Below are 109,174 nucleotides of genomic sequence, written 5' to 3'. Positions count from 1 at the left end.
GCCTCTTCGACCACGTACTGGATCGCCGGCTTGTCCACCACCGGAAGCATCTCCTTCGGAGTCGCCTTCGTGGCCGGCAGGAACCGGGTGCCGAGGCCTGCGGCAGGGATGACAGCCTTGGTGATCCTGGTGTGCGCGTCAGTCATGCCCGTCACCATATCCGGCACGTATAAGGGGAATCCGTGGGTCCGCTGTGCCGGCACATATCTGCACGGAACAGGAGAAATCTGTGAGTCGTCCATGACCGGCCCCGAAGGCGCGCGTGGCGCCCACCCTGACAAGCGGACCTTGCGGCGGGGCTTCCTGGCGGTGAGGAACACGTTGCCGTCGGATGACGTGCGGGAGACGGGGCTGGTCCTCGCCGAGCGGGCCCTGGAGGTGCCCGAGCTGGCCCGGGCCCGCACGGTGGCGGCGTACGTCTCCGTGGGCGGCGAGCCCGGGACCGCGCCGCTGCTCGACGCGCTCCGCGCGCGCGGGACGCGGGTCCTGCTGCCGGCGCTGCTGCCCGACAACGACCTGGACTGGGGGGTCTACGAGGGGCCCGCCTCGCTCGTGGAGGTGCGGCACCCGGGCCGGATGGCGCTGTGGGAGCCGGGCGGCGAGCGGCTCGGGGCGGACGCGGTGACGGCCGCGGACGTCGTCCTGCTCCCCGGGCTCGCCGTGGACGCGCGCGGGATGCGGCTCGGCCGGGGCGGCGGCTCCTACGACCGGGTCCTCGCGCGGATCGAGGCGGCCGGGGCGCACCCCGCGCTCGTCGTGCTGCTCTACGACTGCGAGGTCGTCGCGCACGTCCCGCGGGAGGCGCACGACAAGGCCGTGCACGCCGTGGTGACGCCCTCGGGCGTGCGCCGCTTCCCGTGACGCGCAAGGGGCCTGCACGCGCGCGTGCAGGCCCCTTGCGCGGTCGCTGTCCTACGGCTTGAGCACCAGCGTGTCCGACGTGGCGGCGCCGACGGACTTCGCCGTGAAGTGCCACGGCAGCAGCTCACCCTTGACCCACTTGTCGGTCTGGTCGGTGTAGTGGGCGCTGTAGGTGTGGCCCGAGGCGCCCGTGAGGTTGATCCACTTGGACTTGTCGAGGTCGGCCAGGTTGACCACCATGCGCATCGACGGCACCCAGTCGACGCCGTAGCCGCCCGCCGCGTTCCAGCCGGTGGCGTTGACCGCCGCCTCGCCGCCGCCGAGCTTCCAGGGGCCGCGGTTGAGCACGTACTGCAGCCACCCCGGGCCCTCGGTGCCCAGGGTCTGGTTCTTCAGCTCCAGCTTGTGCAGCCGGCCCCAGCTCCAGGTGTCGATGTCCTTGCCGAGCTTGGCCGTCAGGTCCCAGCGGGCGTCGTCCATGGCCCGCTTGAACAGCTGGTCACGGGTGGTGGTCGGGTCGTTGTTGCGGCTGCCCGGCGTCTGCCACCAGCCGTTCTTCTCGTCGTCGATGATCTTGCGCACGACCTCGAACCAGCGGTCACCGCCGTCCGGCTGCGCCGAGTGGGCGTCACGCTGGCCGCACTCGCGGACCTTGCGGTCCTCGTCGGCCGGGCCGGTGTTGTCGACCGGCGTGACGCTCAGGCACTGGCCCTCGACCCGCAGCTCCTTGGGCAGCTTGTTGCCGAAGGCGAGCTTGAGGACGTTGCGCCACACGGAGTTGAAGTACGCGGCCGCGGCCGAGTCCGGGTTCTGGGTGTAGTCCCAGTTCTCCAGGAGCTGCTGCGCCTGGCGGACGTACTTGTCCTTGACGTCGATCTTGAGCAGCTTGGGCACGAGCAGCTTGGCGATCTCGCTGCTGTTGTCCATCTGCATGGTGCGCATGTCGTCGGTGGAGATCTTGCCGCCACCGTCGATCTTCGACTTGATGAGGTCGGTGATCCGCTGGCTGCGGGTGCCGTAGCCCCAGTCCGTGGTGAGCGTGTGCGGGTAGTCCTTGCCGACCACGGCCTGGTTCGCGGTCACGATGTAACCGCGCTTCGGGTTGTACTCGTAGGGCAGCTCGGCCTGCTTGATGTAACCGGTCCACTTGTAGTCGGCGTCCCAGCCGGGCGCCGGCAGCGAGCCGTCGCCCTCGCCGCGCAGCGGGATGCGGCCGGGCAGCTGGTAGCCGATGTTGCCCTCGACGTCGGCGTACGTGAGGTTCTGCGAGGGCACCTGGAAGTCGGCGGCCGCCTCGCGGAACTCGCTCCAGTCCTTCGCCTTGTCGATCTCGAAGACGGCGTCCATGGTGGTGCCGGGGTCCAGCGCGGTCCAGCGCAGCGCGATGCCGTAGCCGTCGCCGCGGTCCGGCGCGGTGGCGCCCACCGGGGCCTTCTTGCCGACCTTGACGAGTTCGTCGTTGCGGTCGGACAGCAGCGGCCCGTTGTTGGTCTCGCGCACGGTGATCGTCTTGGCCGCGCCGCCGGCGACCTTGATGACCTCCTCGTGCGTCTTGAAGGGGACCGTCTTGCCGCCGTACTGGTAGCCGTCGCCGTCGAAGCGCTCCAGGTAGAGGTCGGTCACGTCGGCGCCCGAGTTGGTCAGCCCCCAGGAGATCGACTGGTTGTGGCCGATGACCACGCCCGGCATACCGGCGAAGGTGTAACCCGTCACGTCGTACTGGCATTTCGCCGAGACGCTCGTGCAGTGCAGGCCCATCTGGTACCAGACGGACGGCAGTTGCGGCGCCAGGTGCGGGTCGTTGGCGAGCAGCGGCTTGCCGGTGATGGTGTGGTTGCCGGAGACCACCCACGAGTTGGAGCCGATGCCGTTGCCGTTGGGCCCGAGGCCCGCGGAGTCGGGGATCTGGTCCAGGACGTCGGCGAGGCCGCCCAGCTGGCTCTGCAGGCCCGTGGGGGCCTGTGTGCCGCCCGCCAGTCCGGTGCCGGCCGCCCCGGAGGTGCCGCTCTGCGTCTGGCCGCCGGAGGCCGTGGGCTCGTAGCTCTGCGTGACGCTGTTGTAGCCGCCCTCCTGCACGATCGGCTGGTGGCGGTCGTAGGGGTACTGCGGGTAGAGGTCCTTGATCTGCTTGGCGCTGAGGCGGCTCGTCATCAGGGAGCGGTCGATCTCGTCCTGCATGTTGCCGCGCAGGTCCCAGGCCATCGCCTTCAGCCAGGCCACGGAGTCGACCGGGGTCCACTTCTGCGGCTTGTAGTCGTTCTCGAAGCCGAGCGCCACGTACTCCGCGGAGACCGCCTTGCCGCTCTTGCCCGCCAAGTAGGCGTTGACGCCCTTGGAGTACGCCTGAAGGTACTTCTTGGTCGCGGGCGACAGTGTGGAGTCGTACTCCCGCTGCGCGACCCGGTGCCAGCCCAGGGTGCGCAGGAACTCGTCCGTCTTGACCTGGCCCTTGCCGAACATCTCGGAGAGCCGCCCGGAGGTGGTGTGGCGGCGCACGTCCATCTCGTAGAACCGGTCCTGCGCCTGGACGAAGCCCTGCGCCATGAACAGGTCCTCGTCCGTGGAGGCGTAGATCTGCGGGATGCCGTAGCTGTCCCGTTTGACCTGCACCGGCCCGTCGAGGCCGTCGAGTTGGACGGAGCCCGTCGTCTGCGGCAGGGAGGCGCGCACGCTGTCCACGCCCCAGTAGGCGCCGTATCCGATGCCCGCGACGACGGCCAACACGAGGACGATCACGAGCAGTCGGGCGCGGCGCCCCTTCTTCTTGCCGGACTGGCGACCGGAAGGAGCGTTCGTAGTGGAGGGCATCGCGATCCTTGCTGTCCTTCGCTAGCGGCTGGCTGGAGCAACCATACGAGCAGTGCGGAGCGGGCCCGGACGCGGAGTCGGGATGCGGGCGCCGGGCGCGGGGAGCCGGGCCCGGGCCCGAGCATCAAGAAAACGTTAACGATTAGGTAAGGTAACGAAGTACCTCGCTCGCGGAAGGACCGGCCCCTGACTGTCCACCACCTCAACCAGCTCTTGCTCGTGAGCGCGCTCGTGCTGCTCATCGCGGTCGCCGCGGTGCGTATCTCCTCGCGCAGCGGGCTGCCCAGCCTCCTGCTCTACCTCGGCATCGGCATCGCCATGGGCCAGGACGGCATCGGCGACGTCTCCTTCAGCGACGCCGAGATGACTCAGGTCATCGGCTACGCCGCCCTCGTCGTGATCCTGGCCGAAGGCGGCCTGGGCACGAAGTGGAAGGAGATCAGACCCGCGCTCCCGGCGGCGGCCGCCCTCTCGCTCGTGGGTGTCGCGGTGAGCGTGGGGGTGACGGCGGCGGGCGCGCACTACCTCGTCGGCCTGGAGTGGCACCAGGCCCTCATCATCGGCGCGGTGGTCTCCTCCACGGACGCGGCGGCCGTTTTCTCCGTCCTTCGTAAGGTGCCGCTCCCGACGCGCATCACCGGCGTCCTGGAGGCCGAGTCCGGCTTCAACGACGCGCCTGTCGTCATCCTTGTCGTCGCCTTCTCCGCGGCCGGCCCGGTGGAGCACTGGTACGTCCTCGTCGGCGAGATCGCCCTGGAGCTCGCCATCGGCGCCGCCATCGGGCTCGCCGTCGGCTGGCTCGGCTCCTACGGGCTGCGGCACGTCGCCCTGCCCGCCTCCGGCCTCTACCCGATCGCCGTGATGGCCATCGCCACGGTCGCCTACGCCGCGGGCGCCATGGCCCACGGCAGCGGCTTCCTCGCCGTCTACCTGGCCGCCATGATCATGGGCAACGCCAGGCTGCCGCACTGGCCCGCCACGCGGGGCTTCGCCGAGGGGCTCGGCTGGATCGCGCAGATCGGCATGTTCGTGCTGCTCGGCCTGCTCGTCACGCCGCACGAGCTGGCCGACGACATCGTGCCGGCGCTGGTGATCGGGCTCGTGCTCACGGTGGTCGCGCGCCCCCTGGAAGTGGTCGTGAGCCTGGCGCCCTTCCGCATCCCGTGGCGGGAGCAGGCCCTCATGTCCTGGGCGGGGCTGCGCGGCGCCGTGCCCATCATCCTGGCGACCATCCCGATGGTGACCGGCGTCGCGGGCAGCCGGCGGATCTTCAACATCGTCTTCGTCCTGGTCGTCGTCTACACCCTCATCCAGGGCCCGACCCTGCCCTGGCTCGCCAGGAAACTGCGTCTTGGCTCCTCGGAGTCCGCCGCCGACCTCGGCATCGAGTCCGCCCCCCTGGAGCGGTTGCGCGGGCACCTGCTCTCCGTCTCCGTCCCGGAGGACTCCCGGATGCACGGCGTGGAGGTCGGCGAGCTGCGGCTGCCCAAGGGCGCCGCCGTCACCCTGGTCGTCCGCGACGGCACCTCCTTCGTGCCCGCCCCCGCCACGGTGCTGCGCCGCGGCGACGAACTCCTGGTCGTGGCGACCGACCCGGTGCGCGACGCCGCGGAGGCGCGCCTGCGGGCCGTCGCGCACGGCGGCAAGCTCGCGGGCTGGCTGGGCACCGGGGGCCGGACCGCCCGTTAACATGGTCCGACAGACAAAGATCCACGAAACCACCACCGACTCTGCCTGACGTAGAGCCGGCGCGACCGCAAAGCGGCCGCGGTCCCCTGGCGGCACGGCGCCCACCGGCGCCCGGGCCGCCTGGTCCAGGGCCTCCCCTGGCGCGGACCGCCGGCATCACTCGGTTCCCGGCGCTGTGAGGACGGCTCTCGGTCCGGCGACCCCCTCGACCAGGCGGCCGGCGGACTACCAGGCGGCAGAAAGGCGAGAGCCGTGCCACAGAAGGCCACGGTTCCCGGCACCTCGAACGCACGCCCGGGCTACGGGCAGCTGCTGCGCACCCGCGGCGCCTGGACGTTCCTGCTCCCCGGCTTCGCGGCACGCCAGCCGTTCGCGATGCTGACCATCTCCATCGTGCTGCTCGTGCAGCACACCTCCGGCTCCTACGGGACCGCGGGCGCGGTCTCCGCGGCCACCGGTGTCTCCATGGCGCTGTTCGCGCCCTACGGCGGCAAGCTGGCCGACCGCTTCGGGCAGCGGGCCGTCCTGCTGCCCGGCGTCCTCGTGCACAGCGCCTCGGGGGCCGTCCTGACCGTGCTGGCCCTGTCCGGGGCGCCCACCTGGGCGCTGTTCCTCGCCGCCGTGCCCACCGGGGCGTCCACGCCCCAGGTCGGCCCGATGGTGCGGGCCCGGTGGGGCGTCACCCTCCAGGGCTCGCCCCTGATGCAGACCGCGGCGGCCTTCGAGTCGGTCACGGACGAGTTCACGTTCGTGCTCGGCCCCCTGTTCGCCACCGCCCTGTGCACCGGCGTCAACCCGGCCGCGGGGCTCATCACGGAGGCCGCGCTCACGCTCGTCGGCGGGCTGCTGTTCGCCGCGCAGAAGGCCACCCAGCCGACCCCGACCGCCGGCTCCCTCGACGGCCACGCGCGCGTGGAGCACGTCTCCGCGCTCCGCGTCCCCGGCGTACGGGTGCTCATCGTGACGTTCCTCGGCATCGGCTCCGTCTTCGGCGGCATGCAGGTCTCGCTCGCCGCCTACACGGAGGCGATCGGCGAACCCGGCCTGAACGGCGTCCTGTACGGCACCTTCGCCGCGGGCAACATGCTCTCGGGCCTCGTCTGCGGCGCCGTCGCCTGGAAGGCCGCGCCGCAGCGCCGGCTGCTCGTCGGCTACACGGCCCTGGCGCTGACCGCGTCCGGCCTGTGGGCGGCCCACTCCGTCCTGCTCCTGGCCGGCCTCGGCCTGCTGGTCGGCGTCTGCATCGCGCCCTCGCTGATCACCGGCTACACCCTGGTCGAGACGATCGTCCCGGCGGGCTCGCGCACCGAGGCCTTCACCTGGCTGACCGGCGCGGTCGCGCTCGGCCAGGCGGCCGCCGTCACGGTGGCCGGACAACTGGAGGACCACTTCTGGGACGGCGCCGGATTCCTCGTCCCGATGGGCGGCACAGTGCTCGCCCTCTCGGTGATGTTCCTGCTGCGCTCACGGCTCGTGCCACCGCCCCCGGGACGCACCGTGGCACGTGGCGTCGGTCACCGAGTACCGGTCACAGTGGACTGATCTCGCGGAATACGTCACTATGGATCGTCGTTAGCACTCAACGAGTGAGAGTGCCAGGAGGAAGACACAGTGCCGACTTACCAGTACCAGTGCACCGAGTGCGGCGAAGGCCTCGAGGCGGTGCAGAAGTTCACCGACGACGCTCTCACCGAGTGCCCCAACTGCAAGGGCCGCCTGAAGAAGGTCTTCTCGGCCGTCGGCATCGTCTTCAAGGGCTCGGGCTTCTACCGCAACGACAGCCGGGGCTCCTCGTCGAGCAGCAGCCCGGCGTCCGCGAAGCCGGCCGCCGAGTCGAAGCCGTCCGAGACGAAGTCCTCCTCGGACTCCAAGCCGGGCTCCACCGGCTCGTCGGCGTCCACGAGCTCCGGTTCCACCAGCTCCACCAGCTCGTCGTCGGCCGCCTAGGCGCGACCCCCGCGAGACGTCTTACGAGACCCTGTCGTCCCCGACGGCGGGGTCTTCGACGTCGCAGCCCTTGGTTACTGTGCTGACCATGGCGACCACTACGCACACACGCGCCGACGCCGAGATCGGCGTGATCGGCGGCTCCGGCCTCTACTCGTTCCTCGACGACGTGACCGAGGTCCAGGTGGACACCCCCTACGGGCCGCCCAGCGACTCCCTCTTCCTGGGCGAGGTGGCCGGGCGCCGGGTCGCCTTCCTGCCCCGCCACGGCCGCGGCCACCACCTGCCGCCGCACCGCATCAACTACCGCGCCAACCTGTGGGCGCTGCGCTCGGTGGGCGTGCGCCAGGTCCTCGGGCCGTGCGCGGTCGGCGGACTGCGGCCGGAGTTCGGGCCGGGGACGCTCCTGGTGCCGGACCAGTTCGTGGACCGGACGAAGTCCCGGGTGCAGAGCTACTTCGACGGGCATCCGCTGCCGGACGGCACCGTGCCGAACGTCGTACACGTCTCGCCCGCCGACCCGTACTGCCCCGCGGGGCGCGCGGCCGCCGTGCGGGCCGCGCGCGGCAAGCAGTGGGAGGCGGTGGACGGCGGCACGCTCGTCGTCGTCGAGGGCCCGCGCTTCTCCACCCGGGCCGAATCGCGCTGGCACGCGCAGATGGGCTGGTCGGTGGTGGGCATGACCGGCCACCCCGAGGCGATGCTCGCGCGGGAACTGGAGCTCTGCTACACGTCGTTGACGCTCGTCACCGACCTCGACGCGGGCGCCGAGAGCGGCGAGGGCGTCTCGCACGACGAGGTCCTCAAGGTCTTCGCGGCGAACGTGGACCGCCTGCGGACGGTGCTCTTCGACGCCGTCGCCGAGTTGCCGGGCAACGGCGAGCGCGACTGTCTGTGCGCGGGGGCACTGGGGGGAATGGACCCGGGGATCCGGCTGCCCTGAGGGTGTGACGGGGTTGTCCACAACCGGCGGGTAGTGCACGGGGTCCGGCGGGGGTCGGTCAGACCGTGGATCGTGGGCGGCGAGACGGGTGCGGGACACGGCCCGTCCGCCCCACCCGAGGACCTCGCCCGTTCGGCCCGGCTCGTCCGGCAGGACACACGCGACCCTCCCGACCCGCAGGCGGTGACCGCTATGTCCACGACTCCCCCGGCCCAGCTCAGCACTCCCCCCACCTCCGAGGTGCCCTCCTTCCCTCCCGTACGCGTCCGGGGTGCGCGGGGCCGGGCCGGGCGCCCGGGCCGCCGCCGGCGCGGGCCGGCCGCGGTCGCGGGGTTCGCCCTGTCCGCGGTGGCGCTGGCCGCCGCCGTGCCCTCGTCCGGCGCGGGCCGGGACCATGAGCGGGCTCCGGCGCCACCCGGCGAGCGGGCGCGGGGCCCGGCCGTGACGGTCTCCGCGCCGGTGCGGATCGCCGACGCGGGGGCGGTGCGGCTGCTGCGGCCCGGCGACCGCGTGGACGTGGTGGCGGCGCGGGCCGACGGCCGCCCGGGCGTGCGGGTCCTCGCGGCGGGCGCACGGGTGACGTCCGTGCCGGAGGACGGGGCACCGCCCGACCGGCCCGGTGACCCGGCGGCCGGAGGCGGAGCGCTGGTCGTCCTCTCGGTGGGCCGGGCCACGGCGGTGCGGCTCGCGGGCGCCGGTGCCACGGCGCGCCTGGCGGTGACCCTGTGGTGAACGGCCCGCTGATCGCGGCGGTGCCGCTCCAGGCGTCAGATCCCTCGATCGGATTACCGAATTGGACAGGTCTGATCCGTGCTGTCGTAGGTTGCGACGTCGTTTGCTCCGCATCCTGTGCACGTGAAGAGAGGCCGCCCTGTGAGCGAGAAGAAGGATCTGAGTCTGTGGGAGGGCTTCAAGGCCTTCCTGATGCGTGGCAACGTGATCGACCTGGCGGTCGCCGTCGTCATCGGCGCCGCGTTCACCAACATCGTGAACGCGGTGGTGAAGGGCGTCATCAACCCGATCGTCGGCGCCTTCGGCACCCAGGACCTGGCGGGCTACAAGTCCTGCCTGAAGGCCCCGTGCACCGGCGGCGACGGGATCGAGATCCTGTGGGGCTCGGTGCTCAGCGCCGCGCTCGGCTTCCTGATCACGGCCGCGGTCGTCTACTTCCTCATGGTGATGCCGATGGCCAAGTACCTGGCCCGGCAGGCCGAGCGCAGGGCGGCCAGGGAGGGCGCGCAGGAGACCGTCGAGGTCTCCGAGCTGGAGGTGCTCAAGGAGATTCGCGACGTACTGGTCACGCAGCGCGGTGGTTCGGGTCCTACCGGGGTCTAGCTCGCGCCCTCGGCAGGCCGCCGGGGCGCACCCCGCGCCGGGTCCTGACCCGCGGCGCGGGGGCCGCCGCGGCGCTTCACAGGTGGTGGGGCGGCTTCTCGTCGAGGAAGCGGGCCAGGTCGGCCGCGCTGTTGTCACCGGCCGCGGGCCGCTCGCCCCATCCGCTGTCCGTGTCGTCGGCGGACTGGACCGTCAGCGGATCGTCGAAGATCAGCACGGTCTTCGGATCGCGCGGCTCGGGGCGCTCGGCGCGCTCGGGGACGGTACTCATGCCTCCAGGGTACGACCCCGGCCCGGGCCGGGGACCGGAGCGCGGTGGGGCCGACGCCGGCCGGCATGGGGGAAGCGGCGACCCGATCGGGCACGCACAGGCCACCGCCGGGCCCTTCGGTCTGCTGTCCTTGACCCATGACGTCCACACCATCCCCCCACGCCGCGCCCGGTCCGGACCCCGCGCGGCGCCCCACCCCCCACCACTCTCCCGTGCGGCGCCTGACGGAGCGGGCGCGGGACGAGAAGCACCGCGTCGCCTCCTCGCTCGAGCTCTTCTTCGACCTCTGCTTCGTCGTGGCGGTGGCGCAGGGCGGCGTGGAGCTGGTGCACGCGATCGCCGAGGGCCACACCGGTACCGGGGTGCTCGACTACGCACGGGTCTTCTTCGCGATCTGGTGGGCGTGGATGAACTTCACGTGGTTCGCCTCGGCCTACGACAACGACGACGTGCTCTACCGGGTCGTCACCCTCATCCAGATCGCCGGTGTGCTGGTCCTCGCGGCCGGGGTCTCCCGCGCCTTCTCCGACGAGTTCACGGTGGTGTGGCTCGGCTACCTGATCATCCGGCTCGCCATGGTGGCGCACTGGCTGCGCGCGGCGCGCTCCACGAGCGGCGCGGAGCGGACGGTGGCGCTGCGGTACGCGGGCGGGGTCCTGCTGTGCCAGGTCGGCTGGCTGGGGCTGATGTTCACCCCGCACGGAGCGCGGAACTGGGTGTTCCTGGCGATGGCGCTGCTGGAGATGGGCGTGCCGCTGTACGCGGAGCGACGCCGTCAGACGGCCTGGCACCCGCACCACATCTCCGAGCGGTACGGCCTGTTCACGATCATCGTGCTCGGCGAGACGATCGCGGCGGCGACGGTCGCGGTGAAGTCCGGCGTCGAGGAGAACGACGCGCTCGGCGAACTGCTGCCGATCGCGGCCGGTGGCGTCCTCATCGTCTTCGCGGCGTGGTGGATCTACTTCGCGGTGCCGATCCACGAGCGGCTGCGGACCAGCCGCGAGGCGTTCCTGTGGGGCTACGGCCACTACCTGGTCTTCGCGTCGGCGGCGGCGATCGGCGCGGGCATCGAGGTCGCGGTGGAACAGGCGGTCGGCAAGGCGCACCTCTCCACGACGGCGGCGTCCGCGGCCGTGACGGTCCCCTCGGCTCTGTTCCTGCTGACGGTGTGGGCGCTGCACGCCCGGTACTTCAAGGTGGGCACGGCCCAGCAACTGACGCTGCCGGTGAGCGCGTTGCTGGTGCTCGGCTGTACGTTCGCCGGCCACTGGGCGGTCCTGACGGCGGGCCTCGTGGCGGCGCTCACGGTGGCGACGGGGGTGACACTGTCGTCCCGGGCCGCGCGCGAGCGCACGCCGGGAGCCGCCTGACGGGCCTGCACCCGCACCGACGCCCACCCGGCGGGTCTGGATCCGATTGGGGCCCGCCCGGCGAGTCTCCAACCCTGGGTCACCTGACGGACCTGCAACCTCGCCAGGCCGCCGGGTCTGGAGAGCACCGGGGGCCGCCCGACGGCTCTGGAGCACCAGGGGCCGCCCGACGGGTCTGCAACCCCACCCGGGGCCACCTCGCGGGCCTGCAACCCCACCGGGGGCCGCCGAGCCTGGAGAGCACCCGGGGCCGCCTGACGGATCTGCGGCCCCGCCAGGGTCGTCCGACGGATCTGCAGCCCCACCGGGGCCCTGCGGACAGCCCCGCAACCACACCGGGGGCCCGCCCGACAGCCCCGCAACCACACCAGAGGCCCACCCGGCAGACCCGGGCGGAGCGGAGCGGCGTGGTACGCATGGCTCATGACGACGACGTACAACGACGCGCTCACCGACGTGGACGGCGTACGGGTCGGGCACGCCACCCGTGCCGGTGACGGGTTCCTGACCGGGACCACCGTCGTGCTCGCCCCGGAGGGTGGCGCGGTCACCGCAGTGGACGTGCGCGGCGGCGGCCCCGGCACCCGGGAGACCGACGCGCTCGACCCGCGCAACCTGGTGCAGCGCATCGAGGCGATCGTGCTGACGGGCGGCAGCGCGTACGGGCTCGACTCGGCGTCCGGCGTGATGGCCTGGCTGGAGGAGCGGGGCCGCGGCGTCCTGGTGGACGGTCCCGAGCGGGTCGTCCCGGTGGTGCCGGCGGCCTGCGTCTTCGACCTCGGCCGCGGCGGCGACTGGCGGGCCCGGCCCGACGCCGGGACCGGCCGCGCCGCGGTGGCGGCGGCCGCGGCGACCCCGCCGCGCTCCCCCGTAGCCGAGGGCACCGTGGGCGCGGGGACCGGCGCGGTCGTCGGGCGGGTCCGCGGCGGCATCGGCACGGCGTCCACGGTGCTCGGCTCGGGCATCACGGTGAGCGCGCTGGTGGTCGCCAACGCGGCGGGGTCGGCGGTGGATCCGGCGACCGGGGCGTTGTACGGGGAGTTCTTCGCGGGGGACGGCCCGGTGACGTACCCCTCCCCCGAACTCCACGCGGCGGCCGGTGAGCGGCTGGCCGACGCCGCCGCCGCGAACGGTCCGGCACCGCTCAACACCACGCTCGCCGTCGTCGCCACCGACGCCGTTCTCAGCCGCGCCCAGGCGCAGAAGGTGGCGGGGACCGCGCACGACGGCATCGCGCGCGCCGTGCGCCCCGTGCATCTGCTGAACGACGGGGACACGGTCTTCGCCCTCGCCACGGGCGCCCACCCGCTCGACGCCGCGGACCCGCTCGCCCTCAACGAGATCCTGGCCGCCGGCGCCGACCTGGTGACGCGCGCCATCGTGCGGGCCGTGCGCGTGGCGGAGTCGGTGCGCGGGCCCGGCGGCACGTACCTGTCCTACAGCGACCTCTACGGCCCCCGGCCGGCGCCGACGACGGCCCCACGCGACGGCGCCCCGTAACGGCTCTACGTAACGGCGCCTTCACCTGCGTAACAGAACGGTCTCTGTGTCGGCCTTCACAGCAAATGGAAGGAACCCCTCCAGCTCTCGCGGACTCTCTCCTCGTACCGGATCAACCCCCCGCAACACCGCAGAAGGAGCAGACCGTGAGAAGCCAGAACATAGCCGTCGCGTGCGCCGGCCTCGTCATCGGCGCCCTCACCCTCACGGCCTGCGGCGGCAGCGCCACCGCCGACGACGAAAAGGGCGCCGCCGGCGGCGCGAAGGACGCCCCGCAGATCACGCTCTCCGCCAAGGACGGCTCGACCGGCGCGTCGATCAACGCGACGGGGGTCAAGGTCCGCGACGGCAAGCTCACCGGCGTGCAGCTGACCGAGTCCGTCTCCGGCAAGCGGGTCCCGGGCTCGATCGCCGCGGGCGGTGCCAGCTGGAAGCCGAAGGGGCAGTTGGAGCGCGGCACCAAGTACCGCCTCTCCGCGACCGCCGAGGACGCCGACGGCCACAAGGCCGCGGCCAACTCGATCTTCACGACCGTCTCGAACGCGAACAGCTTCATCGGCACGTACACGCCGGACGACGGGACGACGGTCGGGGTGGGCATGCCGGTGTCGTTCACGTTCGACAAGGCGATCACGGACAAGAAGGCCGTGCAGTCGCACATCACGGTCAGCTCCAGCAGCGGACAGCAGGTCGTCGGCCACTGGTTCGGCGCCCAGCGCCTGGACTTCCGGCCGCGGGACTACTGGAAAGCCGGGTCCCGGGTCACGATGAAGATCGCCCTGGACGGGGTCGAAGGCGCGAGCGGCGTCCACGGCGTGCAGAACAAGACGGTCACCTTCACCGTCGGCCGCAAGCAGGTCTCCACGGTCGACGCGGACACCCAGCAGATGACGGTCGTGCGCGACGGGCGGACGCTCAAGACGGTGCCGGTCTCCACGGGCAGCCCCCAGCACCCCACGTACAACGGCCAGATGGTGATCTCCGAGAAGTTCACGCAGACGCGGATGAACGGCTCGACGGTCGGCTTCGGCGGCGAGTACGACATCCCGGACGTGCCGCACGCGATGCGACTGTCGCAGTCGGGGACGTTCATCCACGGCAACTACTGGAGCGCGCCGGGCATCTTCGGCGCACAGGGCACCAGCCACGGCTGCGTCGGCATGCGCGACGTCAAGGGCGCGGGCGGGGACACCACGGCCAAGTGGTTCTACGACCACTCGCTCATCGGCGACGTCGTCGTCATGAAGAACTCCCCGGACAAGACGGTCGCCCCCGACAACGGCCTCAACGGCTGGAACCTCAGCTGGAGTCAGTGGACCGCGGGCAGCGCCGGCTGACCTCGGCCACGCCCGCCACCAGGGCGGAACGGCACAGGCCGCGCGGGAACCTCCCGCGCGGTCCGGGCGTTGTGCGGAGAGGTTTCCCAAATCCCGTTCCCCGTTTGCGATTTCAAGGACATGATGTCCGACACAGGGGCTACGGTATGCACCCACGAGGTGACATGCAGCAATGCCGGGAGGTGCCTTGAGCGTTCCGCACGACTACGAGTTCGACGCAGCGTCCTGTGCGTCGTCAGCACCGTTCACGTCGTCCGTTCCGCCCACGTCGGCCGCGGCCCCGTCACCCCCGGGCACCTCGCCCGACGAGCAGCTGGCCAAGCTCCTCGGCCGCGCGCTCAACTCCTTCGAGCTGCCCGACGAGATCCTCCACCGGCTCGACAGCGCGCTCGCCTACGCCGGGTCCCTGCACTCGGCGCACCACAGCGCGGGGCGGCACCGCGAGACGTACCGGCACACCTGGCTCCTCGCCGACGGCAGCGCGCTCACTCTGTGGGAGCTGGTCCACAACACGGGCCGGGACGGTGGCGAGCAGCACGAGGTCTACGTCACCGAGGAGGAGCTGCATCTGGCCACGGGCCGGCTGCCGTTGCCCCAGGAGGCCGCGCCCGACTTCGAGTTGCAGGTGCCGATGGTCCCCGTCCAGCTCGCGGCGGCCCCGCCGGAGCGGCGACGGTTCGGGCCCGCCGACCCCGACAGCTCGCTGGACCACGCCAGGCGGCTGCTGCGCCGCGCGGAGAACCTGGACGCGACGACCCGTCCGGGCCCCGGCACGGCACGGCTGCTGCGCACGGCGTGCGCGCACCAGATCACGCAGGCGTTCGGCCGCCGCGTCAGCCAGGGGTTCGCGTTGTACGAGCACGCGTTCCTGCTCCGCGACGGGGCCGAGGTCAGCCTCTGGGAGGTCGAGCACACGGCGACGCCGGACGGCCGGCACATGTGCGAGGTCTACGCGACGCAGGACGAGGCCCGCGCGGCGATCGAACGCCGGGTGGCGTCCCGCCGCACCAGCGCCTGAGCCCTGCCGGGCGGACGAGGCGCGGGCCTGGCACACCCGGGGAGGTCAGGGGCGGCGGAGCCGCCAGGCCGGGTCGACGGGTCACAGCGGCCGAACCGGCAGGCTGGGCCGACGCTCCACAGCGGCCGAGTTGGCAGGCCGGGCCGAGGGGTCAGGGGCGGCCGAACCGGCAGGGCTACTGACGGATCAGGGGCGGCCGAACCGGCAGGGCCACTGACGGATCAGGGGCGGCCGAACCAGCAGACCGGGCCGACGGGTCAGGGGTGGCCGAACCAGCAGGCCAGGTCGACGCTTCAGGGGCGGCCGAACTGGCAAGCCCGCCGACGGATCAAGGGCGGCCGAACCAGCAGGCCCGCCTACGGGTCAGGGGCGGCCGAATCGGCAGGCCGGGCCGACGGATCAGGGGCGGCCGAACTGGCGGATCAGGACGGCGAACGCGTCCTGTTCGTCGGGCGTCAGCGGGACCGACTCCAGCGCCGGAGCCTGCGCCTGACCCGGCAGCGAGCCCAGCGGCAGTGAGCGCGGCACTGACCGGGGCGGCGGCAGGGCGACGACGCGCACCAGCCGGATCAGACCGGCCACCCACGCCACGGTGGCGACCGCGAGCATCACCACGCCTATCTGCTGCAGGACCGACACGTGCTCAGGCATGCGGTCCAGTGAACACCACGGTCCGGGCGTTTGGTCCCGGACCGTGACGTATCTCGCAGGAACGGACAGTTCCGGTCACCACGCCCGTGGCTCCTGGCTTCAGGCGGCAGCCGGAACCTTCGGCTCACCGGCCGGTGCCGAGGGCGAGGTGCCCGCGTCGCCCGTCGGCCGCGCCGAACTCTTGCGCAGCCCCTTCAGGGCGATGACCAGGGCGGCGGCCACAGCGACCCCGGCGGCGATCGCGACCAGGTAGAGGAACGCGTCGCCGATCAGCGGGACCACGAAGATGCCGCCGTGCGGGGCCCGGAGCGTGCAGCCGAAGGCCATCGACAGGGCGCCGGTGACCGCGCCGCCCGCCATCGAGGCCGGGATGACGCGCAGCGGGTCGGCCGCGGCGAAGGGGATCGCGCCTTCGGTGATGAAGGACGCGCCGAGCACCCACGCGGCCTTGCCGTTCTCCCGTTCGGCCGGGGTGAAGAGCCTGCCGCGCACGGTGGTGGCGAGCGCCAGGGCCAGCGGCGGCACCATGCCCGCGGCCATCACGGCGGCCATGACCTTGAGCGAACCGTCCGCCGGATCGGCGAGCCCGCCGACCGCGAAGGCGTAGGCGACCTTGTTGAGCGGGCCGCCCAGGTCGGCACACATCATGAGGCCGAGGATCACGCCGAGGACGATCGCGTTGGCTCCGGTCAGGGAGTTGAGCCAGTCCGTCAGGGCGCCTTGCAGGGCGGCGATCGGCTTGCCGATCACCACGAACATCAGGAAGCCGACGGCGATGGAGGAGAGCAGCGGGATCACGACGACCGGCATGATGCCTCGCAGCACGGCCGGTACGTTCACCTTCTGGATCGCCATGACGACGCCGCCCGCGATGAGACCCGCGGCGAGGCCGCCGAGGAAGCCCGCGTCGACGGTCAGCGCGATCGAGCCGCCCACGAAGCCCGGCACGAGCCCCGGCCGGTCCGCCATGCCGTACGCGATGTAGCCGGCCAGCACCGGGACGAGGAAGGCGAACGCGGCCTGGCCGGTGTAGAAGAGCAGCGCGGCCCAGCTGGTGGTGGAGGTCCAGTCGAAGTGGTTCAGCAGGGTCTCGACCTTGACGTCCGCGACCTCGTAGCCGCCGATGGCGAAGCCGAGCGCGATGAGCAGCCCGCCCGCCGCCACGAACGGCACCATGTAACTGACGCCTGACATCAGCCATTTGCGGAGCTTTGTGCCGTAACCGTCCGCGCTGTCGCCGGAGTTGTCCACAGGTGTGGAGGACGGGTCCGCGCCGCGGGCGGTGGTTTCACCGCGGGCCGCCTTCTCCCGCACTTCCTGGATGAGTGCGGCGGGGCGGTTGACGCCGGCCTTGACGCCGACGTCGACCGTGGGCTTGCCGGCGAAGCGGTCCTTCTCGCGGACCGGCACGTCGTGCGCGAAGATCACGCCGTCCGCGGCGGCGATCACCTCCGGGGCGAGGCGGGTGAAGCCCGCGGAGCCCTGGGTCTCGGCCACCAGTTCGACACCGGCGGCGGCGCGGGCCGCGTTCTCCAGAGCCTCGGCCGCCATGTAGGTGTGGGCGATGCCGGTGGGGCAGGAGGTGACAGCGACGATCTTGAACGTCTCTGGCTGTGACTCGGCCTGGGGCGGCTCCTTGCCGAGGGGCTCGTCCGGAGGCGCGGCGTCGCCCCGGATCAGGGCCGCTGTCCGCTCGGGGTCGGTCGCGGCCCGCAGGGACGCCTTGAAGTCCTCGTCCATCAGCTGCCGGGCGAGCGAGGAGAGGATCGATAGGTGGGCGTCGTCCGCGCCCGCCGGGGCCGCGATCAGGAAGACCAGGTCCGCGGGGCCGTCCGGCGCGCCGAAGTCGATGCCCTGCGCCGCGCGGCCGAACGCGAGAGTCGGCTCGGTGACGTGCGCGCTGCGGCAGTGCGGGATGCCGATGCCGCCGTCGAGGCCGGTCGGCATCTGGGCCTCGCGCGCGGCCACGTCGGCGAGGAAGCCGTCGAGGTCGGTGACGCGGCCCCGGGCCGCCATGCGCTGCGCGAGCGAGCGCGCGGCCTCGTCCTTCGTCGGGGCGGACAGGTCGAGATCGACCAGGTCCGCGGTGATCAGCTCCGTCATCGCGGGCTCCTCTGGCTGCGCGGCTGCCGGGCGGTCGCCGGGCAGGCCGCGGGGGCGGGTTCGTCGTGGCCGGGGGCGCGGTGGCGCGCGCCCGCGGCGGGGCTCCGCGTCACGGCACCGGTTCCGTGAGGGGGCGGTCGAGCGGTACCTGCGCGGTGAGGGTGACCGCGTCCGGGTCCAGGTCCGCCGGGGCCGGCATCGCGCTGCCGGGCAGCTGGACCGCGGCCGCGCCGTGGGCGACCGCCGACGCCAGGGCCCGGGGACCCTGGCCGCCCGCGATCAGGAAGCCGGCCAGGGAGGCGTCGCCGGCGCCCACGTTGCTCCGTACGGTGGGGGCCGGGGCGCTCGCGAACCAGGTGCCCGTGGCGTCGACGAGGAGCTGGCCGTCCGCGCCGAGCGAGGCGAGGACGGCGGCCGCTCCCGACTCCCGCAGCTGCTCGGAGGCCTTGAGCGCGTCGCCGACGGTGGCGAGGGGGCGGCCGACGGCCTCGGCCAGCTCCTCGGCGTTCGGCTTCACCACGTCGGGGCGCTCGCGCAGGGCGGCCAGGAGGGCGGGCCCGGAGGTGTCCAGGGCGATCCGGGCGCCCGCGGCGTGGGCGCGGGCCACCAGCGCCGCGTACCAGGACGGCGTGAGGCCGCGCGGGAGGCTGCCGCAGCAGGCGATCCAGGCGGCGCCCGCCGAGCGGGTGCCGACGGCGCTCAGCAGTGACTCGGCTTCCTCGGCGGAGACTTCGGGGCCGGGAGCGTTGATCTTCGTGAGGGTGCCGTCCGGTTCGGCGAGGGCGATGTTCGACCGGGTCAGGCCCGCGACCGGGACCGGGGCGACCGGGATGCCCTGGCCGGTGAGGAGTTCGCCGAGCAGGGCACCGGGGGCGCCGCCGAGCGGGAGCAGGGCCAAGGTGGGGGCGCCCGCGGCGGCGACCGCCCGCGAGACGTTGACGCCCTTGCCGCCGGGGTCCATGCGCTCCGCGGTGGCACGGACGACTCCGCCGCGGTCGAGGCCGGGCAGCTCGTAGGTGCGGTCCAGGGAGGGGTTCGGGGTGACGGTGAGGATCATGCCGCGGGTCGCCGCTTTCGTGGGGTCCGTACAAGTGGTGCCGGTGGAGGGGGGGTCACGCGCGGATCACCTCCGTGCCGGCCGCCTCGATCGCGGCGGCGGCCTCGGGGGGAAGCCCGGTGTCCGTGATGAGCAGGTCGACGTCGGTCAGGGCGCCGAACCGGGCGAAGTGCTCCTGCCCGTGCTTGGCGGAGTCGGCGAGGAGGACGACCCGGCGGGCGGCGGCGACGGCGGCGCGCTTCACGGCGGCCTCGGCGAGGTCGGGGGTGGTCAGGCCGGCCTCGGCGGAGAATCCGTTGGCCGCGACGAAGGCGACGTCCGCGCGGATCTCTCCGTAGGCGCGCAGTGCCCAGGCGTCGACGGCGGCCCGGGTGCGGTGGCGGACCCGGCCGCCGACGAGGTGGAGCTGGAGGCCGGGGTGGTCGGCGAGGCGGGCCGCGGTGGGCAGCGAGTGGGTGACGGCGGTGAGTTCGGACGCCAGCGGCAGCGCCGCGGCCAGCCGGGCCACCGTCGAACCGGCGTCCAGGATCACGCTGCCCTCGGCAGGCAGCTCCGCGAGGGCGGCGCGCGCGATGCGGTCCTTCTCGTCGGCGGCGGTGGACTCGCGCTCGGCGAGGTCGGGCTCGAAGTCGAGCCGCCCGGCCGGGATGGCGCCGCCGTGCACCCGGCGCACCAGACCGGCCCGGTCCAGGGCCTTCAGGTCGCGCCGGACGGTCTCGGCGGTGACCTGGAACACCTCGGCCAGCGACAGGACGTCGACGCGGCCGCCCTCGCGGGCGAGTCGGAGGATCTCCTGCTGGCGCTCCGGTCCGTACATGTCCGTGTACCTGTGCCCTGATCTGTGCGTGTGCCCGAATCTGTGACTTCCCCCCGAAGATACGGGCCACCACCGAGGAAGTAAACAGATCCGGGCATCTAGCGGACACAAACAGACACTGCGGAGAGCAGGCTCAGACCAGTTCGGGCCGCCGCTCCCCTTCCTCCAGGTCCGGGTGCTCGTCCGTGTGCGCGTCCTGCGGCGTGGTGGCGGGCGGCTCGGCGGGCCCGGCCGCCGGCTTGCGCGGCAGGGCGAACATCAGCAGGAAGACGCCGGCCAGGATGCCCGCGACCCACAGCAGCGCGCTGTGGAAACCGTCGACGAAGGCGGCGCCGCCCGCACCGTCCTTCAGGTGGTCCTCGACGACGGTGAAGAAGACCACCGAGACGAGGCTGAGCCCGAGCGCGTTGCCCATCTGCATGACGGTGTTGATCAGTCCGGACGCGGAACCCGCGTGTTCGCGCGGCACTTCGGAGAGGATCGCGTCGGTCAGCGGAGCGACGATCAGCCCCATGCCCAGGCCCATGATCACGAGCGGCAGCGCCATCTGCCAGGAGGCGATGCCGAGGCCGTAGTGCCCGGACTCCCACACGTAGACGAGGGCGCCCGCGGCCATCGTCAGGGCGCCCGCCTGGAGCACCTTGCGGCCGAAGCGCGGCACGAGCCGCTGCACGGACAGGCCCGCCGCGACCGAGACCGCGACGGAGAACGGCACCCCCGTCACGCCCGCCCGCAGCGCGCTCCAGCCGAGACCGAGCTGCATGTAGAGCGTCCAGGTCAGGAAGAAGATGCCCATGGTGAGACCGAAGACGGTCTGCACGGCGATGCCCGCCGCGAAGCTTTTGACCTTGAACAGGGACAGCTCGATGAGCGGGGAGCCGTCGCGGCGGATCTTCGTCTTCTCGTACGCGATCAGCGCGGCGACGATCACGACGGACGCGGCCATCATGGCGTACCCCCACAGCGGCCAGCCGTTCTCGCGGCCCTGGGTCAGCGGGTAGACGAGGGCCAGCATGGCCAGGGTGACCAGGACGACGCCGACGAGGTCCAGCTTCAGCGCCTTCGGTGCCTTCGACTCGCTGATCACGCGGGAGCCGAGGATCAGGGCCGCGACGCCGACGGGCAGATTGATCAGGAAGATCGGGCGCCAGGCGAGGCCCGCGATGTCCCACTGGGTGAGCAGGGCGCCGAGCAGCGGTCCGGTCACCGCGCCCAGACCGACGATCGCGCCGAACAGACCGAAGACCTTGCCGCGCTCGTGCGCCGGGAACGTCGCGTGCACGATCGACAGGACCTGCGGCACCATCAGCGCCGCCATGCCGCCCTGGAGGATGCGGGAGGCGACGAGCATCTCCGGGTTCGCGGCGAGACCGCAGAGCGCGGAGGCGAGGGTGAAGCCGGTGATACCGAGGAGGAAGAGCCGCTTGCGGCCGAAGATGTCGCCGAGCCGGCCGCCCGTGATGAGCAGCGCCGCGAAGGCCAGCGCGTAACCGGCGGTGATCCACTGGATCTGGCCGGTGGTGGCGCCGTCGTCGTGCTGGATGGTGGGCAGGGCGACGTTGACGATCGTCACGTCGACGAGGTCCATGAACGCGGCGGTCATCACGATCGCCAGCGCGAACCAGCGCCGGCGGTCCTGGGTCTGCGGGGGCGCTGCCGGTGCGGGTCGCGGAGTCGGTGAGGTCATGACAGCAGCGTGGCCGCCAAGTAGGTCAGAGCGTGTCCTAGAAGGGCGCATTCTGGAGGCATGACGACGACCAGTACGGACACCCCGGCCCGGTTGCTCCAACTCCTCTCCCTGTTGCAGACGCCCCGGGAGTGGCCCGGCGGCGAACTCGCCGAACGGCTCAAGGTGTCGCGGCGCACCGTGCGCCGCGACATCGACCGGCTGCGGGACCTCGGCTACCCCGTGCAGGCCTCGATGGGCGCTGACGGCGGCTACCGGTTGATCGCGGGCAAGGCTCTGCCGCCGCTCGTCCTCGACGACGAGGAGGCGGTGGCGATCGCGGTGGGGCTGCGGGCCGGGGCCGGGCACGCGGTGGACGGCATCGAGGAGGCGTCGGTGCGCGCCCTCGCCAAGCTGGAACAGGTCCTGCCCTCGCGGCTGCGGCACCGGGTCGCCACGCTCCAGGCCGCCACGATCGCGCTGACCTCGGGGGACGGCGCCACGATCGCGCCCGAGACGCTGACCGTGATCGCGTCGGCCACGGCCGGCACGGAGCGGCTGCGGTTCCACTACCGCGCGGCCGACGGCACGGAGACGCGCCGCCTGGTCGAACCGTTCCGGCTCGTCTCGACGGGGCGCCGCTGGTACCTGGTGGCGTACGACGTCGACCGCGACGCCTGGCGGACGTTCCGGGTCGACCGGGTCTCGGAGCCGTTCGCCACGGGGGCGCGGTTCGTGCCGCGGGAGGTGCCGGAGGGGGACGCGGCGGAGTATCTGCGGCGGTCGGTGGAGGCGCGGGGCGGGGCGGCGTACGAGGTGGACGTGGAGTTCGCGGCGCCGGCCGAGGAGGTGGCCGCGCGGGTGCCTCCGGCGGTGGGGCGGCCCGAGGCGCTGGCGGGTGGCGGGTGCCGGGTACGGGCGCCTGCGGCCGGGCCCGTGGAGTGGATGGCCGTCCGTCTGGCCATGACCGGCTTCGAGTTCCGGGTCCGGGGGCCGGAGGAGCTTGTGGTGGCGGTACGGGAAATGGGCTCACGGATGACGCGGGCGGGGTCCGTTGCGGGTGGGGGCTTGCCGGCGCGGTAGGGGGCGGTCCCGTCTGCCGGGGGCGGTTTCGTCGCGGCCCGCAGCCCGGTGGGGCTTCTCGCGCAGTTCCCCGCGCCCCTGAAGCATGCGGCTCCGCCGCAGCTCAGAAGGGGGATGCCGCACGCAGTGCGCCTCTCAGGGGCGCGGGGAACGGCGCAACCAACCCCCACCGGCCCGCAGCCAAAAGCGGGCGCACGCAGTGCGCCTCTCAGGGGCGCGGGGAACGGCGCGAGAAGCCCCACGACGGGACAGCCGAACAACGACCTCTCAAGGGGCGCGGGGAACTGCGCGACCAGGCCCCACCGGGCGGAGAGCCGACCAGCTACCCGGGGCGCGGGGAATCGACCCGTCCGATCCGCACCCGGGGTGCAACGTACCCAGGGAACAGGTCGGGCGGCCCGCACATGGTGTGCGGGCCGCCCGATGACCAGGTGGGCGCGGAGCGCCTACGCCGCGGCGTCGAACCCGGTGTCCCGCGCAAGCTTCTTCAGCTCCAGCAGCGCATGCTTCTCGATCTGCCGAATACGCTCCCGCGTCAGCCCATGCTCCTTGCCGACCTCGGTCAGCGTCCGCTCCCGCCCGTCGTCGATCCCGTACCGCATCTTGATGATGGACGCGGTGCGCTGGTCGAGCCGGCCGATCAGATCGTCCAGCTCCTCGGAGCGCAGCAGGGTCAGGACGGACTGCTCGGGGGAGACCGCCGACGTGTCCTCCAGGAGGTCGCCGAACTGCGTGTCACCGTCGTCGTCCACCGACATGTTCAGCGAGACCGGGTCGCGGGCCCAGTCCAGGACGTCGACGACGCGCTCGGGCTTGGTGTCCAGCTCGGCGGCGATCTCGGTGGGCTCGGGGTCCCGCCCGTTCTTCCGGTTGAACTCGCGCTGGACGCGGCGGATGCGGCCCAGCTCCTCCACCAGGTGGACGGGGAGGCGGATCGTGCGGGACTGGTCGGCTATCGAGCGGGTGATGGCCTGGCGGATCCACCACGTCGCGTACGTGGAGAACTTGAAGCCCTTGCGGTAGTCGAACTTCTCGACCGCGCGCACCAGGCCCGCGTTCCCCTCCTGGATGAGGTCGAGCAGGGGCAGGCCGCTGCGCGGGTACCGGCGGGCCACCGCCACCACCAGGCGCAGGTTCGACCGGATGAAGACGTCCTTCGCCTTCTCCGCGTCGGCGACCAGGGCTTCCAGCTCCTCGCGGGACGCCGTGCCCGCGGCCGAGCTGTCGGAGACCTCTCCGTCGAGGATCTGCTGGGCGTACACGCCCGCCTCGATGGTCTGGGAGAGATCCACTTCCTTTGCGGCGTCGAGCAGCGGTGTACGCGCAATCTCGTCGAGGTACATGCCGACCAGGTCGCGGTCGGCGATCTCCCCGCCTACGGCGCGAACACTGCGTGCCGCGTCAGTCTCGCCGGTGGCGGACTTACGACGGGCTACGGCACGGGTTGCCATGCGTGCTCCCTTGCGATGGTAGATCGGCTGGGCCGGACGGCTCGCACACCCTCCCGGGTGCCCTGCTTCCGAAGGAAACAACGACTGGAATCCGGACAGAATTCCCATGCCGCCCCATGTTTTTTGTGATCATGCAGTACCCTGTGCGGCCACGCGGAACCAGAAGGGGAGGCGCATTGTTGTCCGAGCCCACAGAGGTGCAGGTCAGGACGGGAGTCGAGGGGGACCTCGAAGCCCTCACCGACCTCTACAACCACTACGTGCGTGAGACGGCGATCACCTTCGACACGGCCGTCTTCACGCCCGAAGAGCGACGTCCTTGGCTGCTCTCCCACCCTGAAGACGGCCCGTACCGCCTTCTGGTTGCCCAGGAGCGGCGGGAGGGGGAGTACGGCCCGCTACTCGGGTACGCGACGTCGAGCCCGTTCCGCGCGAAGGCCGCGTACGCCACGTCGGTCGAGGTCACTGTCTACTGCGCCCCGGACGCGGCCGGCCGCGGCGTCGGCACCATGCTCTACAAGGCGCTCTTCGAAGCGCTGGCCGGCGAGGACGTGCACCGCGCCTACGCGGGTATCAGTCAGCCCAACGAAGCCTCGGTCCGTCTCCATACCCGCTTCGGCTTCACCTATGTAGGCACCTACCGGGAGGTCGGCCGCAAGTTCGACCGGTACTGGGACGTCGCCTGGTACGAGAAGCGGCTCGGCCCCCAGGACTAGGACCACGGACCGTTACCCCCCGCATACAGGGCGCCTAGTCTCGCGCCATGGACGACAACGCCACGGATGGTTCCCCGACCGACGGCTCGGGCACGCTCGACGAAGCGCTGGAGCGGCTGCACCGGACCGGCCCCGAGTTCGAGGGCTGGCTCAGCAACCACGGGCCGATGGCCGTGGAGTCGCTGGTCCGCGGCGGCCAGGCGCCGCGCGTGCACCGCTGGCTCGACCACTACGTGCGGCGGCTCGACGTGATGCCCGCCCCGTCCGCGCCGATCGGCGCGGACGACTGGCGGTCCGCGCTCGGGGACCCGCGGCGGCTCGCGGACTGGATCGCGTACTTCGAGCGGGCCGTGGCCGAGCGCCCGTGGCGGGACGTGCTCGCCGAGTGGTGGCCGCGGCTGCTGCCCGGGATCGCGGCGGGCGCCACGCATCCCGTGATCCGGGTCGGTCACGCCGTGCGCACCCTGCGCACCGGCGAACCGACCGGGCCGCGCCTCGCCGAGCTGGCGCACGGGCTCGGTTACTGGGCCGCCCGGCATCAGCCGCTGGGGCCGCTGGCCGCGCTCGCCTCGGCGCCGGACGCCGCCGGCGCGCTCGCCGCGGTGCCGCGGGTCGCGGACCAGTCCGGGGGCATCCAGGGGCGGCTCGACCAGGTCACCGGGCTGCCCGCGTGGGCGGCGGAGCCGGTCGACCCGGACACGGCGCGGGACCGGCTCGGGGAGCTGGTCGCGGCGGCGGTGGGCAGATATGCGACGCACGGGCACGGCAACGCGGTGATGCTCGTGCACACGGCTACGGCGCCCAACGCGGTGCGGCGGGTGCTGCCCGCCCTGCCGCGGGCGCTGTGGCCCGCGTCCTTGCGTGCCGCGTGGGCGGCCAGTGCGGCGGTGACCGCGGCGTACGCGCCTGCGGCGGCGGTGCGGTACGTCTCCGCCGGGAACGTCGACGCGCAGGAGCTTCTGGCGCGGGCCGCCGCGCACGGGGACGACCACGCGATCAAGTTCGCGGACACGGCGGTCGACGTGGGCGACGCCGTCGCCCTGACCGCGGCGACCCGCGCCCTCACCCTGATCCCCCCGGCCTGACCCGGCGCACGCAGTGCGCGTCTCAGGGGCGCGGGGAACGGCGTGAGAAGCCCCACTACGGGACAGCCGACGAGCTACCCAGGGGCGCGGGGACTGCGCGACCAGCCCCCAAGGCCCCGCGGCCGAAAACGCCATGCCCCTCCCGCAGCGCCCCCTGCCTGAGGGCGCACCTACCCGAACTGGATGGACCGTTTCGCCAGCCCCATCCAGAACCCGTCGATCACCGAGCGCCGCACCTCCTCGCCCCCAGCACTCGCCCCCAGCGCCACGAAGAGCGGGGCGAAGTGCTCGGTGCGGGGATGGGCCAGGGCGCCGGCCGGGGACTTGTGGGCGAAGTCCAGGAGCCCGTCCACATCCCCCGCCTCCAGCGCCTCCCGCCCCCACGCGTCGAACTCGGCCGACCACGCCGGGACCCCGCCCTGCCGCAGCGCCGCGAGGTTGTGCGTGAAGAACCCGGAGCCGACGATGAGCACGCCCTCGTCCCGCAGCGGGGCGAGCCGCCGCCCGATGTCCATCAGCCGCTGCGGGTCGAGCGTCGGCATGGAGACCTGGAGGACCGGGATGTCGGCGTCCGGGTACATCTCCACCAGCGGGACGTACGCGCCGTGGTCGAGCCCCCGGTCCGGCACGTCCTGCACCGGCAGCCCCGGGCCGCGCAGCAATTTGCGTACCGCGTCGGCGAGTTCCGGGGCGCCCGGGGCCGCGTACCGCACCTGGTAGTAGTGCTCGGGGAAGCCCCAGAAGTCGTAGACCAGGGGGACTGTCTCGGTGGCGCCGAGGGCGAGCGGGGCTTCCTCCCAGTGCGCGGAGACCATCAGGATGGCCTTGGGGCGGGGCAGGCCGGCCGACCAGGCGGCGAGCTGCCCCGGCCACAGGGCGTCGTCGGCGAGCGGCGGGGCGCCGTGGCTGAGGTAGAGCGCGGGCATGCGCTCGGGCGCGGGTGCGGTGGACACGACGGGCCTCCTTGAACTTTCAAGCTCTGGCTCCCGACAAAGTAACCCGCCTTTGTTTAATGTTCAAGGAGGGGCCCTTACGATGGCCTCGATGGAGCCGAGGGAATCGATGGAGCCCATGGATGACGACGAGCGCGGGCCCGCGGACGGCCGGGACGCCACCCGGTGGCTGAGCACGGACGAGCAGCACGTCTGGCGTGCCTATCTCCACGCCACCACACTGCTGGAGGACCACCTCGACCGGCAGTTGCAGCGGGACGCGAAGATGCCGCACATCTACTTCGGGCTGCTCGTCCAGCTCAGCGAGGCGCCCCGGCGGCGGCTGCGGATGACCGAGCTGGCGATGAGCGCGAAGATCACCCGCTCCCGGCTCAGCCACGCGATCGCGCGCCTGGAGAAGAACGGGTGGGTGCGGCGCGAGGACTGCCCCTCGGACAAGCGGGGTCAGTTCGCGGTCCTGACCGACGCCGGCCTGGGTGTGTTGCGGGAGACCGCCCCCGGCCACGTCGCCGCGGTCCGGCAGGCCGTCTTCGACCGGCTCAGCCCCGAACAGCAGAAGTCCCTCGGCGAGATCATGAAGATCGTCGCCGAGGGACTTCAGCCGAAGGAGGCCGGGGCGGACCTCCCCTGGCTCAGGTAGGAGCCGGTTCGCCCCGGGTCTCGCCGGTCAGTGCGCGACCACCGGGATACGGAACTCGTCCTCGACGCCCTCCGTGTCACCGGAGGCCGTGACGGTGCCGGAGCCCGGGGCCCGGGTGTTGATGAGCGTGAAGGCGATCGCCGCCGAGACGGTCAGGATGCCGACCGCCCACCAGATGGCGTGGGTGTAGCCGCTGACCTGGGCCTGGGCCTGGAGGAGCTGGGCGTTGCGGGCACCGGCCGCGTGGTCCGCGAGGTACGCGGTGGTGGCCGAGGCCGCGATCGTGTTCAGCAGGGCCGTGCCGATGGCGCCGCCGACCTGCTGCGAGGTGTTGACCATCGCGGAGGCGACTCCGGCGTCCCGCGCCTCGACACCGATCGTGGCGAGCGACATGGCGGGCATGAACGCCGTACCCATGCCGAGGCCGAGCAGCAGCTGGCCCGGCAGGATCAGGCCGGCGTAGGAGGAGTCCACCGACAGCTGCGTGAGGATCAGCATGCCGAGCGCCGCGAGCAGGAAGCCCGGGCCCATCAGCAGGCGGGGGCTGACGCGGGTCATCAGGCGGGCGCCGATCTGGGTGGAGCCCGTGATCATGCCCGCGATCATCGGCAGGAAGGCGAAGCCGGTCTTGACCGGCGAGAAGCCCTGCACGACCTGGAGGTAGTAGGTCAGGAAGAGGAAGAGGCCGAACATCGCGATCACGGCGAGGCCGAGCGAGGCGTAGACACCGCCGCGGTTGCGGTCGGTGACGACGCGCAGCGGCAGCAGCGGGTGCTTGACCCGGGCCTCGACGGCGACGAAGGCGAGCAGCAGCACGGCGGCGGCGATGAACAGGCCGTAGGTGGTCGCGTCGGACCAGCCGTTGGACTCGGCGCGCGTGAAGCCGTAGACGAGGGAGACGAGGCCCAGCGTCGACAGGACGACGCCCGGGATGTCGAGCGGCGAGCGGTTGCGGCCGCCGGCCGGCTCCCGGATGACGAGGACGGCGCCGAGGGCGGCGACGGCCGCGAACGGGATGTTGACGAAGAAGGTCCAGCGCCAGTTCAGGTACTCGGTGAGGAAACCGCCGAGGATGAGGCCGACGGCGCCGCCGCCACCGGCGATCGCGCCGTAGATGCCGAACGCCTTCGCGCGCTCCTTGGCGTCCGTGAACATGACGGCCAGCAGGGAGAGGGCGGCGGGCGCGAGCAGCGCGCCGAAGAGGCCCTGCAGGGCGCGGGCGCCGAGCATCATCGCCTCGTTCTGCGCGGCGCCGCCGATCGCCGAGGCGAGCGCGAAGCCGATGAGGCCGGTGACGAAGGTCTGCTTGCGGCCCCACAGGTCCGCGATGCGCCCTCCGAACAGCAGCAGACCGCCGAAGGCGAGCGCGTAGGCGGTGATGACCCACTGCCGGTTGGCGTCGGATATGCCGAGGTCGGTCTGGGCGGAGGGCAGGGCGATGTTCACGATGGTGGCGTCGAGGACCACCATCAGCTGGGCGAGTGCGATGAAGACGAGCGCCTTCCAGCGGCGCGCGTCGCCTTCGAGAGGTGCCGATTTCGGCAAGGGGGTACCCACAGCGGGACTCCAAGTCGTGAATGACGTAAGTAGCGTGACCGGCGTAAGTGAAGCGCCGTGAATATCGCGGTTAAGGCTGAGAAATCGGTTCGGTACGGAACGGAGCGGGGGCGGGCGAGGGCGTCGCTTCCGGGGGCCGGCCGCGGAGGGTCAGTCCTTGCGGAGGTCCTCCAGGGTCGCGGCCGCGCCCGGAAGCTCCGAGCGGGCGGGCGCCATCAGACCGTCCAGGAACAGCTGGAGATGGCGGTGGACGAAGCGGTCGAACTCCAGGCAGGCCGTGCCGGGCAGCGGCCGGGTGAGCTGGGAGAGGGCGACCATCAGATCGCCGACGCCGACGTCGGCGCGCAGCTCGCCGGCGGCGCGGGCGCGTCCCATCAGCGCCTCGATGCCGGCGGTCAGCCGGTCGAGGGCGGCGAGCACATCCGGATGGTCCTTGTCGAAGGTGGTCTGCAGCGTCGGGCAGAGCGCGCCGATGCGCTCGTCCGCGGCGGCGTGCACGAAGGTGCGCAGCGCCTCGAAGGCACCGCTCTCGCCGGCTTCCCCGGCGGCGAGGGCCTGCTCGGCATGGTCGGTGATGCGGCCGGTGACCGAGAGGACCACGTGGTGCATGAGCTCGCCGCGGTCCCGGAAGTTCCGGTACAGCGTGGCGTTGCCGACACCGGCGCGGCGGGCGGTCTCGTCGAGCGGGAGGTCGGTCCCGTACTCCACGAGCAGCTCCCGCGCGGCGGCGACGATCCGCTCCCGGTTGCGCACGGCGTCGGCCCGCGGGCGCGGGGTGCGGCGCTGCGGCTCGGTGGGGGCGGTGGTGGCCACGGCTGTCTCCTTCGGTTCGCTCGGCCCTCGGTCGTGGGGCGCGTCGGTCGGGTCTGCTCCGCCGGAACCGGGGAGCGAGTCCCCGCTTCGTGCGGACACAGGGCTAAACGGGGAGAGGCTCCCCGGTTATTTCCCGGCATGCCTGTGACCTGACTCACACCTCACGCCGCGCAGAACCACCCGACCGGCGCACCCAGCGCGCGACCCGTCCGCCCTCGACACAGGGTGAGCGAAAGGGACCCGAGGGTGAGGGCGGTTCGGATGCGCGAGCGGCGGATACGCGGGCGCCGACGCGGCGCGACACTCGCCGGGGCGACCGCGGTGGCCCTCGCCCTGACCATGAGCGCCAGCACCGGCCGGCTGCTCGACGACTCCCCGACCGCGGCGGGCCCGGTCGCCCCGGCCCGGGCGGCCTCGCTCGCCCCCTGCATGATCAGCGGCGCGATGGGCGTCCAGATGTCGGAAGGCGTGCCCACGGGCGCGGGCTACGCCCACTCCACCGGCACCGTCCACGCCCTCACCCTGATGATCGACTTCCCGGACGCGCACGGCGAGGGCCGCGCGAGCGACCGCTTCAAGGAGTTCTTCCCCAAGACGCAGAGCTGGTTCCGCACCGGCTCCTACGGCCGCCTCACCTACCTCCCCGAGGCACCGGTCACCCACTGGCTGCGGATGCCCAAGGCCTTCTCCGACTACGGCATAGACCGCGGTGCCCCCTTCGAACCCGGCTACCGCGAACTGGTCGACGACATCGTGGCCGCCGCCGACCCGGACGTGGACTTCCGCCGCTACGACCTGGCGAACATCCTGGTCACCCCGAACGCGGGCCCCTCAGCGCTGGACACCGTCCTGTCGGTGACGTTCGCCGGCAACCGGGAGGCGCCCGTCGCCGACGGGGTCCCGCTGGCGAACGCGTCCTTCGTCTACTCCCGCCAGGACGACGGCTCCGGTTCGTACGCCGAGACCGGCTACCGCGTCCTGCCGCACGAGAACGGCCACGTCTTCGGGCTGCCCGACCTCTACACCCCCGACGGCGGCGGCGCCGTCGGGCACTGGGACATCATGAGCGAGGACTGGGGCGCCGGGAACGACCTGCTCGGCTGGCACAAGTGGAAGCTCGGCTGGCTCGACGACTCCCGGATCGCCTGCGCCGCGCGCTCCGGCACCACGGAGCAATTGCTGGCCCCGCTCTCCCGCGACGACGGCGGCTCCGGCCCGAAGATGGTCTTCGTCCCGCTGACCGCGACGACGGGGTACGCGGCCGAGGTCCGCACGCAGGAGGGCAACGACGAGGCGGTGTGCCGTCCCGGCGTGCTGATCTACAAGGTCGACGCGGACGTGGACACCGGGCGCGGCCCCGTCACCGTGAAGGACGCCACCCCCGACAGCGGCGGCTGCACCCGCCGCCCGAACGTCCACGCGGAGCTGTCCGACGCGACGTACCGGGCGGGCCAGGTGTTCCGGGACCGCAAGGCGGGGGTGCGGATCTCGGTGGCGGGGGTGGACGCCGACGGCAACTACCGGGTCTACGTCACCCGGCGCTAGAAGCGGTCCCGGGAGCATCCGGGCCAGGGGCGGACGGTTGCCGAACGCCCGGCCCGAACCGGCCGCGCACCTCGCGCTTGAGCACCTTCCCCGTGGCGTTGCGGGGCAGCTCCGCGTCCTGCACCAGCACGTGCGCGGGCACCTTGAAGGCCGCAAGTGACGCCGCGGCGAACTCCCGCAGGGCCGCCGCGTCGAGGCCCGAGCCGGGCCGGGCGCGCACCACCGCGGCGACCTCTTCGCCGAGCACCGGGTGCGGCACCCCGACGACGGCCGCCTCCAGCACGTCCGGGTGGCCGTACAGACACGCCTCGACCTCGACGCAGTACACGTTCTCGCCGCCCCGGATCACCATGTCCTTGATCCGGTCGACGACGCTGATCCGCCCCTCGTCCAGGCAGGCCAGGTCCCCGGTGCGGAACCAGCCGTCCGGGGTGAACGCCGCCTCGGTCGCGGCCGGGTCCCGCCAGTAGCCGCGGATCAGGCACTGCCCGCGCAGCCACAGCTCGCCGACCTCGCCGTCGGGCAGCGGCTCGCCGCCCGGACCGGCGATCCGCGCCTCCACGGCGGGCGCGGGCTTGCCCACGCTCCCGGGCCACCGGCGGTACTGCGCACCGAAGTTGGCGGTGACACCGCCGAGCGTCTCGGTGAGCCCGTACCCGTTCCGGGGCTCGATGCGCTCACCGTGGCGGGCGGCGAGACCGGCGACCATGTGCGGGGGCGCGGCCGCTCCCCCGGTGCTGAACATGGTCAGCGTCGGCAGCGTGTCCCCCGACTCCGCGGCCCGCTCCAGGAGTTGCAGCGCGGTGGCCGGGACGCCGCCGAACGAGGCGACGCCGTGCTCGCGGATCGCCGCGAGCGCCGTGTCCGGGTCCCACTTGCGCAGCACCACGAGCGTGCCGCCCGCGGCCATCGCCGCGTAGAAGCCGGTGAACGCGGCCACGTGGAAGAACGGGAAGGTCAGCAGCCCGACCGGGGCCGGTCCCTGGCCGGGCACCAGGCCGCGCGCCAGGGCCGAGAGCGCGGCGAAGTAGCGGGGGTTGGCGATCGCCCCCATGTGCGCGTGGTGCGTGGCGACGGCGCCCCTGGGCCGGCCGGTCGTCCCGGAGGTGTAGAGGATGGTGGCGTCGGCGTCCGGAGCCACCTCGACGTCGGGCGGCCCGAGCAGCGGATCGGCGGCGGGCAGCTCCGCGTACCGCTCGATCCGCGGACCCGCGGGCTCCCGCCCCCCCTCGTGGCAGACGAGGACCCAGGGCGCCTTCTCCCCCTGGTCCTCCCGCCACGCGGCGATCCGCTCGTACCGCTCCCCGTCGACGACCAGCACGCCGGGGCGGCAGTCGTCGAGGGCGTACGCGCACTCCTCCGCGGTCCACCAGGCGTTGAGCGGCACGGCCACCAGGCCCGCCAACTGGGCGGCCCAGAAGGCGACTTGCCATTCGGGGTGGTTGCGCATGGCGATGACGGCGCGGTCCCCCGGCCGCAGCCCGTACCCGCCCTCCGCCTCGGAGGCCAGGAAGCGCCGGGCGAGCGCGCAGGCGGCGGCGAAGAACTCCCCGTACGTCATCCGCCCGCTCTCGGTGATCAGGAACGGGGTCTGCCCGAACGCCCAGGTCGTCTCGGCGAACTCCCGCAGGGTCCGCGGCCCTTCGGCGTAGCGGAGCCGCCCGTCCTCTCCCCGCACCACGGCGAAGGGCGCACCCGGCGCGGTCAGCAGCGCTTCCAGGGATTCCAGGGGCTCCATGGGTTCCATCCCCGGACGCTACGTCCCCGCGCCCACCCCTCGTCAAGACGCCGGACAGGGCGTGGGCGCCCGCGCCGGGCCCCGCGCCGCGGACACCTTGTGCCGCTCTGCGGTGCTCGCGACCGGCGTCATTCGCGTAGGCCCGCCAGCTCGGCCGGGCGGGTGCGCAGAGCGAGCGCGGCGGGCAGGGTGGCCGCGAGGACCGCGAGCAGTGCGGAGGCGGCGAGCACCGTACCGGCCGCCTGCCAGGGCACGACGAGCGCGGACCGCACGCCGAGCCGGCCGAGGGCGGCGCGCACGCCCAGCAGGTTCACCGCCGAGACGGCGGCGCCGAGCACCGCGCCGACCACCACGACCAGCACCGACTCGACGGCGACGAACCGCAGCACCTGGGCCCGGGTCGCACCCGCCAGCCGCAGCACGGCGAGGTCGCGGACCCGGTCGGCGGTGGCCATGACCAGCGTGTTGGCGAGCGCGATGCCGGTGTAGAGGAGGGCGATGGCCAGGATCATCAGCAGGCCGAGCCGGGTGGACCCGCCGGTGCGCGGGTGGTGCGCGTCGATCCACTGCCGGACGCCGAGCACCTGAAGGCCGTTCGCCTCACCCGCCGCGCGCAGCCGCCGCCCGACGGCGGCCCGGTCCGCGCCGGCGCCGACCTTGATGTCGACCCGGTCGACGCCCGCCCCCGCGGCGTTGCGCGCACTGAGATAGACGCCGTTGTCGCCGGTGCCGACGGCGAGAACCGCGGCGATCCGCAGGTCGGCCGAGCGGCCGTCGCCCAGCCGGACGGGGACCCGCTGCCCGACGCGGGTGGTCAGCCACTCCTCGTTGACGACGATGCTCTCGTCGTCCAGGCCGGCCAACGAGCCCGCCACTACGGGAAGATGGGACACCTTCGCCAGATCGGCGGCGCTGCCGACCGCGCGGGCCGCGGAGCGGACCAGGGCCGTGCCCTCCTCCAGGACGGTCACGCCGGTCGAGCGGGACGTGCTGACCGTCACCCCGGGGACGGAGCGGGCCGCGCGGACGAACCCGGCGGGCAGCGCCCGGCCCGGCGCATCCGCCGTGACCACGTAGTCGGCCCGCGTCTGGGCGCGGGCCTCGGCGGCCTTGGCCTCGCCGAGGGTGGCGGTCGTGCCCAGCAGGGAGCAGGCGAGGGCCACGGTGATGACGACCGGCGCGGCGACCGCGGCCGTCCGGCGCACCCCGGCCGCCGCGCTCTCCCGCGCCAGCATCCCGACGGCGCCGGGCAGCCGCGCGGGCAGCCAGGCCAGCAGCCGGGTCAGCGGCCGCACCAGGACCGGCGCGAGCAGCGCCACCCCCACGATGAGCAGCATCGGCTGGGTGACGTACGTCTTGCGCTTGAGCATGTCGCCGGGGTGCTCCACCAGCGCGAGGACCAGCAGCCCGAGCCCGGTGAGCAGCACGGCCGCGGCCACCAGCCGGCGGCTCCACGGCATGGCGGCGCTGTCGACCGCGGCCTCGCGCAGCGCCGCCGTCGGACCGGTCCTGCCCGCGCGGAAGGACGCCGCGGCGACCCCGCACAGCGCCACCGCCAGGCCGGTCCAGAACGCGACGTGCAGCGGCCAGGTCTGCGCGCCGATCCGGAACCAGGCCGGGGCGATGCCCTGTCCCGCCATCCAGGAGGCGAGCCGCGGCGCGGCCCACCGGCCCAGCCCGCACCCGGCGCCCGCCGCGAGGACCCCGACCACCAGTGCTTCGGCGTACACCATGCGCCGCACCTGACCGGGCGTCGCGCCCGCCATCCGCAGCAGCCCCAGCTCCCGCCTGCGCTGCGCCACCGCGAAGGTGAACGTCGACGCGACCACGGACAGCGAGACGAACGCGGTGATGCCGGCCGCGGTGCCGAGCAGGGCGTTCACGGAGACCAGGGCCTCCTTGTCGCGGTCCGGGTCGGGGTCGGCGCGCCGCCGGTCGGCGCCGGTGAGCACGGCCATGCCGGAGCCGGTGCCGAGCACGGCGCGGACCGCGGCCGGGTCGGCGTCCACCGTGACGCGGTCGACGCGGGGCGCGAGGCGCGCGGCCTCGGCGGCGGTGAAGAACACCGCCGACTCGAACCCGGCCGCCGGCACCGTGCCGACCACCGTGCGCGAACCGGGGCCCTCGGGGGTGACCACCTCGATCCGGTCGCCGGCCCGCACCCGCGCGCCGGGCCCGGCCGTGACGACGACCTCGCCGGGCGCGGCGGGCGCGCGCCCGGCGGTCAGACGGTACGGCGTGGCCGCGGCCACGGCCCACGGGTGGCCCACGAGCGCGGACCGCGCGCCCAGCCGCCGCCCGGCCTGCGCCACCGCCACCGGGAACGTACGGTCCGCTGCCACGGCGCCCACCCCGGCCAGCTTCCGCACCAGCTCCGCGGGGACCGCACGGGGATCGGTCAGGGCCGAGGTGCGCACCCCGTTCGGGGTGTCGGCCTTCAGCTCGTCCGTGCCCTGCACCACGACCCGCGCGCGGGCGAACCGTTCGGTGCCCCGCTGCGGCGCGTCGGACGTCGCCGCGAGCGCCAGGCCCGTGGCGGCGACCAGAGCGACGCCGAGCGCGAGCGCGACGAACGAACCGGCGAACGTGACCCAGCGGGCGCGCATCCCGCGCAGCGCGAGACTCAGCACGACGCCACCGCCGCGGCCGTCGCGGGGACGGCGCCCAGGGCGGTCATCCGGTGGGCGACGCGCTCCGCCGTCGGCGCGTCCAGCGCACCCTGGACCCTGCCGTCGGCCAGGAAGAGCACCTGGTCCGCGCAGGAGGCGGCGACCGGGTCGTGCGTCACCATGATCACCGTCTGGCCGCGGTCGACCATCGCCCGCAGCAGCGTCAGCACCTCGCGGCTCGTGGCCGAGTCCAGGGCGCCGGTCGGCTCATCGCCGAAGAGCACCTCGGGCTGGGTGACCAGGGCGCGGGCGAGGGCCACGCGCTGCTGCTGGCCGCCGGACAGCTCGCCGGGCCGGTGCCCGGCGCGCTCGCGCAGGCCGACCTCCGCCAGGACCCGCAGCACCTCGGCTCGCCGGGGCCGGCGCCCCGCGAGACGCAGCGGCAGCCCCACGTTCTGCTCGGCGGTCAGCGCGGGCAGCAGGTTGAACGCCTGAAAGACGAAACCGATGCGCTGCCGGCGCAGCAGCGTCAGCCGGCGCTCGCTCAGCCGGGTCAGGTCGGTCTCCCCAAGCAGGACCTGCCCCCCGGTCGGCCGGTCGAGCCCCGCCGTGCACTGCAACAGGGTCGACTTGCCGGAGCCCGACGGCCCCATGACAGCGGTGAAGGTCCCGCGCGGGATGTCGAGGCTGACCTGGTCGAGGGCGGTGACCGCGTTCTCGCCTGTCCCGTAGGACCGGGTCACGGAGCGGAGCCGGACGGCTGGTTGATTCATGGTCCCCACTCCACCGGGTCCGTCCGGTGGGGACATCACAGCGGGAGGGAGTCTTGAGGGTGGAGCTAGCTGGGTGGTCCCGGCGGGGCACGCCTCGTAACGTGCGCCGCATGCCCGCGCACACCCCGACGATCTGGACCCGCCTCCACCAGCGCCGTTACCTACGCGGCGGCTGGCCCTGGCGCGCGGTCCTGTACCTGCTCAGCAGCGTCGCCCTCGGCCTGGCCACCCTGCTCACCCTGGTGCTGCTCGCCGTCGCGGGCGGCGTGCTCGCCGTCGTGGTCGTCGGCCTGCCGCTGCTCCTGGTCCTCGTCCTCACCGGGGTGCCGCTGGCCGCGCTCGAACGCCGCCGGCTGCGGCTCATCGACAGCGAGCCGCTCGCCGACCCGCACCGCGAACCGGACCGTACCGGCCTCACCGCCTGGCTGCGCACCCGGCTGCGGGAGCGTGCGACCTGGCGCGAGTTGGGCTACGCGGTGCTCTTCGGCTTCCTGCTGTGGCCTCTCGAAGCGCTCGTCGTGGGCTCCGCCCTCCTCGTGTGCGGCGGGCTGCTCGCGACGCCGGTGCTGCTGGCGTTCGACGGGCAGGAGGCGCGGGTCCTGAAGATGTGGATGGTGCACGGCTGGCCCGGAGCCTTCGGCACGGCCGCCGCCGGCCTGCTCCTGCTGCCCGTCCTGGCCTACCCGCTCGGCGCGTTCGCCGCCGGCCGGGCCACCCTGACCCGCTTCCTGCTGGCGCCACCGACCAGCGAACTGAGCACGCGACTAAGGGAGTTGAGCCGCTCCCGGCTCCGTATCGTGGACGCGTTCGAGGCGGAGCGGCGCCGTATCGAGCGCGATCTGCACGACGGGGCGCAACAGCGGCTCGTCGTCCTGTCGATGACGCTGGGCCTGGCCCGGCTCGACGCACCGGCGGGGCCGTTCGGCGCACTGCTGGCCAAGGCGCAGGACGACGCGGACGCCGCCCTCGTCGAGATCAGGGAGCTGATCCGCGGCATCCATCCCCAAGTCCTCACGGACCGGGGCCTGGTGGCGGCCGTCGAGGACCTCGCGGACCGGGCCGCGATCCCCGTCGACGTCCACCTCGACCTGCCGGCCCGGCCCCCGGAGGCCGTCGAGACGGCCGTCTACTTCGCGGTCGGTGAGGCGCTCACCAACGTCGCCAGGCACAGCGGCGCGAGCCGGGCGACGGTACGCGGCGGGGTGGACGGGGGGCGGCTGGTCGTGGAGGTCGAGGACGACGGTGCCGGGGGCGCGGACACCGGTGCCGGAACCGGCCTCCAGGGCGTCGCGGATCGGCTCTCGGTACTGGAGGGCCGTTTGCTAGTGTCCAGTCCGCCCGGCGGCCCCACCGTGCTCCGCCTGCGGGTCCCCCTTCACTGAGGATGAGCATGCTGCGCATCGTGCTGGCCGAGGACAGCGTTCTGCTCCGCGAGGGACTCGTCGGCCTCATGGAACGTTTCGGCCACCGGGTCGTCGCCGCCGTCGGCACCGCGGACGCGCTCACCGAGGCCGTCACCGCGCACGGACCCGACATCGTGGTGACCGACGTACGGATGCCGCCGGGCTTCTCCGACGAGGGCCTGCGTGCCGCCATCGCCCTGCGCCGCCACCGGCCCGGCCTGCCGGTCCTGGTGCTCAGCCAGTACGTCCAGCGCGCCTACGCCGAGGACCTCCTGGACTCCTGCGACGGCACCGGCGTGGGCTACCTGCTCAAGGAACGCATCGGCCACGTCGAGGAGTTCATCGACGGCGTGCACCGGGTCGCGCGGGGCGGCACCGTCGTCGACCCCGAGGTGGTCCGCCAGCTGATCCGCCACCGCCGCGACCCACTGACCCGCCTCACCGCGCGGGAGCAGGAGGTGCTCGCGCTGATGGCGGAGGGCAGGTCGAACGCGTCGGTCGCCGCGGCGCTGGTGGTCAGCGAGGGAACGGTCAGCAAGCACTTCGGCTCCATCCTCACCAAACTCGACCTCAACGTCGACGACACGGTCAACCGGCGGGTGCTGGCGGTTCTTACGTATTTGCGCGGGGCGGGGTAGGGGCAGGGGTCTCTCGGGCGGCGCGCCGGGCGAGGGGGCGGATCCTGACCGGCCGCGGGGTCCCGATGGCGCCATGGCGTCCCGCCGCACACGGGGTCCTGGCCCCCGGCCCCGACGCTGCCTTTGCGGCTGCCGCTGCGGTTGGGAGGCCAACGGGGGGGCCACGACGACACCCTCGGCCGGACGCACCCCCCACCCGCTACACTGTCCGCGGCGCGCAGCCTCCACAGGCGGCACACCACACAGCTCGCCGGAAGACCCGGGACGCCGCGGCCCAGCCGCAGAACCCCGCACATTTCCATAGAGCGCCGCCTCCGTAGCTCAGGGGATAGAGCACCGCTCTCCTAAAGCGGGTGTCGCAGGTTCGAATCCTGCCGGGGGCACAGACCTAAGTCGCTGGTTAGCGACACAAGCGGCCCTCCGTTCGCTCGAACGGGGGGCCGCTTCGATCTTGAGAAGCCACATAGAATCCACATAGCCCGGCGATCTTGATACCCAGATCACCGTTCGACGTAGTGAGCACCGCCCTAGATCACGGTTAAGTTCGGCCCTGACGAGGGCTGGCGCGACTCCCCACGCGTGCCAGATGTGCGCTCGTCGACTTCCTTGGGTGTCGAGGCGGGGAGGCCTCGCCCCCGGGCAAGGAGATCGAGAGCGGTGAGGCGAACCCAACCCTTCACACGCTGTTGCGCATCGCGCGCCCTCTACCGTCGCGCCGCCGCCTGTTCGCCCGCACCCGGCATTCGGAGGTACGGGAGTCTCACGAGGCGACCCCACTTAACTAGGGGCCGCCTCCTTCCAACTCGGCACGGGGGTCCGAGCCAGGCGCAGCCCACGCGCAGGCTGCTGCCCCCACCGCTTCCGGGAACGCCATCCCACGGCGGGAGTCTTGCGGCGGCCGCCCGAGGTGCAGGGCCCCGAGCGACCGCCCTGACTCGCCGCGGAGGATCCGTGATGAGCCTGCGGCGGGAGTCTCTCGGCCGGCCCGCTACTGAAAGCGGGCCGCGGTGGGCGCGCCCACCGGCGCCGTCTGCCTGGGCGGCGGTGTCACCGGGCACACGCGGTGCCGCTCGACAATCGCGCCGGGCCCGGACGCGCTGAACACGGGCATCCGGTCGAACCCCTCGCCGTCCAGGAGCGGCTGATCACATCGCGCGCAGAAGCGTGCGCCCTCGAGGCTCATGCCTCGCCGGCGAACTCGTCGAGGGTGTGCGCAACACGGGCCAGCGTGGTCAGCCGGAGACAGGCGGCGAGTGAACTCGGACTGAGCCCCTGGGTGAGCTCGTCACGCGCATCAGCGAGAGTCCTGTCCCGGGACTACCAGGCGCGGGTGCCGCGGTTGATCCGGTCGGCCTGGGCTTGGACGAGAGGGATGAGCCGACGAATCTCCGCACGGAGTGCGATGTCGAGCTGGCTGCGCCGTTCCGGAGCGGGCCGAATCCGCGGGGACGCGAAGGCTTCTGCGAGCAGCTGGTGCAGTCTGTCGGGCTCAGCCGCAGTGGGTGTCTGGACAGTGGGCATGGCGCCTCCGCAGGGCTTGGCCGCCCGGTCGGGCGGTGGTCGTTGCCGCGTGCTTCGACGCTAGGACTGCAGGAGCGATGGGCTCCAGGGTTGTTCACCGATGTACACGAATTCACACTGCGCAGCTCACTGGCCTGTTCGAGCCCTTGACCCGATAACCCAAGGGGCTGATGTTGGTGTTCATCCATGCACATCCTGAATCCGGAGGCTGACGTGGAACTACGTTTCATCGGCATCGACCCCAACACCGGAACGAGCGAGAGCCCAACCGTCTGGGTGGACGAAGAACGAGGCGAGATCGTCATTCAGGGGTGGAAGCCGACGCCGGAACTGGAAGCGGCTGCGGCCGCATTCACGCTCCCCGGGCACGCCGTGGGGATTCCGGACAACGAAGCCGTCGTCCGCGTGCCCGCGCGGATGGCCACGATGCTGAGGGAGGCGTGCGATGCCATCGAGCGCGCCACCGTTTCCTGATCTGATCGGGGCCGCCCGGCACTCCGCCGTGCACCTCGAAATGCGGGACGCCTACGGGGTGACGAACGAAGCCGCCGACTTCGCGCGCTGGCGGGAGACTGGGCAGCGAGACACGGACCCGCGGTCCGAAGCGTGGGAGGCATGGACGGACCTGATCAAGGGAACCGTGGCCCGCGGTGTGACCGTGCGCCGCGCTCGTATCGTGTCCGAGCCCGTCAGCGACTACATCCGTTACGAGCATGCCGGCACCGTCGTCAACGTGGCTGCAGGCGAACTCGTGCGGTGGCTACCTCGCCGCCGCGCCTCGGGGATCGCCCTGCCGGGCAATGACTTCTGGCTCTTCGACGGATGCCTGATCCGGTGGGCACACTTCACTGGTGCCGGCCTGTTCGCGGGCGCTGAAGTGTCCGAGAACCCTGCCGAGGTGAAGCTGTGCGCTGAGGCTTTCGAAGCTGTGTGGGACCGCGCGGTCCCCCACGACGAGTACGTGATCAACTAGCGGAAGTCGTAAGGCCATCCCATGCCTACATCCCCATCCTCGTCGGCGCAGAGAGCTCGCGAACGCGTTGCTGCACGGCTGCGCGCGCTACGTGCCGACGCGGGGCTGTCAGGGACTGAGCTGGCCTCACGGTGCGGTTGGTCACACCCGAAGACATACCGCTTGGAGAAGGCGCAGACACCGCCGTCACCCGACGACATCCGTCGGTGGTGTGCGGCATGCGGGGCTGACGGGGAGGCGCAGACACTCGTCGAGCAGTCCATCGACGCCGAGGCCATGTACACGGAGTGGCGACAGCACGTCCGCCAGGGACTGAAGGAACTGCAGATCTCCACCGGCCGGCGCCTGTTCACGGACTCAAGCCTGTTCCGCGTGTACTCGGCGACCCTGGTGCCGGGCCTGCTGCAGACGGTCGGTTACGCAGCAGGCGTCCTGCACATCTCGGCGCGCTCACACGACCTTGAAGTCGACGACAGCCCGGAGGCGGCGCACGCTCGCATCGAGCGCTCAAAGATCCTTTATGAGCAGGGGCGCCGCTTCCTGTTCGTCATCGAGGAAGCGAGTCTCTACTACCAGATCGGCGACGCCGCGGCGATGGCGGCGCAACTCGGCCACCTTCTCACCGCCGGCGCGCTGCCAGGCGTCTCGTTGGGCGTCATCCCGACATCGACTGTGGAGCGCGGCCAGTGGCCTCGCGAGACGTTCCACGTGTACGACGACAGGTTGGTGTCCGTCGAGCTGGTGACGGCACAGGTACGGATCAAGCAGCAGTCCGAGATCGATCAGTACCTGCGGGCATTCGCCGAGTTGCGCAGCATGGCGGTGTACGGTGCCGAGGCCCGGGCGCTCATCACCCGGGCCATCAAGGCGCTGGACCGCGTCGACGCATGACGAAACGGCCCTACCGCCCGCGAGGGGCGATGGGGGCCACGTCTCATCTGTACTGGCGTTGCGTCCGATCCAGGCCCGCCGCCACCGGGGTGTGCTGCTGCCCGAGGGGTCCGGTTCCTCCGGCGACGGTGCCCCGTCGCGGCGGCACACCAGCGCGTCCGGGTCGTAGGCCGGTGTCTGCCAGCTGTACCCGTCCGGACGCTCCGTCGTCCCGTCCGCCCGTCCTTCCCGTCTGCGCCGTCCCGGCCGTCCGCCCCGGCGGGACCCTGTGGTCCGGCCGGGCCCCGCTCGCCCTGCGCCCCGGGCGGGCCAGGAACCCCGTTCGCGCCGCGCTCGACGGGCTGCCGATGCACCCCACCCAGCGCTTGCGCCTTCGGCACTTCCTTGAGGACCGGCCCTCGCCGAGGACCGGCCCTCGCCGTACCTGGGCTGACGGCAACGCCCTAGGTCAGGCGGTCCGTAAGATGCCGTCATGGTGACTGCGACCGTACGTGAGTGGCGTGATGAAGAGGGCTGGGGCGTTCTTGATTCGAGTGAGACTCCTGGCGGTTGCTTCGGGCACTATGCCGATATCCAGGCGTCCGGCTTTCGTACGCTGTCCGTCGGGCAGCGGGTCGAACTCACGTGGGAAGCGCCCGGCTTCAAGCAGGACGGGTATGACTACCGCGCGGTGAGCATCGTCCCTCTCGGTCCCCCTCCGGCCCGGTGACTCGGTCCCCCTCCCGCCCGGTCATACGACCCCGCTCGACACGGCCCGTTCAACTCCCCAGCAGCGCAGCGAGCAGCCGTGCCGGGTCCGTCCCGGCCGGGATGTCGCTCACCTGGCCGTCGCCCACCTCGATCACGCGCCACGCGCCGTCCGTGGTGCGGCGGGCCAGGTCCGTCGTGAGGAACCGGCAGGGCAGCGCCCGGACCAAGGGGCGCAGCGCGTCGAGCGGTGGTGCGGGGTGCAGGTGCGGGGTGTCGGGGTGGGGGGTGGTCAGGACGGGGGTTCCGTCCAGCCACCAGACCCGGGCCTCGCCGGCCGCCGCGTCGAAGGGTTCGAAGGCGCGGAGTACCAGGCCGCCGGCCAGATCGTCGCCCTGGAGTTCGACGAAGCGGCTCACCACCTGGTGGACCGCCGCCGTGTCGGTGAGGTCGGGGAGGTAACAGGCCTCGTCCCAGGCGTGTTTGCGGGACTTGACGTAGTCCTTGACGATCCCGGGGCCGTTCGGCAACGCCGCCGTCAGCGCCGCCAGCGCCCCTGGGGTGGGTGGCCGGTGCGGGGCGCAGGCCGCGTAGGCGCTGGGCGGGGTCGTCGTGGCGAACGTGCCGTACCAGTGCGGGAGTTCGTGCGCCGCCCGGTACATCGGCGTCGTGGTGCACAGGTACGTGCCTCGCCGGGCCAGCGCCGTCTCCAGGGCCGCGTAGGACGCCACCGGCATCATCCAACCCCGGTACCAGGCCGCCCCGAAGCCCTGCGGGACTCGCCGTACCGCCTCCTCCGCGTCGCCCGCCAGCAGCGCGTCATGGTCGACCAGCGCCACCTGCGCACCGGACCGGCGTGCCGCAGCGGCCTGTGGCGCGAAGTGCGGGTCCGGTCGTGTCGGACGCAGTGGGTCGGTGCAGAGCAGGAGCCCGGCCGACGGTATGCCGGAGCACTGTAGGCAGGTGGGCCGCACCTCAACCGGCCCTACGCCAGCGGGCTGCACCTCCGCACGCGGGACATCCGTGCGGGGCACAGCGGCTCCCGGCACCTCGGCACCTCGGGGATCGGCGTTCACCACGTCACCGTAGCGACCCGGACCCGGCCGCCACCGTGCCCACAGGAAAAGAACCCGGCGTCAACGGTGCGGCGTCAGCCTGCCCGGGCCGCCGAACCCCCGCCCGCGGGTCGCCGCAGCCCCGCCACCACCGCCGTGACGGCCGCCGTCGCCGCCAGGCTGCCCAGCATGAGCATCGCCACGCCCACCGCGAAGAGGCCGCTGGAGTCGTCCGACCAGTCGACGTACGCGGCGACGGTCAGGCCCGCCGTGATGCCCAGCACCGGGGCGGCCCGGTGGCCGCGGGAGGCCGCCCAGGCCGCCGGGATCAGCAGCGTCACCACGAGGCCGGCCACCTGCCAGGCCTCGTACGGGCCGGTCGTCGAACCGTCGGGGTGCGTGTCGCGGTGCTGGTCCCAGCCCAGCCAGGCGGCCCACGCCGCGGCCGCCACCCCGGCCATGACCAGGACGGAGAGGAGCTGGGGGACGTGGTTACCGAAGCGCTTTTCCATGTGCCCAGCGTCGTCGGGCCCTCTCCGCCGGCCCAGAGCACAAGTACTCAGGTGGCCGTGAGTACGCCCCCCGCCACCAGTGTCGTGCCGGCCGCGCCCCTACGACCCCAGGCAGACATGGACATGCATGTCATGCCACCCGTCCCTGTGCAACGCGGCGCTGCGCCGCGTCCCCTCCAGTGGATACCCCCCCTTCGCCGCCACCCGGCAGGACGCCTCGTTGCGGGTCGAGTGGTGGAGTTCCAGGCGGTGGAAGCCCACGACCAGCGCCCAGTCCGTCACCGCCGTCAGTGCTCGGGGGGCGACGCCCCGGCCCCGGGCCTCGGGCAGCATCCAGTAACCCAGCTCGGCGCTGCCCTCCATCAGGTCCATCACGCGCAGCGCCATCCGGCCGAGGGGCGCCCCGTCCGCGGCCCGGGTCACGAGCCACTGGGCCGCCGTCTCCCGCTGCCAGCCCTCTCGCGCCGCCTCCGCCCAGGCCCGCGCCTCGTCCAGGGACTCCATGCTGCGGGCGTGCCAGTAGCGCAGCGCCGGGTCCTGGAACGCGGCGTGGACGGCTGGGGCGTCCCCCGACTCGAAGGCGCGGAGCAGGAGTTGGCCGTCCGGTGTGCGCAGGGCCGGTTGCGTGGTCGAGGCGAACGTGCCCGGCTCGATGGTGTGCGTGATCTCGATCGGCATGCTCCGCATCATCGCCGGGACGGCACCACGCCCGCACCCGGATTCCGCTCCCACAACCCACCCCGGCACAGGCTGGTCAGGCTGTTGCAACATACGCACACTCGTTGCACCAGTACTGCTACCGTTGCGCGGCAGCAGCAAAGCACCCGCTGAATGCGAGGGACACGCGCGCCTGCGTACGTAAGACAGAGGAGTGGTGATGACCGGTACCGCGGTCTGCCTCGGCGAGACGATGGCGCAGGTCACGCCCGCCGACGGCGCCGGGCTCGAAGACAGCCGCGAGCTGCGGCTCGCCGTCGCGGGCGCCGAGTCGACCGTCGCCCAGTACCTCGCCGATCTCGGCCACCGGGCCGCCTGGGTGAGCCGGGTCGGCGACGACCCGTTCGGCCGGCGGATCGTGGCGGCGGTCGGCGCGCGCGGTGTCGACGTGAGCGGCGTACGCGCCGACGCGGCGGCCCCGACCGGCGTCTACTTCAAGGACCCCGGACCCGACGGCACCCGCGTCCACTACTACCGGGCCGGCTCGGCCGCCTCCCGCATGGGACCCGGCGACGCCGACCGCGTCGACCTGTCCCGCGCCCGGCTGCTCCACCTGACCGGCATCACCCCCGCCCTGTCCGAGGGGTGTGCCGCACTCGTCCGAACCCTGCTGGACCGGGCGGCCGACACCGGCACTTTCGTCTCCTTCGACGTCAACTACCGTCCCATGTTGTGGAGTTCGCGCGGTGAGGCGGCCGCCGTTCTTGGCGAACTCGCCCGCCGCGCCGACCTCGTCCTCGTCGGCCGCGACGAGGGCGAGGCGCTGTGGGGCACCCCGACCGCCGAGGACCTCCGCGACCATCTCGCCGGCCGTCGCGCGCCGCGCGGCACTCTCGTCGTCAAGGACGGAGCCGTCGGCGCCACCGAATTCAGCGCCGGCCAGAACGTGTTCGTGGCCGCGCCCGCCGTGGACGTCGTCGAGGCCGTCGGCGCCGGGGACGCCTTCGCCGCCGGGTACCTCGGCGCCCTGCTGCACGGCGCCCCGGTGGCCGAACGCCTCGCCCTCGGCCACCGGCTCGCCGGACGCACCCTGCGCAGCATCGAGGACTACGTACCCGCCACGACCGTGGCCGCAGAGGAGAACTGACGTCGTGTCACAGACCGTACGGCGGGCCATCGACATCCTGGAGTTCGTCGCCCGCGCGCCCCGCACCCAGACCGAGGTCGGCGAGCACCTGGGCGTGCACCGCTCGACCGCGCTGCGCATCCTGGAGTCGCTCACCGAGGGCGGGCTCGCGCGCCGTCTGCCCGACGGGCGGTACGCGGTCGGGCACCGGCTCGCCGGCCTCGCCCACCTCGCCCAAGAGCAGTTCGGGCTCAAGGACATCGCGGGCGAGCACCTGCGCTCCCTCGGCGGACGGTGCGGGCACACCGTGCACCTCGCCGCGCTCGAGGGCGACCGCATCGTCTACGTCGACAAGGTCGACCCGGTGGACGGGGTGCGGCTCTACGCGCAGATCGGCCGCCCGGTGACGCTGCACACCGCCGGTGTCGCCAAGGCGGTCCTCGCGTTCCTGCCGCGCGAGCGCGCCGACGCGCTGCTGGCCGGCTGCGACTTCGCGCCGCACACCGGCACGACGGTCACCGACCCCGCCGCGTACCGCGCGGTCCTCGACGAGACGCGGGCGCGCGGCTGGGCCGTCGACGACGGCGAGTACGAGGACTACGTGAACTGCCTCGCGGCCCCGGTCCGGGACAGCGGCGGCGACGTGGTCGCCGCGGTCTCCGTGACCGCGCTCAAGGCGAGGGCGGACCTCGGCGCGCTGCGGGCCGCTGTCCTGCCCGACCTCATGACCACCGCAGAGACGATCTCCAAGGAGCTGGGATGGCGGCCGTGACCACGACGTTCGAGGAGTTGTTCGCCGGTGTGCCGGTGATGGCGATCCTGCGGGGCATGTCCGCCGAAAGATCGGTCGAACTGGCCGTACGCGCCTGGGACCTGGGCATCGAGTGCGTCGAGGTGCCCGTGCAGGACGAGGCGGCCGGGCGGGTGCTGGCCGCCGTGGTCGCGGCCGGGGCCGAGCGCGGCAAGGCCGTCGGCGCGGGCACCGTGACCTCGGTCGGGCGGCTGGAGCGGGCGGTGGCGGCGGGGGCGGCGTTCACGGTGGCGCCGGGGTTCGAGGCCGGGGTGGCGCGGGCCAGTGCCGCCGCCGGGCTGCCGCATCTGCCCGGGGTGGCCACGGCCGGTGAGGTGCAGGCCGCGCGGGGGCTCGGGTGCGACTGGGTGAAGGCGTTCCCGGCGAGTGTGCTGGGGGTGGAGTGGTTCCGGGCCATGCGCGGGCCGTTCCCGGAGGTGCCGTTCGTGGCGACGGGCGGGATCGACGCGGGGAACGCCGCCGCGTATCTGGAGGCCGGGGCGCGGGTCGTCGCCGTGGGATCGGCCCTTGAGGATCCGGAGCAGCTCTCCCTGCTGGCCGAGTTGCTGGCGCACTGACACGGGGCCCCGCCCCGGACCCCGCTCCTCAGACGCCGGAGAGGCTGATTCACCCACCCGATCGGAGCCGCACCCCATGCAGATCACCTCCCTCACCACCTACCTCGTCGCCCCCCGCTGGCTCTTCCTGAAGGTGGAGACGTCCGACGGCGTCACCGGCTGGGGCGAACCCGTCGTCGAGGGGCGGGCCCACACCGTCGCCGCCGCCGTGGACGAGCTCGCCGACCACCTCGTGGGCAAGGACCCGCTGCGGATCGAGGACCACTGGCAGGTCCTGACGAAGGGCGGCTTCTACCGCGGCGGGCCCGTCCTGTCCTCCGCCGTGTCCGGGATCGACCAGGCCCTGTGGGACATCAAGGGCAAGGTGCACGGCGTCCCGGTCCATGACCTGCTGGGCGGCGCCGTCCGGGACCGGATGCGGATGTACTCCTGGATCGGCGGCGACGACCCCCGCGAGGTCGCCGAGCACGCCCGTGAGCGCCTCGAACAGGGCTACCGGGCCGTGAAGATGAATGTCGGCGGGCGCCTGAGGCAGCTGGAGACCGCGCGCGAGATCGACGCCGTCGTCGACCGCGTCGCCTCCGTGCGCGAGGTCATGGGGCCGGACGGCGATGTCGCCGTCGACTTCCACGGGCGTACGTCACCTGCCCTCGCCAAGCAGCTCGCCCGCGCCCTGGAACCGCTGCGCCCGATGTTCATCGAGGAGCCGCTGCTTCCCGAACTCAGTGGCCAGTACGGCGCGTTCACCGCCGCGACCAGCATCCCCGTGGCCACCGGTGAACGCCTCTACTCGCGCTGGGACTTCGAGCCGGTGCTGCGCGCGGGCATCGCGCTGGCGCAGCCCGACCTCTCGCACGCGGGCGGCATCTCCGAGGTGCGCCGGATCGCCGCGCAGGCCGAGGTGCACGGCGTGGGGCTCGCGCCGCACTGCCCGCTCGGGCCGATCGCGCTCGCCGCCTGTCTCCAGGTGGACTTCGCGAGCCCGAACGCGTTCATCCAGGAGACCGGCCTCGGCATCCACTACAACGTCGGCTCCGACCTGGGCGACTACCTCGTCGACACGTCCGTCTTCGACTTCGGCACCACGGACGGGCACATGGCCCGCCTCACCGGGCCCGGCCTCGGCATCGAGGTCGACGAGCGAGCCGTCGTACGGGCCGCGGCGACCGGCCACCGCTGGCACAACCCCCTCTGGCGCCACCGCGACGGCTCCTTCGCCGAGTGGTGAGCCCGGACGGGGGCCGCGCACGGAAACCGGGCGGCAGCGGCAGACGGGGGCCGATCTCCGCCGTCCGGATCTATTCTGGTTCCCCATGGAGGGGGACTCCTCGGGGCCACTGATCGTCATGTCCGCGTCGGACGCGCCGCGTGACGCCGATGTCGTCCTGCCCGCCGAAGGTCCCGACGTGTCGGCGCTGCCGGAGATACGGCCCCGCGACCCGGTCGCCGCGCCCGGCGGTGACGACCGGCCGGGCCTCGCCCCGGGCGAGCTGCTCGCCGGGCAGTACCGGGTGGTGCGGCGGCTCGGGGTCGGCGGGACGGGCGACGTGTACCTCGCCCGGGACGAGAAGGTCGACGACCGCGAGGTCGCGGTCAAGACCCTGCGGGCCCGCCAGGCCGACCGCTACGCCCACGCGCTGGCGGAGGAACGGCAGGCGTTCGCCGACCTCAACCACGAGGGCATCATCCCCGTCTTCAACTACGGCACCCACGAGACGGTCGGCGACTTCCTCGTCCTGCCCTACGTCGACGGGCTCGACCTGGACGAGGTCCGCGTCCTCGCCCGGCTCGCCCCGGAGCGGTTCGGCGGGCCCCGGTTCCACGAGTTCGTGCTCGCGTACGGCATCCGCGTCCTGTCCGCCCTGGACCATCTGCACGTCCGGCCGCCGGGCTCCGCGCCGCTGGTCTACGGCGACCTGAAACCGCAGAACGTGATGCACGACGGCACCGCCATCAAGGTCATCGACGTCGGCTCGATCCGGCCCGCGGGCGCCCCGGGCCTGACGACGTACGGGTTCCGCGCGCCGAACGTGCGGCTGCGGCCGAGCGAGGTGGCGGGCGCCAGCGAGCCGCAGGACGACCTGTTCGGGCTCGGCGAGACGCTGCGCACCCTGTGCGGGCTCGGCGAGCACACCCGCGACCTCGGGCCGCTGGGCGCGCTCGACCGGCTGCGGGAGGGCGACCCGCTCGCGGCCCGCGCCGCCCGCACGACGACCACCCCCGCCCCGGCCGGCCTCGGCCTGCTCTCGCTGGCCCGCGTGCTGCGCCGCGCCACCCGCTCCACGCCCGCCGACCGGTTCGCCGACGCCCGCGAGATGGAGGTGCAACTGCGTGGTGTGTGGCGGGAGTTGCGCTCGCTGCGCACCCGGGACGAGACGTTCGAGCCGTCGCCGCTGTTCCTCCAGTCGCCCTACGCCCTGGACGGCGGCCTCGGCACCGCGCCCGCCCTGCCCCGGTGGGCCGTCCCACCCGGCGAGGACCCGCCGGGGCCGCTGCACGCACCGCCCGCCGCCGCCGACGCCGCGGCCCGCCTTCCGGTGCCCCGGCCCGACCCGCACGACGACCACCACGCCGGGCTGAGCCGCCTCGCCGACGCCGACCCCGCCGCGCTGCTCCAGCACACGGCGGACTGGCGGGACTCCGTCGAGGTGCGGCTGCTGCGCTGCCGGCTGCGGCTGCGCGTCGCGCTGCGCGCCGAACCCGACGAGGCCGGTCTCCTCCTCGCCGGGCAGGAGCTGGCCGGCGCCGCCGACGCGCTCGGCCCGCAGCGCGCGCGGCGCGACTGGCGTATCGACTGGCACCGCGGCCTCCTCGCCCTCGCCCGCGACGACGCCGCCTCGGCCCGCGACCACTTCGACCGGGTCTACGGCGCGATCCCCGGCGAGTACGCGCCCAAGCTCGCCCTCGGCCACTGCGCCGAGCGGCTCGGCCGCCACCACGAGGCGCTCACCCTCTACGAGGCCGTACGGCTGCGCAATCCGTCGCTGGGCAGCGCCGCGTTCGGGGCGGCCCGGGCCCGGCTCGCGCTGGGCGGGCCGCGCGCCTGCGCCGCCGCGACCGAGGCGCTCGACGCGGTGCCGCAGCACTCCCGGCACCGCACCGCCGCCCGCACGGCGACGGTGCGGATCGCCGTCGAGTACGCCGCGGGCACCGACACGCTCGGCGCCGCCCTGACCCGGCTCGCCCGGCTCTTCACCGAGCACGGCCTCACCGACGAACAGGCCCGGGTGCGGATGAAGGCCGAGGTGTGGGAGGCGGCGCAACAGCTCGTGGCGGGCGGGGTCGTCCCCGCGGACGGGCTGCGGCAGCTGGCCCGGCAGGCGGCGGTCCGCGACGGCGAGGCGCGCGACGCCGGGGCGCGGCTCGCCTTCCCGGCCACCGAGCGGGCGCTCGCCGAGGACCTCTCCGGCTGCTACCTGTTCCTCGCGCGCCAGACGGGCCGCTCGGCACAGCTGCCGGGCGCCGACGGGATCGTGGAGCGGCTCCTGGACCGCGCCTATGTGGTGCGCCCGCTGGCGCTGCGCCACTACCGCGGGCGGCGCCCGCTGTCCGCCCTGCTCCGCCCCTGGCCGCGGCGGCGGCCATGAGGCGGCTCCCGCGCCCGCCGGTGCCCCGCTGGGCCCTCGTCCTGCGCCGTCTGGTGTGGCCGCCGGCCGGCCGGGTCCGCAACCGCGCCTATCTGCGCGACCGGCTGATCGCGCTGCCACTGCTCACCGCCGTCGCCTTCGCCACGCTCGGCTGGGCCTACACGGACGTCCGGGACGACGCCGCGCACATCCGCGCCCAGCTCGCCCCGGCCCTGGGCGATCTCGCCGACGCCAGGATCTCGCTGCGGATCGCCCAGCGGGAGGCCGAGGTCAGCCTGGACGCGGGGCACGCCGTCGAGCTCTCCGGCCTCGGCCCCCGCTACACCGCCCGAACCGGCGCCGCCGCCCAGGACATCGCCCGGCTCTCGCGCGGCGGCGCGTTCGGCGCGGCGCAGCGCCAGGAACTCGACGTCGTCTCCGGGCTCATCGACGGCTACGAGGAGTGGATCGCCTGGGCCAGGACGAACGTGGCCGATCCGACGCTGCGCAAGGCCGGGCTCTCGTACGCGCAGAGCATGCTGTGCTCGCAGACCACCGCCGAACCGGCCACCGACCGCAGCGCCCCCTACCCGCCGTGCGGGGCGGCGCGGGGTGTCGACGCCACCACCGTCGTCGACCGCATCGCCGCTCTGGAGCGCGAGCTGCGCCACCGCCTTGACGAGCGCGCCGCGCTCGGCCCGGGCGTCCTGGCCGCCGTCGCGGTCTCGCTGACCGCCTTCACCCTGCTGGTGGTGGGCCTGTGGCGCACGCTCGTCTTCCTCCACCGCCGGATGCGGATCCGGGTGAGCGTGCCGCTGCTCGCCGCCGCGCTGCCGCTGCTCCTGGTGCCGTGGGCGGTCGCCGACGGGGTCCGTTCGTGGAGCGCGCAGCGGGACGCTGTGCCGTACGCGGACGTGCTGGCCGACCGGGCGGCGCCCGAGGTGGAGGTCGCCGCGGACCGGGACCCGCTGGCCGCGCCCGCGCCGACGGAGATCCGCCCGGTGACGGCCCGGATGGAGCGCACCGTCGGGCAGGGCCGGTTCGGGGACGTCGGGGCGGCCGCGGGCTGGGTGCTGCCGGCCGGGCTGCTGGCAGCCGGGGTGACGGCCGGGGCACTGCACGCCTACCGGCGCGAGTACCTGGTCGTCGGCCGGGCCGGGAGCACCGCGTGACGGCCGCGCCTCGGCACGGACACCGCACGCGGCGGGCCCTGCACGCGATGCTGGTCGCCGCTCTGGTGGGGCTGGCCGCGCTCAGCGGCGGCTGCGCGGGCGGCGCCGGCACCCAGGTCACCGTGCTCGGCCCGTGGACCGGGCCCGAGGGCGCCGCGTTCGAGAGCGTCCTGCGCGAGCTGTCCGAGGGCTCCGGGCACCGGTACGTCTACAAGGGCACCCGCTCGCTGCGCGAGACCCTCGTCGCACAGCTCGCCGCCGGCGCACCGCCGGACGTCGCGATCCTCAACAGCATCGGCGAACTCACCGAGTACGCGGCCCGCGACGAGCTGAAGCCCCTCGACCCGTCGACCGCCGAGCGCGCCTACCCGCCCTGGTCCCCCACGCTCATGGTCGGCGGCCGCCGCCGCACGTACTGGGTACCGCTCAAGGTCGACCTCAAGAGCCTGATGTGGAGCAGGACGCGGGCCGCGGGCGCCCCTGAGCGGTGGTGCGTCGCCATGGCGGCGCAGGCCACGTCCGGCTGGCCCGGCACCGACTGGGTCGAGGACATCCTGCTGCACCAGGCGGGCCCGGCCACCTATACACAGTGGGCCACGGGACAGCTCGACTGGGCGAAGTCCCCCGCGGTGCGGCGGGCCTTCACCACCTGGGCGGGGCTGCTCGCCTCGGGCGGCCCGCGCTCGGCCGCCGCGGTGGAGCGCTCCCTGACCCTGTCGTTCTGGGGCACGGCCGACCCGCGGAACCCGGCCGGCGAGCCGCGCGGGCTGCTCGGCGGCTCGCTGCCCGGCTGCACGCACGAGCACCAGGGCTCGTTCGTGCGGTTCGTGTACGCGCCGCGCGCCGACATCCGGGTCGAGCCGGCCGCCCGCTTCCTGCACGGCTCACCCGCGTACAAGAAGGCGTTCGAGGTGTCCGGCGACATGGCCGCCGTGCTGACCGACAACCCGGGTGCGCAGGAGCTGGTGAAGCAGCTGACCAGCGAGGGCGGCCGCGCCCAGTGGTCGCGGGCGGCCCGACCGCACCTGCGCCCGTTCTTCCCCGACCGCTCGGACCCGCGGCCCGAGGACAACGCGGCGGCGCAGGAGATCGCCTCCTACCTCACCGACGACGCGAACACGCTGTGCTTCGACGCCTCCGACGTGATGGCGCCGGTGCTGCGCGACGCGTTCTACCGCGCGGTCCTGACGTACTTCCGCAGCCCCGACGAGCGGACGCTGACCGAACTCCTCGCGCAGCTGGAAACGGTCCGCACCCAGATAGCGGCCCCCACGACCCCGGCGACGATCCGCCCGGCAACGGACATCTGCCGCTGAGATCTGAGGCCGAGCCCCCCTTACCGAAGCTCCTCCGGGCAGGGTGTCCCCCGCGACCACCACTTGTAAGGCGCCGCCAGGTGATACGTCCCGGCCCGCGGAGCGACCAGCCGCGTCCACTGGTCCCCGGAGTCGTCCTCGTCCGTCTCGAAGAGACACCCGTGCACGTTCGCGTACCGCTTGGGCGCCGCCTCGTCGCTCTCCCGCGCCCGCTTCGACGCCTCGGTCTCCTGCGGCGCCTCCAGCGCCTTGCCGTCCGCGTCGACGACCGCGAGCCACGGCGAGTACGGGACCCGGATGAGGACCGAGCCCGGCTCGGTCACCTCGATGGTCAGCTCGGCCTGCTCGGCGGCGTCCACCACGGCGTGCGGCTCGGCCAGCGGCGTGGGGTCGGTCACGGCGAACAGCTGCCAGTTGGCGTCGCCCCACACCTGTTCGAGGTAGGGCAGCCCGCGCCGGACCAGCTCCCGCTCGCGCTGGCCGCCGTCCCCGTCCGGCTCGCCCTTGGGCAGGACCACGTAGTGCACGGCCCAGCGCCTGAGCCACTCGTGATAGTTCGCCGAGTTCAGCGTGTCGTCGTAGAAGAGCGGGTTGCGCTTCATGTCGGCCTGCCGGGTCCAGCCGCGGGCCAGGTTCACGTACGGGGCGAGCGCGGAGGCCTCGCGGTGCGAGCGCGCGGGCACGACCTCGACGCGGCCGCGTTCGGCCTTGACCTCCTGGAGTTCGTTGACGAGCGGGGCGAGCTCGCGGGCCCAGGAGGCGGCGGGCGTCGTGTGGACGATGTCGTCCACCGACTTGAACCCGATCCAGCCGGTCAGCACGGCGAAGGCGAGCACGGTGACGTACCACCTGCGCGAGCGCGGCACGGTGAACGGCAGCACGACGAGCAGCGCGACGCCGGCGAAGAGCATCGGCAACCGCGTGATGTTCGAGCCGATCTGCGAGCTGATCAGCCAGACGAGCAGCACGGACAGGGTGTAGACGGCCGAGGTGATACGGACCGTCTTCCACTCCTTGGGCGCGAGCACGCACAGGAGGATGCCGAAGGCCACCGGCAGCAGCGTCGACCAGAACGACATCGGCTGCGTCCCGGAGAACGGGAAGAGCCACGCCGACAGCCCGACCACGACGGCGGGCGCGATCCCGAGCGCGTACGCCCCCGGCCGCCGCTTCTGGAGGAAGAGCGCGACGGCGACGAGCCCGACGAACAGGCCGGCCACCGGCGAGCAGGCCGTGGCGATCCCGGCGAGCGACGCGGCGGCGGCGGCCTTCGCCCACCGCTTGTAGCGCCAGCGGTGGGGCCAGCAGAAGACGGCGGCGACCGCGGCGAGCCCGAACATCATGCCGAGCCCGAAGGTGACGCGCCCCGACACCGCGTTGCACAGCAGGGCGAAGACGCCGGCCAGCGCGGGCACCAGCGGCCTGGCGACGGCGCGCGTACGGATCAGCAGGAGCGTCAGCAGGGCGGCGGAGAGCGTGCCCGCGATCATCATGGTCGTCCGCACGCCCAGCACGGACATCAGATACGGCGACACCACGCTGTACGAGACCGGGTGCATGCCGCCGTACCAGGCGAGGTTGTACGCGGAGTCGGGGTGCCGGCCGACGAACTCGGCCCAGGCGTCCTGCGCGGCGAGGTCACCGCCGCTGTTCGCGAAAGTGAAGAACCAGATGACGTGCAGCACCGCGGCGACGGCGGTGACGACGAGGACGGGGTGCTGGGCTGCCCGGGCCGTCCAGCGGGCGCCGCCGCCGGCCGGGGCCGCGGCGGGCGGGGGCTCCTCCTGGGGCGGCGGCTCGGCCTGGGGCCGTATTCGTACCTGGCCGGCGCCCGGTTCGGCGTCGTCGGCGCGCGTCGGCTCCGCTGTGGTCACTGCTGACACTCCCCGTACGTACCGTCGTCCGCGACCGAGGGAACGTCCCGGTCCTGCCCCGGTCTCGCGACGCTAGCACGGGCGCCGCGCGCGGGCCCCGCGGAGGGGACGCGCGCGGGCCCCGTGGGAGGCCGGTGCACCGGCCTCCCACGGCGGAGCTAGGCGACGCGCTTGATCTTCGCGCCGAAGCCCGGCTCGGCCAGGTCCTTCTGGAGCGCCACGGGGACCTCGACGGCGTCGTTCTTGCCGTCGCCCACGCTCAGCACGCCGACCTCGGTGCCGGCCTTCGCCGTGTGCGGGATCGTCGCGCCCTTCTTCTCGTCCAGCGCCAGCCGGACGGTCAGACCGGACCAGCCGACCGCGGAGACGTCCTTCGTGGCGACGACTGGGGTGGTGCCGCCCAGGCCGTCGTCGACCTCGCCGACGACCTCGCCCTTGCGCACGATGGTCTTGGCGGTGAGCGCGCTCTGTCCCGCCTGGATGAGCCGCTGGACGACGCCGGTGACCTCGTCGATGTTGGCGGTGCCGTTGCGCCCGTACTGGCCGAGCGCCGCACCGATGATCGTCTGGGTCTTCCCGCCGACCTTCTTCTCGGCCGCGAACAGGATGTTGCCGCCGGCCGCGGTGGTGGTTCCCGTCTTGATGCCGATGGCGACGGTGGGGACGAGTCCGAAGAAGTTGTTCTGCTTGTCCCCGTTCAGGTCCACGTAGCTGGGCTGGCGGGAGATCTCCTTGAAGACCGGGTTCTCCATCGCGGCGCGGCCGAGCTTCACGAGGTCCCCGGCGGTGGAGACGGTCGTCTTGTCGAGGCCGCTGGGGTCGGTGTAGGTGGTGTGCGTCATCCCCAGCTCCTTGGCGGTCTTGTTCATCTTGTCGACGAACTGGTCCTCCGAGGAGCTGCCGGTGTCCCAGCGGGCGAGCAGCTTGGCGACGTTGTTCGCGGACGGCAGCATGACCGCCTCCAGCGCCTCGTACTCGGTGAGCTGCTGCCCCTCGGTGACCTTCACCACCGACTCGTTGCCGGCCTTGCCGGTCTCGTAGTGCTTCTGCGCCGCGGCGTCGACCGGGATCTTCGGCCCCTTCTCGCCGGTCTTCAGCGGGTGGTCGCGCAGGATGAGGTAGACGCTCATGACCTTGGCGATGCTCGCGATCGGTACGGGCTTCTGCGCGCCGGACGTGCCGAACGTGCCGATGCCGTTCACGTCCATCGCCGCCTGGCCCTGGCCGGGCCACGGCACGGACGGCTTGGCGCCCTCGAAAGAGACGGACTCCTTGGCGGTGAGGTCGAGCGTCGGCGCCGGGAGCGGCCGCACGGCCTGTACGACTGCGAACACCACGATCAGGAGCAGCACCAGCGGCGTCCAGATCTTGAACCGGCGCACCGTGGTGCGGACCCGGGTCTCCGGGGGCGGCGGGGTGTTGGTCAGCTCGGCCAGCAGGTCCAGCGGCGGCTTCGGCGGCAGCGGCTGCTGCGTGGTCCGCTCCGGGGCGGCCGGTTCCGCGGACTGGGCGGCGCCGGTCGCGGCGGCGGCGGTGGCCTTGTCGTCGAGCGGCCGAAGCGGGACGAAACGGCTGGTCCGCTCGGCGTCGGTCTCGGCGGGCCGCTGCGCGGCGCCGGTGTCCTTGGGGGCCTTGGGATCTTTACCGGCCGGCGACTTCAGCATGGTGGTGGGCTGGTCGACCGGGGGTGCGACGGCCTTGAAAACGGTCGTGGCCTGATCCCCCTCCCGAGCACCAGGTCCGCCGGTGGGACCCTTGGCGGGCTCGGGTGCGTCGGACTCGGCGTCCTTGGCCCAGGCGGGCTTCGAGGCACCGGACTTCGACGCGTCGGGCTTGCCGCCGGCACTCTTGACGGGCCCGGCCGGGGCCACCTTCGGCCAGGCGGGCTTGGCGTCCTCGGAGTGCTCGGCCCCCTTGGCCCCGGCGGGCTCCGACGCGTCGGACTCAGAGGCCGCGGCCTTGGCAGGCCCGGACCCAGCGGCCTTCGGCCAGGCAGGCTTGGCATCCTCGGCATCGACGGGCTCGGCGTCGGCAGGCTCGACACCCTTGGCCCCGGCGGGCTTCGACGCGTCCGGCTCCGCGTCGGCGGACTTGGCGGGCTCCGACGCGTCGGACTCGGCGCCAACGGACCCGGCGGGCTCCGACGCGTCGGACTCAGAGGCCACGGCCTTGGCAGGCCCGGACCCAGCGGCCTTCGGCCAGGCAGGCTTGGCATCCTCGGCATCGACGGGCTCGGCGTCGGCAGGCTCGACACCCTTGGCCCCGGCGGGCTCCGACGCGTCGGACTCGGTGTCCGCGGACCGGGCAGGCTTCGACGCGTCGGCCTCAGAGGCCACGGCCTTGGCAGGCCCGGACCCAGCGGCCTTCGGCCAGGCAGGCTTGGCGCCCTCGGCGTCAACCGGCTTCGGCGCGTCCGGCTCCGCGTCGGCGGGCTTGGCCCCCGCGCGCTGGGCCGCCTCGTCGGACTCCGGCTCGCCGGACTTACTCGCGGCGCGCTCGGCGTCGGCAGACTCCGCCCCACCGGGCTCGGCACCCTCGGTGCTGACGGACTCTGCCCCAGCAGGCTGGGCCACCCCAGCCGCCTTCGGCTCACCCCGCTTGCTCTCGGCGTCGGCAGACCCCGCCCCGCCGGACCCGGCGCCCTCGGTGCTGACCGGCTCGGCCACACCGGGCTTGCCCTCAGCGCGCTCGGCTGCGGCGCCCCCAGCAGCCGTAGCACCGGCGTCAGGAGCCGACTCCGCGCCCCCGACGGCGTCGGAGCCCGCTACGGCCTCCTCAACGGCGCCAGAGGCCGCGGCAGGGCCACCAGGCCCCGAGCCGCCACCGTCCCCGGAACCGGCATCCGGACCCGCGTCAGCCCCGCTCCCGGCACCATCGGCCCCCTCCGCGGAACCACCGGAGACCCACGCAGCCACCGCATCCCGCAGCCGCGCGTCCCCGGCCCCCTCCGCAGGCGCGGAACCCGCATCGGCCCCGGCCCTGGCCCCGGAACCACCCGCGGCAGCCTCCCCCGCATCCGAGGGCTCACCCGCGGAGCCAGAACCTTTCTTCGCCTCCGCTACGTCACGGACCGAGAAGACGGCCGTCGCCTGATCCACGCCCGACGCCGACGGGGTTTCCCGCGCCACCGCGAGGCGCGGGTCCCGTTCGTCCGGGGCCGGGCCGCCCGACGTCTTCCGCTCTTCGCCCGACCTGTCCGGGGTCCCCGCCACCGATGCCTCCTCGACCGCTTCACCACTGAGCGCCGGACAGGCCGATGCCTGTCCGGCCCTGTCCGAACCATGTACCAGTGTCCTGTGTGGGGGCTTAACCCTCGTGGTAGACGAGAACGACATACCTACTGGTTCCCGTCCAAAGCCACCACGCACCCTCGACAGACCAATGTGAGAGGGGTCACCCTGTCATTCATCCACGCGGGGAGGCATGGATGGGCAGGAGCCGCAGAACACTTCCGGAGGAGCTTCTGCTGCTGGCGCTGGACCCGACCACGGGTACCACCGCACAGCCGCAGTCGCTCGACCTAGGTCTGGCCGGAGCACAGCTAGTAGAGCTGGCGCTGGCCGGACGGATAGCCCCAGACGGGGATCGTATCGCCGTGGTGGCACCACGGCCGACCGGAGATCCGACTCTGGACTGCGCGTTGGAGTTGCTGCGAAGGCGTGGCGCTCCCGTACGGGCGGTCCACTGGATTGGCGGGCCGCGTCTCGGGCTGCGCCAGACCTACCTCTCGCACCTGGAGCGGTGCGGCATGGTGCATGCCGTGGCGGGCCAGATGTGCGGGGTACTGCCGACGACTCGCTATCAGGCGACGGAGACGGCGATCAGCCGGGAGATCAGGTCCCGGCTGGATTCAGCGATCCGTACCGGTGTGCCACCGGACCCACGGACCGCGGCGCTCGCCGCGCTGGCCCACGCGGTCGGACTCGGCAAGCACCTGTATCCGGGGAACGAGGGACGTTCGTCCCGCTCCCGGCTACGGGACCTGATCAGGCACGACCCGATGGGCGGCCTCGTGGCGCACGCCGTGATGGACGTCCAGAACGGTGTGGCCGCCGCGCCGCGCCGCTCGCCCGCCGCCCCGGCGGGCCGGGGTGCACCGGAGCCCGCCAGGGGCGTTCCGATGCAGCCACGGCACGGTTCCATGGCACGCGCCGTGGCCCACTGAGGCGGCACACCCGGCACGACCGCACCACGAACACCCGCACCAGCGCCGCACCGCAGTCCCCACGATCCGGTCCGGGAGCCGCTGTACCGCGCGGGGTGATGCTCCGAGGTCCGCAGGACGGCCCGGGTCATCACCCCGCGCGTTCGCGTTTGCGCTGCGCACCTCCGCACACACATCCGGTGTTTCCCAGCGGCGGGCCGCCCCCGAGTGGCAATCTGCTGAGCAGCAGATACGCAACGTAGAAATACGCAACGTACAAAAAGATGCACGCAGCCGGAGGTGCACGTCCCGTGGCGTCCAACGTCAATCCCACCGTCAGGCGACGCCGGTTGGGCCAGGAGCTGCGTCGGCTCCGCGAGCTCAAGGGCATGACCGCCGAGGAGGTCGCCGAGCGCCTGCTGGTCTCGCAGTCGAAGATCAGCCGCCTGGAGAACGGGCGGCGCAGCATCAGCCAGCGCGACGTACGCGACCTGTGCGGGGTGTACGAGGTCGAGGACCACCGGATCGTCGACTCGCTGATGCAAATGGCCAAGGACTCGCGCCAGCAGGGCTGGTGGCACTCCTTCGGCGACATCCCGTACAGCGTCTACATCGGCCTGGAGACCGACGCCGCGAGCCTGCGCGTCTACGATCCCCAGGTCGTGCCGGGCCTGCTCCAGACCCGGGGATACGCGGAGGCGCTGATCAACGGCGCGCTGCCGGAGACGACCCAGCAGGACATCGAGAAGCGCGTCCAGGTCCGCATGCGCCGCCAGGAGCGCATCCAGGCGCCGGAGAACCCGCTGCGCCTGTGGACCGTGCTGGACGAGGCCGCGCTGCGCCGGGGCGTCGGCGGCCGGCACATCATGCGGGAGCAGCTGGACCACCTGGTCGAGCAGTCGCAGCTGCCGCACGTGACGGTGCAGGTGATCCCGTTCGAGATGGGCGCGCACCCGGGGCTGAACGGGCAGTACGCGATCCTGGAGTTCCCCGACGCGGCGGACTCCAGCGTGGTCTACATCGAGGGCGTCACCAGCGACCTCTACCTGGAGAAGGCCAACGACGTGCAGAAATACAGCGTCATGTACGAGCATCTGCGGGCCCAGGCGCTGAATGTGGAGCAATCGCGGCAGTTCATCTCGGACATCGCCAAGGAGTACGCCCGCTGATCCGGCCGGTCGCGCCCCGCACCGGCGCGGCCGTGCCCGGTGGGCACCCTCCACCCCTTCTCGGCCCCGGATTTCGTGCCTCCGAGGCAAAGGCGCGGCACGGTACCGTCCGCCTCCGGGAAAGGGAAGACTCACATGGAATATGCCATCCGGTCGGGTGAATGCCCGCTTCACGCACCCCCCTTGGCGAGTAGCGTCGATCACGCCATCAAGACGACATCGTTGGCGGGAACCGCTCTGGACCTCCGGGCGGGGATGCAATTCGACCACTGGCTAGACCGGAGCGAACATGGCTATTCAGCAGGGTGCCACCGAATCCTGGACCAAATCCTCGTATTCCACCGGAAACGGTGCGTGCGTAGAGGTCAAGTCTCCTGAAGTGCACGCGATCGCCGTGCGGGACTCGAAGGTCACGCACGGCCCGTCGATCGGATTCGGCCCCGAGACGTGGAACACGTTCGTGCACGAGGTGAGCACGGGCTCGTTCTGAACGGACGAACGGCACAACAAGCACATATGACCCACCAGTTCCATCAGCACGACCGGCAAGACCAGCACCACCGTGGGAGCCCTCTCGACTGGCCCGCCGTCCCGGCCGAGGGGGCTCGGCATTTTCCGGAGCGCTCCCCGCGCGCTCAGCGCAGTTGATCGACATACCGGTCGGTCCCCGGCACCGTCGGCACGAACGGCGCCAGCAGTTCGACCCGGGCGCCGAGCCCGGCCCCCGCCACCTCCTCCCCGAGCCCCGCGAACCGCTCCGCCCAGCATGCGCGCGGGTCGCTCTCCAGGAACCACAGCAGCGTCAGCCGCGTGTCCACGCCCTCCACCTGCTTCACGTACGTCATCCGGTCCCCGGGGAGCGGGGTCGGCCGGAAGACGGTGACCAGCGCGGCCGGCGACCCGGCCAGCGCCTTCGGCAGGTGGTGCGAGCGCAGCCACTCCAGGAGCGCGGGCCGTCGCTCGGCCCGTGCCACGTCGACGACCTCCAGGACCAGGCCCGCGTACGGGTGGTCGAGGGCGTGGTGGTCGCGGGGGCCGGCGGCGCCGTCCCGGTAGACCGTCGCCTCGTGGTCCTGGAAGGCGGTGAAGACGTGGGTGCGGTTCTGGTGGACGCGGCCGTCGCGGTTGAGCCGCTTGTTGATGGCGACGGTCCACCTCATGTGGTCGTCGTAGCGGCCCTCGGTGATCCAGTACGTCGAGAGGTAGCAGCCGGCCGTGACGGGTTCGGCGACCGCCGACCTCGCGGGCCGGCGCAGCAGTTGCAGCTCCCGGGTGGCGACCCAGCGCCGCCCGGCGAACATCCAGGGCATGGCCATCGCGCCGGCGTAGTAGTGGTCGTCCTCGTACCACCGGTTGTAGGCGTGCTCGTGACCCGGGTGCGGTTCCACCAGGGTGATGAGGGCGTGCCCCGGGCGCACCCCGTACGGGCCGACGGCGGCCAGCTCCGCGTAGGTCTCGCCGCGAGTGCCGGAATCTGCGTCCATCGCCGCTCCCTGCTTCTACGGGCTTCTACGGGCTTCCGAAGTCGTGGCACCGGCCCTACTCTGACGGCCCGTCAGAAAAAAGGCCAGACCCGGAGGCGCCCGATGGGAAACGGTGAGCTGCTCGCCGGAAAGACCGTGCTCGTCTCGGGGGTCGGCGCCGGACTCGGCCATCAGGTCGCGGCGGCGGTGCTGCGCGACGGCGGCAACGCGGTGCTGGGGGCGCGCACGCACGCGCGGCTGGCCGAGACGGCGTCCGCCCTTGACCCGGCCGGCACCCGGACCGCGTACCGGTCCACCGACATCGGCGACGAGGGTCGGTGCGAGGCGCTGGTGGCGCTGGCGCGGGAGCGGTTCGGCGGGGTGGACGCGGTGGTCCATGTCGCCGCCCGGGACAGCTGTTTCGGGGGGCTGGAGGACGCCGACTTCACGACCTGGAGCCAGGTCGTCGACGTCAATCTGCTCGGCACGCTGCGGATGACCCGGGCCTGCCTGCCCGCCCTCAAGGAGCGCGGCGGCTCGGTGGTCATCATCGGGACGCAGTCGGCGATCGCCGCGCCGTCGCAGGTGCGGCAGGCGGCGTACGCGGCCTCCAAGGGGGCACTGACCAGTGCGATGTACTCGATGGCGCGCGAACTCGGCCCGCACCGCGTCCGGGTCAACACGGTGCTGCCGGGCTGGATGTGGGGCCCGCCGGTGCGGGCCTACGTCCAGTTCACGGCGCACGCCGAGGGCGTACCGGAAGCCGAGGTCCTCGCGCGGCTCACGGAGCGGATGGCGCTGCCCGAGCTGGCCACGGACGGCGATGTGGCGGACGCGGCGGTCTTCCTGGCGTCGGACCGCTCCCGCGCGATCACCGGCCAGCAACTTCTGGTGAACGCGGGAGAGTTGATGCGCTGACCCAGTCTCGCCCCCTCCTTCGCGCGACCGCACGGGACCCGCATCCCGTGCGGTCGTTCGCGTTTCTGCGGCTACTGACGAAGTGCCCGCTCATGGTGTGGCCGAGGTCACGTTCACGACAACTCCTCACCCGGTAACGAAAGTGCAAAATCGTTCGACTTGCTGATCTCGGTTCACATCCGTGACCACTAGGGCCCTTGACCGGCTGACCGAACAGGCGGTTCAATCCCGGAAGTCCCCACTCCCGCACGGGGGCGCCCGCTGGAACGGACGTACTGACGAAGAGCCGCAACGTTCACAAGGCGGACCCCTGGAGGGGGCACATGAACAGTCTCGACTGGGCCGTGCTCATCGGCTACTTCGGCGTGATGGTCGCGATCGGCATCTGGTCACACAAGCGTGTGGACGATGTCTCCGACTTCTTCACGGCCGGCGGAAAGATGCCGTGGTGGCTGTCCGGCATCTCGCACCACATGTCCGGCTACAGCGCGGTGATGTTCACCGGGTACGCCGGCATCGCGTACACGTACGGCGTCACGTCCTTCATCACCTGGTCGTTCCCGATCGCGCTCGGCATCGCCATCGGCGCGCGGCTGTTCGCGCCGCGGATCAACCGGCTTCGTTCGCGGCTGCACGTGGCCTCACCGCTCGAATACCTCAAGAACCGCTACAACCTGGGCACGCAGCAGGCGCTCGCCTGGTCGGGCATGCTGCTGAAGATCGTGGACGTGGCCGCCAAGTGGGCCGCGATCGCCACGCTGCTCTCCGTCTTCACCGGTATCTCGATCAACCAGGGCATCCTGATCACCGGCGTCATCACGGCGATCTACTGCACCATCGGCGGCCTGTGGGCGGACGCCCTGACCGAGCTGGGGCAGTTCATCATCCAGCTCATCGCGGGCGTCGCGATGTTCGTGGCCGTCGTCTCCAAGCTCGGCCCGTTCGGCGGCGTCTTCGGCGTCTGGGACGAACCGGAGCTGGCCGGCCACGGCAAGCCGCTCGTCGGCCCCTACGGCACGGTCTTCCTCCTCGCGTTCCTCTTCATCAAGCTCTTCGAGTACAACGGCGGCATGCTCAACCAGGCCCAGCGCTACATGGCCACGGGCAGCGCCCGCGAGGCCACGCGCTCCGCCTACCTCTCGGCCGTCCTGTGGCTGGTGTGGCCGGTCGTCCTCTTCTTCCCGATGTGGGTCTCGCCGCTGCTGGTGCACGCGAAGAAGCCGGACGGCTCGGACTCGTACGGCCTGATGACCGAACAGCTGCTGCCGCACGGCCTGCTGGGCCTGGTCATCGTCGGATTCTTCTCCCACACGATGGCGATGTGCTCCTCGGACGCGAACGCGATCGCGGCTGTCTTCACGCGGGACGTGGCGCCCGCGCTCTCCAAGCGGGCGAAGGCCCAGTGGGTCGGCAGCAAGGGCCTGCTGGCCGCGCGCCTGACCACGGTGATCTTCCTGGGACTCTCCATGGGGGTGGCCACGCAGGTCAACTCGCCCACGTTCAAGGACATCATCACGGTCGTCATCAAGTGGGTCGCCGGTCTCATGGGGCCGATCGCGATCCCGATGATGCTGGGGCTGCTCCGCCGCTTCCGCACGTCTGGCCCGACCGCGGCGCTGACCAGCTGGGGGATGGGGCTGCTGGCCTTCTGGCTGGTCAACTACCCGATCAGCTGGAGCGTGGAGGGCGGCGTCCCCCTTCAGTACCAGGTCTCGATCCCGCTGGCCGTCTCGCTGGTCCTCTACATCGTCATCGGCATCGTCAAGCCGGAGGACACGCCGGAGCGCGACGCGCTGATCGAGCGCCTCAACACGGACGGGGACGGTCCCGGCACCACGGGCGCGGCGGCGGTCCCGGCCCAGCCCGCGGCCCCGGACGACGTGCCGCTCCGCTGACCCGCGCACCCGCCTGCCCCGGCCTCCGTCCCCTGTGGACGGGGCCGGGGCACGGCTGTGTGCGCCTGTGGACGGGGCCGGGACCGGGACCGGGCTGTGCCTCCCAAGGGGCTCAGGCCCGCGGGTACCGGGCCAGCCAGCCGGGCGAGGAGACCCCGGGCCCGTGCAGCGCGGCCCCCTGTGTCATCTCCATGGCGAAGTCGTCGGCCAGCTCCAGGATCGTCGCCCGGCCCTCCAGCTCCGCCACCCAGGCGGGCGGCAGCGCCGTCTCCCCGTGCAGCGCCCCGAGCAGCCCCCCGCAGAGCGCCCCGACGTCCGCCGACGGCCCGTCGTGGTGGACGGCGAGCCCGAGGCCGTGCCGGATGTCCTCCCCGACCAGCGAGCAGTAGACGGCCGCGGCGAGCGCCCCCACGGCCCCGCCGTCCCCCACCAGCTCCGCCACCCGCGCGGCGCTCGGCATCCCCTGCCGCACCGCACCCACGGCGTGCTTGAGCGCGTCCACCACGGGCGGATGACCGGGCCGGGCGGCCAGCAGCACCAGGGTGCGCTGCACGGCGGCGTCGAGCGAGTCCCCGCGCGCCAGGGCGTGCACGATCACGGCGTACGCCCCCGCGGCCAGATACGCCTCATCCGCACCGTGCGTCTGGACGGCGCACTCGACGGCGAGCTGGAGCACGAGCTGCGGCTCCCACCCCACGAGCAGCCCGAACGGCGCGGACCGCGTCACCGCCTGGGGTCCCACCGCGTCGGGGTTCTTGGGCCGGTCCATGGTGCCCATGACGTCGTTGCCGAGCCCGAGCAGACAGGCCTGGGCGGCGCCGCGCCGCGCGTACAGCCACTCCTCGCGGGCCAGCCAGCCGTCTTCCGCGCGGCGCTCGTCGGGCCCCCAGTCTCGCTGGGTGGCGGCCCAGCGCAGATAGGCCCGGTGCACGTCGGTCGGCGGATGCCAGGCCCCGGTGTCGCGCCGCACCTGCGCCCGGATGAGCCCGTCGACGGTGAACAGCGCGAGCTGTGTGGCGGCGGTGACGGCTCCCGTCCGCCCGTACGCGGGGGCGGGCCGCGTCAGTCCGGCGGCGCCGTACGTCTCCCGGACGGCGTCGAGGGTGAGGCCGGTGAGCGGGGCACCGAAGGCGTCTCCGAGCGCGCCACCGAGCAGCGTGCCGCGTACCCGGCTGCGGAAGTCCTGCTGCTCGACGCGGCCCCACACAGCCGCGGCGGCGACCGGTGCGCCCATGGGATCCCCTCCTCCGGGCAGCACTGTAATCGACCGGACGCGACCGGGAACGTTCGCTTGCGCGACTCAACGGGGCGCACGTGATATGCGCGGAGAAGCCCCGGAAGTCTCTTGGGACGGAATGCGCCCACTTCGCGAAGGCGTACGTTCCGGCTGCCCCGCCCCCCTGCTGCCGCCACCGGCTCCTCCGCCCGGCTTCGCCTCCCGTCCACCTCCAGGCCGCGTCCCGCTCTCCCGCACCCCGAAACATCCGCGTCATGACCCACATGACTCGTGTCAGGGCCCGGCTCCCCGCCCTCGGCGCGCTCGCGGCCGCCACGCTCCTCGTCGGCCTCACCACCCCCGCCTCCGCGCACCCGGGCCACCACGCCGCGGCCCGCATCCCCTTCACGCGGGCCACGGTCACGGCCGCGGACACCGCGGGCACCTACACCATCAGCTGGACGGCCCCCGGCACGCGCCGCGTCGCCGTCGAGGCGGGCGGCCGGACGGTCGCCACGGGCGGCTCCACCGGCAAGGCCACCGTGAAGGGGCTGCCGGCGGGCGCCGACCGCCAGTGGTTCGATCTCGTGCCCGATCACGGCACGGGTCTGCACCTCGCGGACCGCCTCATCAAGCTGGACGGCGCGGTCAACTTCCGTGACGCGGGCGGCTACCGGACCACCGACGGGCACTGGGTGCAAATGGGCGAGATCTTCCGCTCGGACGCCCTCGACAAGCTGACCGACGCGGACCTGGCGAAGCTCCGGCGCCTGGGCATCGCCGCCGACTACGACCTGCGCACCGCCTCCGAGCGCGCGGCCGCGCCGGACCGGGTCCCCGTGGGCACCTCGTACGTCGTGGCCGACGTGCTGGCCGGCTCCGACATGACGACGACGATGCCGGCGACCGAGGCGGGCGCGGTCGCCATGATGACTGACGGTGAGAAGTTCATGGTCAGCGGCGCGACCGCCAAGTCCGCCTACCGGCAGGTCTTCTCCGGCCTGGCCGGCGGCGACGGCGTGGTCTTCCACTGCACTGCGGGCAAGGACCGCACGGGCTGGGCGAACGCGGCGCTCCTGACGGCGCTCGGCGTCCCGCGCGCCACCGTGCTGCAGGATTACCTCGCCTCGAACGACTATCGCGCCCAGGCGAACGCGGCGGCGCTCGCCGCGATGCCCGCCGAGCAGGCGAAGGTCTACAAGCCGATGCTGGACGTCCGCGCCGCGTACCTGAACTCCGGGTTCGACGAGGTGCGGGACGCGTTCGGCTCGTTCAGCGCGTACGAGAGGAAGGGCCTCGGCCTGGACTCCGCCGAGCTGCGCGCACTCAGGGCCGAACTGCTGGTCTGACCGGGCGCATTCTGTCCCGGCCCGTCCCAGAGGGGCGGACACCCACACCCGGACGTCCGCCCCCACGGTTCTGGCTCAGCAGAGACAGGGTTCGGTACCGAAGCCCAGACCGAGGATGTCGGAATCGCTCAGCGCCCCGGAGAAGGCGTGCACCTCGTCGACCGCACCACGCAGGTACTCACCCCAGCCGCCGTCGACGTGCCCGCGCCCCACTTGGAGTCCGCCGCCGCTGTGCCACGCGCCGCGGAAGGGCGCCGTCGCCTCGGGGTTCGTGTAGCCCTCCACATAAAGCTTGATCCGGTCGGTCGCGTCGTCGTACACGACTGCCAGGTGTGTACCTGCCCCCTCACCACCGTCGGCGGCGGCTTGCTGCCCGACGACGGTCTCCGCGGCCCCGGTCTCATCGCCGTCGCTCACCACCAACTGCCACGTGTGGCTCTTGGGGACGTAGCGCACCTTGAACGCGTCCCCGTTCTCACCACCCTGCGAGAGCACCGTCATCGGGTGGTCGGGGTCGGCATCCGCGAGCCGGACCACCACGCCGATGGTGAAGCTGTCGGCGGTGTCCACGACGGGCTGCGCCGTGGCGGCGTGACCGGAGGCCCCGTCCAGCGTCAGATGCCCGTCGCCCACGAGCGGGTAGTCGGTCGCCGGGACACAGTCCGGGTCCAAGGCGCAGTCGTCCTCCGGCGCGCGGAAGATCGTCGCACCGCCGGCCAGCGCCAGCGGCGCGCCCCCGTACAGTTCCGGGCTCGTCCCGTCCGCGGCGCTCTCCAGGGACCAGTGGCCTTGCAACTGGGGCTTTCGGAGACCCAGCTCCTCCACCTCGCCCGGAACCACCACCCGGTCGTAGACCCGTACGGCACCCACCTCGCCGTTCCAGCGGTCGCGGTATCCGGTGACGCCGCGGGCCCGCCCGATCTGGAAGGCTCCCGACGCCTCGGCCGGCGCCGTCACGGCCTGCGGTGCACCGGCCGCCTGCCCGTTCACGTAAAGCGTGGCGAGTCCCGTCTCGGTGTCGTAGACGCCCAGCACATGGGCCCATTCGCCGGCCTCGGGCGCGCCACCGGACACCTCGGCGCCACCGATCCTGAAGGACCACACCGGCGCGGAGTCGCCAGGCCGTAGCCCCAGGGTGAAGCCGGGGCCTCCGTCGGCGTCCTGGCTCGCCACCGTCCGCACGCCGTCCGTACGCGCCGGGCGCACCCAGCCGCCCACCGCGAACGTATGCCGTGGGTCGAGGACAGCCTTGCCGGGCGTCAAGTACCCGTGCCCCGTACCGTCCAGGCGCGCGGTCGTCGTCAGGGCGGTGCCGGACGGCGCCCTGGCGCCGAAGGCGACCCCGGTACCGGCGCGCGCGGCGGGCCCGGCCTCGGCCGCGGCCGACTTCGTACCCGCGGGGTCGGCGAGGTTCCAATGGGCGGTGGGGGCCCGGCCTTCGGCCACGTAGAAGCTGTAGTCCGCCTCACCGCTGACGCGCCCCGAGCGGTCGACGGCCTGGACTGTCAGCCTTTCGAAGCCCATCCTGGGCGGCAGGTACCGGAGGGTCGCGGGCCCTCCGGGCTCCTGGGGCCGTACGTCCCCGTAGCCACCGCCGGTCCACCGGTAGCTGTACGAGACGACATCGTCGGACGGCGAGTCCATGGTGAAGGTGCCGTACTTCCCGACTCCGTCGGTCCACCCCTCCTCTTCGGGGTACTCCGCCGACGAGACGGCAGGCTTCTCCGGGTTCACATCGTCGTACACGAACTCGCAGACGGACCCCCCGTCCTCCGAGCTCCATGCCGAGGCCACGGTGCCGTCGTGCGCCCGTACCCGCCAGGACACGACGGTGTTCGGCGGCACGTCGTCGGGCAGCTGCCATGCCCGCTTCGCTCCCGACGGCGTCGGGGACGAGGTGTACGTCCGGCGCTGCTCCGACCCGTCGGCGCCGGTCCACCACGCTTCGAACTCACCCTGTACGAAGTTCCCCTCGCCGGGCCGGTCGTCCGCCTCGGGGTCGTACAGCACGGCGGTCAGCCTCGGGGGCTCCGAGACGTACGAGCGCTCCTCCCCCGCCGCACACCCCCTGCCGCCCGTACTCAGATCCTGGACGAGTGGCCGCAGCGGCGGCAGGTTGTCAGCCGCCAGGGCCGCCGACGGCGCCGAGACGACCGTCAGCGCCGCCGCTCCCACGACGGCCACCCGTCTGAATCTGCTCCCGGTGGAACTGCTGCGTATCAAGTTGAGCCCTCCCCTGTCGTCCCGCGCTCTGTACGCGGACCGCAGGAGGCTAACAACCGGCACTGACAGCGCGGAGGTTCAGTCCTCCAGTACCGGCAGCAGCTCCGGCAGGTGTCCGTCCGAGGCCGTCGCCGCCCTGACCCGCTCCTCCGGGACGGTCCCGTACAGCGTCGTGCGCGGCCGCGCCGGGCGGCCCGCCGCGTCCGCGACCGCCACCAGGTTTTTGACCGACTTGTACGAGCCGTACGACGAGCCCGCCATCCGGGAGATGGTCTCCTCCATCAGCGTGCCGCCGAGGTCGTTGGCGCCGGAGCGGAGCATGTCCGCCGCGCCCTCGCTCCCCAGCTTGACCCAGCTGGTCTGGATGTTGGGGATGTGCGGGTGGAGCAGGATCCGGGCCATGGCGGTGACGGCCCGGTTGTCGCGGGTGGTGGGGCCGGGGCGGGCGATGCCGGCGAGGTAGACGGGGGCGTTGGTGTGGATGAAGGGGAGCGTCACGAACTCCGTGAAGCCGCCCGTCTCCTGCTGGATCGCCGCAAGAGTCCGCAGGTGGCCGAGCCAGTGGCGGGGCTGGTCCACATGCCCGTACATCATGGTGGAGGAGGAGCGGATGCCCAGCTCGTGGGCGGTCTTGATGACCTCGATCCAGGTCGCCGCGGGCAGCTTGCCCTTGGTGAGGATCCAGCGGACCTCGTCGTCGAGGATCTCGGCGGCCGTGCCCGGGATCGAGTCGAGGCCCGCCTCCTTGGCCGCCGTCAGCCACTCGCGGATCGACAGGCCGGTGCGCGTCGCCCCGTTCACGACCTCCATCGGGGAGAACGCGTGGACGTGCATGCCGGGCACCCGCTCCTTCACCGCGCGCGCGATGTCGAAGTAGGCCGTGCCGGGCAGGTCCGGGTGGATGCCGCCCTGCATGCAGACCTCGACCGCGCCGACGTCCCACGCCTGCGCGGCCCGGTCCGCGACCTGGTCGAGGGAGAGCGTGTACGCGTCCGCGTCCGTGCGGCGCTGGGCGAAGGCGCAGAACCGGCAGCCGGTGTAGCAGACGTTGGTGAAGTTGATGTTGCGGGTGACGATGTAGGTGACGTCGTCGCCCACCACGGACCGGCGGATGGAGTCCGCGACCCCGCAGAGGGCGTCGAGCGCCGGGCCGTCCGCGTGCAGCAGGGCGAGCGCCTGGTCGTCGGTGAGGCGGGTCGGGTCGTCGGCCGCCACCGCGAGCGCCCCGCGCACGTCCGCGTCGATGCGGGACGGCACCATGCCGGGCGCCGCCTGTTCGCGCAGCGCATCCCAGTCGCCGTAGACCTCGTCGAAGTCGTCGCGCCGGTCGCTCGTACGGCCCTCGGTGTCGATGGTGCGGTGCAGGTCCGTGCGGCCGGACGCGGCCACGTACCCCTCGTCCGGTTCCTGCCAGGGGCGGCCGACGACGGGGGCGTCGGCGAGGGCGAGGCCGGTCTCGGGGTCGGCCAGGGCGCGGACGTGGGGCAGCAGCCGCGGGTCGAGCCAGGGCTCGCCACGCGTGACGAACTCCGGGTAGACACAGAGGCGTTCGCGGAGCTGGAAGCCGGCCGCGCCGGAGTGCTCCGCCAGCTCGTCGAGGCGGGGCCAGGGCTGCTCCGGGTTCACGTGGTCGATGGTGACCGGGGAGACCCCGCCCCAGTCGTCGATGCCGGCGCCGATGAGCCGCGCGTACTCGCCGTCGACCAGGTTCGGTGGGGCCTGGAGGTTGCCCGAGGGGCCCATGATGTGCCGGGCCACCGCGACCGTCGCCACCAGGTCGTCGAGGTCGGCGTCGGGCATGGCGCGCATCGCCGTGTCCGGCTTCGCGCGGAAGTTCTGGATGATCAGTTCCTGGACGCCGTGGTAGGAGCGGGCGACCCGGCGCAGCGCGAACAGCGACTCGGCGCGCTCCTCGCAGGTCTCCCCGATCCCGATGAGCAGCCCGCTGGTGAACGGGACCGAGGAGCGGCCCGCGTCCTCCAGGACCCGCAGCCGCACCGCCGGTTCCTTGTCGGGCGAGCCGTGGTGCGGCATCCCCGGCTCGGACCACAGCCGCTCGGCCGTCGTCTCCAGCATCATCCCCATCGAGGGGGCGACCGGCTTGAGCCGCTGGAAGTCCGTCCAGGTCAGAACGCCCGGATTGAGGTGCGGCAGCAGCCCCGTCTCCTCCAGGATGCGGATCGATATGGCCCGCACGTACGCGATCGTGTCGTCGTAGCCGTGCGCGTCGAGCCACTCGCGGGCCTCGGGCCAGCGGTCCTCCGGCTTGTCGCCGAGGGTGATCAGGGCTTCCTTGCAGCCCAGCGCGGCGCCCTTGCGCGCGATGTCGAGAACCTCGTCCTGCGACATGAACATCCCGTGGCCCGCGCGGCGCAGCTTGCCCGGCACGGTCACGAACGTGCAGTAGTGGCACTTGTCGCGGCAGAGCCGGGTCAGTGGGACGAAGACGCTCTTGGAGTACGTGATGACGCCCGGCCGGCCCGCCGCCGCCAGGCCCGCGTCGCGCACCCGGGCCGCCGACGCGGTGAGGTCCGCGAGGTCCTCGCCGCGCGCCCGGAGCAGGACGGCGGCCTCCGTGACATCGAGCGCGACACCGTCTCTGGCCCGTTTGAGCGCCCGCCGCATCGCGTTGGCGGTGGGTCGCTCTGCCTGCGTCGCTGCCTTGGTGGGTGCGTCCGGATCACTCATGGAGCGAGCATACGAGTGGATGTGTCTCATACGTACGGGAGGAAGTCGTCGAGCGTCCTGAGGACGGTCATCTCGTCCCCGGGCGGCAGTTGCAGCACGACCTCCCCGATCCCCTGGTCCGCGTAGTGCGCGAGCTTGCCGGGCGTGGGCACGACCGCGTACGGCACGATCCGCAGCGCGCCGGGTTCGCGGCCCGCCGCCTCCCAGCGCTCCCGCAGCTCGGGCAGGGTCCGGCTCAGGCCGGCGCCGCCGATGGGCATCCAGCCGTCGGCGTAGGCGCAGATGTGCGCGAAGAGTGTCGGGCCGGCCGCGCCGCCGACGAGGATGCGGGGCGCGCCGCCGTGCACCGGCTTGGGGTAGGCGTGGCTCGCGCGCACGCCTTGGCCGTGGCCGCCCGCGTACGGGGTCGGCGCCTGCGCCCACAGGGCGCGCATCAGGCCGATCCGCTCCCGGGTCAGCTCCCGGCGCGTGGCCCAGTCGACGCCGTGGTCGGCGGCCTCCTCCTTGTTCCAGCCGAATCCGACGCCGAGCGTGAAGCGGCCGCCCGAGAGGTGGTCGAGCGTGGCGATCCGCTTGGCCAGGGCGATCGGGTCGTGTTCGGCGACGAGGGTGACGCCGGTGCCCAGGCCGAGGCGCCGGGTGACGGCGGCGGCCTGGGCGAGCGCGACGAACGGGTCCAGGGTGCGGCTGTACTCGCGGGGCAGGTCGCCGCCGTTGGGGTAGGGGGTGGTGCGCTCGGCCGGGATGTGCGTGTGTTCGGGCAGGTAGAGGCCGGCGTAGCCGCGCTGTTCGAGGGCGCGGGCCAGGCGTACCGGGGTGATGGTCTCGTCGGTCAGGAAGATCGTGGTCGAGATCCGCATGCGGCATTCGTAGCGGCGCGGCCGTGAGGAGTCCATGGCCGACCCGGAACCCGTCATCCGTCGCTCCCCTTCCCTTGGAGGGAAGTTCACGGCTCAATGCCAGGGTCGCACCCGTCCCATCCGACACCCTGGGGAGCCGAGACATGTGCACGGACGCCACACACGGACAGGAATCCGGCCACGACGGCATCGGCAGGCGGGCGTTGCTCGTGACGGGCGCGGCGACCGCGCTTACGCTCACTCCCATGAGCTTCGCCACCGCCGCCGAGGGCGCGCGGACCACCCGGACGCTCACCGGCACGCTGCCGCCGGGCGCGCCGGACTACGTGTACCTGCCGGTGGAAGTGCCCCGCGGGGTACGGGAGATCAAGGTCTCGTACACGTACACGAAGGCGACGGTTCCGGCCGGCACGCAGAACAACGCGCTCGACATCGGCCTCTTCGACGAGCGCGGCACGGCGCTCGGCGGCGCGGGCTTCCGGGGCTGGTCGGGCGGGGCCCGCACCGAGTTCTTCGTGCGCGCGGACGACGCGACGCCCGGCTACCTGCCGGGCCCGGTGCGCCCCGGCACCTGGCACGTCGTCCTCGCCCCCTACACGGTGGCGCCGCAGGGCCTGCCGTACGAGGTGACCGTGGAGCTCACCCACGGCGCGCCCGGCACGGCGCCCGCCCGGCGCTACCCGCCCGAGCGGGCGCGCGGCCGGGGCCGTGCCTGGTACCGCGGCGACTGCCACGTGCACAGCTGGCACTCGGACGGGCGCCGCGCCCCGGCCGAGATCGGCGCGCTGGCCCGCGCGGCGGGCCTGGACTTCCTCACCACCTCCGACCACAACACGTCGTCCTCGCACGCGCACTGGGCGGACGTGGCCGGTGACGACCTGCTGGTGATGCTGGGCGAGGAGGTGACGACGCGCAACGGCCACGTCCTCGCCCTCGGCACCGCGCCGGGGACGTTCATCGACTGGCGCTACCGGGCCCGCGACAACCGCTGGGCGAAGTACGCCCAGGAGATCCGCCGCGCGGGCGGCCTCGTCGTCCCCGCGCACCCGCACGCGACGTGCATCGGCTGCGGCTGGAAGTTCGGCTTCGGCGAGGCGGACGCGGTGGAGGTGTGGAACGGCCCCTACACCCCCGACGACGAGATCTCGCTCGCCGACTGGGACAACACCCTGGTCTCCTACGCTCGTTCGGGCCGCCGGTCGGGCTGGATCCCGGCGATGGGCAACAGCGACGCGCACCGCGACCCGGACCGGATCGGCGGCCCGCAGACGGTGGTCCTGGCCGATTCCCTGTCCCGCTCCGCCCTCCAGGCGGGCATCAAGGCGGGCCGCTCCTACGTCGCCGAGTCCAAGGACGTCGAGGTCACCTTCTCGGCCTCCGGCGGCAAGGGCGCGCACGCGGGTATCGGCGAACGCCTCGGGGTGGACCGCGACACGGAGATCTCGGTCGATTTGACGGTCAAGGGCGCACCGGGCTGCACGCTCCACCTGGTCACGGACCAGGGCACGCTGTTCACCTCACCGCCCCTGCCCGCGTCCGGCACGGGTTCGGCGACCTGGCGCACGACACCGTCGTACGCGGCGTACGTCCGCGCGGAGGTCCGCCACGCGGCGTCGGTCCCGGGCCTGCCCGGGGCACTGGCGGCGTTCACCAATCCGGTGTTCCTGGGGGCGTGATCACCGCCCGGGGCGGCGAAATCGCTGATCACCCAGGGGACTTCGCCAGCGAATTCGACCACTTCGCCGGGTGAGGCCGGAGGCCGCCCGGCTCAGTCCTCGACCACGAGGACCGGCGTGTGCCGGTTCAGGACCTCGCCGCGGAAGAACGCCGGGCTGAGCCGGCCCATCACCAGCATGATGACGACGCCGACGAGCAGCAGGCCCACGCCGATCACGAAGACCGAGCCGATACCGAACACGGACGAGCCGCTGCCGTAGGCCGGGTTCCACATGTCGGTCAGGGTCTTCACGAAGACGGCCGCCAGGAGCACGCCGCCGAGCAGCGGGAACAGTCCCTTGAAGGCGAAGTCCCGGACCGAGCGGCGCAGCTCCGCGCGGAAGTACCAGGTGCAGGCGAACGCCGTGAGCGCGTAGTAGAAGCAGATCATGAGGCCGAGCGCGTAGATCGTGTCGACCAGGACGTGCTCGGAGACCAGGGTCATGACCGTGTAGAAGACGGCGGTGGCCGCGCCTGCCGTGACCGTGGCGCGGCCCGGCGTGCGAAAGCGCGGGTGGACGCGGGCGTAGGAGGCCGGGAGCGCCTCGTACGTCGACATGGCGAGGACCGTGCGGGCGACCGGGATGAACGTGGTCTGGAGGCTGGCGGCGGCCGAGGCGAGGACCGCGACGAAGAGCAGGATGCCGAGCGTGGGGCCCATGACGGGGCCCGCGAGGGCGGCGAAGACGTTGTCGGAGGTGGCCGGGTTGGCGAGGCCGAGCCCCGTGCCGCCGGAGCCGACGACCATCTGTGCGGCGACGCCCGTCGCCAGGTAGGAGCCGACGAGGACGACCATGGCGATGAGCGCGGCGCGGCCGGGGGTGCGGTCGCTGCCGATGGTCTCCTCGTTGGCGGTCAGGCAGGTGTCCCAGCCCCAGTACATGAAGATCGACAGGGACAGCCCCGCGGTGAACGCGCCGAAGGAGTGCACGGCGAACGGGTTCAGCCACGACCAGGAGAACGGCGCGGCCGTCGGGAAGTCCACCGGCCCGGACGCCCCCGGCCCGGCCTTGGCCAGCGCCATCACGACGAAGACGGCGAGCACCGCCAGCTGGAGCCCGACCAGCGTGTACTGGACACCCTTCGTGGCGGTCATGCCGCGGTAGCTGATCGCGGTGGCCGCCCCGATGAGGACGAGGCAGGTGAGGATGTGGACGAGTTTGTCGTGGTCCAGGTCCGCCACCCCGGCGCTGTTCGTGATCTCACCGGCGAGCAGCCAGAAGTACGAGGTCGCGACCCCGGCCAGGTTCGACAGGACGATGATCGTGGCGATCACCAGACCCCAGCCGCACATCCAGCCCACCCGCGGCCCGAACGCCTTGACGGTCCAGGTGAACGAGGTGCCGCAGTCCGGCATCACCTTGTTCAGCTCGCGGTACGCGAACGCGACGAGCAGCATCGGCAGGAAGCCCGCGAGGAAGACGGCGGGCATCTGGAGGCCGACCTCCCCGGCCGTGGAGCCGAGCGTGGAGGTCAGGCAGTAGACGGGCGCGACCGTGGAGACGCCGATGACGGCGCTGCCGAGCAGCCCGACGGAGTTCCCGCCCAGGCCCTTGCCCTTGGTGGCGCCCTCCTGGGGCCGCACGTCCAGCTGAGTCATGAACAGGACGTTAAATCGTGCGGTTTCCACATCTGACGGGATTCGCCCGAGCTGCGCCACTTAATGATTCGGGGCCGATTCCGCGATACAGGAGCACCTTCCATGGAAGATTGCCGCTAACACCCGGAGAATGCAAGGCGAACGGCACGGTGTCCGATATTCGGTAATCGCAGCACCGTCCGTTTTGGCCCGTTTCCAAATTTTCCCGTGCGGATTTCGTGCAGACCGCGCGGGCTCACACCTGCTTGCGGAACCGGCCGATCGCCGCGGGCACGATGTAGACGCAGACGAGCGAGCCGACCGCCGGGAAGAGGATCAGCAGGTCGGTCAGCCCGTCCACCAGGTTCTGGTAGGTCGTGGCGTGCCGCATGACGTCGGTGTCGTACTGGCTCACTGCCCACCACGTCTGCACCGTCAGCGCCGACAGGCCCACCCAGAACCCCAGCGCGGCCCCGCCGTCACCGCGCCCCGTCGTCAGCCGGATACCGAGGACGAGCAGCGCCGGGATCGCAAGGGCCCGCACGACGCCGAAGAAGGTCGTGTCGGCGAAGAGCAGCAGGTACGTGCAGAGTGCCATCGGGATCAGCCACAGCATCCCGAAGAGGGGCCGGCCGAGCAGCCCGCCGCCGGAGTCGAAGTCCCCGGCCCGGCCGGGTGGCGGGGGCGCGGTGAAGGGCGAGTAGCCGTACGCGTGCGGCGGCGGTCCTGCGGGCGGGGTGGCCTGCGGGTACCCGTACGCGTACGACTGCGAGCCGAAGGGCGGCGTCGTCCCGGCCCCGGCTCCCCCCGGCGCCGAGCCGGACGGAGGCCGCGTCCAGACCCCCGCGCCCGCGGCGCCCGCTCCCCCCGGCCCGGCGCTCCACGGGCCCGCCCCGCCCGGCCCCTGCGTCGGCGCCCCGTGAAACCCCCCGGCGGGCCCCGCGTCCGGCGCGGTGTGGCCGGGGCCCGCCGGACCGGCCGCCGTCTGCTCCTCCCGCACCTCCAGATTCAGCAGCTGTTCGGACGTACGGGCGATCAGGGACGCGATCCGCGCCGGCAGCCAGTCCTCCCCGGAGGCGTCCTTGGCCCGCGCCCAGGTGGTGAGCTGCTCGGCGGTGGGCCGCTCCCCCGGGTCGTCCTTCAGGCACGCGCCGATCAGCGCGGCGAGATCCGGGTCCACGCCCTCGTGCGCGGCCACGACGCTGCCCCGGTGCGGCTGCGCCCCGGTTGCCGCGAAGGCGAGGGTGAGGCCGTAGCTGTAGAGGTCGCTGGCGGCGGTGACGGTCTCGCCGTAGGCCTGCTCGGGCGACATGTAGGCCGGGGTGCCGATCCGCGCGCCGCTCTGCGTGAGCATCGTGTCGAGCGCGGCGTGCACGATCCCGAAGTCGATGAGGCGCGGGCCCGCGGCGGAGAGCAGCACGTTCGACGGCTTGAGGTCGCGGTGGACCAGACTCTGCCCGTGCACGTGGTGCAGGGTCGCGGCCAGGTCGGCGGCGAGCCGCCACAGCGCGTCGGCGGGCAGCGGCCCGTACGCGTCGACGGCCTCCTGGAGCGAGGGGCCCGGCACGTACTCCGAGGCGTACCACGGGTGTTGCTCGTCCACGCCCGCGTCGACGACCGGCACGGTCCCGGCGCCCGCGACCCGCCGCACCACCTCCACCTCGCGCCGGAACCGCTGCCGGAACCCCGGCACCGCCGCCATGTCGGCGTGGACGAACTTCAGCGCGACGGCCCGCCCGCCCGCGTTGCGGGCCAGGTAGACCCGGCCCATCCCGCCCTCGCCGATCCGCCCGAGCACCCGGTACGTACCGACCGTACGCGGGTCCTGAGTGTCCAGCGCTTCCATGCCAACTCCCGGCGTCCCGTCCCCGTCGACCTGCAACTGGGATCTTCACACGCCCAGTTGTGGGCGCGCAGCCGAGAAACGGAAGCGTGCCGGGACCGGGACACGGCAGGGACGTGGCGCGGCCCCCTCGGCGCCCCGTGGAGCAGGGGTGCGGCTCAGCCCGGCCAGACGATCGACTGGAGTTCGCTGTAGGCGTGCAGCGCGTACGAGCCCACGTCCCGGCCGACCCCGCTCTGCTTGAACCCGCCGAAGGGTGCCTCCATGTTGCGGCCGACGGTGTTCACGCCGACCCCGCCGGCCCGCAGCCGCCGCGCGACCCGGAAGGCGCGGGCGACGTCGCCGGACCAGACGTAGTCGATGAGCCCGTAGTCGGAGTCGTTGGCGAGCGCGACGGCCTCGTCCTCGTCCCCGTCGTAGGGCACCACCGTGACGACCGGCCCGAAGATCTCCTCGCGCGCCACCCGCATGGCGTTGGTGCAGTCGGCGAGGAGGGTGGGCGCCACGTAGAACCCCGGCCCGGTCGCGGGCCGCTCCCCGCCCGCGACCACCGTCGCCCCCTCCTTGCGGCCCAACTCCACGTACCCCTCGATCCGTTCGCGGTGCGCGGCGGAGATGACGGGACCGACGACGGTGTCCCGGGCGCGCGGGTCCCCGACCTTCAGCAGGCCCGCGTACGCGGCGAGCTTGGTGACGAACTCGTCGTAGACGGAGCGGTGGACGAGGGCCCGGGCCGGCGCCGTGCAGATCTGCCCGCTGTAGAAGGCGTACGTCGTCCCGATCCCGGCGACGGCCGCGTCCAGGTCGGCGTCGCCGAAGACGAGCGCGGCGCCCTTGCCGCCCAGCTCCAGCAACTGCCGTTTCACGGCCCGGCCGCACACCGCGCCGATGCGCCGGCCGACGGCGGTCGAGCCGGTGAAGCTGACCATGTCGACGTCGGGCGCGTCGACGGCCGCCTCGCCCACCGCCGTGGCGGCGCCGCTGACGACGTTCAGGACCCCGGGTGGCACGCCCGCCTCCAGCAGCGCGTCCGCGATCCGGTACACGGAGAGCGGGTCCTGCGGCGCGGGCTTCACGACCACGGTGTTGCCCAGGGCGAGGGCGGGCGCGATCTTCCCCGCCGGGTTGGCCCACGGGTTGTTGTACGAGGTGACGCAGGTGACGACCCCGACGGGCTGGCGGACCGCCAGCGCGCCGAACACACCGGCCCGGCCCATCGGCCCGGCCTCGTTGATCTGGGGCGCGAGCCCCTCCTCCACCGGTTCCAGGGCGCCGCGGGCGTACCGCCGGAAGCGGGCGATGCCGACGGCGACCTGCATGCCGCGCGCGGTGCCGGTGGTGGCTCCGCTCTCGGCCTGCGCCAGCCGGGCACTGTCCGCGAAGTCCCGCTCCATCAGGTCGGCGGCCCGGTCCAGCAGCGCGGCGCGCTCGCCCGGCGGGGTCCGCGACCAGCCCGCGAAGGCCGCGCGGGCGGCGCGCGCCGCGTCGTGCACCTGCTGCCGGGACGCCTCGGGCGCGTGTCCGACGACGGTCTCGCGCGCCGGGTCGAGAACCTCGTAGTACCCGCAGTCCGGCGCGGTCCACTCCCCGTCGATGAGCAGCTCGCGGGCGTCGCGGGCGGCGGGCTTCACCGGGTGCTCACCGTCCGGGTGTCCCGCCCGGACCTGAGGACCTTGCCGGGGACCGCGCCGGTGACCTCGTCGTGGCGGATGGCCTCGACGCCGTTGACCCACACGGCGGTGACGCCGAGGGCCCTGGAGTCCAGGCGCGGGCTGTCGCCGGGCAGGTCGTGCACGAGGGTGGCCTTGCCCGCGTCGACGGTCGCGGGGTCGAAGAGCACCAGGTCGGCGTGGTAGCCCTCCTGTACGCGGCCGCGCTCGCGCAGCCCGAACAGCCGGGCCGGGTCGTCCGTCAGCATCTTCACGGCCGCCTCCAGGGCCACCAGCTTGCGGCCGCGCAGGCAGTCCCCGAGGAAGCGGGTCGTGTACGGCGCCCCGCACATCCGGTCCAGGTGCGCGCCCGCGTCGGAGCCGCCGAGCAGGACGTCCTCGTGGCGCCAGGTCGCGGCACGCAGGGCCCAGGAGCCCGGGTCGTTGTCGGTCGGCATCGGCCACAGCACGGTCCGCAGCCGGTCGGCGGCGCAGATCTCGACGAGGCACGCGAAGGGCTCCTGCCCGCGCTCGGCGGCGATGTCCTTCACGACGCGTCCGGTCAGGCCCTCGTTGGCCGGCGTGTAGGTGTCCCCGATGACGTACCGGCCGAAGTCCGCGAGCCGGCGGAAGACCCCGGCCTCCTTGCTGTCGGCGCGGCGCAGCATCCCGGCGCGCACGTCCGGGTCGCGCAGCTTCGCGATCCGCTCGTCGAGGGGCAGGCCGAGGATCTCGCCCCAGCCCGGGATGAGGTTGAGCGCGCAGAAGGTGCCGAGCGACATGTTCATCGGGGTCAGGATGGGCATGGTCAGGGCGACGATCCGGCCGCCCGCCTTGCGCGCGCGTTCGCTCGCGGCGAGCTGGCGGGGGACGCGCGCGGGCACGGCGGCGTCGACGGTCAGCACGTTCCAGTTGAGCGGGCGTCCGGCCGCCGCGCTCATCTCCACGAGCAGCTCGGTCTCGGCGTCGCTGAACTGGTCCAGGCACCCGGTGACGATCGCCTCGATCTGCGTCCCCTCGTGCTCTCCGACCGCCCGGCTGAGCGCGATGAGTTCGTCCGGCAGCGCGTGCCGCGAGGCGACCGGCCGCCCGTCCCCGTCGGAGTGCGTGGACGACTGGGTGGTGGAGAGCCCCCAGGCCCCGGCGTCCATGGCGTCGTGGAGGAGGCCGAGCATGGCCCGCAGCTGTTCCTGGCTGGGCTGCCCACCGACGGCGTCCGGTCCCATCACGTACCGGCGCAGCGCGCAATGGCCCACCATGAAGCCCGCGTTGACGGCGATGCGCCCGTCGAGCGCGCCGAGGTACTCCCCGAACGAGTGCCAGGTCCAGGGCGCCCCTTCCTCCAGGGCGACCAGGGACATCCCCTCGACCTTCGACATCATGCGCCGGGTGTAGTCGGCGTCCTCGGGCCGCCGAGGGTTCAGCGGCGCGAGCGTGAACCCGCAGTTGCCGCCGGCCACGGTCGTCACCCCGTGGTTGAGGGAGGGCGTGGCGTACGGGTCCCAGAACAGCTGCGCGTCGTAGTGCGTGTGCGGGTCGACGAACCCGGGCGCGAGCACGAGCCCGGTGGCGTCCTCACGGCTCCGCGCCTCCTCGGTGACCCCGCCCGGCGCGGCGACGACGGCGATCCGCCCGTCCCGGATCCCGACGTCGCCCACGAAGCCGGGCGCGCCGGTCCCGTCGACGACGGTGGCACCCGCAATGAGGTGATCAAGCACGATCCTCCACCCTCTCCCGCTCCGGTCGCCCCGGCCCGTCCGCCAGCCGCGTCACGCTCAAATCAAGCCCCGCTTCCGGTACGAGAGGCAGCGGAACCCGGGGCAGAGTCCCGCGACCTCAGCGCGAAGAAGGCCCCAGCCTCTCTGCCCGGGAGGAGGGAGATCCGGGACGACCCGGCACCTCAACCCCGCGCCCCCCGGAACCGCGACGTCCGGTGGACCGGATCCGTATCGATCTTCGGAATGACGTGCTCCCCGATCAGCCGGATGGAATTCAGCGTGTCCTCGTGCGAGACCCCGATGGGCAGCCCGAACGACAACTGGTCGGCCCCGGCCCGCTCCCACCGCCCGCACTGCGCCAGCACCTCGTCCGGGTCCCCGCAGATCATCAGCTCCTCCGCGATGAGCAGCTCGATGATCTCCGCGCTGTACTCCGGCAGCACCTCGGGCCACTCCGGGATCCCGTCGGGGCGCGGGAACGTGTCGTGGTACCGGAACACCAGCGACTGCAAGTAGTTGAGCCCGCCGTGCACGGCGATCTGCACGGCCTTGTCGTGCGTCTCGGCGCAGATGGCGGTCGACGTCACCATGACGTTGTCGTTGACGAAGTCCCCGATGGGTTCGGCGTCCTGGATCGCGGTCTTGTACTGCTCCAGGACCCACTCCATGTCGGAGACCTTCTGCACGCTGAACCCCAGCACGCCGAGCCCCTTGCGGGCCGCCATGGCGTACGAGGGCGGGGACCCGGCGGCGTACCACATGGCCGGGTGCGAGGCCCCGTACGGCTTGGGGAAGATCTTGCGCGGCGGCAGCGACCAGTGCTTGCCCTGGAACCCCGGGTACTCGTCCTGGAGCCACATCTTGGGGAACTCCGCGATGGTCTCTTCCCAGATCTCCTTGGTGTGGTTCATGTCGGTCACGCCCGGGATGAAGCCGAGGATCTCGTGGCTGCCCGCCCCGCGCCCGCTGCCGAACTCGAACCGCCCCTCGCTGAGGTGGTCGAGCATGGCGACTTTCTCGGCGACCTTGACGGGGTGGTTGACCTGGGCGAGCGGGTTGAAGATGCCGGACCCGAGGTGGATGCGCTCGGTCGCGTGCGCGAGGTACCCGAGGAAGACGTCGTTGGCCGACAGGTGCGAGTACTCCTCCAGGAAGTGGTGCTCGGACGCCCAGGCGTACTTGAAGCCGGACTTGTCCGCCTGGATGACGTACTCGGTCTCGTTCATGAGCGCGCGGTGCTCTGCGGTCGGGTCCGTCAGCGCCTGCTTGCCCACGTACCCCTGTACAAAGAGTCCGAATTCCACGGAGGTTCACCGTCCCCATCTGTTTCTGACGGTACGTCAGATCGGCTGCACCGACTGTTCCATCGCACCCCTGGGGGGTCAATACCTGATGAGCCGTCAGTACACCGAGACGCCCGCCAGCCACCCGCCGTCGATCACGAACGGCTGCCCGGTGATGTACGCCGAGTCCTCCTCGGCGGTCAGGAAGAGCGCGAGCCGCGCGACCTCCTCGGCCCGCCCGACGCGGCCGAGCGGCACGAGCTTGCGGTACAGCCCCTCCAGGGCCGAGGCGGCCTTCCCGTCGTCCGCCGCCGGGCCGGGCTGCGCCGGGTTGCTCATGGCGGTGTCGACGGCGCCCGGGCAGACGGCGTTGACACGGATGTGCCGCGCGGCCAGTTCCAGGGCGGCGACCCTGGTCAGCCCGATGACGGCGTGCTTGGTGGCGGCGTAGGCCCCTACGTACGCCATCCCCGTCACCCCGGTGCAAGAGGCGGTGTTGACGATCGAACCGCCGCCCGCGGCGGCTATCTCGGGGGCCACGGTCTTGATCCCGAGGAACGTCCCGACCTGGTTGACCCGCACGATCTGCTGGAACTCGGCGAGCGGGGTGGAGACCAGCTCGTTGAAGCGCAGGATGCCCGCGTTGTTGACGAGCCCGTCGATCTTCCCGAAGGCGTCCCGGGCGGCCGTGACGGCGGCGCCCCACTCCTCCTCCCGGCCCACGTCGAGGTGGGTGAACAGGGCCCGGCCCGCACCGATGTCCTGGGCGACGGCCTCGCCCCGGTCGTCGAGCACGTCGGCGACCACGACCCGCGCCCCTTCGGCCGCGAAGAGCCGCGCCTCCTGCTCACCCTGCCCGCGCGCCGCCCCGGTGATGAGGACGACCCGCCCGTCGAGCTTGCCCATGTCCGCCGCTCCTCAGCTCAGTCGGGGTGCCACGCCGGCGGCGAACGCCGCCATCTGGTCGACGAGTTCGGCCCTGCCGCGGCTGCGGAAACGGACCTGGATCTGGTGCACGCCCATGGCCGCGTACGCGCGCAGCGACTCCGCGATCCGCTCCGGCGCGCCGGTGAGGGTCCGCCGGCCCACGTCCCAGCCGGGCGCCCCCACGTACAGCGGCTCGGCGATGGCGCCGACGGTGAGCGGTGCCTCGATGCCCGCCTCGGCGCGCAGCCGCCGCAGCGTCGCGATCTTCGCCGGCAGTCGCTCGCGCGGATCGCCCTGCGGCAGCCAGCCGTCGCCCTTGAGCGCGGCGCGCCGCACGGCGGGCGCCGACGAGCCGCCCACCCAGAGCGGGACCCGCGCCTGAGCGGGCCGGGGCCGCTGCCCGAGCCCCGAGAAAGAGAACAGTTCGCCCTTGAACTCCGGGAACTCCTCGGGCCCCAGGGCCGCCTTCAGCGCGTCGACGCTCTCGTCCAGGAGAGCCCCGCGGCGCGCGAAGTCGGCGCCGAGCGCCTCGAACTCCTCCCGGACGTGGCCGGCCCCGACCCCGAGGACGAGCCGCCCGCCGCTGAGGTGGTCCAGGGTGGCGTACTGCTTGGCGGTGGCGAGCGGGTGGCGCAGCCCGACGACGGCGACGTGGCTGAGGAGGCGGACGCGCTCGGTGAGCCCGGCGAGGTAGGAGAGGGTGGCGACGGGGTCGTACCAGGTCGTCGACATGGCCCCGGCGAGCCGCCGCGGGATGGCGACGTGGTCGCAGCAGGCGATGTAGTCGAAGCCGCCCCGGTCGGCGGCGCGGGCGACCTCCGCGAGGTCACCGGCGCCGGCCGCCGCCTCCCAGGGTTCGGCGTACAGGGTGGACCGGGACTGGACCGGGAGCTGTATCCCGTAGGCGAGCCGCGCCATACCCGAACTCCTGCCTGACGGTGCGTCACAAGCGAGCCGGGGCCCATCCTCGTACCTGACGCTCCGTCAGACAAGGGTCCGGGCGGCGTCACACCCCGGGGCTCCAGAGCCCGTCGGCCGTCAGACCGAGCAGCTCGATCGCGTTCCCCCGCACGATCCGCTCCACCGTCCCGGCGTCCAGGTGCGCCATCTGGGCCTCGCCCACCTCCCTCGACCTGGGCCAGGTGGAGTCGGAGTGCGGGTAGTCGGTCTCGTAGAGCACGTTGGCCGGGCCGATGGCGTCGAGGTTGCGCAGCCCGAAGGCGTCGTCGAAGAAGCAGCCGAAGACATGGTCGGCGAAGTACTCGCTCGGTGGCCTGCGGACCTTGCCGGCGACGCCGCCCCAGCCGCGGTTCTCCTCCCACACCACGTCGGCGCGCTCCAGGATGTACGGGATCCAGCCGATCTGGCCCTCGGCGTACATGACCCTGAGCCGTGGGAAGCGTTCGAACTTGCCGCTCATCAGCCAGTCCACCATCGAGAAGCAGCAGTTGGCGAAGGTGATGGTGGAGCCGACGGCGGGCGGCGCGTCGGCGGACGTGGACGGCATCCTGCTGCTGGAACCGATGTGCATGGCGATGACCGTGCCGGTCTCGTCGCAGGCGGCCAGGAACGGGTCCCAGGCGTCGCCGTGGATGCTGGGCAGCCCCAGGTGCGGCGGGATCTCGGAGAAGGCGACGGCGCGCACGCCCCGGGCCGCGTTCCTGCGCACCTCGGCGGCGGCCAGTGCGGCGTCCCAGAGCGGGACGAGGGTCAGCGGTATCAGCCGCCCGCGCGCCGCCGGCCCGCACCACTCCTCCACCATCCAGTCGTTGTAGGCGCGCACCCCGAGCAGCCCCAGCTCCCGGTCCTTGGCCTCGGTGAAGGTCTGGCCGCAGAAGCGCGGGAAGGTGGGGAAGCACAGGGCGGACTGGACGTGGTTGGCGTCCATGTCGGCGAGGCGGGCGGGGACGTCGTAGGAGCCCGCGCGCATCTGCTCGTAGGTGATGACCTCCAGCTTGATCTCGTCGCGGTCGTGGCCGACGGCGGTGTCGAGCCGGGTGAGCGGCCGGTGCAGGTCCTCGTAGACCCACCAGTCACCGATCGGCCCGTCGTCGCCCGGCGCTCCCATGACGGGCGCGAACTTGCCGCCCAGAAAGGTCATTTCCTTCAGGGGCGCGCGCACGACGCGCGGTCCGGTGCCGCGGTACTTCTTCGGGAGGCGGTCGGACCAGACGGCCGGGGGCTCGACGGTGTGGTCATCGACGGAAATGATCCGGGGGAACTCACCGGTTTTCGGGGCGTTCACTGTCTTTCCGGTCTCCGTGGTCTCCATGGGCTCACGGTAGCGCCGATCTGACGGCCCGTCAGCTGCCGGATGCGCGGCTCCGTCCGCGTGAGGTGTCTGTGATGGCTGTCTCCCACGGCTGACGTATCCGCCATGAACAAGGCAAACTGGCGGGGTCGTCCCCGACGGGCCGTCCCTTCGACGGCGCGCCGCCTGGACGACGCGGACACGACGACGCGACCGGTGCTTGTGCGGCGGCAGGGGGCAGCGATGGACGGTGGAGCGCGGGTACCGGAGCAGCGGCGGCCCGGCGCGGCCGGGGCGGTCCCGGACGTGCCGCCCGCCGCGGGCTCCGGCCTGCGCTTCAGCGTGCTCGGACCGGTACGTGCCTGGCGCGGCGGCGAACCGCTGGCGACGGGCTCGCCCCAGCAGCGGGCGCTGCTCGCGGCCCTGCTCCTGCGCGAGGGCCGCACGGCGACGGCGGGCGAGCTGATCGACGCGGTCTGGGGCGGGGACTCGCCCCAGCAGGCGCTGGCCGCGCTGCGCACGTACGCCTCCCGGCTGCGCAAGATCCTCGGCGCGGGCGTCCTGGTCAGCGAGGCGGGCGGGTACGCGATCCGCTCGTCGAGCCCCGACGCCCTGGACCTGACCGCCGCCGAGTCCCTCGCCGCGGACGCCGAGAAGGCCCGCCGGGCCGACGAGCCGGGCCGGGCGCGGAGCCTGATGAGCAAGGCCCTGGACCTGTGGGACGGCGAACCGCTGGCCAACGTCCCGGGGCCGTACGCCGAGACGCAGCGTGCCCGCCTGGAGGAGTGGCGGCTGCAACTCCTGGAGTGCCGGCTCGACATGGACCTGGAGCAGGGCTGCCACGCGGAGGCCGTCTCCGAACTGACCGCCCTGACGGCGGCCCACCCGCTGCGCGAACGCCTGCGCGAGCTGCTGATGCTGGCGCTCTACCGCTCCGGCCGCCAGGCCGAGGCCCTCGCCGTCTACGCGGACACCCGCCGCCTGCTCGCGGACGAGCTGGGCGTCGATCCCCGCCCGGGCCTCTCCGAGCTCCAGCAGCGCATCCTGCGGGCCGACCCGGCGCTCGCCGAGCCCTCGGCGCCCGCCGCCGAGCCGACCGCGACCCTCGTACGCCCCGCCCAACTGCCGGCGACCGTGCCGGACTTCACCGGCCGGGCCTCCTTCGTCACCGAGCTGAGCGACGTGCTCTGCGCCGCGTCCTCCGGGACCGGCACCGGCTCGGTGATGGCGGTCTCGGCGGTGGCGGGCATCGGTGGCGTCGGCAAGACGACGCTCGCCGTGCACGTCGCCCACGCCGCCCGGTCCGCCTTCCCCGACGGCCAGTTGTACGTGGACCTCCAGGGCGCCGGGGCGCGCGCGGCGGAGCCCGAGACGGTCCTCGGCTCCTTTCTGCGCGCCCTCGGCACGGCCGACGCGGCGATCCCGGACACCCTGGAGGAGCGGGCCGCGCTGTACCGCTCCACGCTCGACGGCCGCCGCGTCCTGGTCCTGCTGGACAACGCGCGGGACGCGGCCCAGGTCAGGCCGCTGCTCCCCGGCACGGAAGGGTGCGCGGCGCTGATCACGGGCCGGGTGCGGATGGTCGATCTGGCCGGGGCGCACCTGGTGGACCTGGACGTGATGTCCCCCGAGGAGGCGCTGCTGCTCTTCACCCGCATCGTCGGCCGCGAGCGGGTGGCGGCCGAGCGGGAGGCCGCGCTCGACGTGGTCGCGGCCTGCGGCTTCCTTCCGCTGGCCATCCGCATCGCGGCGTCCCGGCTCGCGGCCCGCCGCACCTGGACGGTGTCGGTCCTCGCGGCGAAGCTCGCCGACGAGCGCCGGCGCCTGGACGAACTGCAGGCGGGCGACCTGGCCGTGAAGGCCACCTTCGAGCTGGGCTACGGGCATCTGGAGCCCGGCCAGGCACGGGCGTTCTGCCTGCTCGGCCTCGCGGACGGCCCCGACATCTCGCTGGCGGCCGCGGCCGCCGCCCTGGACCTGGAGATCGAGGAGACCGAGGACCTCCTGGAGTCCCTGGTCGACACCTCCCTGCTGGAGTCGGCGGCGCCGGGCCGCTACCGCTTCCACGACCTGGTCCGCCTCTACGCGCGTGCGTGCGCGCAGCGCGACGAACTGCCCCCGCGGGAGCGGGACGCGGCGATGTCGCGCCTCCTCGACTTCTACCTGGCGACGGCGGCGCGGATCTACGCGATCGAGCGGCCCGGCGACCGCCTGGTCGACGACCTGGAGCCCACCGACCACCCCGGCCTGCGCTTCGCCGCGGGCGCGGCCGCCCTGGACTGGCTGTACGCGGAGGCGTCGGCCCTGCTGGGGTGCGTGCGCCAGGCGGCCGGCACCGACCGGCTGCGCCGCGCGGTGGACCTGCTCTGGGCGGCCAGGGACCTCGCCGAGTCCGGTGCGAACGCGCACCAGTACGAGGCGACGGCCCGGGCCATGTGCGAGGCGACGCGGGCGGCGCGCGACATCCGTGCGGAGGGCCGCGCCCGCGCCACCCTCACCAACGTCCTCCTGGTCTCCGGCCGGATCCGGCAGGCCGAGGAGGAGGCGCGGCGCGCGATGGAGTCCGCGACCGCCGCGGGTGATGCGACCGCCACCAGCTGGGCGGCCCAGGACCGCGGTGTCATCGCGCTGCACCAGCACCGCTACCGGGACGGCAAGGTCTTCTTCGACCAGGCCATAGAGGGGTTCAGGGCGGCCGACAACGGCCTGTGCGAGGCCACCGCCCTGTGCAACCTCTCGCGCGCCTACATGGGGCTCGGCGACACCCTGAAGGCGGTCGAGTTCGCCCAGCGCGGTCTCGCCGTCCACATCGAGGTGGGCAGCACGATGCGGCTCGGCAACGGCCACTACGCCCTCGGCGTCGCCCTCATCACGGCGGGCCGGCACCGTGAGGCCCTCACCCAGTTCTCCGAGGCCCTGACCATCTTCATGGACCACCGTCAGCGCCTGTGGGCGGGCACCACGCACTTCCGGATCGCCGAGGCCCACCTCGGCGCGCACCGCCCCGCGCAGGCGGCCCAGCACGCCGAACAGGCACTGGCGCTCCAGTGCATCGGCGGCGACCGGATGCAGGGCAACGTCCTGACGCTCCTGGGCCACGCCCTGTCCGCGCTGAACCAGGCGGACCGGGCCGGGGCCTGCTGGCGCGAGGCGCTCAACCTCTACCAGGAGCACGGCGCTCCGGAGGCCGCCGAGGTCCGCGCCCTGCTGGCACCGGCCACCGCGGCCTGAGCGCTCCCGGGCGCGGGGCGCCCGGTCGCGGACCGCCGGCGTTCAGCATTCGTTTATCGCCATCGGGCAGTCTGGCCTCAGTCACACCGTCGCGTCGGGGGGCAGACGGTCTGACCAGGAGCCCGAGAGATAGCGTGCGGCTCCGAGCGCCCGTCCGGCGACCCTCGGGGGAGTCTCCGGGCGGGCGTTCCTCACTGGCCCTGAGAAGAGGAATGTGACCGCATGAGCAACGTGAAGAAGAAGCCGATCGCCACTCCGCAGGACACGAACATGCCCAGCGAGCCGCTGGCGGAGCTGTCCGACATCACCACGATGGACACCAACATGCCGGCGCCGCCGAAGGACTCGGGCGCGACGACCCAGGACACCAACATGCCGGCGCCGCCCGCCACGGGCGTCTGAGGACCTTCTTCCCGACGGGGATCGGCCGCGGCGGCGCGGAGGGGGAGCCGCCGCGGCCGGAGCATCGCAGCGAGGGGCCGGGCGGACAGCCCGGCCCCTCGCCGCGTGCCCGGGGTCTTCCGGTGACCGCCGTGTGCGGAGCCTGTGGGGACGGCCGGACGCAAGACCCGGCCGGTGACAGAGCCGTCCCCGGACCGGGTCCGGTGTAACAGCCATGCAGGAGGACGCGGCGGGAGGGAACGCCAAGACGCTGCCGGTCTCGCTCGACCTGCCCGTCACCGGCTCCCCCTTAGACGCGGGCGTCACGGTCGACCCGGTCGGCACGGGCAAGCGGTAACCGCCCCGGCCGGGCGCCGGACCACGTCGCTAGCGGGCCTTCGACGGACCCGGTCCGAACACCCGCGTCCCGACCACCGGCAGCCCCTTCGCCCACCAGTGGTCATAGCGCCGGTACGCCGCCGCGTCCCGCTCTGCCAGCAACTGCCGCACCCCCAGCGCCTCCTGCTCCAGCGCCGCCCAGACCTCCCCCGGCAGCGGCCGGAACGCGCCCACCTCGACCCCGGATCCGTCCGGCGCCATCCGCCACACCCCGGCCACATAGCCGTCCACCAGCACCGTCGGCAGCACGTCCCCGTTCACCCGGGTCACGTGCTTGCGGTACGCGGGGTCCAGGACCCGGCCCCGGTCGGCGTAGGCCAGCAGCACGCTGTCCCACATCGCCATCAGCCGCGGCGGCGCGGGCGCCTCCTCCGCGACCCGGACCCCGCCCGGCACGTCGTAGAGCACCGTCCCGCCGGGTCCGGCGAACTCCTCCAGGCCGTCGCCGTCGCCGAGCGCCGCCCGCACCCGCCCCTTCTGCACCAGCGCGAACTGCGCCATGTCCGCCACCGAGGCCGGCCCGAACCCCTCCAGATAGCGGCGGATCAGCACCCGCAGCCCCGCCGCCACCGCCTCCGGGTCCCGCAGCCGCGGCCGGTGCGCCCGGCCCGCCGCCACATAGCGCTGCCCGCTCCCGGCGACGTAGGACCAGGGCGCGTCCGCCGCCGGCGCGTGCCACAGCGGCGCGTACTGCCGCAGCATCCGCCAGGCGGTCTTCGCACAGTCGGCCTCGATGCCCGTCCGCCCCCGCAGCCACTCCGCCAGCTCCGGCGCGCCGGACGGCTCCCCGGCCCGCTCCAGCAGCTCCGGCAGCAGCGCGTCCGCGTCCCCCTCGGTCAGCCCCGACGCCGTGAACCGCCGGTCCCGCAGCCGCGCGCCGCGCACCGTCGGCTCGACGGCGGCCCGGAAAGCGGCGTAGTCCTCGACGTGCACGGCGTGCAGCGTGATCCGCATCAGCGTCGACCGCACCACCCGCGCACCGGCCAGGGCCGCGTCCAGCTCCGCCGCCCGGAAGCCCGCCACCCGGTTCCACAGCGCCACATACGGCGAAGCGGGCTGCTGCGCCTGGAGCGCGACAACCCGCCGTACCGCGTCCTCCACCCCGAGCGGCCGCCGTTCGAGCAGCAACTGCCGGGCGAGGGTGGACCTGTTGAGGGCGCGCTCAGAGATCGCTGTCATGCCGCGCATTGTCCGCCACGCCCCGCCGGGCCCGAAGGCTCAGCCCAGGCGCCGGGCCACCTCGGTCGCCCAGTAGGTGAGGATCATGCTCGCGCCGGCCCGCTTGATCCCGGTCAGCGACTCCATGATCGCCTGGTCCCGGTCGATCCAGCCGCGCTCGGCCGCCGCCTGGATCATCGCGTACTCACCGCTGATCTGGTACGCGGCCACCGGCACGTCCGAGGCGTCGGCGACCCGGGCCAGGATGTCCAGGTAGGGGCCGGCCGGCTTGACCATGACCATGTCGGCGCCCTCCTCCAGGTCGAGCGCCAGCTCCCGCAGCGCCTCCCGGGTGTTGGCCGGGTCCTGCTGGTAAGTCTTGCGGTCGCCCTTGAGCGAGGAGGCGACGGCCTCGCGGAACGGGCCGAAGAACGCCGAGGAGTACTTCGCCGTGTACGCCAGGATCGCCACGTCCTCGCGGCCGATCTGGTCCAACGCGTCCCGGATGACCCCGATCTGACCGTCCATCATCCCGGACGGGCCGACGATGTGCGCGCCCGCGTCCGCCTGGACCTGCGCCATCTCGGCGTACCGCTCAAGCGTCGCGTCGTTGTCGACCCGGCCGTGTCCGTCCAGGACCCCGCAGTGGCCGTGGTCGGTGAACTCGTCCAGGCACAGGTCGGACATGACCAGCAGGTCGTCGCCGACCTCGGCGCGCACGTCCCGCAGCGCCACCTGGAGGATGCCGTCCGGATCGGTGCCGACCGTGCCGGCCGCGTCCTTCTTCTCCTCCAGCGGGACACCGAACAGCATGATCCCGGAGACACCCGCCGCGGCGGCCTCCGCGGCCGCCTTCTTCAGCGAGTCCCGGGTGTGCTGGTACACGCCGGGCATCGAGCCGATCTCCACCGGGGCGCCGATCCCCTCGCGCACGAACGCGGGCAGGATCAGATCGGCCGGATGCAGCCGCGTCTCGGCGACCATCCGCCGCATGGTGGGGGTCGTCCGCAGCCGCCGGGGCCGCGCACCGGGGAAAGAGCCGTACCGAGTCACTGGTCTGTCACCTCGTACCTACGTGTACCAACACATACCTGCGTCAATGGAGCGGGGCGGGCACCCGGCCGAAACCGGGCACCCGCCCCCACTGTCCTCTACGGGGCGGCGCGCCTGCGCCGCGCCCCCGGCCGCCGCTCGCTCGGCCGCGTCACCGGATCACCCGCCTCGACGGCGGCGTCCCGGCGCCGCGCGCCGAACTCCGCGAGCGCCGCGGCCAGCTTGTGCACCGACGGCTCCGGAGCCATCACGTCGACCCGCAGCCCGTGCTCCTCGGCGGTCTTGGCGGTGGCCGGGCCGATACAGGCGATCACCGTCACGTTGTGCGGCTTGCCCGCGATACCGACCAGATTGCGCACGGTGGACGACGACGTGAACAGCACGGCGTCGAACCCGCCGCCCTTGATCGCCTCCCGCGTCTCGGCCGGCGGCGGCGAGGCGCGCACGGTCCGGTAGGCCGTGACGTCGTCGACCTCCCAGCCCAGCTCGATCAGACCGGCGACGAGCGTCTCGGTGGCGATGTCCGCGCGCGGCAGGAACACCCGGTCGATCGGGTCGAAGACCGGGTCGTAGGGCGGCCAGTCCTCCAGCAGACCGGCGGCCGACTGCTCGCCGCTGGGCACCAGGTCCGGCTTGACGCCGAACGCGATCAGCGCGCCGGCCGTCTGCTCGCCGACCGCGGCGACCTTGATCCCGGCAAAGGCACGCGCGTCGAGCCCGTACTCCTCGAACTTCTCGCGCACCGCCTTGACCGCGTTGACCGAGGTGAAGGCGATCCACTCGTAGCGGCCGGTGACCAGGCCCTTGACCGCGCGCTCCATCTGCTGCGGGGTGCGCGGCGGCTCGACGGCGATCGTCGGGACCTCGTGCGGCACCGCGCCGGCCGACCTGAGCTGGTCGGAGAGCGAGGCCGCCTGCTCCTTGGTGCGCGGCACGAGCACCTTCCAGCCGAACAGCGGCTTGGACTCGAACCACGACAACCGGTCGCGCTGGGCGGCGGCGGAACGCTCACCGACCACGGCTATCACCGGGCGGTTGCCCTCCGGCGACGGCAGCACCTTGGCCTGCTTCAGCGTCTGCGCGATGGTGCCGAGCGTCGCCGACCAGGTCTTCTGGCGGGTCGTCGTCCCGGCGACGGTGACGGTCAGCGGGGTGTCCGGCTTGCGGCCGGCCGCGACCAGCTCGCCGGCGGCGGCCGCCACCGAGTCGAGCGTCGTCGAGACGACGACCGTGCCGTCGGAGGCGCCGACCTCGCTCCAGCAGCGCTCGGAGGCGGTGCGGGCGTCGACGAACCGGACGTCGGCGCCCTGCGCGTCGCGCAGCGGGACACCGGCGTACGCGGCCACGCCGACGGCCGCCGCGACACCGGGCACGACCTCGAAGTCGATGCCCGCGGAGGCGCAGGCGAGCATCTCCTCGGCCGCGTACGTGTCGAGGCCGGGGTCGCCCGGGACCGCACGCACGACCCGCTTGCCGCCCCGCGCGGCCTCCATGACAAGATTGGCCCAGTCCCTCAGAGCCGGGACCACGACGGCAGTTGACGACCCGTCAGCAGGAGTCGTGCGCCCCGGCGTGCCCGCGTCGAGCACGGTGACGCCCGCTGTGGCGTGCGTGCGCACGACGTCGAGCACTTCGGGCTCGGCGATCAGCACATCCGCCCGGGCCAGGGCCTCCACGGCCCGTAGTGTCAGCAGTCCTGGGTCGCCGGGACCGGCACCCAGGAAGGTGACGTGCCCCGGTGCGCAGGCGGTCGATTGAGGCGTGGTGGGGCTCAAAGTGCTCGCTCCCCCATCAGACCGGCCGCACCCTTGGCCAGCATCTCGGCGGCGAGTTCCCGCCCGAGCGCCAGCGCCTCGTCATGCGACGAGGGCACGGAACCGGTGGTGGACAGCTGCACCAGCTCGGTGCCGTCGGGGGTACCGACGACGCCGCGCAGGCGCATTTCGTTGGCAATCTGCCCGTCGGCCAGGAGGTCGGCCAGCGCACCCACAGGTGCGCTGCAACCGGCTTCCAGGGCGGCGAGCAGGGCTCGCTCGGCGGTCACGGCGACCCGGGTGTACGGGTCGTCCAACTCAGCGAGCGCGGCGGCGAGTTCACCGTTCCTGGCGGTGCACTCGACTGCCAGTGCCCCCTGACCGGGGGCGGGCAGGACGATGTCGGTCGCGAGGAAGTCGGTGACCTCCGCCGTGCGGCCGATGCGGCTGAGCCCGGCGGCCGCCAGGACGACGGCGTCGAGCTCCCCCTTCTCGACGTAGCCGATCCGGGTGTCGATGTTCCCGCGGATCGGCACGGTCTCGACGGTGAGGCCGTGGCTCCGGGCGTACGCGTTGAGCTGCGCCATGCGGCGCGGCGAGCCGGTGCCGATCCGGGACCCGGCCGGCAGCTCGGTGAAGGTCAGCCCGGACCGGGCGATCAGCACGTCCCGCGGGTCCTCGCGCACCGGCACGGCGGCCAGCGTGAGTTCCTCGGGCTGCGACGTCGGCAGGTCCTTCAGCGAGTGCACGGCGAAGTCGATCTCGCCGCGCACCAGCGCGTCGCGCAGCGCGGTGACGAAGACACCCGTCCCGCCGATCTGCGCGAGGTGCTCACGGGAGGTGTCCCCGTACGTGGTGATCTCCACCAGCTCGACCTCACGGCCGGTCAACTGGCGTACGGCTTCGGCGACATGCCCGGACTGGGACATGGCCAGCTTGCTGCGCCGGGTCCCCAGCCTCAGTGCTTTGTCGGCGGCGGTCATGCCGGGCCTCGATTCTTGCCTACCGTGCCGGTAGCGGATTCACGGTCTAGGGGGGTGGCCCGGGAGACGGCAGCCACCGTCTCCTGGTCCAGGTCGAACAGCGTCCGCAGCGCGTCCGCGTACCCGGCACCGCCGGGCTCGGCGGCCAGCTGCTTGACCCGTACGGTCGGCGCGTGCAGCAGTTTGTCCACCACGCGCCGCACGGTCTGGGTGATCTCCGCCCGTTCCTTGTCGGCCAGGCCGGGCAGCCGGCCGTCGAGCCGGGCGATCTCGTTCGTGACGACGTCCGCGGCCATCGCGCGCAGCGCGACCACGGTCGGCGTGATGTGCGCGGCCCGCTGGGCGGCACCGAACGCGGCGACCTCGTCGGCCACGATCGTGCGCACCTGGTCCACGTCGGCGGCCATCGGCGCGTCGGCCGAGGCGTCGGCGAGCGACTCGATGTCCACGAGGCGCACACCGTCGATGCGGTGCGCGGCGCCGTCGATGTCGCGGGGCATCGCCAGGTCGAGCAGGGCGAGCGCGGCCGGCCGCACCGGCTCCGGCTGCCGCTCGCGCCGCATCTCCGGCACCCGGCCCGCGGCGGCCAGCGCGGCGATGGCGTCGGCCTCGGAGGGGCGCACCCGCTCACCCGGCGCGTTGTCGACCCACACACCGTGCTGCTCCAGCTCGGCGGCGCCGAACCCGGCGACCGCCGCCTCGCCCTCGACGGAGAACCCGCCGCGCACGGGGGCGCCCGGGTCGGCGGGGCAGCCGTCGACCACGCTCTTCTGGCCGGCCGGGCCCGCCTGGGCCGGGACGTCGGCGCCCGCGGTGGGCGTGCGGCCCGCGACGGCCGCGCGTACGGCGTCGGCGGTCAGCACGAGTCCGGTCGCGCCGGTGCAGGAGATGGCGATGTCGGCACGTGTCAGTTCGGCGGCCACGGCGCCCATCGGCACGGCGCGGGCGGCGGTCCCGCCCTCGCCCAGGATCTCCACGAGCCGCTCGGCGCGCTCCGGCGTCCGGTTGGCGACGACGACCTCGGCCACTCCGGCCCGCGCCAGCGTCGCCGCGGCCAGCGACGACATGGAGCCCGCGCCGATCACCAGGGCGCGCTTGCCCTGCGCCCAGGCGGCCACCGGCTCCCCGGCGGCGAGCTGTTCGAGTCCGAAGGTGACCAGGGACTGCCCCGCGCGGTCGATCCCGGTCTCGGAGTGCGCGCGCTTGCCGACCCGCAGGGCCTGCTGGAAGAGGTCGTTGAGGAGCTTGCCCGCGGAGTGCAGCTCCTGCGCCCGGGCGAGCGTGTCCTTGATCTGGCCGAGGATCTGGCCCTCGCCGACCACCATCGAGTCGAGCCCGCAGGCCACCGAGAAGAGGTGGTGCACCGCCCGGTCCTCGTAGTGCACATAAAGATAGGGAGTGAGCTCGTCCAGGCCCACGCCGCTGTGCTGGGCGAGCAGCGTCGACAGCTCGGCCACCCCGGCGTGGAACTTGTCCACGTCCGCGTACAGCTCGATGCGGTTGCAGGTGGCGAGCAGCGCGGCCTCGGTGGCCGGCTCGGCGACCAGCGTGTCCTGCACCAGCTTGGCCTGGGCGTCCGCGCTCAGCGCGGCCCGCTCCAGGAGGGAGACCGGGGCGCTGCGGTGGCTCAGCCCGACGACGAGGAGACTCATGCCGGCATCACGGCGGGCACGTCCCCGTCGGGTCCCTTGCGGTCGGTGGTGGTGCTGCTGGGCTTGGTGACCTTGGCGGCGGGGCCCTCGACGCCCACGGCGCCCTCGGCCGCCGCGATGGCGGACTCGCCGGCCTTGCGCTGCTCGTGGAAGGCGAGGATCTGCAGCTCGATGGAGAGGTCGACCTTGCGCACGTCGACGCCGTCCGGCACGGACAGCACCGTCGGCGCGAAGTTCAGGATGGAGGTGACACCGGCGGCGACCAGGCGGTCGCAGACCTGCTGCGCGGCGCCGGCCGGGGTCGCGATGACGCCGATGGAGACGCCGTTCTCGTCGACGATCTTCTCGAGGTCGTCGGCGTGCTGCACCGACATCCCCGCGACGGACTTGCCGGTCATCGCCGGGTCGGCGTCTATCAGGGCCGCCACGCGGAACCCGCGCGAGGCGAAACCGCCGTAATTGGCCAGGGCCGCACCGAGGTTGCCGATACCGACCATGACGATCGGCCAGTCCTGCGTGAGGCCCAGCTCGCGGGAGATCTGGTAGACGAGGTACTCGACGTCGTAGCCCACGCCCCGCGTCCCGTACGAGCCGAGGTAGGAGAAGTCCTTGCGCAGCTTCGCGGAGTTGACTCCCGCGGCGGCCGCGAGCTCCTCGGAGGAGACCGTGGGCACCGAGCGCTCCGACAGCGCGGTGAGGGCCCGGAGGTACAGCGGGAGACGGGCGACGGTGGCCTCGGGAATTCCTCGGCTGCGGGTCGCCGGTCGGTGAGTTCGGCCAGTTGCCACGGTGCTCCTGCGGGTAGAGCGGGGCTGCGGGCGGCTACGTGTTCCTGGACCGCCCCGTCGAAAGCAGGCTATGTCTTTGTGAACGCGTGCACAAAGATGGTGTCCGATTTGCCCGGCCAACGTGACCGGGGTCACGCGCCCCCGGCGCACTGAAGCGGAACCGGCGCGGAGGCGGCTTCGTTGCTCACCTGTAGGGGGCAAAACCGCACACCTTCCTTACGATCCACGCCCCCGAGACCAAAACCGCCCTCGATCCTAGGCGACTTTCGGGACCAGTTGGACTCATCAGTCAGTGACGTGCGCGACCGCGGCCGCCCGTCGTGCGCACAGCGCTACTGCGTGAGCGCACGCCGCAGTCGCTCCTCCTTCACGCGCCAGAAGTCGTGCTGCGCGCCGTCGACGAGGACGACCGGGATCTGCTCCCAGTACTTGCGGTACAGCTCCTCGTCCTCGGTGATGTCCTTCTTCTCCCAGGCGGCGCCGGTCTCGGCGCAGACCTTCTCGATCACCGCCTGTGCGTCGTCGCACAGATGGCAGCCGGGCCTGCCGATCAGCGTGACGACACGCTCTTGTGGACTCTTCTTCTCACCACGACGGAAAATGGGACTCATACCGGCCATTGTGGCCTCACCACCACCCCTTGTACGACGCCGGATTTCCGCCGCAGGACAGCTTCCCGAAATCCGCGCGACTCCGGAAGCGCCGGGCCGACTGGCTATGCTCACGCCATGTCCCGCCCGTCGCCCGACCGCCCCCACGGTAGGAGGCACGCCGTGCCGCTGATTGGTTTCGGATGGCTCACCCCTCATCGGCGCCCCGCCACCGCGCGGAGCGTGCTCGCGGGCGAGGCGTCGGCGGAGGCCGCCCGCAAGACCTCCCTCGAAATGGAGGAGCAGGCGCCCCTGACGGGCGCCGCGGACGCCGCCCGCGCGGAACCGGAGTTCCCGGTCATGGGCGACGACAAGGCCGCCGCCTTCTTCGACCTGGACAACACCGTGATGCAGGGCGCCGCGATCTTCCACTTCGGCCGGGGCCTGTACAAGCGCAAGTTCTTCCAGCGCCGGGAGCTGACCCGGTTCGCCTGGCAGCAGGCGTGGTTCCGGCTGGCCGGGGTCGAGGACCCCGAGCACATGCAGGACGCCCGCGACAGCGCGCTGTCCATCGTCAAGGGCCACCGCGTCGCCGAGCTGATGTCCATCGGCGAGGAGATCTACGACGAGTACATGGCGGAGCGGATCTGGCCCGGCACCCGCGCCCTCGCCCAGGCCCACCTGGACGCGGGCCAGAAGGTCTGGCTGGTCACCGCCGCGCCGGTGGAGATCGCCACGGTCATCGCCCGCCGCCTCGGCCTGACCGGCGCCCTCGGCACCGTCGCCGAGTCCATCGGCGGCGTCTACACCGGCAAGCTCGTCGGCGAGCCGCTGCACGGCCCCGCCAAGGCGGAGGCCGTCCGCGCGCTTGCCTCCGCGGAGGGCCTGGAGCTGGGCCGCTGCGCCGCCTACAGCGACTCGCACAATGACATCCCGATGCTCTCGCTCGTCGGGCACCCCTATGCGATCAATCCCGACGCGAAACTGCGCACATACGCGCGCGAGCGCGAGTGGCGGCTGCGGGACTACCGCACCGGACGCAAGGCCGCGAAGGTCGGCATCCCGGCCGCGGCCGGGGTCGGCGCCGTGGCGGGCGGCACCGCCGCCGCCATCGCCCTGCACCGCCGCCGCCGCTGACCGGGGGTCCTACCCGGCCCGGTCCCGGGCCAGTCCCGCCGCTACCACTCGGCCACAACCCGTCATCGCCGTAGCCCGAACATGACCTGATCCGATCATCAAGTGGTCACTCTCTGGTGCTCGAACCATCGCCGATCAGCTACAGAAGTGACGTAATCGATGATTTGAGCAACTCGGTGTAGCGCTCCCTGCACGAAGCGTTATTCTCCTCAGACGCATTCCGGTACCCACACGTCAACACGACGAGTGAAAGGTTCCGCACTGCACGTGATGGAAGCTCTGCCTCTGGGAGTCCCGTGTTTCAACACGTCGGGGTTGACGCCTCGGGCCTGGCTACGCTGCGCGCAACGGTCATCGACCGCTTGCGCGGCTTCGTCCCCACCGCGTACGCCGTCCCCGCGCTCGCCGTCGCCGCACCCGCCGGCCCGTGCTTCGCCATGGCCGACTCCGGTGCCGCCACCGTCGGCAGACGGACCCGCTCCGGCGCCGCCGGCGCCTCCGGTACGTCGACGTCCACCCCTGCCCGCCGTCCCGCGGCGGACAGCGACAGCGCCCGCATGATGGAGCTGGTCGAGCGCGCCCAGTCCGGCGAGGCCGATGCCTTCGGCCGCCTCTACGACCAGTACAGCGACACCGTCTACCGCTACATCTACTACCGCGTCGGCGGGAAGGCGACGGCCGAGGACCTCACCAGCGAGACCTTCCTGCGCGCCCTGCGCCGCATCGGCACCTTTACCTGGCAGGGCCGCGACTTCGGCGCCTGGCTGGTCACGATCGCGCGCAATCTGGTCGCCGACCACTTCAAGTCGAGCCGTTTCCGCCTCGAAGTCACCACCGGCGAGATGCTCGACGCGAACGAGGTGGAGCGCTCCCCCGAGGACTCGGTCCTCGAATCCCTCTCGAACGCCGCCCTGCTCGACGCCGTCCGCCGGCTCAACCCCCAGCAGCAGGAGTGCGTCACGCTGCGCTTCCTGCAAGGACTCTCGGTCGCCGAGACCGCGCGGGTGATGGGGAAGAACGAGGGCGCGATCAAGACCCTCCAGTACCGGGCCGTACGCACGCTGGCCCGGCTCCTCCCGGACGACGCCCGCTGACCCCTCACCGTCCGCGATTGCCAACTCACCTTCTGTGCGGGCGAGATGCGATCGCGGTCGGATCATCTTTCGTCCGTAACCCAAGTGCCGCGCCGCTCGTTGTGCGGGATGCAGGCTCCCTGCGGTCACTCCTGGACCGGCCCCGCTCACTCGATCGTGTGCAGGCCGTCGGGGCGTGCAACCCGCAGAGCCTGTCTTTGAACCCCCGTCGTCCGCGCGAAGCGCGGGCGCAGCGGCGGTCGGTGCGTGCGATCGGCGTGCGGTGCCCCAGGTCCTGTGGCGGAGCCACCTGTCCTGGGGCACCGTGCGGCGAGTGTGCGTGCCGAGTGTCGGGGCGCAGGCGGGGTTCGAAGACAGGTTCTCCGGACCCCTTGGGGAGTCGACCACATGGGAGTCGACCGTCATGACGAGAGGAGGTGCCGCCAGTGATCGCCAACGTATCGGCACACCGGCGGGCGAACGCCTTCGCCGAGGCCCTGGAAGACCAGTCCGACCGGGACCCGGCGGCACAGCAGCCGGAAGAACCGGCCGCTCTGCAGAGCGACCAGCCCGATCAGACCGGCCGGGACAGTCTCCTGTCCCTGGCCACCAGCCTCGGCGAGCTGCCCAGACCGACCATGGACCCCGAGGTCAAAGTGGTGCAGCGGGCTCAGCTCGTCGCCGCCATGGAGGCCATGCTCCAGGAGGGCACCATCGGCGCGTCCGTGCCGGAGCAGCGGACCCGGGGGAAGGGGGCCCACCGGGCCACTTCCCTGGGCAAGCTGCGGCCGCGTTCGCGCCTGTCCAAGGGCATCGCCGCGGGCGGCCTCACGGTCGGTGTCGCCGCGGGAGCGTTCGGCGGTGTGGCCGCGGCCAGCTCCGACGCGCTGCCGGGTGACCACCTCTACGGCCTCAAGCGCGGCATGGAGGACCTGAAGCTGGGCCTCGCCGACAGCGACTCCGACCGCGGCACCCTCTACCTCGACCAGGCCTCGACACGGCTGAACGAGGCGCGGCGGCTGATGGAGCGCGACCGCGGCGGCCCCCTCGACCACGAGTCCCTGGGCGAGGTCAGACGCGCGCTCTCCGGTATGCGCTACGACGCGTCCGAGGGCCACCGGCTGCTCAGCGCGGCCTACAAGCGGGACGGTTCGCTCGGCCCGATCCAGGCGCTCTCCGCGTTCACCCAGTCCCACCGGCGGAGCTGGAGCGCCCTGCGCGACCGGCTGCCGGTCCAGCTGGGGGACGTCCGGGACCAGGTGAGTTCGGTCTTCGACGCCATGGACGAAGAGGTCGCTCCGCTGCGTTCGCTGCTGCCGGAGCCGCCCGCCCCCGGTGGCGGCACCGCGGGCACCGGCCGGAGCAGCGGTTCGGCGCCGGGCGGCTCCGGCACCGACCGGTCGACGCCGTCCGGTTCGGCCGAGCGCGAGCACCACGGCTCCAGCTCCACCAGGCCGAAGCCGTCCAGCTCCGGCAGCCACAAGGACGACGGTCTGCTCGGCGGGACCACCGGCGGCCTCCTGGAGCCGCCGCAGGACGAGTCGAGCCCGACGCCGTCCGACGACGGGTCCCGCACCTCGGGCCCGGCCAAGCCGGACGTGACGCTGCCCCCGCTCCTGCCGGGACTCCTGCCCGGCCTGGGCATCGACGGCGAGGACACCAAGTAGCGACCGGGGCCTGGGTACACCCCCCGGGCCCCGGTTCATACTCGCTTCCCGGGGACCGCCCTAGAAGAACACCGACCGCCGCTGTACCAACAGCTTGTACAGCGTGTGCTGGATCTGTTCCCGGACCTGGTCGGTCAGGTTGAACATCAGCATGGGGTCCTCCGCCGCCTCCGGCGGATACCCGTCCGTCGGGATCGGTTCCCCGAACTGGATGGTCCACTTCGTCGGCAGCGGCAGCGCACCGAGCGGCCCGAGCCAGGGGAACGTCGGCGTGATCGGGAAGTACGGGAAGCCGAGCACGCGCGCCAGCGTCTTCGCGTTCCCGACCATCGGGTAGATCTCCTCCGCCCCGACGATCGAGCACGGCACGATGGGCGTCCCGGCACGCAGCGCGGTCGACACGAACCCGCCCCGGCCGAAGCGCTGCAGCTTGTACCGCTCGCTGAACGGTTTGCCGATGCCCTTGAACCCCTCCGGCATCACCCCGACCAGCTCGCCGCGCTCCAGCAGCCGCTGCGCGTCCTCCGCGCAGGCAAGGGTGTGACCGGCCTTGCGGGCCAGCTCGTTGACGACCGGCAGCATGAAGACCAGGTCCGCCGCGAGGAGCCGCAGATGGCGTCCGGCCGGGTGGTGGTCGTGCACGGCGGCCTGGAGCATCAGGCCGTCCAGGGGGAGCGTCCCCGAATGGTTGGAGACGATGAGCGCCCCGCCCTCGGACGGTATGTTCTCCACGCCCTTCACCTCGACCCGGAAGTACTTCTCCGCGACCGGCCGCAGCAGCGACATCAGGACCTGGTCGGTGAGTTCCTCGTCGTAGCCGAACTCGTCGACCTCGTACTCCCCGGTCAGCCGGCGCCGCAGGAACGCGAGCCCGCCGGCCACCCGCCGCTCCCAGCCCGCCCGCTCCCCGGGCTCCGGCTCAGGCTCCGGCTGCTGCACCGGCAGCCGCTGCACCTCCTGGGCGCCGCCCGGCTCACCCGGGCGGCGCCCGCCGCCGGCCGGGCCTCTGCGCCGCCCGGCGCCCTTTCCGGTGGCCCCCCGCGACCTGTCGTCATCGAACGGAATGACCTTGGCGTCCGCCATCGTTCACGCGCTCCTCAGTTGGCGCTCTGCGTCGGGGGGTGGCCCGGGGCGCGGTCACCGCTCGTGCGGTCACCGTCCGCGTCGTCGCCGCTCAGGAAGGGCAGCGCCGCGATCCTGTCCACGGCTTCCGCCACCCGCTCGGGCGGCAGCAGCCCGGGCCCCCGGGCCCGGACGAAGTCCGCGAAGGTCTCCGCGGTCGTGTACCGGGGGCAGAAGCCGAGCGTCTCGCGCATCTGGGCCGTCGAGACCATCCGCCCGTGGGTGAGCAGCCTGATCTGCTCGGGCGAGAAGTCCGTCGCGCCCAGCGTACGCAGCGCGCTGCCCACCCAGGTCACGGCGGGCAGCGGCACCGGGACGGTCGGCCGGCCCAGCCGCCGCGAGCACTGCGAAAGGAGCAGGACCCCGTCCCCCGCGATGTTGAAGGTCCCGCTGTTGAGCGTGGAGCGCCGCGCCTCGTGCGACGCGATCCGCAGCACCTCGATCACATCGTCCTCGTGCACGAACTGCAGGCGCGGGTCGTAGCCGAACACGGTCGGCAGGACCGGCAGCGAGAAGTACGCGGCGAGCGGGGAATCGGCCCGGGGCCCCAGGATGTTGGCGAACCGCAGCACGCACACCGCGACATCGGGCCGGCGCCGGGCGAACCCGCGGACATACCCCTCGACCTCGACGGTGTCCTTGGCGAAACCGCCGCTCGGCAGCGACTTGGGCGGCGTCGTCTCAGTGAAGACGGCCGGGTCGCGCGGGGCGGACCCGTACACGTTCGTACTCGACTTCACGACGAGCCGCCGCACACCGGGCGCCTTCTGGCACGCGCCGAGGAGCTGCATCGTGCCGATGACGTTGGTCTCCTTCAAGGAGCTGCGGCCGCCGCCGGAGAGCGGGGTCCCGGTGACGTCCAGGTGCACGACCGTGTCGACGCGGTGCTCGGCGAGCAGCCGGGCGATGGCCGGCTGGCGGATGTCGGCCTGGAGGAAGTCCGCGCCGCCCAGGTGGTGCGCGGGCGGCACGGCGTCCACGCCGATCACCCGGTCGACCTCCGGATCCCGCTGGATCCGCCGGACGAACCGGCCCCCCAGCTGCCGGGCCACCCCGGTCACGAGCACGACCTTGCCCAAGATCAGCGCCTACCTTCCGTCCCAGCCCCCGCCGCGCGTCACATCCCCGCGTCGCGGCTCACGTTAGCGGTTCGCCGGTGCGCTGTGAGGACCGCGCGACGCACGAAGTGACGACGGCCACGGGTGCGCGTACAGCGCCGAGCCTGCACCGCCCGGTGCCAGGGAGACGAGTGGCCCGGCGGAAGTTGTCCGAAACGCACTGCGGCCCTCCCACCGGACGGTGGGAGGGCCGCAGACCGCGCTGTTGCGCAGCGACGCCTACTTCTTGTTGCGACGCTGCACGCGCGTGCGCTTCAGCAGCTTGCGGTGCTTCTTCTTCGCCATCCGCTTACGCCGCTTCTTAATGACAGAGCCCACGACTACCCTCGCTCACTTCTCGGACAACCCCCGCTGCGCGGGGACAATCACTCGGTGCGGGGCTGCATTGGGGCCCACACGACCTACGGAGGGCCAGCCTACCCCGCCTGAGCGCCGAGCTTGAAATCGAGGGTCCCGGAAGCCCCCGAAGGGGCTCCCGGACGCCGCCGATCAGCCCGTTTCCACCCCCACATAGGACTCGCGGAGGTACTCGTGAACCGCTTGCTCGGGGACGCGGAAGCTCCGCCCCACCCGGATCGCGGGCAGATGACCGCTGTGCACCAGCCGGTACACGGTCATCTTGGAGACGCGCATGACCGAGGCGACTTCCGCCACGGTCAAGAACTGCACCTCGTTCAGAGGCCTACTCTCAGCAGCAGCCATGACACACCTGAACCTTCCGCACTCGACGGCCACCGGCTTCCCCTTCCGGTGACTCAACGTCGTTGCGTGCTCACTCCCCAATGTAGGGGCGTGTGGTGCGAGTGGGGAAGAGGAGCAGCGATCGGCCGCCTACTGTGACAGACACGCTCGATTGAGTACATAGCGAGTAAGCGGTCGGTAGTAATCGGACCGCACGGCGTCATCAAGCGGAACGACGACGGAGACCTGCCCCTCGGCCTCCCCGACGAACAGCGCGGGATCGTCCGTATCCGCCAGACCGATGGCGTCGAACCCCAACTGACCTGCACCGCAGACCCACCCGTGGTCCCCGACGACCAGCTGGGGCAGCGGCCCGCCGCCCTCCGCACAGGCCGCCAGAGCGGTGCGAACCGGGAGCGGCGAGTGGGTGTGCGCCCCCCGCTCACCACCGGCGGACACCTCCCCGGGTTCGCGCACCAACGCGACTCCCCGTACGTAGTCGAGGTTGTACGTGCGTAGACCGAACCGGGTCGTTATGTCGACACGGTGACCCTGCGCGGGGGTGAGGACGGGACAGCCGAGTGTCGACAGGGCGTCCGCGAGCGCGGCGTAGAAACCGAGCAGGCGGTGCGGATGACCGGTCCCGAACAGTACCGGGGAGCGGGCGTGCGCAGCCCTGCCCAGCCGGTCGCCGAAGGCGTCGAGCGCCGCCAGGGTCCTTTCCGGATCGATGACGTCGAACCCCGTGGTGTGCCGGGGGTCCGCCGAGACCCCGCACCTTTCGGCCATCAGCGCGAGCAGCTCCCGCTGTCCCCAGGCCCACTGGGGATCGAGTCCGAGCAGCACACGCGGGTCCCGCGCCTCGAACAGCCGGTAACTGCGCAGACTCTCCTCACGGGACGTCGCCACAGGCCCGGCAAGCCGAGCCGCCAACAGATGCGCACGCAGGGTGCCGGTGCTCAACACGCCTGTGATGCTGGTGCATTGGGCGCCCGGATGCGCGCAAAACGGCCGAACGCCCCACACTTGGAGTAATCCCGGGCCGACTCCCCGCCCCCGCGCCGGGAGTTTGCTAGCGGCCGTGGCCCTCTCCCGGGCCGTCCGGGCGCACCGCCCCGCGGGTCGATACAGCTAGGGCAGCAGTCCCCGCAGCGGGAACGCCGCCTTCCGGGTGGCGAGGATCGCCTGGTCGAGACGGTCCGCCGGGTCGTACCCCGCCTCCCACGCCCGGTGCGCGACCGGCCAGCGGCCGTCGGTCATCCGGCCCGGCGCCAACTGCCGGGTCCGCGCGTAGACGTCCTGCTTCCAGCTCTCCGGGGTCAGCGTCCCGGGCGCGATCTCCCGGCCGGCCGCGATGGCCACCAGATGCGTCCACGACCGCGGCACGACGTCCACGACCGCGTATCCGCCGCCGCCCAGGGCGACCCACCGCCCGTCGGCGTACTCGTGCGCCAGCTCGTGGCAGGCGACCTGCACGGCCCGCTGCGCGTCGAGCGAGACCGCGAGGTGCGCGAGCGGGTCCTCGAAGTGCGTGTCGGCCCCGTGCTGCGTGACGAGGACCTGCGGGCGGAACTCCGCCAGCAGCTCCGGCACGACGGCGTGGAAGGCCCGCAGCCACCCCGCGTCCCCGGTCCCCGCCGGCAGCGCGACATTGACCGCCGTCCCCTCGGCGGGCCCCGCCGCACCGGTCTCCTCGGGCCACCCGGTCTGCGGGAACAGCGTCCGCGGATGCTCGTGCAGCGAGACGGTCAGCACGCGCGGGTCCTCCCAGAACGCGGCTTGCACCCCGTCCCCGTGGTGGACGTCCACATCCACGTACGCGACCCGCTCGACGCCCAGCTCCAGGAGGCGGGCGACGGCCAGCGCCGCGTCGTTGTACACGCAGAACCCGGACGCGGCCCCCGGCATCGCGTGGTGCAGCCCGCCCGCGAAGTTCACCGCGTGCAGGGCCTCCCCGCGCCACACCGACTCGGCGGCGCCCACGGACTGCCCGGCGATCAGCGCCGACACCTCGTGCATCCCGGCGAAGGCCGGATCGTCGACGGTGCCGAGCCCGTACGCCTGATCCGCCGCGGCCGGGTCGGCGGAGGCGGCCTTGACCGCCTCCACGTAGTCCTGGCGGTGCACGAGCCGCAGCGTCGACTCCCCCGCCGCCTTGGCGGCGACGACCGCCACGTCCCGGTCGAGTCCGAAGGCGTCGACGAGACGCCGGGTCAGGTCCAGCCGGACCGGGTCCATCGGATGCCCGGGGCCGAAGTCATACCCCGTCACCGCCGGGTCCCACATCAACTGCGCGCGGCCGCTCATGCTTTCCACCGTATCGGTCCGTCCCCGCGCCGAACGAAGGGGCGTACACGAGCGTCACCAGGACCAGCACCATCGGTACGAGCATCGCCCCGCGGTAGCTCCACGCATCGCCCAGCGCCCCCACCAGCGGCGAACCCACCAGAAAACCGACGTAGTTGAAGATGTTGAGCCGCGCGACGGCCGCGTCGGAGGCGCCGGGGAACAGCCGGCCCGCCGCGGCGAAGGTCTGCGGCACGATCACGCACAGCCCGAGCCCGAGCAGCGTGAACCCGAGCATCCCGGTCCACGGCCCGGGCGCCACCGCCACGACGCCGAACCCCACCGCGGCCACCACGGTCCCCAGCCGCACCACGAGCACCGCCCCGAACCGCCGCACCCCCACATCACCCACGGCCCGCCCGACCAGGGTCATCACCATGTAGACGTTGTAGGGCACGGTCGACAGCTGCTCCGAGCTGCCCAGCACGTCCTGCAAGTACTTGGCGCTCCAGTTGGAGACGGTCGAGTCCCCGATGTAGGCGAAGGTCATCACCAGGCACAGCGGCAGCAGCAGCTTGAAGACGAGGCCGCCCGCCTGCTCCCGCACCGCCGCCTCGGCCGCCCCGGTGCCGGCGTCGGCGTACCAGCGGCTCCCCAGCAGCACGCAGGGCAGCAGCACCACGACCACCGGCAGGTACAGCACGAACAGCGACAGGTCCCAGTGGGCCCCGGCCCAGGCGAGCGAGGCACCGACGATCCCGCCGAGGCTGTACACGGCGTGGAACCCGAGCATGATGCTGCGCCCGTACGCGCGTTGCAGGCTCACCCCGAGCATGTTCATGGACGCGTCGAGGGCGCCGACGGCCAGTCCGAACGCGCCGAGCGCGAGGGCCACCTGCCAGAGCGCCTCTCCCGCGCCCACCCCGAGCAGGGCGAGGAGCGCGACCGGCTGCGACCAGCGCAGCACCTGGCTGGGCCGTACCCGCTTCACCAGCTGCTCGGTGCCGACGCTCCCGGCGCCGGCGAGGATCGGCACGGCGGCCAGGAAGACGGGCAGCAGCCCGTCGGAGATCCCGTACTGGTCCTGGACGGCCGGGATCCGCGTCACCAGGAGCGCGAACACCACTCCCTGCGCGAAGAAGGACAGCCCCAGCGCCTGCCGGCCCCGGCGCATCGCCCCCGTGATCTTGTCCGCGCCGGCTCTGCCGCCCGCGCCACCCACGTCACCCGTGCCCTCGGTCATGGCGGCACAGCGTATGCCCCTGGGATACCGGTGGGTAGATGGATCACTCGGTCAATTCCCGGCGCCCCCGGCCGGTGCCAGTCACGCCAGCAGGCCGGGCAACTCGCGCATGTCCGCGAAGAGTTGATTCGTCCCGTCGAGCCGGGCGGCGGGTGTCATCGCGGTGAACCCGTACACGTCCATCCCGGCGGCCCGGGCGGCCTGCACTCCGAGCGGACTGTCCTCGATCACGACGCACTGCTCCGGCGCGGCCCCCATCGCGGCGGCGGCGTGCAGGAACAGGTCGGGGGCGGGTTTGCCGCGTCCCACGTCCTGCGAACTGAAGACGCGGCCGGGCCCGAACCACGCGTCGAGTCCGGTCGTCCGGTGTCCGACGCGGATGCGCTCATGGCTGCCCGAGGACGCGACGCAGTACGGCACTCCGTCGGCGGCCAGCTTCTCCAGTACGTCGACGACGCCCGGCACGGGCTTCAACTCCCGCTCGAAGGCGGCGAAGACCCGCCCGTGGAACACGTCGTCGAAATCCGCGGGCAGCCGCTCCCCGGTCCGCTCCAGCACCAGATCGTGTACGCGGTGCAGGGCGGCGCCCATGTAGTCACGCAGGGAGTCCTCGTACGAGGTCGGGTGCCCGAGTTCGGTGAGGTAGCCGGCGAGCAGGGTGTTGGAGATCGGTTCGCTGTCGACGAGGACACCGTCATTGTCGAAGATGACGAGTTCATAGCGCATATGACCGACCCTAAACGCAGAAAAGCCCCGTGCCGAAGGGCACGGGGCTTTTCTCAAAAATAGTTCGGCGGCGTCCTACTCTCCCACAGGGTCCCCCCTGCAGTACCATCGGCGCTATGAGGCTTAGCTTCCGGGTTCGGAAT

At 72.9% G+C, this 109,174-nt stretch carries 90 protein-coding genes, 1 tRNA gene and 1 rRNA gene; 43 read left to right on the top strand and 49 right to left on the bottom strand.

Annotation, left to right across the window (positions count from 1 at the left end; genetic code table 11):
* Positions 1-146, bottom strand: a 146-nt coding sequence (locus ABZY33_RS14125) for a sugar phosphate nucleotidyltransferase (protein WP_356491812.1), incomplete at its 3' end; no start/stop codon positions are given.
* Between the two features lie 94 nt (positions 147-240).
* Here ABZY33_RS14125 and ABZY33_RS14120 point away from each other — a divergent pair.
* A complete protein-coding gene (locus ABZY33_RS14120) occupies positions 241-861 on the top strand; it encodes a 5-formyltetrahydrofolate cyclo-ligase (RefSeq protein ID WP_356491804.1) in 621 nt (206 codons plus the stop codon).
* Between the two features lie 51 nt (positions 862-912).
* Here the strand turns inward: ABZY33_RS14120 and ABZY33_RS14115 are convergent, their stop codons facing one another.
* On the bottom strand, positions 913-3,669 hold the full coding sequence (locus ABZY33_RS14115; RefSeq protein ID WP_356491803.1) for a penicillin acylase family protein: 2,757 nt from the start codon (positions 3,667-3,669) through the stop codon (positions 913-915).
* A gap of 219 nt (positions 3,670-3,888) precedes the next feature.
* On the opposite strand from ABZY33_RS14115, the gene ABZY33_RS14110 reads away from it, so the two are divergent.
* The 6 genes from ABZY33_RS14110 to mscL all read left to right on the top strand — a co-directional run bounded on the left by ABZY33_RS14110 (position 3,889) and on the right by mscL (position 9,583).
* The gene (locus tag ABZY33_RS14110; RefSeq protein WP_356491802.1) at positions 3,889-5,358 is read left to right on the top strand and encodes a potassium/proton antiporter; all 1,470 of its coding nucleotides are present in this window, start codon (positions 3,889-3,891) and stop codon (positions 5,356-5,358) included.
* A 252-nt stretch (positions 5,359-5,610) separates the two neighbouring features.
* Complete coding sequence (locus ABZY33_RS14105) at positions 5,611-6,900, top strand: MFS transporter (protein WP_356491801.1); 1,290 nt, start codon at positions 5,611-5,613, stop codon at positions 6,898-6,900.
* Positions 6,901-6,969: 69 nt separating this feature from the next.
* On the top strand, positions 6,970-7,305 hold the full coding sequence (locus ABZY33_RS14100) for an FmdB family zinc ribbon protein (protein WP_356491800.1): 336 nt from the start codon (positions 6,970-6,972) through the stop codon (positions 7,303-7,305).
* 88 nt (positions 7,306-7,393) lie between these two features.
* Positions 7,394-8,248, top strand: coding sequence for an S-methyl-5'-thioadenosine phosphorylase (locus tag ABZY33_RS14095; protein WP_356491799.1), 855 nt, complete (start codon positions 7,394-7,396; stop codon positions 8,246-8,248).
* A 192-nt stretch (positions 8,249-8,440) separates the two neighbouring features.
* Positions 8,441-8,980 carry an RcpC/CpaB family pilus assembly protein gene (locus ABZY33_RS14090; protein ID WP_356491798.1) on the top strand — a complete coding sequence of 180 codons (540 nt, stop codon included), beginning with the start codon at positions 8,441-8,443 and terminating at the stop codon, positions 8,978-8,980.
* Positions 8,981-9,121: 141 nt separating this feature from the next.
* Positions 9,122-9,583, top strand: coding sequence for a large conductance mechanosensitive channel protein MscL (gene mscL / locus ABZY33_RS14085; RefSeq protein WP_356491797.1), 462 nt, complete (start codon positions 9,122-9,124; stop codon positions 9,581-9,583).
* A 76-nt stretch (positions 9,584-9,659) separates the two neighbouring features.
* Here mscL and ABZY33_RS14080 read toward each other — a convergent pair whose 3' ends face one another.
* Positions 9,660-9,854, bottom strand: a complete 195-nt coding sequence (locus tag ABZY33_RS14080) for a hypothetical protein (RefSeq protein WP_356491796.1) — start codon at positions 9,852-9,854, stop codon at positions 9,660-9,662.
* 137 nt (positions 9,855-9,991) lie between these two features.
* Here ABZY33_RS14080 and ABZY33_RS14075 point away from each other — a divergent pair, with 137 nt between their 5' ends.
* From ABZY33_RS14075 to ABZY33_RS14060, 4 genes are all read left to right on the top strand, one after another.
* On the top strand, positions 9,992-11,227 hold the full coding sequence (locus tag ABZY33_RS14075) for a low temperature requirement protein A (protein WP_356491795.1): 1,236 nt from the start codon (positions 9,992-9,994) through the stop codon (positions 11,225-11,227).
* Between the two features lie 423 nt (positions 11,228-11,650).
* Positions 11,651-12,727 carry a P1 family peptidase gene (locus ABZY33_RS14070; protein ID WP_356491794.1) on the top strand — a complete coding sequence of 359 codons (1,077 nt, stop codon included), beginning with the start codon at positions 11,651-11,653 and terminating at the stop codon, positions 12,725-12,727.
* Positions 12,728-12,873: 146 nt separating this feature from the next.
* Positions 12,874-14,064, top strand: a complete 1,191-nt coding sequence (locus ABZY33_RS14065) for an Ig-like domain-containing protein (protein ID WP_356491793.1) — start codon at positions 12,874-12,876, stop codon at positions 14,062-14,064.
* Between the two features lie 187 nt (positions 14,065-14,251).
* Positions 14,252-15,082, top strand: coding sequence for a DUF6227 family protein (locus tag ABZY33_RS14060; protein ID WP_356491792.1), 831 nt, complete (start codon positions 14,252-14,254; stop codon positions 15,080-15,082).
* A 399-nt stretch (positions 15,083-15,481) separates the two neighbouring features.
* Here ABZY33_RS14060 and ABZY33_RS14055 read toward each other — a convergent pair whose 3' ends face one another.
* From ABZY33_RS14055 to ABZY33_RS14035, 5 genes are all read right to left on the bottom strand, one after another.
* Positions 15,482-15,733 (bottom strand): hypothetical protein, encoded by a 252-nt coding sequence (locus ABZY33_RS14055; RefSeq protein WP_356491791.1) that lies wholly within the window; start codon positions 15,731-15,733, stop codon positions 15,482-15,484.
* 99 nt (positions 15,734-15,832) lie between these two features.
* On the bottom strand, positions 15,833-17,836 hold the full coding sequence (locus ABZY33_RS14050) for a fructose-specific PTS transporter subunit EIIC (RefSeq protein WP_356491790.1): 2,004 nt from the start codon (positions 17,834-17,836) through the stop codon (positions 15,833-15,835).
* Positions 17,837-17,945: 109 nt separating this feature from the next.
* Positions 17,946-18,893 (bottom strand): 1-phosphofructokinase, encoded by a 948-nt coding sequence (gene pfkB / locus ABZY33_RS14045; protein ID WP_356491789.1) that lies wholly within the window; start codon positions 18,891-18,893, stop codon positions 17,946-17,948.
* 55 nt (positions 18,894-18,948) lie between these two features.
* Entirely contained in the window at positions 18,949-19,710 is a 762-nt protein-coding gene (locus ABZY33_RS14040) for a DeoR/GlpR family DNA-binding transcription regulator (protein WP_356491788.1), read from the bottom strand.
* Between the two features lie 133 nt (positions 19,711-19,843).
* The gene (locus ABZY33_RS14035) at positions 19,844-21,397 is read right to left on the bottom strand and encodes an MFS transporter (protein ID WP_356491787.1); all 1,554 of its coding nucleotides are present in this window, start codon (positions 21,395-21,397) and stop codon (positions 19,844-19,846) included.
* Between the two features lie 60 nt (positions 21,398-21,457).
* Here ABZY33_RS14035 and ABZY33_RS14030 point away from each other — a divergent pair, with 60 nt between their 5' ends.
* Positions 21,458-22,459 carry a YafY family protein gene (locus ABZY33_RS14030; RefSeq protein WP_356491786.1) on the top strand — a complete coding sequence of 334 codons (1,002 nt, stop codon included), beginning with the start codon at positions 21,458-21,460 and terminating at the stop codon, positions 22,457-22,459.
* A 446-nt stretch (positions 22,460-22,905) separates the two neighbouring features.
* Here ABZY33_RS14030 and ABZY33_RS14025 read toward each other — a convergent pair whose 3' ends face one another.
* Complete coding sequence (locus tag ABZY33_RS14025) at positions 22,906-23,910, bottom strand: sigma-70 family RNA polymerase sigma factor (protein ID WP_356491785.1); 1,005 nt, start codon at positions 23,908-23,910, stop codon at positions 22,906-22,908.
* 176 nt (positions 23,911-24,086) lie between these two features.
* On the opposite strand from ABZY33_RS14025, the gene ABZY33_RS14020 reads away from it, so the two are divergent.
* Positions 24,087-24,626, top strand: a complete 540-nt coding sequence (locus tag ABZY33_RS14020; protein WP_356491784.1) for an N-acetyltransferase family protein — start codon at positions 24,087-24,089, stop codon at positions 24,624-24,626.
* 47 nt (positions 24,627-24,673) lie between these two features.
* Entirely contained in the window at positions 24,674-25,711 is a 1,038-nt protein-coding gene (locus ABZY33_RS14015) for a questin oxidase family protein (RefSeq protein ID WP_356491783.1), read from the top strand.
* Between the two features lie 170 nt (positions 25,712-25,881).
* Here ABZY33_RS14015 and ABZY33_RS14010 read toward each other — a convergent pair whose 3' ends face one another.
* A complete protein-coding gene (locus ABZY33_RS14010) occupies positions 25,882-26,637 on the bottom strand; it encodes a class III extradiol ring-cleavage dioxygenase (RefSeq protein ID WP_356491811.1) in 756 nt (251 codons plus the stop codon).
* Positions 26,638-26,782: 145 nt separating this feature from the next.
* On the opposite strand from ABZY33_RS14010, the gene ABZY33_RS14005 reads away from it, so the two are divergent.
* Entirely contained in the window at positions 26,783-27,304 is a 522-nt protein-coding gene (locus ABZY33_RS14005; protein WP_356491810.1) for a MarR family transcriptional regulator, read from the top strand.
* 27 nt (positions 27,305-27,331) lie between these two features.
* Here the strand turns inward: ABZY33_RS14005 and ABZY33_RS14000 are convergent, their stop codons facing one another.
* Together ABZY33_RS14000 and ABZY33_RS13995 are read right to left on the bottom strand one after the other, a co-directional pair.
* Positions 27,332-28,861: an MFS transporter gene (locus ABZY33_RS14000; RefSeq protein ID WP_356491782.1), complete on the bottom strand. Its 1,530-nt coding sequence runs from the start codon at positions 28,859-28,861 to the stop codon at positions 27,332-27,334.
* 150 nt (positions 28,862-29,011) lie between these two features.
* Positions 29,012-29,674 carry a TetR/AcrR family transcriptional regulator gene (locus ABZY33_RS13995; protein WP_356491781.1) on the bottom strand — a complete coding sequence of 221 codons (663 nt, stop codon included), beginning with the start codon at positions 29,672-29,674 and terminating at the stop codon, positions 29,012-29,014.
* A gap of 261 nt (positions 29,675-29,935) precedes the next feature.
* Here ABZY33_RS13995 and ABZY33_RS13990 point away from each other — a divergent pair, with 261 nt between their 5' ends.
* Positions 29,936-31,219 carry a M6 family metalloprotease domain-containing protein gene (locus ABZY33_RS13990; RefSeq protein WP_356491780.1) on the top strand — a complete coding sequence of 428 codons (1,284 nt, stop codon included), beginning with the start codon at positions 29,936-29,938 and terminating at the stop codon, positions 31,217-31,219.
* Here ABZY33_RS13990 and ABZY33_RS13985 read toward each other — a convergent pair.
* From ABZY33_RS13985 to ABZY33_RS13975, 3 genes are all read right to left on the bottom strand, one after another.
* On the bottom strand, positions 31,206-32,966 hold the full coding sequence (locus tag ABZY33_RS13985; protein WP_356491779.1) for a class I adenylate-forming enzyme family protein: 1,761 nt from the start codon (positions 32,964-32,966) through the stop codon (positions 31,206-31,208). The two genes, ABZY33_RS13990 and ABZY33_RS13985, sit on opposite strands and share 14 nt — an antisense overlap.
* A gap of 119 nt (positions 32,967-33,085) precedes the next feature.
* Positions 33,086-35,587: an ABC transporter permease gene (locus ABZY33_RS13980; RefSeq protein ID WP_356491778.1), complete on the bottom strand. Its 2,502-nt coding sequence runs from the start codon at positions 35,585-35,587 to the stop codon at positions 33,086-33,088.
* Complete coding sequence (locus ABZY33_RS13975; RefSeq protein ID WP_356491777.1) at positions 35,581-36,339, bottom strand: ABC transporter ATP-binding protein; 759 nt, start codon at positions 36,337-36,339, stop codon at positions 35,581-35,583. Before ABZY33_RS13975 ends, ABZY33_RS13980 begins: the two co-directional genes overlap by 7 nt.
* A 110-nt stretch (positions 36,340-36,449) precedes the next feature.
* Between ABZY33_RS13975 and ABZY33_RS13970 the strand changes: the two genes are divergently transcribed.
* The 7 genes from ABZY33_RS13970 to ABZY33_RS13940 all read left to right on the top strand — a co-directional run bounded on the left by ABZY33_RS13970 (position 36,450) and on the right by ABZY33_RS13940 (position 42,474).
* The gene (locus tag ABZY33_RS13970) at positions 36,450-37,721 is read left to right on the top strand and encodes a sensor domain-containing protein (RefSeq protein ID WP_356491776.1); all 1,272 of its coding nucleotides are present in this window, start codon (positions 36,450-36,452) and stop codon (positions 37,719-37,721) included.
* An 8-nt stretch (positions 37,722-37,729) separates the two neighbouring features.
* Complete coding sequence (locus ABZY33_RS13965) at positions 37,730-38,380, top strand: response regulator transcription factor (RefSeq protein WP_356491775.1); 651 nt, start codon at positions 37,730-37,732, stop codon at positions 38,378-38,380.
* Positions 38,381-38,690: 310 nt separating this feature from the next.
* Positions 38,691-38,763, top strand: a tRNA-Arg gene (locus ABZY33_RS13960).
* A gap of 1,351 nt (positions 38,764-40,114) precedes the next feature.
* A complete protein-coding gene (locus ABZY33_RS13955; RefSeq protein WP_356491809.1) occupies positions 40,115-40,375 on the top strand; it encodes a hypothetical protein in 261 nt (86 codons plus the stop codon).
* Positions 40,347-40,874, top strand: coding sequence for a DUF6879 family protein (locus ABZY33_RS13950; RefSeq protein WP_356491774.1), 528 nt, complete (start codon positions 40,347-40,349; stop codon positions 40,872-40,874). Before ABZY33_RS13955 ends, ABZY33_RS13950 begins: the two co-directional genes overlap by 29 nt.
* Before the next feature lie 21 nt (positions 40,875-40,895).
* A complete protein-coding gene (locus ABZY33_RS13945) occupies positions 40,896-41,765 on the top strand; it encodes a helix-turn-helix transcriptional regulator (protein ID WP_356491773.1) in 870 nt (289 codons plus the stop codon).
* A gap of 472 nt (positions 41,766-42,237) precedes the next feature.
* Positions 42,238-42,474 carry a cold shock domain-containing protein gene (locus ABZY33_RS13940; protein WP_356491772.1) on the top strand — a complete coding sequence of 79 codons (237 nt, stop codon included), beginning with the start codon at positions 42,238-42,240 and terminating at the stop codon, positions 42,472-42,474.
* 49 nt (positions 42,475-42,523) lie between these two features.
* Here the strand turns inward: ABZY33_RS13940 and ABZY33_RS13935 are convergent, their stop codons facing one another.
* The 3 genes from ABZY33_RS13935 to ABZY33_RS13925 all read right to left on the bottom strand — a co-directional run bounded on the left by ABZY33_RS13935 (position 42,524) and on the right by ABZY33_RS13925 (position 44,697).
* A complete protein-coding gene (locus tag ABZY33_RS13935; RefSeq protein ID WP_356491808.1) occupies positions 42,524-43,396 on the bottom strand; it encodes an ATP-grasp domain-containing protein in 873 nt (290 codons plus the stop codon).
* Between the two features lie 206 nt (positions 43,397-43,602).
* The gene (locus ABZY33_RS13930) at positions 43,603-44,019 is read right to left on the bottom strand and encodes a hypothetical protein (RefSeq protein ID WP_356491771.1); all 417 of its coding nucleotides are present in this window, start codon (positions 44,017-44,019) and stop codon (positions 43,603-43,605) included.
* Between the two features lie 99 nt (positions 44,020-44,118).
* Positions 44,119-44,697: a GNAT family N-acetyltransferase gene (locus tag ABZY33_RS13925; protein ID WP_356491770.1), complete on the bottom strand. Its 579-nt coding sequence runs from the start codon at positions 44,695-44,697 to the stop codon at positions 44,119-44,121.
* Positions 44,698-44,896: 199 nt separating this feature from the next.
* Here ABZY33_RS13925 and ABZY33_RS13920 point away from each other — a divergent pair, with 199 nt between their 5' ends.
* From ABZY33_RS13920 to ABZY33_RS13890, 7 genes are all read left to right on the top strand, one after another.
* On the top strand, positions 44,897-45,823 hold the full coding sequence (locus tag ABZY33_RS13920; RefSeq protein ID WP_356491769.1) for a sugar kinase: 927 nt from the start codon (positions 44,897-44,899) through the stop codon (positions 45,821-45,823).
* A 4-nt stretch (positions 45,824-45,827) separates the two neighbouring features.
* Positions 45,828-46,574, top strand: a complete 747-nt coding sequence (locus ABZY33_RS13915) for an IclR family transcriptional regulator (RefSeq protein WP_356491768.1) — start codon at positions 45,828-45,830, stop codon at positions 46,572-46,574.
* Positions 46,562-47,170, top strand: coding sequence for a bifunctional 4-hydroxy-2-oxoglutarate aldolase/2-dehydro-3-deoxy-phosphogluconate aldolase (locus tag ABZY33_RS13910; protein WP_356491767.1), 609 nt, complete (start codon positions 46,562-46,564; stop codon positions 47,168-47,170). Before ABZY33_RS13915 ends, ABZY33_RS13910 begins: the two co-directional genes overlap by 13 nt.
* A 76-nt stretch (positions 47,171-47,246) precedes the next feature.
* Positions 47,247-48,398, top strand: a complete 1,152-nt coding sequence (gene dgoD / locus ABZY33_RS13905; protein ID WP_356491766.1) for a galactonate dehydratase — start codon at positions 47,247-47,249, stop codon at positions 48,396-48,398.
* Between the two features lie 85 nt (positions 48,399-48,483).
* Positions 48,484-50,757: a tetratricopeptide repeat protein gene (locus tag ABZY33_RS13900; protein ID WP_356491765.1), complete on the top strand. Its 2,274-nt coding sequence runs from the start codon at positions 48,484-48,486 to the stop codon at positions 50,755-50,757.
* Positions 50,754-51,908 carry a hypothetical protein gene (locus ABZY33_RS13895; protein WP_356491764.1) on the top strand — a complete coding sequence of 385 codons (1,155 nt, stop codon included), beginning with the start codon at positions 50,754-50,756 and terminating at the stop codon, positions 51,906-51,908. Before ABZY33_RS13900 ends, ABZY33_RS13895 begins: the two co-directional genes overlap by 4 nt.
* Positions 51,905-53,224, top strand: a complete 1,320-nt coding sequence (locus ABZY33_RS13890; protein WP_356491763.1) for an ABC transporter substrate-binding protein — start codon at positions 51,905-51,907, stop codon at positions 53,222-53,224. The genes ABZY33_RS13895 and ABZY33_RS13890 overlap by 4 nt, the downstream gene beginning before the upstream one ends.
* Before the next feature lie 20 nt (positions 53,225-53,244).
* Here the strand turns inward: ABZY33_RS13890 and ABZY33_RS13885 are convergent, their stop codons facing one another.
* Positions 53,245-55,098 (bottom strand): MFS transporter, encoded by a 1,854-nt coding sequence (locus ABZY33_RS13885; protein ID WP_356491762.1) that lies wholly within the window; start codon positions 55,096-55,098, stop codon positions 53,245-53,247.
* Positions 55,099-55,256: 158 nt separating this feature from the next.
* Positions 55,257-57,671: a D-alanyl-D-alanine carboxypeptidase gene (locus ABZY33_RS13880; protein WP_356491761.1), complete on the bottom strand. Its 2,415-nt coding sequence runs from the start codon at positions 57,669-57,671 to the stop codon at positions 55,257-55,259.
* An 854-nt stretch (positions 57,672-58,525) separates the two neighbouring features.
* Here ABZY33_RS13880 and ABZY33_RS13875 point away from each other — a divergent pair.
* The 3 genes from ABZY33_RS13875 (at position 58,526) to ABZY33_RS13865 (ending at position 60,901) form a co-directional block, all read left to right on the top strand.
* Positions 58,526-59,263 (top strand): GPP34 family phosphoprotein, encoded by a 738-nt coding sequence (locus tag ABZY33_RS13875; RefSeq protein WP_356491760.1) that lies wholly within the window; start codon positions 58,526-58,528, stop codon positions 59,261-59,263.
* 290 nt (positions 59,264-59,553) lie between these two features.
* On the top strand, positions 59,554-60,411 hold the full coding sequence (locus tag ABZY33_RS13870; protein WP_356491759.1) for a helix-turn-helix transcriptional regulator: 858 nt from the start codon (positions 59,554-59,556) through the stop codon (positions 60,409-60,411).
* Positions 60,412-60,700: 289 nt separating this feature from the next.
* Positions 60,701-60,901, top strand: a complete 201-nt coding sequence (locus tag ABZY33_RS13865) for a DUF397 domain-containing protein (RefSeq protein ID WP_356491758.1) — start codon at positions 60,701-60,703, stop codon at positions 60,899-60,901.
* 145 nt (positions 60,902-61,046) lie between these two features.
* On the opposite strand, the gene ABZY33_RS13860 is transcribed toward ABZY33_RS13865, so the two are convergent.
* Positions 61,047-61,895 (bottom strand): hypothetical protein, encoded by an 849-nt coding sequence (locus tag ABZY33_RS13860; RefSeq protein WP_356491757.1) that lies wholly within the window; start codon positions 61,893-61,895, stop codon positions 61,047-61,049.
* A gap of 102 nt (positions 61,896-61,997) precedes the next feature.
* Between ABZY33_RS13860 and ABZY33_RS13855 the strand changes: the two genes are divergently transcribed.
* Positions 61,998-62,792, top strand: coding sequence for an SDR family oxidoreductase (locus ABZY33_RS13855; RefSeq protein ID WP_356491756.1), 795 nt, complete (start codon positions 61,998-62,000; stop codon positions 62,790-62,792).
* A 323-nt stretch (positions 62,793-63,115) separates the two neighbouring features.
* A complete protein-coding gene (locus tag ABZY33_RS13850; protein WP_356491755.1) occupies positions 63,116-64,687 on the top strand; it encodes a sodium:solute symporter family protein in 1,572 nt (523 codons plus the stop codon).
* 112 nt (positions 64,688-64,799) lie between these two features.
* Here the strand turns inward: ABZY33_RS13850 and ABZY33_RS13845 are convergent, their stop codons facing one another.
* The gene (locus ABZY33_RS13845) at positions 64,800-65,921 is read right to left on the bottom strand and encodes an ADP-ribosylglycohydrolase family protein (protein WP_356491754.1); all 1,122 of its coding nucleotides are present in this window, start codon (positions 65,919-65,921) and stop codon (positions 64,800-64,802) included.
* Between the two features lie 257 nt (positions 65,922-66,178).
* Here ABZY33_RS13845 and ABZY33_RS13840 point away from each other — a divergent pair, with 257 nt between their 5' ends.
* Complete coding sequence (locus tag ABZY33_RS13840) at positions 66,179-67,252, top strand: tyrosine-protein phosphatase (RefSeq protein WP_356491753.1); 1,074 nt, start codon at positions 66,179-66,181, stop codon at positions 67,250-67,252.
* A gap of 75 nt (positions 67,253-67,327) precedes the next feature.
* Here ABZY33_RS13840 and ABZY33_RS13835 read toward each other — a convergent pair whose 3' ends face one another.
* The 3 genes from ABZY33_RS13835 to ABZY33_RS13825 form a co-directional block, all read right to left on the bottom strand.
* Complete coding sequence (locus tag ABZY33_RS13835) at positions 67,328-68,896, bottom strand: LamG domain-containing protein (RefSeq protein WP_356491807.1); 1,569 nt, start codon at positions 68,894-68,896, stop codon at positions 67,328-67,330.
* Positions 68,897-69,553: 657 nt separating this feature from the next.
* Positions 69,554-72,163 (bottom strand): bifunctional FO biosynthesis protein CofGH, encoded by a 2,610-nt coding sequence (locus ABZY33_RS13830; protein ID WP_356491752.1) that lies wholly within the window; start codon positions 72,161-72,163, stop codon positions 69,554-69,556.
* Between the two features lie 26 nt (positions 72,164-72,189).
* Positions 72,190-73,023, bottom strand: a complete 834-nt coding sequence (locus ABZY33_RS13825) for an LLM class F420-dependent oxidoreductase (RefSeq protein ID WP_356491751.1) — start codon at positions 73,021-73,023, stop codon at positions 72,190-72,192.
* 143 nt (positions 73,024-73,166) lie between these two features.
* Between ABZY33_RS13825 and ABZY33_RS13820 the strand changes: the two genes are divergently transcribed.
* The gene (locus ABZY33_RS13820) at positions 73,167-74,699 is read left to right on the top strand and encodes a CehA/McbA family metallohydrolase (protein WP_356491750.1); all 1,533 of its coding nucleotides are present in this window, start codon (positions 73,167-73,169) and stop codon (positions 74,697-74,699) included.
* A 92-nt stretch (positions 74,700-74,791) separates the two neighbouring features.
* Here the strand turns inward: ABZY33_RS13820 and ABZY33_RS13815 are convergent, their stop codons facing one another.
* The 8 genes from ABZY33_RS13815 to ABZY33_RS13780 form a co-directional block, all read right to left on the bottom strand.
* On the bottom strand, positions 74,792-76,339 hold the full coding sequence (locus ABZY33_RS13815; RefSeq protein WP_356491749.1) for an APC family permease: 1,548 nt from the start codon (positions 76,337-76,339) through the stop codon (positions 74,792-74,794).
* Positions 76,340-76,574: 235 nt separating this feature from the next.
* Entirely contained in the window at positions 76,575-78,164 is a 1,590-nt protein-coding gene (locus ABZY33_RS13810) for a serine/threonine-protein kinase (protein ID WP_356491748.1), read from the bottom strand.
* A 155-nt stretch (positions 78,165-78,319) separates the two neighbouring features.
* The gene (locus tag ABZY33_RS13805; protein ID WP_356491747.1) at positions 78,320-79,792 is read right to left on the bottom strand and encodes an aldehyde dehydrogenase family protein; all 1,473 of its coding nucleotides are present in this window, start codon (positions 79,790-79,792) and stop codon (positions 78,320-78,322) included.
* Positions 79,789-81,528: a D-aminoacylase gene (locus tag ABZY33_RS13800; RefSeq protein WP_356491746.1), complete on the bottom strand. Its 1,740-nt coding sequence runs from the start codon at positions 81,526-81,528 to the stop codon at positions 79,789-79,791. Before ABZY33_RS13800 ends, ABZY33_RS13805 begins: the two co-directional genes overlap by 4 nt.
* 182 nt (positions 81,529-81,710) lie before the next feature.
* Positions 81,711-82,832 (bottom strand): LLM class flavin-dependent oxidoreductase, encoded by a 1,122-nt coding sequence (locus tag ABZY33_RS13795; protein ID WP_356491745.1) that lies wholly within the window; start codon positions 82,830-82,832, stop codon positions 81,711-81,713.
* 96 nt (positions 82,833-82,928) lie between these two features.
* Positions 82,929-83,717: an SDR family NAD(P)-dependent oxidoreductase gene (locus tag ABZY33_RS13790; RefSeq protein WP_356491744.1), complete on the bottom strand. Its 789-nt coding sequence runs from the start codon at positions 83,715-83,717 to the stop codon at positions 82,929-82,931.
* 12 nt (positions 83,718-83,729) lie between these two features.
* The gene (locus tag ABZY33_RS13785; protein WP_356491743.1) at positions 83,730-84,656 is read right to left on the bottom strand and encodes an LLM class F420-dependent oxidoreductase; all 927 of its coding nucleotides are present in this window, start codon (positions 84,654-84,656) and stop codon (positions 83,730-83,732) included.
* Between the two features lie 88 nt (positions 84,657-84,744).
* Positions 84,745-86,010, bottom strand: coding sequence for an amidohydrolase family protein (locus ABZY33_RS13780; protein ID WP_356491742.1), 1,266 nt, complete (start codon positions 86,008-86,010; stop codon positions 84,745-84,747).
* Between the two features lie 222 nt (positions 86,011-86,232).
* Between ABZY33_RS13780 and ABZY33_RS13775 the strand changes: the two genes are divergently transcribed.
* The 3 genes from ABZY33_RS13775 to ABZY33_RS13765 all read left to right on the top strand — a co-directional run bounded on the left by ABZY33_RS13775 (position 86,233) and on the right by ABZY33_RS13765 (position 89,959).
* The gene (locus tag ABZY33_RS13775; RefSeq protein WP_356491741.1) at positions 86,233-89,220 is read left to right on the top strand and encodes a BTAD domain-containing putative transcriptional regulator; all 2,988 of its coding nucleotides are present in this window, start codon (positions 86,233-86,235) and stop codon (positions 89,218-89,220) included.
* A gap of 222 nt (positions 89,221-89,442) precedes the next feature.
* Entirely contained in the window at positions 89,443-89,622 is a 180-nt protein-coding gene (locus tag ABZY33_RS13770) for a hypothetical protein (RefSeq protein ID WP_356491740.1), read from the top strand.
* Between the two features lie 214 nt (positions 89,623-89,836).
* Positions 89,837-89,959, top strand: a complete 123-nt coding sequence (locus tag ABZY33_RS13765) for a hypothetical protein (protein ID WP_356491739.1) — start codon at positions 89,837-89,839, stop codon at positions 89,957-89,959.
* A 29-nt stretch (positions 89,960-89,988) separates the two neighbouring features.
* On the opposite strand, the gene ABZY33_RS13760 is transcribed toward ABZY33_RS13765, so the two are convergent.
* The 7 genes from ABZY33_RS13760 to ABZY33_RS13730 all read right to left on the bottom strand — a co-directional run bounded on the left by ABZY33_RS13760 (position 89,989) and on the right by ABZY33_RS13730 (position 97,999).
* A complete protein-coding gene (locus ABZY33_RS13760; RefSeq protein ID WP_356491738.1) occupies positions 89,989-91,188 on the bottom strand; it encodes a winged helix DNA-binding domain-containing protein in 1,200 nt (399 codons plus the stop codon).
* 30 nt (positions 91,189-91,218) lie between these two features.
* A complete protein-coding gene (hemB, locus tag ABZY33_RS13755; protein WP_356491737.1) occupies positions 91,219-92,211 on the bottom strand; it encodes a porphobilinogen synthase in 993 nt (330 codons plus the stop codon).
* Between the two features lie 98 nt (positions 92,212-92,309).
* Positions 92,310-93,986, bottom strand: coding sequence for a uroporphyrinogen-III synthase (locus tag ABZY33_RS13750; protein ID WP_356491736.1), 1,677 nt, complete (start codon positions 93,984-93,986; stop codon positions 92,310-92,312).
* Entirely contained in the window at positions 93,983-94,948 is a 966-nt protein-coding gene (hemC, locus tag ABZY33_RS13745; protein ID WP_356491735.1) for a hydroxymethylbilane synthase, read from the bottom strand. Before hemC ends, ABZY33_RS13750 begins: the two co-directional genes overlap by 4 nt.
* Entirely contained in the window at positions 94,945-96,600 is a 1,656-nt protein-coding gene (locus ABZY33_RS13740; RefSeq protein ID WP_356491734.1) for a glutamyl-tRNA reductase, read from the bottom strand. Before ABZY33_RS13740 ends, hemC begins: the two co-directional genes overlap by 4 nt.
* Positions 96,597-97,388 (bottom strand): redox-sensing transcriptional repressor Rex, encoded by a 792-nt coding sequence (locus tag ABZY33_RS13735; RefSeq protein ID WP_356491733.1) that lies wholly within the window; start codon positions 97,386-97,388, stop codon positions 96,597-96,599. Before ABZY33_RS13735 ends, ABZY33_RS13740 begins: the two co-directional genes overlap by 4 nt.
* A 332-nt stretch (positions 97,389-97,720) precedes the next feature.
* Positions 97,721-97,999 carry a glutaredoxin family protein gene (locus ABZY33_RS13730; RefSeq protein WP_356491732.1) on the bottom strand — a complete coding sequence of 93 codons (279 nt, stop codon included), beginning with the start codon at positions 97,997-97,999 and terminating at the stop codon, positions 97,721-97,723.
* A 168-nt stretch (positions 98,000-98,167) separates the two neighbouring features.
* On the opposite strand from ABZY33_RS13730, the gene ABZY33_RS13725 reads away from it, so the two are divergent.
* The 3 genes from ABZY33_RS13725 to ABZY33_RS13715 all read left to right on the top strand — a co-directional run bounded on the left by ABZY33_RS13725 (position 98,168) and on the right by ABZY33_RS13715 (position 101,855).
* Complete coding sequence (locus ABZY33_RS13725) at positions 98,168-99,115, top strand: HAD-IB family hydrolase (protein ID WP_356491806.1); 948 nt, start codon at positions 98,168-98,170, stop codon at positions 99,113-99,115.
* A 296-nt stretch (positions 99,116-99,411) separates the two neighbouring features.
* Positions 99,412-100,209: an ECF subfamily RNA polymerase sigma factor, BldN family gene (locus ABZY33_RS13720; RefSeq protein WP_356491731.1), complete on the top strand. Its 798-nt coding sequence runs from the start codon at positions 99,412-99,414 to the stop codon at positions 100,207-100,209.
* Between the two features lie 425 nt (positions 100,210-100,634).
* Entirely contained in the window at positions 100,635-101,855 is a 1,221-nt protein-coding gene (locus ABZY33_RS13715; RefSeq protein WP_356491730.1) for a DUF5667 domain-containing protein, read from the top strand.
* Between the two features lie 60 nt (positions 101,856-101,915).
* Here ABZY33_RS13715 and ABZY33_RS13710 read toward each other — a convergent pair whose 3' ends face one another.
* From ABZY33_RS13710 to rrf, 9 genes are all read right to left on the bottom strand, one after another.
* Positions 101,916-102,938: a lysophospholipid acyltransferase family protein gene (locus tag ABZY33_RS13710; RefSeq protein ID WP_356491729.1), complete on the bottom strand. Its 1,023-nt coding sequence runs from the start codon at positions 102,936-102,938 to the stop codon at positions 101,916-101,918.
* Positions 102,939-102,952: 14 nt separating this feature from the next.
* Positions 102,953-104,056, bottom strand: a complete 1,104-nt coding sequence (locus ABZY33_RS13705) for an NAD-dependent epimerase/dehydratase family protein (protein WP_356491728.1) — start codon at positions 104,054-104,056, stop codon at positions 102,953-102,955.
* Positions 104,057-104,314: 258 nt separating this feature from the next.
* A complete protein-coding gene (locus ABZY33_RS13700; RefSeq protein ID WP_003948845.1) occupies positions 104,315-104,413 on the bottom strand; it encodes an AURKAIP1/COX24 domain-containing protein in 99 nt (32 codons plus the stop codon).
* 171 nt (positions 104,414-104,584) lie between these two features.
* Positions 104,585-104,797, bottom strand: a complete 213-nt coding sequence (locus ABZY33_RS13695; RefSeq protein WP_356491727.1) for a helix-turn-helix domain-containing protein — start codon at positions 104,795-104,797, stop codon at positions 104,585-104,587.
* Between the two features lie 129 nt (positions 104,798-104,926).
* On the bottom strand, positions 104,927-105,742 hold the full coding sequence (locus ABZY33_RS13690; protein WP_356491726.1) for a phosphatase: 816 nt from the start codon (positions 105,740-105,742) through the stop codon (positions 104,927-104,929).
* 165 nt (positions 105,743-105,907) lie between these two features.
* Positions 105,908-107,083 (bottom strand): acetoin utilization protein AcuC, encoded by a 1,176-nt coding sequence (locus ABZY33_RS13685; protein WP_356491725.1) that lies wholly within the window; start codon positions 107,081-107,083, stop codon positions 105,908-105,910.
* Positions 107,034-108,248 carry an MFS transporter gene (locus ABZY33_RS13680; RefSeq protein WP_356491805.1) on the bottom strand — a complete coding sequence of 405 codons (1,215 nt, stop codon included), beginning with the start codon at positions 108,246-108,248 and terminating at the stop codon, positions 107,034-107,036. Before ABZY33_RS13680 ends, ABZY33_RS13685 begins: the two co-directional genes overlap by 50 nt.
* A gap of 138 nt (positions 108,249-108,386) precedes the next feature.
* On the bottom strand, positions 108,387-109,031 hold the full coding sequence (locus ABZY33_RS13675) for an HAD family hydrolase (RefSeq protein WP_356491724.1): 645 nt from the start codon (positions 109,029-109,031) through the stop codon (positions 108,387-108,389).
* 62 nt (positions 109,032-109,093) lie between these two features.
* Positions 109,094-109,174, bottom strand: a 5S ribosomal RNA gene (rrf, locus tag ABZY33_RS13670); the annotation flags it as partial.

The sequence above is a fragment of the Streptomyces sp. NPDC006552 genome, assembly GCF_040611655.1.
GTDB lineage: Bacteria > Actinomycetota > Actinomycetes > Streptomycetales > Streptomycetaceae > Streptomyces.
The sequence above is the reverse complement of the archived record's forward strand: the minus strand, read 5'-3'. Positions and strand labels throughout refer to the sequence as shown.

Coding starts and splice junctions, on each gene's coding strand:
- ABZY33_RS14120 (WP_356491804.1), top strand. CDS start 241: ATGACCGGCCCCGAAGGCGCGCGTGGCGCCCACCCTGACAAGCGGACC.
- ABZY33_RS14115 (WP_356491803.1), bottom strand. CDS start 3,669: ATGCCCTCCACTACGAACGCTCCTTCCGGTCGCCAGTCCGGCAAGAAG.
- ABZY33_RS14095 (WP_356491799.1), top strand. CDS start 7,394: ATGGCGACCACTACGCACACACGCGCCGACGCCGAGATCGGCGTGATC.
- ABZY33_RS14090 (WP_356491798.1), top strand. CDS start 8,441: ATGTCCACGACTCCCCCGGCCCAGCTCAGCACTCCCCCCACCTCCGAG.
- ABZY33_RS14080 (WP_356491796.1), bottom strand. CDS start 9,854: ATGAGTACCGTCCCCGAGCGCGCCGAGCGCCCCGAGCCGCGCGATCCG.
- ABZY33_RS14075 (WP_356491795.1), top strand. CDS start 9,992: ATGACGTCCACACCATCCCCCCACGCCGCGCCCGGTCCGGACCCCGCG.
- ABZY33_RS14070 (WP_356491794.1), top strand. CDS start 11,651: ATGACGACGACGTACAACGACGCGCTCACCGACGTGGACGGCGTACGG.
- ABZY33_RS14055 (WP_356491791.1), bottom strand. CDS start 15,733: ATGCCTGAGCACGTGTCGGTCCTGCAGCAGATAGGCGTGGTGATGCTC.
- ABZY33_RS14050 (WP_356491790.1), bottom strand. CDS start 17,836: ATGACGGAGCTGATCACCGCGGACCTGGTCGATCTCGACCTGTCCGCC.
- pfkB (WP_356491789.1), bottom strand. CDS start 18,893: ATGATCCTCACCGTCACCCCGAACCCCTCCCTGGACCGCACCTACGAG.
- ABZY33_RS14040 (WP_356491788.1), bottom strand. CDS start 19,710: ATGTACGGACCGGAGCGCCAGCAGGAGATCCTCCGACTCGCCCGCGAG.
- ABZY33_RS14035 (WP_356491787.1), bottom strand. CDS start 21,397: ATGACCTCACCGACTCCGCGACCCGCACCGGCAGCGCCCCCGCAGACC.
- ABZY33_RS14030 (WP_356491786.1), top strand. CDS start 21,458: ATGACGACGACCAGTACGGACACCCCGGCCCGGTTGCTCCAACTCCTC.
- ABZY33_RS14025 (WP_356491785.1), bottom strand. CDS start 23,910: ATGGCAACCCGTGCCGTAGCCCGTCGTAAGTCCGCCACCGGCGAGACT.
- ABZY33_RS14015 (WP_356491783.1), top strand. CDS start 24,674: ATGGACGACAACGCCACGGATGGTTCCCCGACCGACGGCTCGGGCACG.
- ABZY33_RS14010 (WP_356491811.1), bottom strand. CDS start 26,637: ATGCCCGCGCTCTACCTCAGCCACGGCGCCCCGCCGCTCGCCGACGAC.
- ABZY33_RS14005 (WP_356491810.1), top strand. CDS start 26,783: ATGGATGACGACGAGCGCGGGCCCGCGGACGGCCGGGACGCCACCCGG.
- ABZY33_RS13990 (WP_356491780.1), top strand. CDS start 29,936: ATGCGCGAGCGGCGGATACGCGGGCGCCGACGCGGCGCGACACTCGCC.
- ABZY33_RS13985 (WP_356491779.1), bottom strand. CDS start 32,966: ATGGAACCCATGGAGCCCCTGGAATCCCTGGAAGCGCTGCTGACCGCG.
- ABZY33_RS13975 (WP_356491777.1), bottom strand. CDS start 36,339: ATGAATCAACCAGCCGTCCGGCTCCGCTCCGTGACCCGGTCCTACGGG.
- ABZY33_RS13970 (WP_356491776.1), top strand. CDS start 36,450: ATGCCCGCGCACACCCCGACGATCTGGACCCGCCTCCACCAGCGCCGT.
- ABZY33_RS13965 (WP_356491775.1), top strand. CDS start 37,730: ATGCTGCGCATCGTGCTGGCCGAGGACAGCGTTCTGCTCCGCGAGGGA.
- ABZY33_RS13950 (WP_356491774.1), top strand. CDS start 40,347: ATGCCATCGAGCGCGCCACCGTTTCCTGATCTGATCGGGGCCGCCCGG.
- ABZY33_RS13945 (WP_356491773.1), top strand. CDS start 40,896: ATGCCTACATCCCCATCCTCGTCGGCGCAGAGAGCTCGCGAACGCGTT.
- ABZY33_RS13940 (WP_356491772.1), top strand. CDS start 42,238: ATGGTGACTGCGACCGTACGTGAGTGGCGTGATGAAGAGGGCTGGGGC.
- ABZY33_RS13930 (WP_356491771.1), bottom strand. CDS start 44,019: ATGGAAAAGCGCTTCGGTAACCACGTCCCCCAGCTCCTCTCCGTCCTG.
- ABZY33_RS13925 (WP_356491770.1), bottom strand. CDS start 44,697: ATGCCGATCGAGATCACGCACACCATCGAGCCGGGCACGTTCGCCTCG.
- ABZY33_RS13920 (WP_356491769.1), top strand. CDS start 44,897: ATGACCGGTACCGCGGTCTGCCTCGGCGAGACGATGGCGCAGGTCACG.
- ABZY33_RS13910 (WP_356491767.1), top strand. CDS start 46,562: ATGGCGGCCGTGACCACGACGTTCGAGGAGTTGTTCGCCGGTGTGCCG.
- dgoD (WP_356491766.1), top strand. CDS start 47,247: ATGCAGATCACCTCCCTCACCACCTACCTCGTCGCCCCCCGCTGGCTC.
- ABZY33_RS13900 (WP_356491765.1), top strand. CDS start 48,484: ATGGAGGGGGACTCCTCGGGGCCACTGATCGTCATGTCCGCGTCGGAC.
- ABZY33_RS13895 (WP_356491764.1), top strand. CDS start 50,754: ATGAGGCGGCTCCCGCGCCCGCCGGTGCCCCGCTGGGCCCTCGTCCTG.
- ABZY33_RS13875 (WP_356491760.1), top strand. CDS start 58,526: ATGGGCAGGAGCCGCAGAACACTTCCGGAGGAGCTTCTGCTGCTGGCG.
- ABZY33_RS13865 (WP_356491758.1), top strand. CDS start 60,701: ATGGCTATTCAGCAGGGTGCCACCGAATCCTGGACCAAATCCTCGTAT.
- ABZY33_RS13860 (WP_356491757.1), bottom strand. CDS start 61,895: ATGGACGCAGATTCCGGCACTCGCGGCGAGACCTACGCGGAGCTGGCC.
- ABZY33_RS13855 (WP_356491756.1), top strand. CDS start 61,998: ATGGGAAACGGTGAGCTGCTCGCCGGAAAGACCGTGCTCGTCTCGGGG.
- ABZY33_RS13850 (WP_356491755.1), top strand. CDS start 63,116: ATGAACAGTCTCGACTGGGCCGTGCTCATCGGCTACTTCGGCGTGATG.
- ABZY33_RS13845 (WP_356491754.1), bottom strand. CDS start 65,921: ATGGGCGCACCGGTCGCCGCCGCGGCTGTGTGGGGCCGCGTCGAGCAG.
- ABZY33_RS13840 (WP_356491753.1), top strand. CDS start 66,179: ATGACCCACATGACTCGTGTCAGGGCCCGGCTCCCCGCCCTCGGCGCG.
- ABZY33_RS13835 (WP_356491807.1), bottom strand. CDS start 68,896: ATGGACTCGCCGTCCGACGATGTCGTCTCGTACAGCTACCGGTGGACC.
- ABZY33_RS13830 (WP_356491752.1), bottom strand. CDS start 72,163: ATGAGTGATCCGGACGCACCCACCAAGGCAGCGACGCAGGCAGAGCGA.
- ABZY33_RS13825 (WP_356491751.1), bottom strand. CDS start 73,023: ATGCGGATCTCGACCACGATCTTCCTGACCGACGAGACCATCACCCCG.
- ABZY33_RS13820 (WP_356491750.1), top strand. CDS start 73,167: ATGTGCACGGACGCCACACACGGACAGGAATCCGGCCACGACGGCATC.
- ABZY33_RS13815 (WP_356491749.1), bottom strand. CDS start 76,339: ATGACTCAGCTGGACGTGCGGCCCCAGGAGGGCGCCACCAAGGGCAAG.
- ABZY33_RS13810 (WP_356491748.1), bottom strand. CDS start 78,164: ATGGAAGCGCTGGACACTCAGGACCCGCGTACGGTCGGTACGTACCGG.
- ABZY33_RS13790 (WP_356491744.1), bottom strand. CDS start 83,717: ATGGGCAAGCTCGACGGGCGGGTCGTCCTCATCACCGGGGCGGCGCGC.
- ABZY33_RS13785 (WP_356491743.1), bottom strand. CDS start 84,656: ATGGCGCGGCTCGCCTACGGGATACAGCTCCCGGTCCAGTCCCGGTCC.
- ABZY33_RS13780 (WP_356491742.1), bottom strand. CDS start 86,010: ATGGAGACCACGGAGACCGGAAAGACAGTGAACGCCCCGAAAACCGGT.
- ABZY33_RS13775 (WP_356491741.1), top strand. CDS start 86,233: ATGGACGGTGGAGCGCGGGTACCGGAGCAGCGGCGGCCCGGCGCGGCC.
- ABZY33_RS13770 (WP_356491740.1), top strand. CDS start 89,443: ATGAGCAACGTGAAGAAGAAGCCGATCGCCACTCCGCAGGACACGAAC.
- ABZY33_RS13765 (WP_356491739.1), top strand. CDS start 89,837: ATGCAGGAGGACGCGGCGGGAGGGAACGCCAAGACGCTGCCGGTCTCG.
- ABZY33_RS13760 (WP_356491738.1), bottom strand. CDS start 91,188: ATGCGCGGCATGACAGCGATCTCTGAGCGCGCCCTCAACAGGTCCACC.
- hemC (WP_356491735.1), bottom strand. CDS start 94,948: ATGACCGCCGCCGACAAAGCACTGAGGCTGGGGACCCGGCGCAGCAAG.
- ABZY33_RS13740 (WP_356491734.1), bottom strand. CDS start 96,600: ATGAGTCTCCTCGTCGTCGGGCTGAGCCACCGCAGCGCCCCGGTCTCC.
- ABZY33_RS13730 (WP_356491732.1), bottom strand. CDS start 97,999: ATGAGTCCCATTTTCCGTCGTGGTGAGAAGAAGAGTCCACAAGAGCGT.
- ABZY33_RS13710 (WP_356491729.1), bottom strand. CDS start 102,938: ATGGCGGACGCCAAGGTCATTCCGTTCGATGACGACAGGTCGCGGGGG.
- ABZY33_RS13695 (WP_356491727.1), bottom strand. CDS start 104,797: ATGGCTGCTGCTGAGAGTAGGCCTCTGAACGAGGTGCAGTTCTTGACC.
- ABZY33_RS13685 (WP_356491725.1), bottom strand. CDS start 107,083: ATGAGCGGCCGCGCGCAGTTGATGTGGGACCCGGCGGTGACGGGGTAT.
- ABZY33_RS13675 (WP_356491724.1), bottom strand. CDS start 109,031: ATGCGCTATGAACTCGTCATCTTCGACAATGACGGTGTCCTCGTCGAC.